This window comes from Arthrobacter sp. 05N428_2 (genome assembly GCF_056397065.1).
In genome coordinates this window covers 1-112,850 of the sequence record NZ_JBFTMR010000008.1, presented here as the reverse complement: position 1 = coordinate 112,850, position 112,850 = coordinate 1, and the positions used below count along the sequence as shown (strand labels likewise).

108 protein-coding genes and 1 tRNA gene (1 of these 109 running past the window's edge) are annotated in these 112,850 nt (G+C 68.1%); 69 read left to right on the top strand and 40 right to left on the bottom strand.

Features of this window, described 5'->3' with window-relative positions:
- Positions 1-663: the 3' portion of a GNAT family N-acetyltransferase gene (locus AC1DGI_RS11095; protein ID WP_476898834.1), read on the top strand. Its footprint begins 624 nt before the window's first position; 663 of the gene's 1,287 nt are visible here — the last part of the coding sequence; its start codon lies beyond the left edge, outside the window; its stop codon occupies positions 661-663.
- A 211-nt stretch (positions 664-874) separates the two neighbouring features.
- Positions 875-2,350: a 30S ribosomal protein S1 gene (gene rpsA / locus AC1DGI_RS11090; protein ID WP_441402969.1), complete on the top strand. Its 1,476-nt coding sequence runs from the start codon at positions 875-877 to the stop codon at positions 2,348-2,350.
- Positions 2,351-2,542: 192 nt separating this feature from the next.
- Here the strand turns inward: rpsA and AC1DGI_RS11085 are convergent, their stop codons facing one another.
- The gene (locus AC1DGI_RS11085; RefSeq protein WP_441402970.1) at positions 2,543-2,980 is read right to left on the bottom strand and encodes a DUF1810 domain-containing protein; all 438 of its coding nucleotides are present in this window, start codon (positions 2,978-2,980) and stop codon (positions 2,543-2,545) included.
- A gap of 254 nt (positions 2,981-3,234) precedes the next feature.
- Between AC1DGI_RS11085 and AC1DGI_RS11080 the strand changes: the two genes are divergently transcribed.
- Entirely contained in the window at positions 3,235-3,663 is a 429-nt protein-coding gene (locus tag AC1DGI_RS11080; protein WP_441402971.1) for a VOC family protein, read from the top strand.
- Here the strand turns inward: AC1DGI_RS11080 and AC1DGI_RS11075 are convergent.
- Both AC1DGI_RS11075 and AC1DGI_RS11070 read right to left on the bottom strand, forming a co-directional pair.
- Positions 3,660-4,211, bottom strand: coding sequence for a GNAT family N-acetyltransferase (locus AC1DGI_RS11075; RefSeq protein WP_476898833.1), 552 nt, complete (start codon positions 4,209-4,211; stop codon positions 3,660-3,662). The genes AC1DGI_RS11080 and AC1DGI_RS11075 overlap by 4 nt on opposite strands.
- The gene (locus AC1DGI_RS11070) at positions 4,195-4,845 is read right to left on the bottom strand and encodes an IMPACT family protein (RefSeq protein WP_476898909.1); all 651 of its coding nucleotides are present in this window, start codon (positions 4,843-4,845) and stop codon (positions 4,195-4,197) included. Before AC1DGI_RS11070 ends, AC1DGI_RS11075 begins: the two co-directional genes overlap by 17 nt.
- 73 nt (positions 4,846-4,918) lie before the next feature.
- Here AC1DGI_RS11070 and coaE point away from each other — a divergent pair, with 73 nt between their 5' ends.
- The 14 genes from coaE (at position 4,919) to AC1DGI_RS11000 (ending at position 17,052) form a co-directional block, all read left to right on the top strand.
- Positions 4,919-6,160 (top strand): dephospho-CoA kinase, encoded by a 1,242-nt coding sequence (coaE, locus tag AC1DGI_RS11065; RefSeq protein WP_476898832.1) that lies wholly within the window; start codon positions 4,919-4,921, stop codon positions 6,158-6,160.
- A 40-nt stretch (positions 6,161-6,200) separates the two neighbouring features.
- Entirely contained in the window at positions 6,201-8,282 is a 2,082-nt protein-coding gene (uvrB, locus tag AC1DGI_RS11060; RefSeq protein ID WP_476898831.1) for an excinuclease ABC subunit UvrB, read from the top strand.
- Between the two features lie 199 nt (positions 8,283-8,481).
- The gene (locus AC1DGI_RS11055; protein WP_476898830.1) at positions 8,482-8,847 is read left to right on the top strand and encodes a hypothetical protein; all 366 of its coding nucleotides are present in this window, start codon (positions 8,482-8,484) and stop codon (positions 8,845-8,847) included.
- Between the two features lie 38 nt (positions 8,848-8,885).
- Complete coding sequence (locus tag AC1DGI_RS11050) at positions 8,886-9,074, top strand: hypothetical protein (RefSeq protein WP_476898829.1); 189 nt, start codon at positions 8,886-8,888, stop codon at positions 9,072-9,074.
- Between the two features lie 63 nt (positions 9,075-9,137).
- Positions 9,138-9,770: a hypothetical protein gene (locus tag AC1DGI_RS11045; RefSeq protein ID WP_476898828.1), complete on the top strand. Its 633-nt coding sequence runs from the start codon at positions 9,138-9,140 to the stop codon at positions 9,768-9,770.
- Complete coding sequence (locus tag AC1DGI_RS11040; RefSeq protein ID WP_476898827.1) at positions 9,757-11,082, top strand: V-type ATPase 116kDa subunit family protein; 1,326 nt, start codon at positions 9,757-9,759, stop codon at positions 11,080-11,082. The genes AC1DGI_RS11045 and AC1DGI_RS11040 overlap by 14 nt, the downstream gene beginning before the upstream one ends.
- Complete coding sequence (locus tag AC1DGI_RS11035) at positions 11,079-11,522, top strand: ATP synthase subunit C (protein ID WP_476898826.1); 444 nt, start codon at positions 11,079-11,081, stop codon at positions 11,520-11,522. Before AC1DGI_RS11040 ends, AC1DGI_RS11035 begins: the two co-directional genes overlap by 4 nt.
- Positions 11,523-11,535: 13 nt before the next feature.
- Entirely contained in the window at positions 11,536-11,760 is a 225-nt protein-coding gene (locus tag AC1DGI_RS11030) for a V-type ATP synthase subunit F (protein WP_476898825.1), read from the top strand.
- Positions 11,757-12,278, top strand: a complete 522-nt coding sequence (locus AC1DGI_RS11025; RefSeq protein ID WP_476898824.1) for a hypothetical protein — start codon at positions 11,757-11,759, stop codon at positions 12,276-12,278. The genes AC1DGI_RS11030 and AC1DGI_RS11025 overlap by 4 nt, the downstream gene beginning before the upstream one ends.
- Complete coding sequence (locus tag AC1DGI_RS11020; protein WP_476898823.1) at positions 12,266-14,014, top strand: V-type ATP synthase subunit A; 1,749 nt, start codon at positions 12,266-12,268, stop codon at positions 14,012-14,014. Before AC1DGI_RS11025 ends, AC1DGI_RS11020 begins: the two co-directional genes overlap by 13 nt.
- Positions 14,011-15,456 (top strand): V-type ATP synthase subunit B, encoded by a 1,446-nt coding sequence (locus AC1DGI_RS11015; protein WP_476898822.1) that lies wholly within the window; start codon positions 14,011-14,013, stop codon positions 15,454-15,456. The genes AC1DGI_RS11020 and AC1DGI_RS11015 overlap by 4 nt, the downstream gene beginning before the upstream one ends.
- Positions 15,453-16,091 (top strand): V-type ATP synthase subunit D, encoded by a 639-nt coding sequence (locus AC1DGI_RS11010; protein WP_476898821.1) that lies wholly within the window; start codon positions 15,453-15,455, stop codon positions 16,089-16,091. Before AC1DGI_RS11015 ends, AC1DGI_RS11010 begins: the two co-directional genes overlap by 4 nt.
- Before the next feature lie 124 nt (positions 16,092-16,215).
- On the top strand, positions 16,216-16,524 hold the full coding sequence (locus tag AC1DGI_RS11005) for a universal stress protein (RefSeq protein WP_476898820.1): 309 nt from the start codon (positions 16,216-16,218) through the stop codon (positions 16,522-16,524).
- 96 nt (positions 16,525-16,620) lie between these two features.
- Complete coding sequence (locus AC1DGI_RS11000; protein ID WP_476898819.1) at positions 16,621-17,052, top strand: universal stress protein; 432 nt, start codon at positions 16,621-16,623, stop codon at positions 17,050-17,052.
- Positions 17,053-17,058: 6 nt separating this feature from the next.
- Here AC1DGI_RS11000 and AC1DGI_RS10995 read toward each other — a convergent pair whose 3' ends face one another.
- From AC1DGI_RS10995 to AC1DGI_RS10985, 3 genes are read right to left on the bottom strand one after another with little or no spacing between them, the layout of a single operon-like run.
- The gene (locus AC1DGI_RS10995) at positions 17,059-18,423 is read right to left on the bottom strand and encodes an alpha/beta fold hydrolase (protein ID WP_476898818.1); all 1,365 of its coding nucleotides are present in this window, start codon (positions 18,421-18,423) and stop codon (positions 17,059-17,061) included.
- 4 nt (positions 18,424-18,427) lie between these two features.
- Positions 18,428-18,928: a GNAT family N-acetyltransferase gene (locus tag AC1DGI_RS10990; protein WP_441401014.1), complete on the bottom strand. Its 501-nt coding sequence runs from the start codon at positions 18,926-18,928 to the stop codon at positions 18,428-18,430.
- A 19-nt stretch (positions 18,929-18,947) separates the two neighbouring features.
- On the bottom strand, positions 18,948-21,494 hold the full coding sequence (locus AC1DGI_RS10985) for a DEAD/DEAH box helicase (RefSeq protein WP_476898817.1): 2,547 nt from the start codon (positions 21,492-21,494) through the stop codon (positions 18,948-18,950).
- Positions 21,495-21,688: 194 nt separating this feature from the next.
- On the opposite strand from AC1DGI_RS10985, the gene AC1DGI_RS10980 reads away from it, so the two are divergent.
- The 18 genes from AC1DGI_RS10980 (at position 21,689) to AC1DGI_RS10895 (ending at position 42,051) form a co-directional block, all read left to right on the top strand.
- Positions 21,689-22,330, top strand: a complete 642-nt coding sequence (locus tag AC1DGI_RS10980) for an NADPH-dependent F420 reductase (RefSeq protein ID WP_476898816.1) — start codon at positions 21,689-21,691, stop codon at positions 22,328-22,330.
- Positions 22,331-23,008: an alpha/beta hydrolase gene (locus AC1DGI_RS10975; protein ID WP_476898815.1), complete on the top strand. Its 678-nt coding sequence runs from the start codon at positions 22,331-22,333 to the stop codon at positions 23,006-23,008.
- A gap of 118 nt (positions 23,009-23,126) precedes the next feature.
- Positions 23,127-23,906, top strand: coding sequence for a trans-aconitate 2-methyltransferase (locus AC1DGI_RS10970; protein ID WP_476898814.1), 780 nt, complete (start codon positions 23,127-23,129; stop codon positions 23,904-23,906).
- A gap of 143 nt (positions 23,907-24,049) precedes the next feature.
- Entirely contained in the window at positions 24,050-25,789 is a 1,740-nt protein-coding gene (locus tag AC1DGI_RS10965; protein ID WP_476898908.1) for an ABC transporter ATP-binding protein, read from the top strand.
- A complete protein-coding gene (locus AC1DGI_RS10960) occupies positions 25,786-27,609 on the top strand; it encodes an ABC transporter ATP-binding protein (protein ID WP_476898813.1) in 1,824 nt (607 codons plus the stop codon). The genes AC1DGI_RS10965 and AC1DGI_RS10960 overlap by 4 nt, the downstream gene beginning before the upstream one ends.
- Complete coding sequence (locus AC1DGI_RS10955) at positions 27,606-27,998, top strand: GntR family transcriptional regulator (protein ID WP_476898812.1); 393 nt, start codon at positions 27,606-27,608, stop codon at positions 27,996-27,998. Before AC1DGI_RS10960 ends, AC1DGI_RS10955 begins: the two co-directional genes overlap by 4 nt.
- A 68-nt stretch (positions 27,999-28,066) precedes the next feature.
- Positions 28,067-31,039 carry an excinuclease ABC subunit UvrA gene (gene uvrA, locus AC1DGI_RS10950; protein ID WP_476898811.1) on the top strand — a complete coding sequence of 991 codons (2,973 nt, stop codon included), beginning with the start codon at positions 28,067-28,069 and terminating at the stop codon, positions 31,037-31,039.
- Between the two features lie 231 nt (positions 31,040-31,270).
- Complete coding sequence (locus tag AC1DGI_RS10945) at positions 31,271-31,939, top strand: lysophospholipid acyltransferase family protein (RefSeq protein ID WP_476898810.1); 669 nt, start codon at positions 31,271-31,273, stop codon at positions 31,937-31,939.
- A gap of 39 nt (positions 31,940-31,978) precedes the next feature.
- Entirely contained in the window at positions 31,979-33,973 is a 1,995-nt protein-coding gene (gene uvrC, locus AC1DGI_RS10940; protein WP_476898809.1) for an excinuclease ABC subunit UvrC, read from the top strand.
- Positions 33,974-34,089: 116 nt separating this feature from the next.
- A complete protein-coding gene (rapZ, locus tag AC1DGI_RS10935; protein ID WP_441402566.1) occupies positions 34,090-35,013 on the top strand; it encodes an RNase adapter RapZ in 924 nt (307 codons plus the stop codon).
- Complete coding sequence (locus tag AC1DGI_RS10930; protein ID WP_441402567.1) at positions 35,013-36,032, top strand: gluconeogenesis factor YvcK family protein; 1,020 nt, start codon at positions 35,013-35,015, stop codon at positions 36,030-36,032. Before rapZ ends, AC1DGI_RS10930 begins: the two co-directional genes overlap by 1 nt.
- Before the next feature lie 10 nt (positions 36,033-36,042).
- Positions 36,043-37,023 (top strand): DNA-binding protein WhiA, encoded by a 981-nt coding sequence (gene whiA, locus AC1DGI_RS10925; RefSeq protein ID WP_476898808.1) that lies wholly within the window; start codon positions 36,043-36,045, stop codon positions 37,021-37,023.
- A 174-nt stretch (positions 37,024-37,197) separates the two neighbouring features.
- On the top strand, positions 37,198-37,821 hold the full coding sequence (locus AC1DGI_RS10920) for a superoxide dismutase (protein ID WP_310056637.1): 624 nt from the start codon (positions 37,198-37,200) through the stop codon (positions 37,819-37,821).
- Between the two features lie 267 nt (positions 37,822-38,088).
- Positions 38,089-39,099 carry a type I glyceraldehyde-3-phosphate dehydrogenase gene (gap, locus tag AC1DGI_RS10915; RefSeq protein WP_441403142.1) on the top strand — a complete coding sequence of 337 codons (1,011 nt, stop codon included), beginning with the start codon at positions 38,089-38,091 and terminating at the stop codon, positions 39,097-39,099.
- A 10-nt stretch (positions 39,100-39,109) separates the two neighbouring features.
- Positions 39,110-40,336 (top strand): phosphoglycerate kinase, encoded by a 1,227-nt coding sequence (locus AC1DGI_RS10910; protein WP_476898807.1) that lies wholly within the window; start codon positions 39,110-39,112, stop codon positions 40,334-40,336.
- Positions 40,337-40,416: 80 nt separating this feature from the next.
- A complete protein-coding gene (tpiA, locus tag AC1DGI_RS10905) occupies positions 40,417-41,232 on the top strand; it encodes a triose-phosphate isomerase (RefSeq protein ID WP_476898806.1) in 816 nt (271 codons plus the stop codon).
- Between the two features lie 48 nt (positions 41,233-41,280).
- Entirely contained in the window at positions 41,281-41,538 is a 258-nt protein-coding gene (gene secG / locus AC1DGI_RS10900; protein ID WP_476898805.1) for a preprotein translocase subunit SecG, read from the top strand.
- A gap of 117 nt (positions 41,539-41,655) precedes the next feature.
- Entirely contained in the window at positions 41,656-42,051 is a 396-nt protein-coding gene (locus AC1DGI_RS10895; protein WP_441402901.1) for an RNA polymerase-binding protein RbpA, read from the top strand.
- On the opposite strand, the gene pgl is transcribed toward AC1DGI_RS10895, so the two are convergent.
- The 6 genes from pgl to tkt all read right to left on the bottom strand — a co-directional run bounded on the left by pgl (position 42,004) and on the right by tkt (position 50,277).
- A complete protein-coding gene (gene pgl, locus AC1DGI_RS10890) occupies positions 42,004-42,822 on the bottom strand; it encodes a 6-phosphogluconolactonase (RefSeq protein WP_476898804.1) in 819 nt (272 codons plus the stop codon). The genes AC1DGI_RS10895 and pgl overlap by 48 nt on opposite strands.
- On the bottom strand, positions 42,812-43,753 hold the full coding sequence (locus tag AC1DGI_RS10885; protein ID WP_441402899.1) for a glucose-6-phosphate dehydrogenase assembly protein OpcA: 942 nt from the start codon (positions 43,751-43,753) through the stop codon (positions 42,812-42,814). The genes pgl and AC1DGI_RS10885 overlap by 11 nt, the downstream gene beginning before the upstream one ends.
- On the bottom strand, positions 43,750-45,312 hold the full coding sequence (gene zwf / locus AC1DGI_RS10880) for a glucose-6-phosphate dehydrogenase (RefSeq protein WP_476898803.1): 1,563 nt from the start codon (positions 45,310-45,312) through the stop codon (positions 43,750-43,752). Before zwf ends, AC1DGI_RS10885 begins: the two co-directional genes overlap by 4 nt.
- A gap of 15 nt (positions 45,313-45,327) precedes the next feature.
- Positions 45,328-46,962 carry a glucose-6-phosphate isomerase gene (locus tag AC1DGI_RS10875; protein WP_476898802.1) on the bottom strand — a complete coding sequence of 545 codons (1,635 nt, stop codon included), beginning with the start codon at positions 46,960-46,962 and terminating at the stop codon, positions 45,328-45,330.
- A gap of 6 nt (positions 46,963-46,968) precedes the next feature.
- Positions 46,969-48,093 (bottom strand): transaldolase, encoded by a 1,125-nt coding sequence (tal, locus tag AC1DGI_RS10870; protein WP_441402844.1) that lies wholly within the window; start codon positions 48,091-48,093, stop codon positions 46,969-46,971.
- A 66-nt stretch (positions 48,094-48,159) separates the two neighbouring features.
- A complete protein-coding gene (gene tkt, locus AC1DGI_RS10865; protein WP_476898801.1) occupies positions 48,160-50,277 on the bottom strand; it encodes a transketolase in 2,118 nt (705 codons plus the stop codon).
- A gap of 506 nt (positions 50,278-50,783) precedes the next feature.
- On the opposite strand from tkt, the gene AC1DGI_RS10860 reads away from it, so the two are divergent.
- Entirely contained in the window at positions 50,784-51,746 is a 963-nt protein-coding gene (locus AC1DGI_RS10860; protein ID WP_441402040.1) for a heme o synthase, read from the top strand.
- Positions 51,747-51,750: 4 nt separating this feature from the next.
- On the opposite strand, the gene AC1DGI_RS10855 is transcribed toward AC1DGI_RS10860, so the two are convergent.
- From AC1DGI_RS10855 to AC1DGI_RS10840, 4 genes are all read right to left on the bottom strand, one after another.
- Entirely contained in the window at positions 51,751-52,410 is a 660-nt protein-coding gene (locus AC1DGI_RS10855; protein ID WP_441402039.1) for a DedA family protein, read from the bottom strand.
- A gap of 86 nt (positions 52,411-52,496) precedes the next feature.
- On the bottom strand, positions 52,497-53,444 hold the full coding sequence (locus AC1DGI_RS10850; RefSeq protein WP_476898800.1) for a COX15/CtaA family protein: 948 nt from the start codon (positions 53,442-53,444) through the stop codon (positions 52,497-52,499).
- 7 nt (positions 53,445-53,451) lie between these two features.
- Positions 53,452-54,237 (bottom strand): ABC transporter permease, encoded by a 786-nt coding sequence (locus AC1DGI_RS10845; RefSeq protein ID WP_441402037.1) that lies wholly within the window; start codon positions 54,235-54,237, stop codon positions 53,452-53,454.
- On the bottom strand, positions 54,234-55,202 hold the full coding sequence (locus AC1DGI_RS10840) for an ABC transporter ATP-binding protein (protein WP_476898799.1): 969 nt from the start codon (positions 55,200-55,202) through the stop codon (positions 54,234-54,236). The genes AC1DGI_RS10845 and AC1DGI_RS10840 overlap by 4 nt, the downstream gene beginning before the upstream one ends.
- A gap of 104 nt (positions 55,203-55,306) precedes the next feature.
- On the opposite strand from AC1DGI_RS10840, the gene AC1DGI_RS10835 reads away from it, so the two are divergent.
- The 6 genes from AC1DGI_RS10835 (at position 55,307) to AC1DGI_RS10810 (ending at position 60,574) form a co-directional block, all read left to right on the top strand.
- Complete coding sequence (locus AC1DGI_RS10835) at positions 55,307-56,167, top strand: helix-turn-helix transcriptional regulator (RefSeq protein WP_476898798.1); 861 nt, start codon at positions 55,307-55,309, stop codon at positions 56,165-56,167.
- Positions 56,167-57,630, top strand: a complete 1,464-nt coding sequence (sufB, locus tag AC1DGI_RS10830; protein ID WP_441402097.1) for a Fe-S cluster assembly protein SufB — start codon at positions 56,167-56,169, stop codon at positions 57,628-57,630. Before AC1DGI_RS10835 ends, sufB begins: the two co-directional genes overlap by 1 nt.
- Complete coding sequence (sufD, locus tag AC1DGI_RS10825; protein WP_476898797.1) at positions 57,630-58,916, top strand: Fe-S cluster assembly protein SufD; 1,287 nt, start codon at positions 57,630-57,632, stop codon at positions 58,914-58,916. Before sufB ends, sufD begins: the two co-directional genes overlap by 1 nt.
- Before the next feature lie 46 nt (positions 58,917-58,962).
- Positions 58,963-59,322: a non-heme iron oxygenase ferredoxin subunit gene (locus tag AC1DGI_RS10820; protein ID WP_441402099.1), complete on the top strand. Its 360-nt coding sequence runs from the start codon at positions 58,963-58,965 to the stop codon at positions 59,320-59,322.
- Positions 59,323-59,430: 108 nt separating this feature from the next.
- Positions 59,431-60,228 (top strand): Fe-S cluster assembly ATPase SufC, encoded by a 798-nt coding sequence (gene sufC / locus AC1DGI_RS10815; RefSeq protein ID WP_441402100.1) that lies wholly within the window; start codon positions 59,431-59,433, stop codon positions 60,226-60,228.
- Between the two features lie 13 nt (positions 60,229-60,241).
- Positions 60,242-60,574: a metal-sulfur cluster assembly factor gene (locus AC1DGI_RS10810; protein WP_138769377.1), complete on the top strand. Its 333-nt coding sequence runs from the start codon at positions 60,242-60,244 to the stop codon at positions 60,572-60,574.
- 144 nt (positions 60,575-60,718) lie between these two features.
- Here the strand turns inward: AC1DGI_RS10810 and ypfJ are convergent, their stop codons facing one another.
- Entirely contained in the window at positions 60,719-61,603 is an 885-nt protein-coding gene (gene ypfJ, locus AC1DGI_RS10805; RefSeq protein ID WP_441401359.1) for a KPN_02809 family neutral zinc metallopeptidase, read from the bottom strand.
- Positions 61,604-61,661: 58 nt separating this feature from the next.
- Between ypfJ and AC1DGI_RS10800 the strand changes: the two genes are divergently transcribed.
- Both AC1DGI_RS10800 and AC1DGI_RS10795 read left to right on the top strand, forming a co-directional pair.
- Positions 61,662-63,101: a class I adenylate-forming enzyme family protein gene (locus AC1DGI_RS10800; RefSeq protein ID WP_476898796.1), complete on the top strand. Its 1,440-nt coding sequence runs from the start codon at positions 61,662-61,664 to the stop codon at positions 63,099-63,101.
- A gap of 25 nt (positions 63,102-63,126) precedes the next feature.
- Complete coding sequence (locus AC1DGI_RS10795; protein WP_476898907.1) at positions 63,127-64,323, top strand: thiolase family protein; 1,197 nt, start codon at positions 63,127-63,129, stop codon at positions 64,321-64,323.
- A 175-nt stretch (positions 64,324-64,498) separates the two neighbouring features.
- Here the strand turns inward: AC1DGI_RS10795 and AC1DGI_RS10790 are convergent, their stop codons facing one another.
- From AC1DGI_RS10790 to AC1DGI_RS10780, 3 genes are read right to left on the bottom strand one after another with little or no spacing between them, the layout of a single operon-like run.
- On the bottom strand, positions 64,499-65,128 hold the full coding sequence (locus AC1DGI_RS10790; RefSeq protein WP_441401362.1) for an energy-coupling factor transporter transmembrane component T family protein: 630 nt from the start codon (positions 65,126-65,128) through the stop codon (positions 64,499-64,501).
- Positions 65,125-65,868, bottom strand: coding sequence for an energy-coupling factor ABC transporter ATP-binding protein (locus AC1DGI_RS10785; RefSeq protein ID WP_476898795.1), 744 nt, complete (start codon positions 65,866-65,868; stop codon positions 65,125-65,127). Before AC1DGI_RS10785 ends, AC1DGI_RS10790 begins: the two co-directional genes overlap by 4 nt.
- Positions 65,865-66,587, bottom strand: coding sequence for a biotin transporter BioY (locus AC1DGI_RS10780; RefSeq protein WP_476898794.1), 723 nt, complete (start codon positions 66,585-66,587; stop codon positions 65,865-65,867). The genes AC1DGI_RS10785 and AC1DGI_RS10780 overlap by 4 nt, the downstream gene beginning before the upstream one ends.
- A 321-nt stretch (positions 66,588-66,908) precedes the next feature.
- On the opposite strand from AC1DGI_RS10780, the gene AC1DGI_RS10775 reads away from it, so the two are divergent.
- A complete protein-coding gene (locus tag AC1DGI_RS10775; protein WP_476898793.1) occupies positions 66,909-68,507 on the top strand; it encodes an ABC-F family ATP-binding cassette domain-containing protein in 1,599 nt (532 codons plus the stop codon).
- Positions 68,508-68,568: 61 nt separating this feature from the next.
- Here the strand turns inward: AC1DGI_RS10775 and AC1DGI_RS10770 are convergent, their stop codons facing one another.
- The 4 genes from AC1DGI_RS10770 to AC1DGI_RS10755 are packed head-to-tail and all read right to left on the bottom strand — an operon-like array spanning position 68,569 to position 70,690.
- On the bottom strand, positions 68,569-69,036 hold the full coding sequence (locus AC1DGI_RS10770; protein ID WP_476898792.1) for a YbaK/EbsC family protein: 468 nt from the start codon (positions 69,034-69,036) through the stop codon (positions 68,569-68,571).
- 11 nt (positions 69,037-69,047) lie between these two features.
- Complete coding sequence (locus AC1DGI_RS10765; protein WP_476898791.1) at positions 69,048-69,926, bottom strand: SURF1 family cytochrome oxidase biogenesis protein; 879 nt, start codon at positions 69,924-69,926, stop codon at positions 69,048-69,050.
- Complete coding sequence (locus AC1DGI_RS10760) at positions 69,927-70,208, bottom strand: hypothetical protein (RefSeq protein WP_476898790.1); 282 nt, start codon at positions 70,206-70,208, stop codon at positions 69,927-69,929.
- Positions 70,205-70,690: a DUF3099 domain-containing protein gene (locus tag AC1DGI_RS10755; RefSeq protein WP_476898789.1), complete on the bottom strand. Its 486-nt coding sequence runs from the start codon at positions 70,688-70,690 to the stop codon at positions 70,205-70,207. Before AC1DGI_RS10755 ends, AC1DGI_RS10760 begins: the two co-directional genes overlap by 4 nt.
- Positions 70,691-70,875: 185 nt before the next feature.
- On the opposite strand from AC1DGI_RS10755, the gene AC1DGI_RS10750 reads away from it, so the two are divergent.
- The 3 genes from AC1DGI_RS10750 to AC1DGI_RS10740 all read left to right on the top strand — a co-directional run bounded on the left by AC1DGI_RS10750 (position 70,876) and on the right by AC1DGI_RS10740 (position 73,542).
- The gene (locus AC1DGI_RS10750) at positions 70,876-71,601 is read left to right on the top strand and encodes a beta-ketoacyl-ACP reductase (RefSeq protein WP_476898788.1); all 726 of its coding nucleotides are present in this window, start codon (positions 70,876-70,878) and stop codon (positions 71,599-71,601) included.
- 176 nt (positions 71,602-71,777) lie between these two features.
- A complete protein-coding gene (locus AC1DGI_RS10745; protein WP_441402911.1) occupies positions 71,778-72,197 on the top strand; it encodes an Hsp20/alpha crystallin family protein in 420 nt (139 codons plus the stop codon).
- A 580-nt stretch (positions 72,198-72,777) separates the two neighbouring features.
- Entirely contained in the window at positions 72,778-73,542 is a 765-nt protein-coding gene (locus tag AC1DGI_RS10740; protein WP_476898787.1) for an SDR family oxidoreductase, read from the top strand.
- 130 nt (positions 73,543-73,672) lie between these two features.
- Here the strand turns inward: AC1DGI_RS10740 and serB are convergent, their stop codons facing one another.
- Positions 73,673-74,569, bottom strand: a complete 897-nt coding sequence (serB, locus tag AC1DGI_RS10735; protein WP_441402913.1) for a phosphoserine phosphatase SerB — start codon at positions 74,567-74,569, stop codon at positions 73,673-73,675.
- A 133-nt stretch (positions 74,570-74,702) separates the two neighbouring features.
- Here serB and AC1DGI_RS10730 point away from each other — a divergent pair, with 133 nt between their 5' ends.
- The 5 genes from AC1DGI_RS10730 to AC1DGI_RS10710 all read left to right on the top strand — a co-directional run bounded on the left by AC1DGI_RS10730 (position 74,703) and on the right by AC1DGI_RS10710 (position 78,781).
- Positions 74,703-75,488, top strand: coding sequence for an ABC transporter ATP-binding protein (locus tag AC1DGI_RS10730; RefSeq protein WP_441403728.1), 786 nt, complete (start codon positions 74,703-74,705; stop codon positions 75,486-75,488).
- A gap of 18 nt (positions 75,489-75,506) precedes the next feature.
- Positions 75,507-76,292 (top strand): sulfite exporter TauE/SafE family protein, encoded by a 786-nt coding sequence (locus tag AC1DGI_RS10725; RefSeq protein ID WP_476898786.1) that lies wholly within the window; start codon positions 75,507-75,509, stop codon positions 76,290-76,292.
- 6 nt (positions 76,293-76,298) lie between these two features.
- Positions 76,299-77,108, top strand: coding sequence for a TrmH family RNA methyltransferase (locus tag AC1DGI_RS10720; RefSeq protein ID WP_476898785.1), 810 nt, complete (start codon positions 76,299-76,301; stop codon positions 77,106-77,108).
- Positions 77,109-77,260: 152 nt separating this feature from the next.
- Positions 77,261-77,518 (top strand): type B 50S ribosomal protein L31, encoded by a 258-nt coding sequence (locus AC1DGI_RS10715; protein WP_056739465.1) that lies wholly within the window; start codon positions 77,261-77,263, stop codon positions 77,516-77,518.
- 138 nt (positions 77,519-77,656) lie between these two features.
- The gene (locus tag AC1DGI_RS10710) at positions 77,657-78,781 is read left to right on the top strand and encodes a lipoate--protein ligase family protein (protein WP_476898784.1); all 1,125 of its coding nucleotides are present in this window, start codon (positions 77,657-77,659) and stop codon (positions 78,779-78,781) included.
- 16 nt (positions 78,782-78,797) lie between these two features.
- On the opposite strand, the gene pepN is transcribed toward AC1DGI_RS10710, so the two are convergent.
- Together pepN and AC1DGI_RS10700 are read right to left on the bottom strand one after the other, a co-directional pair.
- A complete protein-coding gene (pepN, locus tag AC1DGI_RS10705) occupies positions 78,798-81,410 on the bottom strand; it encodes an aminopeptidase N (RefSeq protein ID WP_476898783.1) in 2,613 nt (870 codons plus the stop codon).
- Between the two features lie 72 nt (positions 81,411-81,482).
- The gene (locus AC1DGI_RS10700) at positions 81,483-82,514 is read right to left on the bottom strand and encodes a YeiH family protein (protein WP_476898782.1); all 1,032 of its coding nucleotides are present in this window, start codon (positions 82,512-82,514) and stop codon (positions 81,483-81,485) included.
- Between the two features lie 191 nt (positions 82,515-82,705).
- Here AC1DGI_RS10700 and AC1DGI_RS10695 point away from each other — a divergent pair, with 191 nt between their 5' ends.
- The 3 genes from AC1DGI_RS10695 to AC1DGI_RS10685 are packed head-to-tail and all read left to right on the top strand — an operon-like array spanning position 82,706 to position 86,068.
- Complete coding sequence (locus tag AC1DGI_RS10695; RefSeq protein WP_476898781.1) at positions 82,706-84,301, top strand: circularly permuted type 2 ATP-grasp protein; 1,596 nt, start codon at positions 82,706-82,708, stop codon at positions 84,299-84,301.
- Positions 84,294-85,220: an alpha-E domain-containing protein gene (locus AC1DGI_RS10690; protein ID WP_441401953.1), complete on the top strand. Its 927-nt coding sequence runs from the start codon at positions 84,294-84,296 to the stop codon at positions 85,218-85,220. Before AC1DGI_RS10695 ends, AC1DGI_RS10690 begins: the two co-directional genes overlap by 8 nt.
- Entirely contained in the window at positions 85,217-86,068 is an 852-nt protein-coding gene (locus AC1DGI_RS10685) for a transglutaminase family protein (RefSeq protein ID WP_476898780.1), read from the top strand. Before AC1DGI_RS10690 ends, AC1DGI_RS10685 begins: the two co-directional genes overlap by 4 nt.
- Positions 86,069-86,152: 84 nt before the next feature.
- On the opposite strand, the gene AC1DGI_RS10680 is transcribed toward AC1DGI_RS10685, so the two are convergent.
- Positions 86,153-86,638, bottom strand: coding sequence for a pyridoxamine 5'-phosphate oxidase family protein (locus AC1DGI_RS10680; RefSeq protein ID WP_441401951.1), 486 nt, complete (start codon positions 86,636-86,638; stop codon positions 86,153-86,155).
- A gap of 160 nt (positions 86,639-86,798) precedes the next feature.
- Between AC1DGI_RS10680 and AC1DGI_RS10675 the strand changes: the two genes are divergently transcribed.
- Positions 86,799-88,493 (top strand): GAF domain-containing sensor histidine kinase, encoded by a 1,695-nt coding sequence (locus tag AC1DGI_RS10675; RefSeq protein WP_476898779.1) that lies wholly within the window; start codon positions 86,799-86,801, stop codon positions 88,491-88,493.
- 6 nt (positions 88,494-88,499) lie between these two features.
- Here the strand turns inward: AC1DGI_RS10675 and AC1DGI_RS10670 are convergent, their stop codons facing one another.
- The gene (locus AC1DGI_RS10670) at positions 88,500-89,234 is read right to left on the bottom strand and encodes a response regulator (RefSeq protein ID WP_476898778.1); all 735 of its coding nucleotides are present in this window, start codon (positions 89,232-89,234) and stop codon (positions 88,500-88,502) included.
- Between the two features lie 263 nt (positions 89,235-89,497).
- Between AC1DGI_RS10670 and AC1DGI_RS10665 the strand changes: the two genes are divergently transcribed.
- A complete protein-coding gene (locus AC1DGI_RS10665; RefSeq protein WP_476898777.1) occupies positions 89,498-89,941 on the top strand; it encodes a universal stress protein in 444 nt (147 codons plus the stop codon).
- 41 nt (positions 89,942-89,982) lie between these two features.
- Here the strand turns inward: AC1DGI_RS10665 and AC1DGI_RS10660 are convergent, their stop codons facing one another.
- The 3 genes from AC1DGI_RS10660 to glgC all read right to left on the bottom strand — a co-directional run bounded on the left by AC1DGI_RS10660 (position 89,983) and on the right by glgC (position 93,542).
- Positions 89,983-90,411: a pyridoxamine 5'-phosphate oxidase family protein gene (locus tag AC1DGI_RS10660; RefSeq protein ID WP_476898906.1), complete on the bottom strand. Its 429-nt coding sequence runs from the start codon at positions 90,409-90,411 to the stop codon at positions 89,983-89,985.
- A 143-nt stretch (positions 90,412-90,554) separates the two neighbouring features.
- Positions 90,555-92,021 (bottom strand): SDR family NAD(P)-dependent oxidoreductase, encoded by a 1,467-nt coding sequence (locus AC1DGI_RS10655; protein ID WP_476898776.1) that lies wholly within the window; start codon positions 92,019-92,021, stop codon positions 90,555-90,557.
- A 102-nt stretch (positions 92,022-92,123) separates the two neighbouring features.
- A complete protein-coding gene (gene glgC / locus AC1DGI_RS10650; RefSeq protein WP_476898775.1) occupies positions 92,124-93,542 on the bottom strand; it encodes a glucose-1-phosphate adenylyltransferase in 1,419 nt (472 codons plus the stop codon).
- A gap of 103 nt (positions 93,543-93,645) precedes the next feature.
- On the opposite strand from glgC, the gene glgA reads away from it, so the two are divergent.
- The gene (gene glgA / locus AC1DGI_RS10645; protein WP_441403507.1) at positions 93,646-94,845 is read left to right on the top strand and encodes a glycogen synthase; all 1,200 of its coding nucleotides are present in this window, start codon (positions 93,646-93,648) and stop codon (positions 94,843-94,845) included.
- A gap of 115 nt (positions 94,846-94,960) precedes the next feature.
- Here the strand turns inward: glgA and AC1DGI_RS10640 are convergent, their stop codons facing one another.
- Together AC1DGI_RS10640 and AC1DGI_RS10635 are read right to left on the bottom strand one after the other, a co-directional pair.
- Positions 94,961-97,129: an acyl-CoA dehydrogenase family protein gene (locus AC1DGI_RS10640; RefSeq protein ID WP_476898774.1), complete on the bottom strand. Its 2,169-nt coding sequence runs from the start codon at positions 97,127-97,129 to the stop codon at positions 94,961-94,963.
- Between the two features lie 76 nt (positions 97,130-97,205).
- Positions 97,206-97,958 carry a TetR/AcrR family transcriptional regulator gene (locus AC1DGI_RS10635; RefSeq protein WP_476898773.1) on the bottom strand — a complete coding sequence of 251 codons (753 nt, stop codon included), beginning with the start codon at positions 97,956-97,958 and terminating at the stop codon, positions 97,206-97,208.
- 62 nt (positions 97,959-98,020) lie between these two features.
- On the opposite strand from AC1DGI_RS10635, the gene AC1DGI_RS10630 reads away from it, so the two are divergent.
- From AC1DGI_RS10630 to AC1DGI_RS10620, 3 genes are read left to right on the top strand one after another with little or no spacing between them, the layout of a single operon-like run.
- Positions 98,021-99,391, top strand: a complete 1,371-nt coding sequence (locus tag AC1DGI_RS10630) for an acetyl-CoA C-acetyltransferase (RefSeq protein ID WP_476898772.1) — start codon at positions 98,021-98,023, stop codon at positions 99,389-99,391.
- A gap of 9 nt (positions 99,392-99,400) precedes the next feature.
- Entirely contained in the window at positions 99,401-100,741 is a 1,341-nt protein-coding gene (locus AC1DGI_RS10625; RefSeq protein WP_476898771.1) for a 3-oxoacyl-ACP reductase, read from the top strand.
- A complete protein-coding gene (locus AC1DGI_RS10620) occupies positions 100,738-101,652 on the top strand; it encodes a MaoC family dehydratase (RefSeq protein WP_476898770.1) in 915 nt (304 codons plus the stop codon). Before AC1DGI_RS10625 ends, AC1DGI_RS10620 begins: the two co-directional genes overlap by 4 nt.
- 63 nt (positions 101,653-101,715) lie before the next feature.
- Here AC1DGI_RS10620 and AC1DGI_RS10615 read toward each other — a convergent pair whose 3' ends face one another.
- The 4 genes from AC1DGI_RS10615 to AC1DGI_RS10600 all read right to left on the bottom strand — a co-directional run bounded on the left by AC1DGI_RS10615 (position 101,716) and on the right by AC1DGI_RS10600 (position 105,196).
- On the bottom strand, positions 101,716-102,876 hold the full coding sequence (locus AC1DGI_RS10615) for an FUSC family protein (RefSeq protein WP_441402849.1): 1,161 nt from the start codon (positions 102,874-102,876) through the stop codon (positions 101,716-101,718).
- 87 nt (positions 102,877-102,963) lie between these two features.
- Positions 102,964-104,031, bottom strand: coding sequence for a glutathione S-transferase family protein (locus AC1DGI_RS10610; protein ID WP_476898769.1), 1,068 nt, complete (start codon positions 104,029-104,031; stop codon positions 102,964-102,966).
- Between the two features lie 40 nt (positions 104,032-104,071).
- Positions 104,072-104,833, bottom strand: a complete 762-nt coding sequence (locus AC1DGI_RS10605; RefSeq protein ID WP_476898768.1) for a M50 family metallopeptidase — start codon at positions 104,831-104,833, stop codon at positions 104,072-104,074.
- 9 nt (positions 104,834-104,842) lie between these two features.
- On the bottom strand, positions 104,843-105,196 hold the full coding sequence (locus tag AC1DGI_RS10600; RefSeq protein WP_476898767.1) for a TraR/DksA family transcriptional regulator: 354 nt from the start codon (positions 105,194-105,196) through the stop codon (positions 104,843-104,845).
- Between the two features lie 156 nt (positions 105,197-105,352).
- Between AC1DGI_RS10600 and AC1DGI_RS10595 the strand changes: the two genes are divergently transcribed.
- The 3 genes from AC1DGI_RS10595 to AC1DGI_RS10585 all read left to right on the top strand — a co-directional run bounded on the left by AC1DGI_RS10595 (position 105,353) and on the right by AC1DGI_RS10585 (position 108,697).
- Complete coding sequence (locus AC1DGI_RS10595) at positions 105,353-105,886, top strand: hemerythrin domain-containing protein (RefSeq protein WP_476898766.1); 534 nt, start codon at positions 105,353-105,355, stop codon at positions 105,884-105,886.
- Between the two features lie 7 nt (positions 105,887-105,893).
- Positions 105,894-108,125, top strand: a complete 2,232-nt coding sequence (gene malQ / locus AC1DGI_RS10590) for a 4-alpha-glucanotransferase (protein ID WP_476898765.1) — start codon at positions 105,894-105,896, stop codon at positions 108,123-108,125.
- A 68-nt stretch (positions 108,126-108,193) separates the two neighbouring features.
- The gene (locus AC1DGI_RS10585; protein ID WP_441402084.1) at positions 108,194-108,697 is read left to right on the top strand and encodes a VOC family protein; all 504 of its coding nucleotides are present in this window, start codon (positions 108,194-108,196) and stop codon (positions 108,695-108,697) included.
- Between the two features lie 67 nt (positions 108,698-108,764).
- Here the strand turns inward: AC1DGI_RS10585 and AC1DGI_RS10580 are convergent.
- Positions 108,765-108,847 (bottom strand) — tRNA-Leu (locus tag AC1DGI_RS10580).
- A 151-nt stretch (positions 108,848-108,998) separates the two neighbouring features.
- On the opposite strand from AC1DGI_RS10580, the gene AC1DGI_RS10575 reads away from it, so the two are divergent.
- Positions 108,999-110,303, top strand: coding sequence for a M20/M25/M40 family metallo-hydrolase (locus tag AC1DGI_RS10575; RefSeq protein ID WP_476898764.1), 1,305 nt, complete (start codon positions 108,999-109,001; stop codon positions 110,301-110,303).
- Between the two features lie 29 nt (positions 110,304-110,332).
- A complete protein-coding gene (locus AC1DGI_RS10570; protein WP_476898763.1) occupies positions 110,333-111,493 on the top strand; it encodes an acyl-CoA dehydrogenase family protein in 1,161 nt (386 codons plus the stop codon).
- Positions 111,494-111,509: 16 nt separating this feature from the next.
- Here the strand turns inward: AC1DGI_RS10570 and AC1DGI_RS10565 are convergent, their stop codons facing one another.
- Complete coding sequence (locus AC1DGI_RS10565) at positions 111,510-111,743, bottom strand: DUF5703 family protein (RefSeq protein ID WP_138769332.1); 234 nt, start codon at positions 111,741-111,743, stop codon at positions 111,510-111,512.
- 39 nt (positions 111,744-111,782) lie between these two features.
- Here AC1DGI_RS10565 and AC1DGI_RS10560 point away from each other — a divergent pair, with 39 nt between their 5' ends.
- Together AC1DGI_RS10560 and AC1DGI_RS10555 are read left to right on the top strand one after the other, a co-directional pair.
- On the top strand, positions 111,783-112,049 hold the full coding sequence (locus AC1DGI_RS10560) for a hypothetical protein (RefSeq protein ID WP_476898762.1): 267 nt from the start codon (positions 111,783-111,785) through the stop codon (positions 112,047-112,049).
- 145 nt (positions 112,050-112,194) lie between these two features.
- On the top strand, positions 112,195-112,850 hold a 656-nt coding region (locus AC1DGI_RS10555; protein ID WP_476898761.1), incomplete at its 3' end, for a DUF222 domain-containing protein.

Genomic DNA, 112,850 nt, shown 5'->3' with positions numbered 1-112,850 from the left:
GCCTACCGCCTGCGGTCCTCCGGAACGCTGGCCCGCGACGGCGGCGAGGACAACGCAATCAGGTGCGCCCTGCACTACGACGCGTCCGGAACCGTCGACGGGTATGTCGCTTACAAGTTCGCCGGCTGGGAGACCGACCCCGCCACCGTGGAGATCGTGGACCTGGTGGCAGCCACCGACGCGGCCTACCTGGAACTGTGGCAGTTCCTTGGCAGCATGGACCTGATCCGCCGGGTCAGCTGGAAGGAAGCACCGGTGGACAACCCGATTGCCTGGGCCCTCGAGGATCCCCGCTGCATCGAGTCCTCGGACCATGCGGACATGCTCTGGCTCCGCGTCCTGGACACCGTCCGGGTCCTGGGCGCCCGGCGCTACGCCGCCGACGGAACCCTCGTGCTGCGGGTGACCGACAGCCTCGGCTTCGCCGCCGGGACCTTCGTCCTCCGGGTCGCCGGGGGAGAGGCAACGGTCACGGACGCTGCCGACGCCGAGCCGGAGCTTTCGCTGGACGTCGCGGACCTCGGCTCCATCTATCTGGGCGCCGTCTGCCCGGTGACCTTGAAAGCTGCTGGCCGGATCACGGAGCATGCCCCCGGAGCCGCGCTGACGGCGCGGCTGATGTTCGCCGTCGAACGCGCACCGCACTGCCTCACGCACTTCTAGGCTGGCGCCGGCACACTGCGTTGCGCTTTGACCGGCGTTGACGACTACGACTAGACTGAGCGGGCGTGTATTACGTGCGCGCAATCAAATCCACAAAATCAGGATGACCCGGCGGATCGCCCTTGATCCGCCGTGTTCTCGACCCGTGTCGCCGACGCGGGCGGGACGGTTTGCCTGACCGACTCACTATCCACAACGGAGCCCCTACTACATGACCATCACCTCCACCGAGAAGCCCGGTACCCCCGTAGTCGCGATTAACGACATCGGTACCGCTGAGGACTTCCTCGCAGCAGTCGACGCGACCATCAAGTACTTCAACGACGGAGATCTCGTCGAAGGTACCGTCGTCAAGGTCGACCGCGACGAAGTCCTGCTCGACATCGGTTACAAGACCGAAGGTGTCATCCCCTCCCGCGAGCTTTCCATCAAGCACGACGTTGACCCCGGAGACGTCGTCTCCGTTGGCGATCAGGTCGAAGCCCTGGTGCTCACCAAGGAAGACAAAGAAGGCCGCCTGATCCTCTCCAAGAAGCGTGCTCAGTACGAGCGCGCCTGGGGCGACATCGAGAAGGTCAAGGAAGAAGACGGCGTCGTCACCGGTACCGTCATCGAGGTTGTCAAGGGTGGTCTTATCCTCGACATCGGCCTGCGCGGCTTCCTGCCCGCATCCCTCGTCGAGATGCGCCGTGTGCGCGACCTGGCTCCGTACATCGGTCAGCAGATCGAAGCCAAGATCATCGAGCTGGACAAGAACCGCAACAACGTTGTGCTGTCCCGCCGTGCCTGGCTCGAGCAGACCCAGTCCGAGGTCCGCTCCACGTTCCTCAACAAGCTGGAAAAGGGCCAGGTCCGTCCCGGCGTCGTTTCCTCGATCGTCAACTTCGGTGCCTTCGTGGACCTGGGCGGCGTAGACGGCCTGGTACACGTTTCCGAGCTGTCCTGGAAGCACATCGACCACCCGTCCGAGGTTGTCGAAGTTGGCCAGGAAGTCACCGTCGAGGTTCTCGAGGTCGACCTGGACCGCGAACGCGTGTCCCTGTCGCTCAAGGCTACGCAGGAAGACCCGTGGCAGACCTTCGCCCGCACCCACGCCCTCGGCCAGGTTGTTCCGGGTAAGGTCACCAAGCTGGTTCCGTTCGGCGCGTTCGTCCGCGTTGAGGACGGCATCGAAGGCCTGGTCCACATCTCCGAGCTCGCCGTGCGCCACGTTGAGCTGGCCGAGCAGGTTGTCTCGGTTGGCGACGAGCTGTTCGTCAAGGTCATCGACATCGACCTCGAACGCCGCCGCATCTCGCTGTCCCTCAAGCAGGCCAACGAGGGCGTCGACGCCGACAGCACCGAATTCGATCCGGCTCTCTACGGCATGGCCGCTGAGTACGACGAAGAGGGCAACTACAAGTACCCGGAGGGCTTCGATCCGGAGTCCAACGAGTGGCTTGAAGGCTACGAGACGCAGCGCGCCGCCTGGGAGCAGCAGTACGCTGACGCCCAGACCCGCTGGGAAGCCCACAAGAAGCAGGTTGCCCAGCACGCTGCCGACGACGCTACCGCTGCGACGTCCGGTGACAGCGACTCCGGCACTACGAGCTACTCCTCGGAGCCGGCCGCAGCAGACACCGGTGCAGGCACGCTGGCCTCGGACGAGGCCCTCGCCGCTCTGCGCGAAAAGCTGACCGGCAACTAGTTGCCGCCTGCCCGGGTTGCTCCGGGCGAACCCAAAGCGGGTCCCTGCCACGTGCAGGGGCCCGCTTCGGGGTTAAGCCCGGATTGCAGGGCCGCGGCCGGGAGGACATGCCCAGTGCTCGGCGCGAGGACAGGGCATGGTGGCATCATGTCCGGTGGCCTGCGCCGGACCCGGGCATGTCCTGCGGGGCACTCAGGGGACGGGCCCGAGGATCCGGTCCGTGGCCGCATCGGGCACGCCATTGAAGTACTTGTCGAGAATCTGCTGGAACACCGGTTGCTCGGGCGCCGCCCGCAGGAACAAGGTCGACGACGACTGCAGCTTCCGTGCGTCGATGCTGCCGAAGATCTGCTCCGCGCTTCGCCCGTCAACGGCCAGAATTGCCCGGGCACAGTCCTGCAGCCGGGGCCCAAGCACCGGGTGGTGCAGATAGGCCCGTGCCTCGGGGAGGGTCCTGATGGCGTATTTCCGGGAGGTCGGGCTCATTCCCAGGCCGGAAATTTGCGGGAAGACGAACCACATCCAGTGGCTCCGCTTTGACCCGCTCCGGAGCTCCGAGAGCGCGGTCTGATAGGTGCCTGCCGAATCCTGTGCTTCCGTGAATCGGGACAACTCAAAGGGGTCGTCCATGCCAATCCTCCTGGTTCAGGTGCCGGTCAGTCGCTGCCTACATTCATCCAACCACCCTTCCCCAGCACGTGACAGCTCCGCCGGCGCCCCGGCGCCGCGCCGGCTGATCTCCGGGTAGAGGCACAAAACGGTGACAACTGAGGGCGGCGGAGCTTGCCAAGGGGTCGGACCGCGTCCAGACTTTGTAGGTCACACGTTGCTCTGCTCAGCGCGCGCCGAGGCGTGCAGGTGCCGCACCTACGAAAGGACTGCCCATGGCTGGAACTTCTGAAAAGACTGAAAATGGCGCCGGTCCGGCGGTTACGCCCTTGCCGCGGGCGATCGGTGCGATCACCCTATTCGTCGAAGACCTGCCGGCCAGCAAGCGCTTCTACCAGGAGGTTTTTGACCTGCCCGTGGCCTTTGAGGACGGCGCTTCAGCCGTTTTCAAGTTCGACAACACGATGATCAATCTGCTGAAGACGGAGGAAGCACCGGAGCTGATCCAGCCCGCCCTCGTCGCGGCACCGGAAGCCGGCGCCCGGATGCAATTCACCCTCCAGGTGGACGACGTTGACGCCGTGTGCGCCGAACTGGCCAGCCGCGGCGTGGAGCTGCTGAACGGCCCGATGGACCGGCCGTGGGGTATCCGTACGGCCACCTTCCGCGACCCGGGCGGACACATCTGGGAGATCGCCCACTAGCCGAGGTTGATCAGCGCGCTCACCCGTTGGCCGTCTGCTGCGAGCTCGGCGCCGACGGAACGCAGCAGCGCCTGCGCGGCGGGATTCCCCGCCGTCGTTTCGGCTTTCAGCAGGCGTGCGCCGGCAGCCGCGGCCTGGACCTTGACTAGCCGCAGCGCCGCCTGGCCGATGCCGCGCCCGCGGAAGCTCCGGCCCAGCCAGATCCCGGTCTCCAGCACCCCGTTCTCCCAGCCAGCGCCGCCACGCCCAACAGATCCGGTCCCGTGTTCCGGAACCCGCCCCAGCCGGATGGATCCGGCCAGCTCGCCATCCGCGGTGATCGCCCAGGTCCGCTGCCGGGCGGGGCCGTCGAGCCCGGCCGCGGCGGCGTGGTGGTAGGCGCGGAACCAGCTGATCCGTTCAGTGTTCCAGCCCTCGGCGGTCCCCAGCGGCGGGGTGACCTCGTCGGCGTCGGCGTCGTGCAGCGCTACCGACAGGAGCCGCTCCAGCACTGCCTCCGTAACGTCCAGGAGCGCCACGACGGGCACCGGTTCAGCTGATGGCGACATCGATCCACTCCGATTCTCCGGCTAGCAATGCGGCGGTTCCGGCGGTGAGGGCCGCGACGCGGTCGGCTGCCTGCGCCAGCCCTGCCGTGTCGTCTGGCAGGGCCAGCCGGAGAACCGTCACTTGCGCATCATAGCTGGGACCGGCCATCACATAGCCCGCGGCCCGCAGTTCGTTCTCCAGGCGGCCGGCGGAGGCATGCGGCACCGGCACGGAGCAGATCCGCAGTCGCTGCCGCCGCACAAGAGGCGCCGAATCCAGGGCGGAGGACACGGATTCCGAATAGGCCCGGACCAGGCCGCCGGCGCCGAGCAGGATCCCGCCGAAGTAGCGGACCACGACGGCGGCGACGTCGCTCAGGTCCGTCACGCCGGGCGCGGTCTCGCGTTTCAGCAGTGCCTCCAGCATCGGGATCCCAGCCGTGCCGGATGGTTCGCCGTCGTCGTTGGAGCGTTGCACCCCGCGGTCGGGCCCGAGCACGAAGGCCGAGCAATGGTGCCGGGCATCGTGGAACTCCCGGCGCAGCCTGCTGACCAGCGAACGGGCGCTGTCCTCGTCGGGGGTGCGCTGCAGCACCGTGATGAAGCGGGACCGCCTGATCTCCAACTCGTGCCGGAACCCGCCGCCGGCAGCCATGCTGGTGTAGACGGTTGCCCGGCTTTCGGGAGAATCCGCGTCGTCAGGCACCGCTTCAGTTTAGTCTGGTGGGGTGCTGAAGATCGGTTTGACGGGCGGGATCGCCTCAGGGAAGTCAGTGGTGGCCTCGCGGCTGCGCGAACTCGGCGCCGTCGTGGTCGACGCCGATGCGCTGGCCCGCGAAGTGGTGGAGCCGGGCACTCCCGGACTGGCACGGGTGGTGCAAGGGTTCAGTTCCGCGATCCTGGCCCCTGACGGAACCCTCGACCGCGCCCGGCTGGGAGCCCTCGTCTTCGGCAACCCTGAACGCCTCGCCGTGCTCAACGGCATTGTCCACCCCTTGGTCCGGGAGCGCGCCGCTGCCCTCACGGCAGCAGCCCCGAAGGGCGCCGTCCTGGTACAGGACATTCCGCTGCTCGTTGAGACCGGCCAGGGCGCCGGCTTCCATCTCGTGGTGGTGGTGGACGCCCCGGACGATGTCCGGGTCCGGCGGATGGTTGAGCACCGGAAGATGACGGTTGAAGAGGCCCGGTCCCGGATGGCCGCCCAGGCCACGCGCGAGGACCGGCTGGCGGCGGCCGACGTCGTCCTGGACAACTCCGGCACCAAGGACGAACTACGGGACGCGGCCGACCGGCTCTGGCGCCACCGGCTGGAGCCGTTCGCGGAGAACCTGGCGAAAGGCCGGATGGCCGCGCGCACGGGCGGTCCTGTGCTGAGTCCCGCCCACCCCGGCTGGTCCGCGCAGGCCTCCCGGCTGATCGGCCGCCTGCTGGCAGTCGCGCCCGAGGAAATCCTCGCGGTGGACCACATCGGGTCCACCGCGGTTCCGGGCCTCGACGCGAAGGACGTGCTGGACCTCCAGCTGACGGTCCGGGATCTGGCAACGGCGGACCGGCTCGAGCCGCTGCTGGCCGCTGCGGGATTTCCGCGCTGGCCCGGCATCGGCACGGACAACCCCAAGCCCGCGCACCCGGATCCCGCGGACTGGGACAAACGTGTGCACGGCAGCGCGGACCCCGGCCGGCCGGYGAACCTGCACGTCCGGGCTGCGGGGTCGCCGGGCTGGCGCTACGCGTTGTGCTTCCGTGACTGGCTCCGCGACGACGCCGGCGCCCGGACGGACTACCTCGCGGAAAAGCGGCGGGCGGCACGGCGGCACGGGGTGGACAAGTCCACCGCGGCCTACGCAGCGGACAAGGAGGACTGGTTCACCGACTACGCCGCCCCGCGGATGGAAGAGTGGGCCCGCCGGACGGGGTGGCATCCGCCGTCGTACGCCGCAGCCGGGCCGCCGGGTAGCGCCCAAAGCTGAATCAGGGACGGCTGTCGGAGGGCGGCGGTAGATTAGGTACATGAGTCTTGCCCAGGAAATTAAGCGTGTTGTGGCGCCCTTCGAGGTTATCAGCGAGTTCCAGCCTGCCGGCGACCAGCCGGCCGCGATCGCCGAGCTGACCGAGCGGATCCAGAACGGCGAGAAGGACGTGGTGCTGCTGGGCGCCACCGGCACCGGCAAGAGCGCGACGACGGCGTGGCTGATCGAACAGGTCCAGCGGCCCACCCTGGTGATGGTGCAGAACAAGACACTCGCCGCCCAGCTGGCCAATGAATTCCGTGAGCTGCTGCCCAACAACGCGGTCGAATACTTCGTCTCCTACTACGACTATTACCAGCCCGAAGCCTACGTCGCGCAGACGGATACCTTCATCGAGAAGGATTCCTCCATCAACGAGGAAGTCGAACGGCTCCGCCACTCGGCCACCAACGCGCTGCTGACCCGGCGCGACGTCATTGTGGTGGCCACGGTGTCCTGTATTTACGGCCTGGGCACCCCCGAGGAGTACATTTCCGGGATGGTCACGCTCCGCAAGGGCGCGCAGATGAACCGTGACGACCTGCTCCGGAAATTCGTGTCCATGCAGTACGCCCGGAATGACATGGACTTTCACCGCGGAACGTTCCGGGTCCGGGGCGACACCGTCGAAATCATCCCGATGTACGAAGAACTGGCGATCCGGATCGAGTTTTTCGGGGACGAGATCGAGAATATCCAGACCCTGCATCCACTGACCGGCGAGGTGCTCCGCGAGGAAGACGAAATGTACGTCTTCCCGGCGTCGCACTACGTCGCCGGTCCGGAACGGATGGCCCGCGCGATCAAACGGATCGAAGACGAGCTGGCCGAACGCCTTCAGCTCCTGGAGAGCCAGAACAAGCTGGTCGAGGCGCAACGGCTCCGGATGCGCACCACCTACGACCTTGAAATGATGCAGCAGATGGGCTTCTGCAACGGCATCGAGAACTACTCGTCGCACATCGACGGGCGGGCCCGGGGAACTGCCCCGCACTGCCTCCTGGATTACTTCCCGGACGACTTCCTGCTCGTGATCGACGAATCGCACGTCACCGTTCCCCAGATCGGCGCCATGTACGAGGGTGACATGTCCCGCAAACGGAACCTCGTCGACTTCGGCTTCCGCCTGCCGTCCGCGATGGACAACCGACCGCTCAAATGGGACGAATTCCTCGACCGCGTGGGCCAGACCGTCTACCTGTCCGCCACCCCCGGCAAGTACGAACTCGGCAAGGCGGACGGCTTCGTCCAGCAGATCATCCGGCCCACCGGGCTCATCGATCCCGAGGTCGTGGTCAAGCCCACTAAGGGCCAGATCGATGACCTGCTCGGTGAAATCAAGACCCGGACGGCGAAGAACGAACGAGTCCTGGTCACCACGCTCACCAAACGGATGGCCGAGGACCTGACCGACTACCTGTTGGGCCACGGCGTGAAGGTCGAGTACCTGCACTCCGACGTCGACACGCTGCGCCGGGTGGAGCTGCTCCGCGAACTGCGGATGGGCGTCTTCGACGTCCTGGTCGGCATCAACCTGCTCCGGGAGGGCCTCGATCTCCCGGAGGTCTCGCTCGTGAGCATCTTGGACGCGGACAAGGAAGGCTTCCTGCGTTCCTCGACCTCGCTGATCCAGACCATCGGCCGTGCCGCACGCAACGTCTCCGGCCAGGTGCACATGTACGCGGACCGGATCACCGATTCGATGGCGCACGCGATCGACGAGACCAACCGCCGCCGGGCGATCCAGGTGGCCTACAACACGGAGAGGGGCATCGATCCCCAACCGCTGCGGAAGAAGATCGCCGACATCACCGACCAGCTCACCAAAGAAGACGCGGACACCCGCGAGCTGCTGGCCAATTCCGGCAAGACGCGCGGCAAGGCCAAAGGCGGTTCCAAGGTCCGCGCTGACGGCCTTGCGGCGGCCCCGGCCGAGGACCTCGTCGGCCTGATCGAACAGATGACGGAGCAGATGCACGCCGCCGCCGGCGAGCTCCAGTTCGAGCTCGCGGCGCGAATCCGCGACGAGGTCGGCGATCTGAAGAAGGAGCTGCGCCAGATGCAGGCCGCCGGGCACGCCTAGAGCAGCCGGGGGACTGAGCGCCAGATAACAGCGGGGCCGACCGCCGGCGACTATTCATCCAGGACCAGCCCAGGCTAATCAAAGACGCGGGGCCTAGACTGTGATTCGGGAGACATTCCGAGGAGCGGCGATGGCGCGGTTGAGGATTCTGGACCGATTCAGGCCTGTGGGTGCGCCAGGGCCGGCGGGTCCGGCGGGCGTGCCGGCTTCCGACGACCAGGGGCCGGCTGCTGAACTCGCGCCGGTGTTCGTCGCACTCGCCGGCGACCTCGCACGGTGCGAGGAACTCGTTGACCATGCACGCCGGGACGCGGGACGGGACCTCGCAAGGGCCCGCGAGCAGGCAGCTGCAATCGTGGCCCAGGCACGGCTTGACGCCGGAGCGGAGCGCGCGAACGCCGCCGCCCTGGTCAAACAAGCGTCCTTGGAACAGGACGAACGAGTCTTGGCGCGGGCACGCCTCGAGGCCGCGGCGTTGGAAGAAGCCGGCCTGGCGCGCATCCCGGCCGTCGTCGGGAAGGTCATCGACACCCTGCTGACTCCGCAGAGGGCCGGTCCGAAATGAGGGCGGACTGGGTCGCAGCCTCGGTGCGAGCACGGTCCATGGCCCAGCGCCGCGTGGGTGCAGGCACCAGCCGCACGGCGGCTGCCCAACCTGGCCTGGTTAGTGCACTGTCCACGCTGCAGGGGTCAAGCTACGCGGAACGCCTCGATGGGGCACCCGGACTTGCGGCCGCGGAACGCGCCGTTCAGGAGACAGTCCTGTGGCAGCTGCGCGTGCTCGCCGGGTGACTCCCGGCGTCGGGCACCGACGTCGCTCGAACCGCTGCGGGGACTTTCTAAATCGAGAACGTCATGGCCTTGGCCCACGAGTTGGCTGGCGGGCCGCGGGCCGTCGAGCCCTACCGCCTCGGTGCCCTCGCGACCGCCTGGCCGCGCCTGAGCTTGGCCGGATCGACCCCGGAACTCGCCCGGATCCTGGCCGCCACGGTCTGGGGCGACGTCGGTGCCGCCGGCCTGGGCCCGTTGCGGGACGCGCTGACCGTGGCGTGGGCCCGGCGGCTGGCTGCGGCGGCGCCTCCGGCGCGGCCATGGTTCGGTGCGGTGTGCGTCCTGACCGCGGCCCGGATCCGCCTTGTCGACGGTGTAGTCCCGGCGCCGCCGGTCCAGCGCCTGTTGCGTCCCGTTCTAGGCCGCTCCTGGGAGTCCGCCGGCACCCTTGCGGAATTCTCATCCGGGCTGCCGCACACCCTGCGGCCGGTGCTGGCCGGAGTCGCAGAACCGAACGAGCTGTGGCGCGCGGAAGCCCGGCAGCGTGCGGCGGTGGAGAGGGACGGAATCCGGCTGCTTCGCGGGTCCCTGCCGGGGCCGGACGTGGTCCTGGGCGCCATCGCGGTGCTGTCCATCGACGCGTGGCGGGTTCGGGCAGCACTGACGGCCGCTGCGGCGTGCGCCGGGACAAGCGAGGTGCTCGATGAAGCGGCATGAATCGATGGCCGCCGTCCGGATGGAGCGGGTGGCCCTGGTGGTGCCCGAGCAGGACCGGCGGCTCATGCTAAGGGCAGTGGCCCGCAACGCCCTCGTCGAACTGGACCTGCCCTACGAGCCCGGCACCGGTTCCGAGGAACTGGAGAAGGCGGCCGCGGCCGCCGTAGTGGCCGGGCCCTCGGCGGCGCTGGTGGGTTGGACGCCGCGCCGCGGGATTCCGGCGCTGGCAGTAGCGCTAGCCCCGCTCGGGGCGGCGGTCGTCCCGCTGCCGCGGCCCAGATGGATCGACCCACCCACGATGCCCGGCGGCGGCCGCGCGCGCGTCTCCCGGACTCTCGTGGACACCTATGGAACAGTTCCCTACGCGGATCTGGATCCTTCCCGCCTCGCAGGCGTTGCCTACATTCTGATGTTCGGGATGATGTTCGGCGACGTCGGACACGGAGCGATCTTGCTGGCCGCCGGTCTTCTCCTCCTTCGCGGCGGCCGCATCAAAAAACTGGCCAGGCTCCAGCAAGCGTGGCTGTTCGTGAGCGGAGCCGGGCTGGCCGCCATGGTCTTCGGAGCGCTGTACGGGGAGGCGTTCGGTCCCACCGGCTTGGTACCCGTGCTGTGGCTGGAACCCCTGGCGAACCCGGTGCCGCTCCTGCTGGCGGGCACGGGCGTCGGAGCGTTCCTGCTTGCCGGTGCCTACGCCATCGGCACCATTAACCGGGTCAGGGAGGGCGGCTGGGGATACGCGCTGTACGCCCGCTCCGGCATCGCTGGCTCCATGTTGTTCCTCGCCGTCGGACTTTTGGTCTGGGGGCTCGGCACGGGCACCGGGCTGCCGACGGCCGCGGCGGCGGTGATAGCGCTCGGCGCACTGGTCTTCATCTATATCGGGCTCTTCGTCGAAGCCGGCGGGGGAGCCACCGGCGCGTTCCAGGCCGGCATCGAACTCGTTGACACCGTGATCCGTCTGGGCTCGAACGTGGTCTCTTTTGCCCGCCTTGCCACCTTCGGTTTGACCCACGCCGCGCTGCTGATGGTGGTCTGGAATGGGACGACGGCGCTGTGGGCGCCGGATTGGCGCGGCGCCGCAGCGATCCTGCTTTTCCTTGCGGGCAATGCCGTGACTTTCGCACTCGAAGCGCTGGTTGCCGGAATCCAGGCCCTGCGCCTTGAATATTACGAACTCTTTTCGCGTATCTTCCAGTCCGAGGGACGGCCGTTCAAGCCATGGTCGCCGGACCTCACCGTCGCCGCTGCCGCCCCGGCGACGGTCCCGGCCGTCGAGTCAGCCCCACCATCTGAAAGGCGGCCATCGTGAATCTTTGGTTCGGCGCCGTCCCTGTCTTCCTCATCGCCGCAACAGGGGCCGTCTTCCTGGTCGGACGCCGGCGGAAGGCCGCGTTCAGAATTCTGGCGACCGTCAACGTCGCCGTGATGGCCGGATCCCTGGCCCTGCTGGCGGGCGCGCTGAGTCCCGCGCCGGCAGCGGCCTCCGGCGGGGTGGCTCCGGTCCTGGTCGCGGGAGCCACGGCCGCCCCGGCGGGAGCCGGCGGTTCGGCCCTGATCGCGGCGGCCATCGCCGTGGCCGGTTCCTCGATCGGTGCTGCATTTGCCGTCGCGTACACCGGATCGGCTGCCCTCGCGGCGATGAGCGAGCGGCCGGAAATCTTTGGCCGGGCGATGGTCGTGGTCGGGCTGGCGGAGGGGATTGCCATCTATGGCCTCATCATCGCCATCATCCTGATCGGCAAAGCCTGAGGGGGCAAAGACAATGTCCGAAACCATCGCCGCGATCGGTGAACGGGCCCTCCTGAGCGGGTTCCGGCTCGCCGGCGTCAGCGTCTTCGCAGGCAGCACCGATGAGGAAATCGAACATGCCTGGCGGGCGCTGCCCCAAAGCACGGCCATCGTTATCCTCACGCCCCGCGCGGCGCGCACCCTGCAGCCCGTCCTGGCAGCTCCACGCGCGCCCATGACCGTGGTGCTGCCCTCATGACCGGGCTCGCACCGGAATCCGACGCGGCACTGGAACCGGTGCGCGCGGCACTTCGTGCGGCGGCCGATAAGCAGGCCGCCGGGTTCCGCGAGGACGCTGGCAGGCAGGCGGGTGCGCTGCTGGATGCCGCGCGGGCCGAAGCCGCAGGGATCCTCGCCGACGCCGCCAAGGAGGGTGAGTCCGCCGCCCGTTCGGACGCAGCACTGCGCTCCGCGCGGGCACGCCGCGAGGCCCACGAACTGGTCCTGGCCCAGCGCAGCGCGCTGCGGCTCGAACTCCACCGCCGCGTGCGCGAGGCTGCCGCCGGACTCAAGTCGGACCCCCGCTACGCGGAGCTCATGACACGGCTGACGGAGCAGTGCGCCGAGTTGCTCGGCGCGGGGACCAGCGTGTCCGAAAGCCCCGATGGCGGCGTCGTCGCCGAGGCAGCCTCACTCCGTCTGGACCTTTCGCTTCCTGTGCTGGCCGAGATGACCCTGGACTCGATGCCAGAAGGGCGTGAACTTTGGAGCCGGTAGCAGCCCGGCGGGAGGGCGCCGTCGTGCGGGTCAGCGGTCCCCTGGTCGAGATCGAGGGTGTTCACGGGCTGGCCATGCTTGAGTTGATCGCCGTCGGCCCCCGGCGCATCAGCGCCGAAACTGTGGCCATCACCGGGACGCGGGCCACGTTGCAAGCCTATGAATATACCGGCGGACTGAAAGCCGGCGATGTCGCCGCCGCCACGGGTGCTGAGCTCTCCGGTCTCTTGGGACCGGGGCTGTTGGGTCAGGTGTTTGACGGGCTCATGCGCCCGCTCTCGTCGGCGCCGATGTGGCTGACACCCGAGCGGTCGGGGTCCGCGGACGATCCTGCGGTGCTGGCCAGGGAGTGGACATTCAAGCCGGGTGCGGCGGCCGGTGCCACAGTTTCGGCAGGCGACGTCCTCGGCACCGTGCCGGATTCGGGGTCGGTGGTGCACCGCGTCCTGGTGCCGGCGGGCGTGTCCGGTGAGCTCACGTGGCTGGCGCCGGAGAGTCGTGTCCGCGTGCTGGACACGGTTGCCGTAGTTGACGGCCACGAGGTGGCACTCTCCGAACGCGCTCCGGTACGGCGGCCGCGCCCATTCCGGTCCCGACTCACGGACATGGTGCCGCTGCATACGGGTCAGCGCGTGCTGGATCTGATGTTTCCGGTGGCGCGCGGGGCCGCGGCGGCAGTTCCTGGCGGATTCGGAACGGGCAAAACGCTGCTGCTGCAACAGGTGGCCAAGTGGAGCGATGCCGACGTCATCGTCTATGTGGGCTGCGGGGAACGGGGCAACGAAATGGCTGACGTCCTGGACGGCCTCTCGCAACTGGAGGACGGGCGCACCGGGGGCAGGCTGATCGACCGGACCGTCATCATCGCCAATACCTCCAACATGCCCATGATGGCGCGCGAGGCCAGTATCTTCACCGGAATCACGGTCGCGGAGTACTACCGCGATATGGGGTACGACGTCGTCGTGATCGCCGACTCGACCTCCCGCTGGGCCGAAGCGCTGCGGGAATTCGCCAACCGTAACGGCGACCTGCCGGCGGAGGAAGGTTACCCGGCCAACCTCGCGTCCGAACTGGCCTCTTTTTACGAGCGTGCGGGCCGCGTGACGACGCTCGGCGGGAAGACCGCCTCCGTCACGGTGATCGGGGCCGTTTCGCCGCCCGGCGGTGACATGACGGAACCCGTCACCACGGACACCCAGAGGTATGTCCGGGCCCTATGGATGCTGGACCGGGATTTGGCGTATTCCCGGCATTACCCCGCCGTGAGCTGGACCGGCTCCTTCGCCCGCGATGCCGAGGCCCTGGGCATCTGGTATGCGGCCAACGGGCAGCCGGCGTGGGCCGCCCGCCGGGCCCGGGCCGCTGCCCTGCTGGCCGAGTCGGACCGGCTGGCCGAGCTGGCGGAGATCATCGGGACGTCGTCGCTGCCGGGCCACGAACGGATGGTGCTGCTCGGCGGCCGCCTGCTGCGGGAGGGGGTCCTGATGCAGAACGCCTTGAGCGCCAACGACGGATTCTGTTCCGCCGCAAAAGGTGCCGCCTTGCTGGATCTCGTGCTCGACGTCGTCGACGCCTGCCAGCGGCTCGTGGAACTCGGCGTGGCGGCCACCACCATCGAGCAAAGCGATTTTGGTCCCGTCCTTCGGGCCCGTGAAGAAGCGGGCCCCTCGGACGCGGCGGCCGTCGCGGCCGGCAGCCGAGAGATGCTCAGGGCCTTGGAAGCCCTGCGATGAACGGCGCAGCGGGCCCGCCGCCGGCGGGCACCGACGCCGTGCCGCTGTCCCGGCGCATGGCCGCGCAAATCTCCCACGGGGATGTCCGGGAGCTCCGCGGGCCGTTGCTGACCGTTGGCGGGGCCGCGGGCGTCGGCTGGGATGAATTCGCCAGCGTCGACATGGACGGCGGCGAGCGGCGGCACGGCCTGGTCCTTGAGGTGGACCGGGACCTCGCCACCTTGCAGGTGCTCGAAAGCACTGACGGCATGTCGTTGGGAGCGATCCGGATCCGCTTTGAGGGCCGTCCGCTGCACGTTCAGGTGGGAACGGAATGGTTGGGGCGCGTTTGCAACGGACGCGGGGAACCGCTCGACGGCGGACCGCCGGTGACGGGGACGGCAGCCTTTCCGGTCAGCGGCTGGCCCCTGAACCCGGCTTACCGGGAACCCCCGCGGGAACCGGTCCTGACCGGCATTTCGGTCATCGACGGCTTGACCACCCTGGTCAGGGGACAAAAACTCCCCATCTTCTCCGTACCGGGCCTGCCGCACCTGAGCCTGGCGACCCAGATCGCGGCGCAGGCGACCACCGGCGGCCAGTCCTTCCGGGTGGTGTTCGCGGCCATGGGGTTGACCCATGCGGACATCGCCTATGTCCGGGACCGGCTGGAAGAACGCTCCGCCGCAGGCGAGCTGGTTCTCCTGCTCAACGCCGCCGGCGATCCGGTCATTGAACGCATTATCACCCCGCGGATCGCGCTGACCATCGCCGAACACCTCGCCTACACCGAGGGCAATGACGTCCTGGTGATCATGTCGGACATGACCAGCTACGCCGAAGCAGTCCGCGAAGTGTCCGCGGCCAGGCGGGAAATCCCGGCCCGCCGGGGCTACCCCGGCTATCTCTACAGCGATCTCGCCACCCTCTACGAGCGCTGCGGCCGGGTCAAGGGCCGCAAGGGCTCCGTCACGATTGTTCCGGTCCTGACGATGCCGGCCGGCGACATCACCCACCCGGTGCCCGACCTGACCGGCTACATCACGGAAGGCCAGATTGTCCTTGCACCCGAGATCGCGGCCCGCGGCATCTACCCGCCGGTGGACGTGCTGTCCTCGCTGTCGCGGCTGATGCGCAACGGTGCAGGCAAGGACCGGACGCGCGAGGACCATCTCGACGTTGCGGCCCAGGTGCTCGCCGCCTTGGCCCGGGCCCGGCAGGCGGCGGAACTGGCGGAACTGGTGGGCGTGGCGGCGCTGAGCGAAACCGACCGCAGCTACATCAGGTACCGGACGCTGGTGGAAGAAGGGCTCTTCAACCAGGGGCGCGACGAAACCCGGACCCTGGACGATACCCTGGGCCGGGCGTGGGCGGCGCTGGCGGCACTGCCGGAGCAGGAACTGACGATGCTGTCGGTCTCGTTTCTGGATCGATTCCTTCCGGACCGCGATGGCCGGCCATGAGCAGCACGGGACGGGCGGACAAGGTCCGGGTCGAGCGGCGGCTGATGACCGCGCGGCGCGGCGCGCGTTTGCTGGACCGGAAGCAGCACATCCTGGCGGACGAGCTGGAACGGTTCCAGCTTCGTGCGGAACTGAGCCGTGCGGAGTGGGAGGAGCTGGCGACGGAGGCGGCAGTCTGGCTGCGCCGGTCTGCCGCGCTGGATGGCAGCGGACCGCTTGAGGAGGTCGCGCCGTCGGAAGCCGCCGTGGTCCGGCTGCGGTGGCGCAACGCGATGGGCGTTTCCTATCCCGACGATCCCGAGTGCCGCCTCCCCGAGACGCCCCCGGCAGGGGGAAGCTCGGCCCTGTCCTACACGGCTGCCCTCCATCGCCGCGCGCTGGAAGCCGGGGTGCGGTATGCCGCGGTGCAGCGTGCGGAACTGCTGCTGGCTGCCGAACTCGCGGCGACCCGGACCCGGCAGCGCGCGGTCGAAAACCGCTGGATTCCGAGGCTGGAGAACGAACTGCTGGAGATCCGGCGGCAGCTTGATGCCCAGGAACTCGAGGAGAGCCTGCGGTTGCGCTGGGCCGCCGATCGGAACCGGGGACACAGCGGCAATCCGGCCCAGGGTTCCGGAGGCGGGGGCCGGTCATGAGCGAGGTGATTCTGGTCGCGGTCAATGACTCCGGAGCCGCCTTCCGTGCAGCGGAAGTGGCCGTCGACTATGCCCGTCGTCTGGGGCGGTCCTGAGGGTCGTTACGGTCACGGACTCCGGGGCATTGGCCAGGCATCCCGGCAGCATCGACCGGGCCGGCCCGGTGGCTGAATCCGGTCCGGCTGCCGAAGCTGCGCTGAGCCATGTCGCCGCGCTGGGAGCGGCGGCGGGTGTGAAGGTATCGTTCAGCCGGCGCTCCGGCCGCGTTGCAGCCCAGATCCTGGCCGAGGCCCGTGAGATCAAGGCCGCCCTGATCGTCGTCGCACTGGTGGACCGGCCCGGCCATGCCACACCCTATATCGGCAGCCACACCCTTCAGGTTCTGGAGTTCGCGGGCGTCCCCGTAATGGTGGTCCCGCTGCGCCGGCCATGAGCGCCCGGAGGTCCAATATCCCGAGCCGCGGTCTAGGATGCTGATTGAGCCCAGTGAAAGGAAAGACAAMTGACCGGAAACAGCTCATTCGTGATCGTGGTTGGCTTTGACGGTTCCGAGAGCTCGCAGACTGCGCTGAGCTGGGCGATGGACGAGGCCCGACAGCGCAACGGCGAGCTCCGCCTGATCACGGTGTGGAACAAACCGCCGATGGCCTGGTATCCTGCCGTGCTGGAGACGGCCGCCGGTGAAATCGCGGCCGAGGATTCCCCGCAAAGCATCGCTGAAACCCTGCAGACCGACGCGCTGAAGACCGCCACCGATGAGGGTCTGGCCGCCACCGGGCAGCTCGTCCACGGTGATTCCCCGGCCGCGGCCCTCATCGACGCCGCCCGGCACGCGGACCTCGTGGTCGTCGGCTCCCGCGGGCACGGCGGATTTCCCGGGCTGCACCTGGGGTCCGTTTCCAGCCAGGTGCTCAGCCACGCGGCCTGTCCCGTCCTCGTCGTGCGGTCCCGGACCTCCTAGCGGACGCTAGTTGAGAGCGTCAGCGCCTTCGGCTGCGCGCGTCATGCCGAGCAGCCGTCCGAAGATCGCCTCGCCGTCGTCTGCGATGCCGTCGTGGTGGAACTCATCCGACTCCCAGACCTGCAGGCCCCGGACCGCGGCGGCGGTCTCCAGGGAGAGGTCCCGGTCCACATAGATGTCGTCGCTGTACACGGCGGCCGCCACCGGAACGGTGTTCCGGGCCAGCCGCTCCGGGTCGTAGAGCGGCTTCCAGTCGTCCTTTTCCGCGAGCAGTTGGGCCACCCTGCGGAGCGGACGCAGGGCGGGGTCCTGCTCGAAGTACCAGGGGTAGACCATCTCGCCGGTCAACAGCGGGGCTGCGGCGTCCGGGCGGAATTCCGGGAAGTCCTGCAGCACGCGCAGCGCCGCCCAGTCGGTGGCCTCGCCCTGGCCGTAGATGGATTCGTGCATGAGCGCGTACAGCGGGTTCGCCGCGCGGGAGACCAGACCGCGGACCTGCTCCAGGAAACCGTCGGACAGCCGTTCGCCGTCGGGCGTGCTGACAAAGGCGTCCTCCAGCAGGTGGTGCAGCCCATCGACGCGGGTGTTGCCGCCCAGGAAAGAGCCCACCATCTGGAACCGTTCCACGGTGAGCCGGCTGCCGTCGGGCAGGAACTCTTCTGTTTCGCGGAGGTGCCGGGCGATCCGGGTGACCAGCTCGCGGTCCTGCGGGTACCAGCTAAAGTATTCGGCGTTACGCGCTGACACCCGCCGAAAGGTGGCCTGGTAGACCCGGTCCGCCGGGCCCGACAGCGGCGCGAGTCCGCCGGTGATCAGCGCCGCACGCAGGCCCTCGGGGGCGAAGGACAGGTAGCTCAGCGCGCAGAAGCCGCCGTAGCTCTGCCCGTAGATGGTCCAGGGTGCGGCGCCGAGGGTCCGGCGGATCGCCTCCGCGTCGGCCACGATGGAGTCGGCCCGGAAGTGCTCCAGGTAGGCTGCCTGGTCAACGTCGCTGCCGCGCAGCGGCAGGGTGTTCCGGTCCACGGGGGAGGAGAGCCCGGTGCCCCGCTGGTCCAGCATCAGGATCCGGAAGTCCTTCGCCGCGGCCTTGCCCCAACCGCCCAGTGCGGGGAAGCGGTTGCCGCGGCCGCCGGGGCCGCCCTGCAGGTACAGCAGCCACGGCAGCTCGGCGGCGGCCGCCTCGCTGTGCTCGGCCGAGACGTATTCCCGGGCGAAGACCGTCATCGTCTCACCCTTGGGATCGGAGTGGTCCAGCGGAACTTCGAAGTAGTGCTCCGCGGTGCGCATCCCGCGGTAGGCGTGCCGGGTCTTGACGATGTGCGGCACGGAAGCCAATGCCGGGAGCTGCACCGGGCCCTGAACCTCCGGCATCGCCTCAGCCACGGGCGGCTGCCGTCCGGTCGCTGCCGAACGCGGCCAGGGCGTCTCCGGTGAGCCGGAAGGTGGACCATTCGTCCATCGGGGCGGCGCCGAGGTTGCGGTAGAACGCGATGGAGGGTTCGTTCCAGTCCAGGACGCTCCACTCCACCCGGGCGTAGCCGCGCTCGACGGCGGTTGCGGCGAGGTGCTGCAGCAGGGCCTTGCCGTGCCCGGCGCCCCGCGCCTCCGGCATGACGTACAGGTCCTCCAGGTAGATGCCGTGTACGCCCTCCCAGGTGGAGTAGTTCAGGAACCACAACGCAAAGCCCTGCACGTCGCCGGACTCGTTCTCCGCCATGGCGGCGTACACCCGCGGGTTCTCGCCAAACAGCACATCCGTGAGCATCTCCGGGGTGTTCCGGACGGCGTCCGGCTCCTTCTCGTAGATGGCCAGGTCATGGATCATCCGCAGGATGTCGGGGACGTCGTGGGCGGTGGCGGGGCGGATTACACTCATGCTCCGAGTTTACTAGCGGCTACAGCCGGTTCACGTCGGTCACGCGCACGACGGCGGTACCTGTTTCGTCCGAGCCGGCCAGGTCCACCTCGGCGGAGATGCCCCAGTCGTGGTGGCCTGCAGGGTCGTCGAAAATCTGCCGGACCTTCCAGAGCCCGGGCTCCTCGGTGATGATCAGCAGCCCCGGCCCGCGGGCGTCCGGACCGGTGCCGATGTCTTCGTACTCCTCGAAGTAGTCATCCAGGACGTCCTCCCAGCGTTCCGCGTCCCAGCCGGAGCCGGCGTCGAGCTCACCCAGTGCGGCGGCGTCCTCATCCGCGAAGAGCTCCACCCGCCGGAACATCTCGTTGCGCACCATCACCCGGAACGCCCGGATGTTGGAGGTCAGCGACGGCGGCGGGGGAGGCGGGGCATCGTGCGGGGTCGGGGCCGCGCCGGAGGTGAGCTCCTCCCATTCGTCGAGGAGGCTGGAGTCCACCTGCCGGACCAGTTCGCCGAGCCAGGCGATGAGGTCCTCCAGGTCCTCGCGCAGGGCGTCCTGCGGCACGGTTTGGCGGAGCGCCTTGAAGCCATCGGCGAGGTAGCGCAGCACGATGCCCTCAGACCGTGCCAGGCCGTAGAACTGGACGAATTCGCCGAAGTTCGTGGCCCGCTCATACATGTCCCGGATCACGGACTTGGGCGCCAGTTCGAAGTCGCCGATCCACGGCGCAGCCTTGCGGTACACGTCGAACGCCTGGCCGAGGATCTCCGCGAGCGGCTGCGGATAGCTGACCTCGTCCAGCAGGGCCATCCGCTGGTCGTACTCGATGCCGTCGGCCTTCATCGCGGCGACCGCCTCGCCGCGGGCCTTCTTCAGCTGCGCCGACAGGATCTGCCGGGGCTTCTCCAGCGTCGACTCGATCACCGACACGACGTCCAGGGCGTACGACGGCGACTCCGGATCGAGCAGCTCCAGCGCGGCCAGGGCGAAGGGGGACAGCGGCTGGTTCAGCGCGAAGTTCGCCTGCAGGTGGACGGTGAGCCGGACGGTGCGTCCGTCCGGGCCCTGTTCCGCCGGCGGGATCCGTTCGACGACGCCGGCCGCCAGCAGTTCGCTGTAGATGCCGAGGGCCCTTTTCATCAGCCGCAGCTGCGCGGCGCGCGGTTCGTGGTTTTCGGTCAGCAGGCGTCGCGCGGCCTTGAACGGGTCGCCCGGGCGTTCCATCAGGTTCATCAACATGGCGTGGGTGACGGTGAAGCTGGAGCCCAGCGGGTCCGGTACAGATTCCACCAGACGCTTGTAGGTGGGCTCGCCCCAGGAGACGAAGCCCTCCGGCGGCTTCTTCTTGACCACCTGGCGCAGCTTCTTCTGGTCGTCGCCGAACTTGGCCGTGGCCTTGGCCATCGCCTTGACGTTTTCGATCACGTGCTCGGGTGCCTGGACCACCACGGTCCCGGCAGTGTCGTAGCCGGCCCGGCCGGCCCGGCCGGCGATCTGGTGGAATTCGCGGGAGTTCAGCAGCCGGGTGCGGACGCCGTCGTACTTGCTGAGTGCGGTCAGCAGCACGGTGCGGATAGGGACGTTGATGCCCACGCCGAGGGTGTCGGTACCGCAGATGACCTTTAGCAGGCCGGCCTGGGCCAATTGCTCGACCAGCCGGCGGTACTTGGGCAGCATCCCGGCGTGGTGCACACCGATGCCGTGCCGGACCAGCCGGTTCAGGGTCTTGCCGAAGCCGGCCGCGAAGCGGAAGCCCGCGATCAGCTCGGCGATCTTGTCCTTTTCCTCACGGGTGCAGACGTTGATGCTCATCAGGTTCTGGGCACGGTCGATTGCCTCAAGCTGGCTGAAGTGGACCACGTAGACCGGCACCTGTTTGGTGGACAGCAGTTCCTCGAGCGTTTCGTGCACCGGGGTCTGCTGGTAATAGAAGTGCAGCGGAATGGGCCGTTCGGCGGAACTGACGGTCGTCGTCGGGCGTCCGGTCAGTTCGGTGAGGCCCCCCTCGAAGCGGCTCACGTCGCCCAGCGTTGCGGACATCAGCAGGAACTGGGCCTGCGGGAGTTCCAGCAGCGGCACCTGCCAGGCCCAGCCGCGTTGCGGGTCGGAGTAGAAATGGAACTCGTCCATGACGACCGCACCGAGCTCCGCGGCGGCGCCCTCACGCAGGGCAATGTTCGCCAGGATCTCCGCGGTGCAGCAGATGATGGGCGCGTCCTGGTTGACGCCGGAATCCCCGGTGATCATGCCGACGTTCTCCGCCCCGAAGATCTCGCACAAGGCAAAGAACTTTTCCGAGACCAGGGCCTTGATCGGGGCGGTGTAATAGCTCCGCTGGCCGCGGGTCATCGCCTGGAAGTGCGCGGCGATGGCCACCAGGGACTTTCCCGAGCCGGTGGGGGTCGCCAGGATCACGTTGGCGCCCGCCGCGAGTTCCATGACGGCCTCGTCCTGGGCGGCATAGAGGGCCAGGCCGCGGCTCTCCGTCCATTCGACGAACCGGGTGTAAAGCTCATCCGGATCGAGGCCGGTCCTGCCGGGGACTCGGGCGGCCGGGGCAGGAAGCTGGTCAACAAGTTTCATTGACTCCCAGCTTAGTGGGCCACGGTGCGGGACGCCGGTGCCGGTGGCCGGCTACCCGGCGCTTGATACGACGCTTGTTGACGCTTCAACTATTTAGGAGTACGTTGGTTGTAGTTTCAAGTAATGAACACAGTCCAGCAGAACAGAATCAGATGAAAAACTTCCTGGCCCGCATCTTTGGAAAGAAGACACCCATGACGAACATCACCATCATCGGCAACGGCAACATGGCCCGCGGCATCGCGACCCGTGCACTGGCCGCCGGCCGGACCGTAGAGATCCTCGGCCAGGACGCCGCCAAGGCGAAGGCCCTGGCCGGCGAGCTCGGCACCGGCGTCGCCTCCGGCACCACCGCCGCCGCCCCGCAGGGCGACATCGTGGTCCTCGCCGTCCCGTTCGAGGCCGCCAAGTCCGTGGTCAGCGGCTACGGCGACGCCCTCGCCGGCAAGACCCTCGTGGACATCACGAACCCGGTCAACTTCGAGACCTTCGACTCCCTGGTGGTCGGCCCGGGCACCTCCGCCGCCGAGGAAATCGCGCGGCTTGCCCCTGCCGGCGCCAACGTGGTCAAGGCCTTCAATACGACGTTCGCCGGGACCCTGGTGGCCGGCCAGTCCGCCGGCCAGCCGCTGGACGTCTTCATCGCAGGTGACGACGCGGCCGCCAACTCTGCCGTCAGCAGCTTTGTCAGTGCCGCGGGCCTGCGCCCCCTGGTCGTGGGACCGCTCAAGCGCGCCCGGGAGCTCGAGGGCTTCCAGTTCGTCCTGATGACACTCCAGGCAAACCCCGAGTTCGCCGACTTCAACTGGGACACCGGACTGAAGGTCACCAACTAAATGCCAGCCTTCCAGAGTGCGCCGGTGGTGGCCACCGCCGGCTCAGCCGACCCGGCAGCACCCCTGGTGGTGCTGCTGCACGGCCGCGGCTCCAACGAAAGCGGCATCATCGGCCTGGCCGAGCAACTGCCTGCCGGTCCCAGGTATGCCGCCGTTCGCGCCCCGATCGCGGAGGGCAACGGCTACGCCTGGTTCGCTAACCGCGGAATCGGCCGCCCCATTGCGGAGTCGCTGAGCGACACCATGGCGTGGTTCCGGGCCTGGCTTGACGCAGCGGCCCCAGCGGGCCGCCCTGTCCTGCTGGTGGGGTTCAGCGGCGGCGCTGCGTTTGCCGGCGGCCTGTTGCTGGCGGACCCGGAACGCTTCGCCGGCGCGGCGATTCTTTATGGCACGCTGCCGTTCGACGCCGGCGTGCCCGTCACGCCCGGCCGCCTGGCCGGCATTCCGGTCTTCGTAGCCCACGGCGAGCAGGATCGGGTGATCCCGGCGGAACTGCTGCAGCGCACCTGGCAGTATCTGCACACCGACTCCGGCGCGGCCGCGTTCGGCCGCCGTGACCCCGGCGGCCACGGCATCACCGGCCAGACCCTCGCGGAGCTCGGCGGCTGGATCCAGGACCGGCTCACGGTTCCCGGTCGTCCCGGTTCGGAAGTGCCCGAGGACAGCCACGACCGCTGAGCAGGGCTGCCGGACCGGCACCCGCCGCTGACAGCGTACTTGAAAGCCTGACCCCGCCGGCCACCAGCCGCGGGGTTAGGCTTTCGCTGTCAGTGCGGGCGGTGAGCGGAGGAACGGCGTGAAGTGGGATCCAGCCAAATACGGACAGTTCGGGGACTACCGCGACCGGCCCTTCTTTGACCTGACCGCCCGCGTCCACGCGGATGCCCCGCGGCACGTCGTCGACCTCGGCTGCGGCCCGGGGAACCTGACCGCCACGCTTGCGTCCCGCTGGCCGGGGGCCGCGGTAGAGGGCCTGGACTCCTCCGCCGAAATGCTCGCGCAGTCCGGCGCCTTCGCCACGGCGGCCGCAAACCTCACCTTTACCCTGGCGGACATCGCCGCGTGGACGCCGACACCGGATACCGACGTGGTGGTCACGAACGCCGCCTTGCAATGGGTCCCCGGGCACCTGCAGCTGCTGGCCCGCTGGCTGGAGGCACTGCGCCCGGGTGCGTGGTTCGCCCTGCAGGTGCCCGGCAACTTTAATGCGCCCTCGCACGCGCTGATGCGCGCCCTGGCCGACTCGGACGCATGGTCCGGCTCCCTGGCCGGGGTGCTGCGCCACGACGACGCAGTGGCCGAACCCGCAGACTACCTGGAGTTGATGCTCGACGCCGGCTGCGACGCCGATGCCTGGGAGACCACCTACCTCCAGGTCCTGCCGGGAGCCGACCCGGTCCTTGAGTGGGTCCGCGGCACCGGCCTGCGTCCGGTCCTGGCCGCGCTCCCAGCCGACGAGGCACGCCGCTTCCAGGCGGACTATGCGCGGCTGCTGAATCAGGCCTACCCGCCGGGCAGCCACGGGACAGTCTTCCCGTTCCGGCGGATCTTTGCGGTGGCACGCAAGCGCGGCTGACACCTTTGACGAATGTGACACGCCGTGTGACAGCGCACGCCGTGTGATCGGGCTTACACTGACAACGCGGTCTGGGGGCGGCCGCCGGCTGGTAAGGATCCGAGCCCTGTCCTAGTCATGGAGGTTCGGTGCTCATTAGCCTGATGCGGCGGCTGCTTGCGGCGCACTGGATGTCCGTCCTGGCCATCGTCTGCCTGCAGCTCGTGCAGACCACGGCGAACCTGCTGCTCCCTACCCTGAACGCCGCCATCATCGACGACGGCATCGTCGCCGGGAACACGCCCCTGATCCAGCAGTTGGGCGGCTGGATGGCGGGGGTCGCAGCTCTCCAGGCCGGCACCGCCATTTCGGCCGGCTACCTCGGCGCGGTCGTAGCCATGCGTGCGGGGCGGGAACTGCGGGAGGAGCTTTTCGCCAAGGTCCAGACGTTCTCCTCGCAGGACATCGGTGTTTTCGGGGCACCCAGCCTCGTCACCCGGGCCACCAACGACGTCACCCAGATCCAGAGCCTTACCGTCCTGGTCTTCACCATGCTCATCGCGGCGCCCGCCAGCTTCATCGGCGGCATCACCTTGGCGCTGCACCAGGACGTGGCGCTGTCCGGGATTGTCGCGGCGGTCATCCCCCTCCTCGCCGGCGTCATGGTGCTGATCGTGCGCCGGCTGATTCCGCTGTACCGCCAGGGCCAGGCACTGATCGACCGGATCAGCCGGGTGCTCCGGGAGCAGATCATCGGCGCCAACGTCATCCGCGGCTTCGTCCGTCAGGACCACGAGATCCGCCGCTTCGACGCGGCCAACAAGGACCTCACGAAGAACAACCTGGACTCAGCGCTCCTGGTGGCCGGCATGAACCCGATGATCATGGTGGTCGTGAACCTTGCCTCCGTGGCAGTGGTCTGGTTCGGCGGCCACCGGATCCAGGCCGGACAGATGCGACTCGGCGCCCTCACGGCGTTCATTGCCTACATCCTCCAAATCCTGATCGCCATCATGATGGCCATGTACGTCTTCACTACGGCCCCGCGCGCGGCTGCCTGCGCCGAACGGATCCAGGCTGTCCTCGACACCGAGCCTTCCGCCGGGTGTCCTCCGCCCGCCCCGCCCGCCCCGGCCCGGCGGGCGGGGGATACGCCGCCGGCAGGCACGGTGGAATTCCGTGACGTGGCCTTTGCATACCCCGGTGCCGAGGCACCGGTGCTGGCCGGGATCACGTTCACCGCCGTCCCCGGGACCACGACGGCGATCATCGGCGCGACGGGGAGCGGCAAGTCCACCCTGCTGAACCTGCTGCCGCGCTTCCTCGAACCGACCGCGGGCAGCATCAGCATCGGCGGCCGCGACATCCGGTCCCTCCCGCTCGCGTCGCTCCGCGAACTGCTGGCCCTGGTGCCGCAGCAGTCCTACCTCTTTTCCGGGACCGTGGCGGAGAACCTGCGGGTGGGTGGGCCGGCCGCGGACGAGGCGGAGCTCTGGCGGGCCCTGGAGTCCGCACAGGCGGACGACTTTGTCCGGAGCCTTCCGGGCGGGCTCGACTCCCCGGTCAGCCAGGGCGGCACCAACTTTTCCGGCGGCCAGCGCCAGCGCCTGTGTATCGCCCGGGCGCTGCTGCGGCCGGCACCCGTTTGCGTCTTTGACGACAGTTTCTCCGCCTTGGACTACGGCACAGACCACCGCCTGCGGGCTGCCTTGGAGCCGCTGCTCCGGGCTGCCACCGTGCTGGTCGTGGCCGAACGGGTGTCCACGATCGTGGACGCGGCCCAGATCCTCGTGCTCGAGGACGGACGCCTGGCGGCGCGCGGCACCCACCAGGAGCTGATGTCCTCGTCGCGGACCTACCGGGAGATCGCCGCCTCACAGTTCGTCCTGGCGGACACCCTTTGAGCGCCGCGTTCCCGGCGCGTCGCGGCGCGACGTCCCGATGGCAAGCAGCCGCGAGGCTGCTGGGACTCCTGCGGCCGGTGCGCCTCCGGATGATCGGCGTCGTTGCCGCGACCTGCGGTTTCGCCGCCCTGAACGTGGCAGCACCCAAATATCTCGGGGACGCCACCGACGTCGTGGTGCACAGCGTGGTTGGCGGCGACTTCGACGAACAGAGGCTCGGCCGGCTCCTGCTGGCGGTGACGCTGATGTACCTGGGCGCCTCGCTCTTCAGCTGGATCCAGGGTGCCCTGACCGCGACGGCGGTGCAGCGGCTGAGTTACGGCCTCCGTGCCGCCGTGGAAAGGAAACTGCACCGGCTGCCCTCGAGCCATTTCGATGACCAGCACCGAGGCGACGTGCTCAGCCGCGCCACAAACGACGTCGACAACGTCTCGCAGGCCCTCAATCAGCTGCTGAACCAGCTGATCATGTCGGTGCTGATGCTCTCCGGTGCCCTGGCCATGATGGTCTGGCTGTCGCCGCTGCTCGCGATAATCGCCTTGGTCTCGGTTCCGGTCTCCACCGTGGTCACCGTACTGGTGGCGCGGAGGTCGCAGGCACACTTTACCGAGCAGTGGCGCAGCACCGGGGAGCTGCATGCGCACCTGGAGGAATTCTTCACCGGCCACGAGGTCATCAAGGCGTTCGGACGCCAGCAGGCGGCCGGCGTCACCTTCGGCGAGAGCAACAGCCGGCTCTTCCGCGCGGCAGCCCGGGCGCAGTACGTCTCCGGCGTCGTGCAGCCCCTGATGATCTTTGTCTCGAATCTCAACTACATCGCGGTCGCCGTGATCGGGGCGCTGCAGGTGGCCGCCGGCACCATGACGATCGGCGGCATCCAGGCCTTCATCCAGTTCAGCCGGCTCTTCAGCCAGCCCATGGGCCAGATCGGCGGCATGCTGACCCTGATGCAGTCGTGCCTGGCGTCCGCCGAACGGGTCTTCGCGCTCCTGGACGCACCCGAAATCCCCGCGGCAGCACCGGCCGGACCGGGAATCCGGTTGGCCCGGACCCCCGCGGGCCGCGTCAGGTTCGAAGGCGCCACCTTCGGCTACGGGCCCGACACCCCCGCGGTGCAGGATCTTTCCTTCTCGGTGGAGCCCGGCCAGACCGTGGCAATCGTGGGTCACACCGGCGCCGGCAAGACCACCGTGGTGAACCTCCTGATGCGCTTCTACGAACTGGACGCCGGACGGATCACCGTGGACGGCGTGGACATCGCCGAACTCCATCCCGACGAGCTGCGCGGGGTCTTCGGCACGGTGCTGCAGGACGCCTGGCTGTTCACCGGCAGCATCCGGGACAACATCGAATACGGCCTGCCGGGCGCCAGCGACGCGGAGATCGTCGCCGCGGCGCAGGCAAGCCACGTGGACCACTTCGTCCGCGCCCTCCCGGCCGGCTACGCCACCATGCTCGGCAACGACGGCGACTCGCTCAGCCGCGGCCAGCGCCAGCTCATCTCGATCGCCCGGGCACAACTGGCCGGCCGCAGCATCCTGATCCTCGACGAAGCCACCAGCTCGGTGGACAGCCGCACGGAGATACAGATCCGGCAGGCCATGGCGAGGCTGCGGCAGGGCAGGACCAGCCTGGTGATTGCCCACCGCTTGTCCACCGTGCGCGACGCTGATCTAATTCTGGTCATGGACCACGGACGGATTGTTGAACAAGGCAAGCACCAGGAACTCATGGCGGAGGATGGCACGTACACCCGGCTCTACCGGACCCAGTTCGCCGGGCGCGAACAGCTTGAGGCCGCCCTGGAGCCGGAACTGTGAGCCCGACCGAGGCCGGTGCTGCCACTTTTCCCGGCACCTGGAAGCCCAATACCGGCAGTTCGGTTCCCCTGTTCGAACAGCTCCGGCTGAACATTATCGAGCGGGCCGACGCCGGAACCCTCGCGGCCGGGACCCGGCTCCCCGCCGTCCGCAGCCTGGCGGCCGAGCTGGGCGTGGCGCCGCACACCGTGGCGCGAGCCTACAAGGAACTCGAGGCCGCCGGCGTCGTCGCGACCCGGGGCAGGAACGGCACCGTCGTCTGCGCCCGGGACGACGCGTGGGGCTCACTGACCGCGTCCGCCGCGGAGTTCGCGGCGGCGGCCAAAGCCCGCGGGGCGAGCTTCGCCGAGGCTGTCCAGCTGCTGGCCGCGGCATACGACCGCCATTAGGCCGAGAGCCATAGCACAAGCGTAGCCGGAATAGATATTCGAAGAAGTTTTCGATTAGCATTGGAGGCGTGCCTAAAGCCGTAGCTGAAGAACCCGCCGTCGCTGTCCAACCCACTACCGTTCCGGTGAAGTCCGGAAAGGCGGCCAACCCCACGCCCTCCGGCGGGGTGCTGTCCGGGGCGGAACTGGTCCGTTCCGACCTGTCCCGCCTGGTCGTAAAGGGCGCACGCGAACACAATCTGCGCAACGTGGACCTCGACCTGCCCCGCGACGCGATGATCGTCTTCACCGGCCTCTCCGGCTCGGGCAAGTCATCGCTCGCCTTTGACACGATCTTCGCCGAAGGCCAACGCCGGTACGTGGAGTCGCTCTCCGCCTACGCCCGCCAGTTCCTGGGCCAGGTGGACAAGCCCGACGTCGACTTCATCGAGGGGCTCTCGCCCGCCGTCTCGATCGACCAGAAATCGACCAGCAAGAACCCCCGCTCCACCGTGGGCACCATCACCGAGATCTACGACTACATGCGCCTGCTCTGGGCCCGGGTGGGGCGCCCGCACTGCCCGATCTGCGGCGAGCCGGTCACCAAGCAGACACCCCAGCAAATCGTCGACCAACTGCTCGAACTGCCTGAGGGAACCCGCTTCCAGGTGCTGGCACCGGTGGTCCGCGGCCGCAAGGGCGAGTTTGTCGAACTCTTCAAAGAGCTCACCGCCAAGGGCTACTCTCGGGCCCGGGTGGACGACAAACTGATCCAACTCAGCGATCCCCCCAAGCTTGGCAAACAGTTCAAGCACACCATCGAAGTGGTAGTGGACCGGCTGGTCGCGAAGGACGGCATCAGCCAGCGTCTGACCGACTCGGTGGAAACCGCGCTCGGCCTGGCCGAGGGACGGGTCCTGGCCGAATTCGTCGATCTCGAGGCAGACGATCCGGAACGGATCCGGGCCTTCTCCGAACACCTCGCCTGCCCCAACGAGCACCCCCTCGCCATCGACGAGATCGAGCCGCGCTCATTCTCCTTCAACAACCCGTTCGGCGCCTGCTCCGCCTGCAGCGGCATCGGGACCCGGCTCGAGGTTGACGAGGAACTCCTGATCCCCAACCCGGACCTCTCCCTCTCCGACGGCGCCATCGCGCCCTGGTCACTCGGTACCGCCACCACCGAATACTGGAACCGGCTCCTCGCCGGCCTGGCCAAAGAGCTCGAGTTCTCGATGACCACGCCGTGGAAGAAGCTGTCCGCCGAGGCGCGGCAGACCGTGCTGCACGGCAAGGACCACAAGGTGGTGGTGCAGTACCGGAACCGCTTCGGCCGGGAACGCAAGTACAGCACCGGCTTCGAAGGCGTGGTCCAGTACGTGCACCGCAAGCACACCGAAACGGAATCCGATTCGGCCCGGGACCGCTACGAGGAGTACATGCGGCAGGTTCCGTGCCCGGCCTGCAACGGCGCCCGCCTGAACCCGGCGTCGCTGTCCGTCCTGATCAACGGAAAGTCCATCGCCGAGGTGGCCGCGCTGCCGATGCGCGAATGCGCGAACTTCCTGGACACCCTGGTGCTGACCGGCCGCGAGGCGCAGATCGCCCACCAGGTCCTGATTGAAATCCAGGCCCGGCTGAAATTCCTCCTCGACGTCGGCCTCGAGTACCTGAACTTGGAACGGCCTTCGGGCACGCTCTCCGGCGGCGAGGCACAGCGCATCCGCCTGGCCACCCAGATCGGTTCCGGCCTCGTCGGCGTCCTGTACGTCCTCGACGAGCCGTCTATCGGACTGCACCAGCGCGACAACCGGCGCTTGATCGAAACCCTCACCCGGCTCAGGGACCTCGGTAACACCCTGATCGTGGTTGAGCACGACGAGGACACCATCCAGGAAGCCGACTGGGTGGTGGACATCGGACCGGGCGCCGGCGAGCACGGCGGCACCGTGGTGCACTCCGGGTCCTACCAGGACCTGCTGGAGAACACCGAGTCCCTGACCGGCGACTACCTCTCCGGGCGGAAATTCATCGAGGTGCCGAACAAGCGCCGCAAGTACGACAAGAAGCGCGAACTGAAGGTTGTCGGCGCCAAGGAAAACAACCTGGTCAATGTCGACGCCGCCTTCCCGCTGGGATTGTTTACCGCGGTCACCGGCGTCAGTGGCTCGGGCAAGTCCACCCTGGTCAACGAAATCCTGTACAAGGTGCTCGCCAACAAACTCAACGGCGCCAAGCAGGTCGCCGGGCGGCACAAGTCCGTCCAGGGCCTCGAGCACCTGGACAAGGTGGTGCACGTCGACCAGAGCCCGATCGGCCGCACCCCGCGCTCCAACCCGGCCACCTACACCGGTGTGTTCGACCACATCCGGAAGCTCTTCGCCGAGACCACCGAGGCCAAGGTCCGCGGCTACCAGCCCGGCCGGTTCTCCTTCAACGTCAAGGGCGGCCGCTGCGAGGCCTGCTCGGGCGACGGCACGTTGAAGATCGAAATGAACTTCCTGCCGGACGTTTACGTGCCGTGCGAGGTCTGCCAGGGCGCGCGCTACAACCGCGAAACCCTTGAGGTGCACTACAAGGGCAAGACCATCGCGGACGTCCTGAACATGCCGATCGAGGAGGGCGCGGACTTCTTCGCCGCGTTCTCGCCGATCGCCCGGCACCTGCGGACCCTCGTGGACGTCGGCCTCGGCTACGTCCGGCTCGGCCAGCCCGCCACGACGCTCTCGGGCGGCGAGGCGCAGCGCGTGAAACTCGCAGCTGAGCTGCAGAAACGCTCCAACGGCCGCAACGTCTACGTGCTCGACGAGCCCACCACCGGGCTGCACTTCGAGGACATCCGCAAGCTGCTGCTGGTCCTGCAGGGCCTGGTCGAAAAGGGCAACACCGTGATCACCATCGAACACAACCTGGACGTGATCAAGAGCGCGGACTGGATCGTGGACCTGGGCCCCGACGGCGGCTCCGGCGGCGGCCGGATTGTCGCCTCCGGTACCCCGGAGCAGGTGGCCAAGTCCAAGGAGAGCCACACCGCGACGTTCCTCGCCGAGATTCTGGGCTGACCGGCGCCTCCGGCCGACCCGGGGAGGCCGGACATATTCCCCCGAGGGAATGAGATTGTCCGGCTTCCCCGCGGTCGTGAGAAACTACTCCGGTGACCCATACGCCCGGATGTTGCAGGAGCCGCTGCCAAGCAGGCGCCTGCCGATCGCCACGAAACTATTGTCAAGGTGGATCCGTGCGGTCCCGCACCCTGACCACCGTCGCCCCGCAGCTGAATGAGGTGCCCGCCCTTGGCAATGTTTGACGTAATCCGCTGGACAACCCGCGGGCTCATCTCCTCGACCTGCCGTCCCACCGTTATCGGCCTGGAGAACGTGCCAGCCGAAGGCCCCTTCATCGTGGCGCCCAACCACCTCTCCTTCCTGGACAGCGTGATCGTCCAGGCGCTCATGCCGAGGCCGGTCGCTTTTTTCGCCAAGGCCGAATACTTCACCACCGGCGGTGCCAAGGGCCGGGTAATGAAGTCGTTCTTCGAGGCCGTCGGCTCCATCCCGGTCGAGCGCGGCGAGCAGGCCGCCAGCGTGCAGGCGCTCAAGACGTTGCTGGACATCCTCGATGCCGGCAAGGGCGTCGGGATCTACCCGGAAGGCACCCGCTCCCGCGACGGAATCCTCTACCGYGGCCGCACCGGCGTCGGCTGGCTGGCCCTCACGACGGGAGCCCCGGTGGTCCCGGTGGGCCTGATCGGCACCGAAAACCTGCAGCCCGCGGACAGCAACAAGGTCAAACCCCAGCACTTCATCATGAAGGTCGGCGAGCCGCTCTACTTCGACAAGACCGGGCCGGACCATTCCCTGCCGGCGCGGCGCCAGGTCACGGACCGCATCATGGACGCCATCGCGGAGCTGAGCGGGCAGCAGCGGGCCACCACCTACAACCAGAGCAAGAGTGTCGACTAGCGCGTCGGGACTGCGCCGCCGGCTCAGTAGAATGGACTAGTGGCAAATCCAGCTAGTTACCGGCCCCGGACGGGGGAGATCCCGACCAACCCAGGCGTGTACCGGTTCCGCGACCCGCACGGCCGGGTCATTTACGTCGGCAAGGCCAAAAACCTCCGCTCCCGGCTGAATTCCTACTTTGCCAACCCCGCCGGCCTGATGCCGAAGACCTACGCGATGGTCCACACGGCCAGCAGCGTGGAATGGACGGTCGTCGGCAGTGAACTGGAATCGTTGCAGCTCGAGTACACCTGGATCAAAGAATTCAAGCCGCGGTTCAACGTCATGTTCCGCGACGACAAGAGTTACCCGTACCTGGCCGTCACGATGGCGGAGAAGTACCCCCGGGTACAGGTCCTGCGCGGCGAACGGCGCAAAGGCACCCGGTACTTCGGCCCCTACACGGCGGGCGCCATCCGCGACACCATGGACACCCTGTTGCGGGTCTTCCCGGTCCGCAGCTGCAGCGCCGGGGTCCTGAAGCGTGCGGAAGCCAGCGGCCGGCCCTGCCTGCTCGGTTACATTGACAAGTGCGCGGCCCCCTGCGTCGGCCGCATCTCGGCCGAAGACCACCGTGCCCTGGCCGAGGACTTTTGCTCGTTCATGGGCGGTGAGGCCAAGCCCTTCGTCTTCCGGCTGGAGAAGGACATGGCAGCGGCCGTGGCCGAGCTCGACTACGAACGCGCCGCCCGGGTGCGCGATGACATCGTCGCGCTCAAGAAGGTTTTTGAACGCAACGCCGTGGTCCTGGCCGAGGACACCGACGCCGATGTCTTCGCCCTGCACGAGGACGAACTGGAGGCCGCGGTCCAGGTCTTCCACGTCCGCGGCGGTCGGATCCGCGGCCAGCGCGGCTGGGTGGTGGAAAAGGTGGAGGATTCCAGCACCCCGGACCTCGTCGAGCATTTGCTCCAGCAGGTCTACGGCGAAGAACGCGAACTCCAGGGCCGGATGCCGCGGGAAGTCCTGGTCCCGGCCGAGCCCAGCAACGCCGCCGAGCTTGGCCAGTGGCTCAGCGGGCTGCGGGGAGCCCGGGTCGATATCCGGGTCCCGCAGCGCGGCGACAAGGCCGCCCTGCTGACCACCGTCCGGGACAACGCCGAACACGCGCTCCAGCTGCACAAGTCCAGGCGCGCCGGGGACCTGACCCTGCGCTCCCAGGCGCTCCAGGAACTGCAGGAGGCCCTGGACCTGCCCGTCGCGCTGCTGCGGATCGAGTGCTTCGACATCTCGCACGTGCAGGGCACCAATGTGGTCGGTTCGATGGTGGTGGTGGAAGACGGCCTGCCGAAGAAATCCGACTACCGGAAATTCTCGGTCACGGGCGCCGCGGCCAGCGACGACACCGCAGCCATGCATGACGTACTCACCCGCCGCTTCCGGAACTACCTTCAAGAACAGGCTGAAAAAGCAACCGACCCGGGCGATCCGAGCGCAGCCGCGGCCGGCGGCCCGGTGGCGGACACCACGACGCCGGCGCCCCGGGCGAAGTTTGCCTACCCGCCGAACCTCGTCGTCGTCGACGGCGGCAAGCCGCAGGTCAGTGCGGCGGCGAGGGCCCTCGCCGAACTCGGCATCGAAGACGTCTACGTCGTCGGCCTCGCCAAACGGCTCGAGGAGGTCTGGCTGCCGGACAGCGACTTCCCGGTGATCCTGCCGCGCGCCTCGGCCGGGCTGTACCTGCTGCAGCGGATCCGCGACGAAGCCCACCGCTTCGCCATCAGCTTCCACCGGCAAAAGCGCGGCAAGGCCATGACCGTGTCGGCGCTCGACGGCGTCCCCGGCCTCGGCGACTCCAAGCGCAAGGCACTGCTGAACCAGTTCGGCTCGGTGAAAAGCATCAAGGCCGCGAGCATGGAGGAGCTCACGGCCGCGAAGGGGATTGGGCCGGCCCTTGCCGGTGCGATCGTGCGGCATTTCAACGCCGACGACGGCGCGGACGGCCCCACGGTCCCTGCCATCAACATGACAACCGGCGAAATCCTTGAAACTTAGCTAGCGCCGGCAATCTTGGCTAGGGTTAGGTGCTGAGGCGCGGTGCGCGGCCGGAAGCGACTGCCCGGAGCCACGGCCCTCACGGCAGAGCAAACAGCAGAGATGGAGCACGATTGATGGCAGAGTCAACGGCGGGATCCGGCACGGCGGCGGACGGGTTGACCCCCGTCAAGCCGGTAGAGGCGGAGCTGCTCGTGGTCACCGGGATGTCAGGGGCGGGCCGCAGCACCGCCGCGGACGCCCTCGAGGACCATGGTTGGTATGTCGTGGAAAACCTCCCTCCGCAGATGCTGGGCACCCTCGCGGAGCTCGTCTCGCACGCGCCGGGATCCATCTCCAAACTCGCCGTCGTCATGGACGTCCGCAGCAAGGACCTCTTCGCCGATATCCGCACCGCGCTGCGCAACCTTGAAGCCAGCGGCGTCACCTTCCGCGTGCTGTTCCTCGATGCCAACGACGACGTCCTGGTGCGACGTTTCGAACAGGGGAGGCGCCCGCACCCGCTGCAGGGCGGCGGCCGGATCCTCGACGGCATCGCGGCGGAACGCGAACTGCTGCAAGAGCTCCGCGACTCATCAGACATCGTGCTGGACACGTCGCCGCTGAACGTGCACGGCCTGGCTACCGCCATCACCGAGCTGTTCAGCGAAACCGGACCGGTGGCGCTGCGCCTGAACGTCATGAGCTTTGGTTTCAAGTACGGCCTGCCGGTGGACGCCAACTTCGTCGCCGACGCGCGATTCATCCCCAACCCGCACTGGGTGCCGCAGCTGCGCCCGCACACCGGGCTGGACAAGGACGTCAGCGACTACGTGCTCGAGGCCGAGGGCGTCAGCGATTTCGTGGAACGCTACGTTTTGGCGCTCGAACCCGTGCTGGACGGCTACCGGCGCGAAAATAAGCACTACGCGACGATCGCCGTCGGCTGCACCGGCGGCAAGCACCGTTCCGTGGCCGTCGCCGTCGAACTGTCGCGGCGGCTGGCGCAGTACCCCCGGGTCACCGTCACCACCACCCACCGGGATCTGGGCCGCGAGTAATGGCGCTTCTGACCGGGCCCCTGCCCCTGGTGCCGGCCGCCAGCGCGGCCTTCGCCGGCCAGCAGGATAAGGGCCCCTCGGTGGTGGCCCTGGGCGGCGGCCACGGCCTGTCCGCCTCGCTTTCGGCGCTGCGCCTGCTCACCTCGGAGCTGACCGCCATCGTCACCGTCGCGGACGACGGCGGCTCCTCCGGCCGGCTGCGCGAGGAGTACGGCGTCCTGCCGCCGGGGGACCTGCGGATGGCGCTCTCCGCGTTGTGCGACGACACCGACTGGGGCCGGACCTGGCGCGACGTCATGCAGCACCGCTTCAAGCCCGCCAAGGGACGCGGCGGCTCCCTGGACGAACATGCGATGGGCAACCTGCTGATCGTGACGCTCTGGGAATTACTGGGCGACACCGTGGCCGGGCTGCAGTGGGCCGGTGCGCTGCTCGGGGCACGCGGCCAGGTCCTGCCGATGTCCACGACGCCGCTCACCATCGAGGGCAAAGCCCGGGTGACCGGCGCGGACGGCACCACGGTGCTGGAAACTGTGCGCGGACAAGCCAAATGCGCTGTTGCCGGTTCGCTCGAAGCGGTCCGGCTGCTGCCCGAAACCGCGTCGGCCTGCGTCGAGGCGCTGACCGCGATCGAACTGGCGGACTGGGTGGTCCTGGGGCCCGGCTCGTGGTTCACCTCGGTCCTGCCGCACCTGCTGCTGCCCGAGATGCGTGACGCGCTCTGCAACACCGAGGCGCGGCGTTGCCTCACCATGAACCTCGCCATGGACACCAAAGAGACGCTGGGAATGTCTGCCGCCGACCACCTCCGGGTGCTCAGGGAGTACGCGCCTGACTTCACCGTCGACGTCGTCCTCGCCGATCCCGCATCGGTGACGGACCTCGCGGAGTTCGAACGGGCGGCCGGGATGCTCGGCGCCGAGGTGGTCATGGGTAAAGTAGGGGCGTCGAGCCGCCGGCCGATCCACGACCCGCTGCGCCTGGCAACGGCGTACCACGACATTTTCGGGAACAGGTAGGAAAGGTGCCATGGCACTGACAGCATCGGTCAAGGAAGAACTTTCCCGGCTGGACATCAAGAAATCCTCGGTTCGCAAGGCCGAAGTCTCCACCATGCTCCGGTTTGCGGGAGGACTGCACATCATCTCCGGCCGGATCGTGATCGAGGCCGAGGTGGATCTCGCGTCGACCGCCCGCCGGCTGCGCGCCGCCGTCGCCGAGGTCTACGGGCACCAGAGTGAGATCATTGTCGTCTCCGGCGGCGGACTGCGCCGCGGCAGCCGCTACGTCGTGCGGGTGGTGCGCGACGGCGAAGCCCTCGCCCGCCAGACCGGCCTGCTGGACGCCCGCGGCCGGCCCGTCCGCGGCCTGCCGTCTGCAGTGGTGAACGGTTCCGCCGCCGACGCCGAGGCCGTCTGGCGCGGTGCCTTCCTGGCCCACGGCTCGCTGACCGAGCCCGGCCGGTCCTCCGCCATGGAGGTCACCTGCCCCGGGCCGGAATCCGCCCTCGCCCTGGTGGGCGCCGCGCGCCGACTCGGCATCCAGGCAAAGGCCCGCGAAGTCAGGGGAGTGGACCGCGTCGTGATCCGCGACGGCGACACCATCGCCGCGCTGCTGACCCGGATGGGGGCGCACGACGCGCTCATGGTCTGGGAGGAACGGCGGATGCGCAAGGAGGTCCGCGCCACGGCGAACCGGCTAGCCAACTTCGACGACGCGAACCTGCGCCGCTCGGCGCAGGCCGCCGTCGCCGCCGGCGCCCGCGTCGACCGGGCCCTGGAGATCCTCGGCGACGACGTTCCGGACCACCTCAAATACGCCGGCGAACTGCGGGTGGCGCACAAGCAGGCCAGCCTGGACGAGCTTGGCCGCCTGGCGGAACCGGTGATGACCAAGGACGCCATTGCCGGCCGGATCCGCAGGTTGCTGGCGATGGCGGACAAGCGCGCGGAGGACCTCGGGATCCCCGGCACCGAAGCCAATGTGACAGCGGAAATGCTGGACGAGTAGCCACTGCCGGGTTTCCGGGCCAGAATCGGATCCAGCGGCGGGGAATACCCCGCCGGTCCCGGAGGCTATGCCCACTGGATCCACATCCAAGAAACTTCCGGGTGTCCAACCATCCGGATGCACAATCCGAGAGTTAGCAAAACCGGACGAACGTCCACGACATTGGAGGATTTTGTGACCGAATACGTACTTCCCGAACTTGACTACGACTACGCAGCGCTGGAACCTCACATCTCCGCGAGGATCATGGAGCTCCACCACAGCAAGCACCACGCCACCTACGTGGCCGGCGCCAACAACGCTCTGGCCCAGCTGGCCGAGGCACGGGAGAAGGGCGACTTCGCCAACATCAACCGCCTCTCCAAGGACCTCGCGTTCCACACCGGCGGCCACATCAACCACTCGGTCTTCTGGAAGAACCTGTCCCCGGACGGCGGCGACAAGCCCGAGGGCGAGCTCGCAGCCGCCATCGACGACGCGTTCGGCTCCTTCGACGCGTTCCGCGCCCAGTTCACCGCCGCGGCCCTCGGCCTGCAGGGCTCCGGCTGGGGCTTCCTGGCCTACGAGCCGATCGGCGGCAACCTCGTCATCGAGCAGCTGTACGACCAGCAGGGCAACGTCGCGCTGGGCACCACGCCGCTGCTGATGCTGGACATGTGGGAGCACGCTTTCTACCTGGACTACGTCAACGTCAAGGCCGACTACGTCAAGGCCTTCTGGAACATCGTGAACTGGGCCGACGTCGCCAAGCGCTTCGATGCCGCCCGCAAGAACGCCACCGGCCTGATCACCCTCTAGGATCCGGCCACCGCCGAAACCCTGCTGTAACAAAGCTCACATTTCGGTCCCTAAGGACCGGATCGTGGTCAGCCCGCCCCCGCACTTGCGGGGGCGGGCCCAGTTAAACGTAAGATGGATCACGGAAGGCGGTTAGCCTTCAGCAACGTGGCTGCTCGTCCTCCGATCTGGTAATCATCTCTGCCCAATGGCGTGCGGGATCTGTTAGTTGGCTTGAACGCCTACTCAACTAGTCGTGCTTGAGAGAGCACCAAGGAGACTGAAAACGTGACGACACGTATTGGTATCAACGGCTTCGGCCGCATCGGCCGCAACTACTTCCGCGCCGCCCTCGCCCAGGGAGCAGACCTCGAGATCGTTGCAGTCAACGACCTCACCAGCCCGGAAGCCCTCGCGCACCTCTTCAAATACGACTCCGTCGGCGGCCGCCTGGCCGAATCCATCGAGGTCAAGGACGGCAACATCGTCGTCGACGGCAAGACCGTAAAGGTCCTCGCCGAGCGCGATCCGGCCAACCTGCCCTGGGGCGAGCTGGGCGTCGACATCGTGATCGAGTCCACCGGGTTCTTCACCAAGGCCGCCGACGCGCAGAAGCACATCGACGCCGGCGCCAAGAAGGTCCTGATCTCCGCGCCCGCCTCGGACGAGGACATCACGATCGTGATGGGCGTGAATGACGGTCTCTACGACAACGCCGCGCACCACATCATCTCCAACGCCTCCTGCACCACCAACTGCCTCGGCCCGCTGGCCAAGGTCGTCAACGACTCCTTCGGCATCGAGCGCGGGCTGATGACCACCATCCACGCTTACACCGCGGACCAAAACCTGCAGGACGGCCCGCACAAGGACCTCCGCCGCGCCCGCGCCGCCGCCATCAACATGGTCCCCACCTCCACGGGCGCCGCCAAGGCCATCGGCCTGGTCCTGCCCGAGCTCAAGGGCAAACTCGACGGCTACGCCATCCGCGTCCCGGTCCCCACCGGCTCCGCCACCGACCTCACCGTCACAGTCTCCCGTGAGACCACCGTGGAGGAGGTCAACGCCGCGCTCAAGGCCGCGTCCGAGTCCGAAGCACTCAAGGGCCTCCTGACCTACACCGACGAGCCGATCGTTTCCTCGGACATCGTCGGGGACCCGGCGTCGTCCATCTTCGACTCCGGCCTGACCAAGGTGATCGGCAACCAGGTCAAGGTCGTCTCCTGGTACGACAACGAGTGGGGCTACTCCAACCGACTCGTCGACCTTACGGAGCTCGTCGCATCGAAGCTGGGCTAGGGTAAGACACATGACATTCCACACCCTCGACGAACTGATCGCTGAAGGTGTCCGCGGGCGGTACGTGCTGGTCAGAAGTGACCTGAACGTGCCGCTCGACGGCTCTACAGTGACTGACGACGGCCGGATCAAGGCCTCCCTGCCGGTATTGGCAAAGCTCACGGATGCCGGTGCCCGTGTCCTCGTCACCGCGCACCTCGGCCGCCCCAAGGGCGCCCCGGAGGACAAGTACTCGCTTAAACCGGCAGTCGCGCGCCTGGCGGAGCTCGCTTCCTTCAAAGTGTCGCTGGCCGAAGACACCGTGGGCCGGTCCGCCAAGGCGGCCGCCGCGGCGTTGCAGGACGGCGAAGCCCTCGTGCTGGAGAACGTGCGCTTCGACCCGCGGGAGACCTCCAAGGACGACGCCGAACGGGGCGCCTTCGCGGACGAACTGGTCTCCCTGACCGGCGTCAACGGTGCGTTCGTGGACGACGCCTTCGGGGCTGTGCACCGCAAGCACGCCAGCGTGTACGACGTCGCCACCCGGCTGCCGTCCTACCAGGGCGACCTGGTCCGCACCGAGGTCGAGGTGCTGCGCAAGCTCACCACCGACACGCAGCGGCCTTACGTCGTGGTGCTAGGCGGCTCGAAGGTCTCGGACAAGCTCGCCGTGATCGCGAACCTGATCGGCAAGGCTGACACGATCCTGGTGGGCGGCGGCATGCTGTTCACCTTCCTCGCCGCGGCCGGCCACAAGGTCGGAGGCAGCCTGCTTGAGGAGGACCAGATCCGGACGGTCCAGGACTACCTCAAACGCGCTGCGGACGCCGGCACCGAATTCGTCGTTCCCACCGATGTGGTGGTGGCCGCCAAGTTCGCCGCGGACGCCGAGCACGAGACGGTCGCGGCCGACGCGATCGAGGCCAGCAGCTTCGGCGGCTCAGGCATCGGCCTGGACATCGGCCCCGAGTCCGCGGCCGCCTTCGCGGAACGGATCAAGAGCGCCAAGACGGTGTTCTGGAACGGACCCATGGGTGTCTTCGAATTCCCGGCCTTCGCGGCCGGCACCCGGGCGGTCGCCCAGGTGCTCACGGAAACGGACGCGTTCACCGTCGTAGGCGGCGGCGACTCCGCGGCGGCGGTCCGGACGCTCGGCTTCGCCGATGACCAGTTCGGGCACATTTCCACCGGCGGCGGTGCCAGCCTGGAATACCTTGAAGGCAAGGAACTCCCCGGCCTGAGCGTGCTCGACCGCTAGAGGCTCCCGCCGGCAGGGCGCCGTCCCGTCCGACGGCGCCCTGCCGGCCCTTTCACTGCTACGAATCTTTTGGAGATCACGTGACAACGTCAACGAACGGCAAGTTCGACCGCAAGCCTTTCATCGCGGGCAACTGGAAGATGAACATGGACCACGTCCAGGGCATCACCCTCCTGCAGAAGCTGGCCTGGACCCTGTCCGACGCCAAGCACGACTACAGCCGGGTGGAGGTGGCCGTCTTCCCGCCCTTCACCGATCTCCGCGGCGTCCAGACCCTGGTCCAGGGCGACGAGTTGGAGGTCGTCTACGGCGGCCAGGACCTGTCGCAGTTCGACTCCGGTGCCTACACCGGCGACATCTCCGGACACTTCCTCGCCCGGCTCGGCTGCCGCTACGTCCTGGTCGGCCATAGCGAACGGCGCACCATCCACCACGAGTCCGACGAGGTCCTCAACGCCAAGACCAAGGCGGCCTTCAGCCACGGCGTTACCCCTGTGCTGTGCGTCGGTGAAGGCCTCGAAGTCCGCCAGACCAGCACCCATGTGGAGCACACCCTCGCCCAGCTCCGGGCCGGCGTCGAAGGCCTCACCGCTGAACAGGCCGCCGAACTGGTGGTCGCCTACGAACCCGTCTGGGCCATCGGCACCGGCGAGGTCGCTGGACCGGAGGACGCCCAGGAAATGTGCGCCGCGATCCGCGCCGAGCTCGGCACGCTCTTCGACGCCTCGGTGGCCGGCCGCACGCGCCTGCTCTACGGCGGTTCCGTGAAAGCCAACAACGCCGCCTCGATCCTCAAGGAACGCGACGTGGACGGACTGCTGGTGGGCGGTGCCAGCCTGGACCCGGCCGAGTTTGCTAATATTGTCAGGTTCGAGAGTCACCTGCTGACGGAGTAGTCCGGACACAGCTTTGGCCCCCGCAATCCCATCTTCTGAAAGGCCGTCGTGGACGTTCTTCATGTCATCCTGCAGGTGCTGCTGGGCATCACCAGCCTCCTGCTGACCTTGCTCATCCTGCTTCATAAAGGTCGCGGTGGCGGCCTGTCCGACATGTTCGGCGGCGGCATGAGCTCCGGGCTCAGCTCCTCGGGCGTCGCGGAGCGCAACCTCAACCGCTTCACGATCACTCTCGGAGTCACCTGGGGCGTCGTGATCATCGCGCTTGGCCTGCTGATGCGGTTCAGCACCGGCGCTAACTCCTAATACGTCATTTTCTAGAACTTCATAAGGGGCCGTGCGGCCCTCCCGGCATCGGGAACTTCGGAACTACACTGTCGCTGGCAAGAAGAAATCCTCCAGCCGAGTAGCAAGGAGTTCCCGATGCTGCATTCAGCCTCCGGATTCAGGGGCATCCGGGTGGGTGCAGTCGCAGGAGCCCCTGCCCGCCACGAGCCTCTCGACGGCATCGGCGCCGGCCAGCCCCGGACCTGCGTCTCCTATTGGTGCGCGAAGGGCCACGAAACGGCCTTGGTGTTCGCCAAGTTGCCGGAAGAGCAGATTCCCGGCACCTGGGACTGCCGCCGCTGCGGCGGGACGGCCACCCGGGACGAGACCCGCTTCGCGCTGGAGGACGAACCTGCCGAGGGGTTTAAGAGCCACCTCGAATACGTTAAAGAACGGCGCTCCAGCCAGGACGCCGAAGACGTGCTGGCCGGAGCGCTCGAACGTTTACGCGCCCGACGGGCTCTTCCGGACCAGCTGCTCGGGGACGCGTGAGGCCGCTTCCTCATCGATCAGCCAGAGTGTCTGCAAACGCCCCCGCGGACCGGAAGCCGGGACCTGCACCGGGTTCGCTCCGGCGAGGGCCAGGCCAACGGCGCCGGCCTTGTCATCGCCGGCCACCACCATCCATACTTCGTTCGCCGTGTTGATCGTGGGCAGGGTGAGGGAAATCCGCTCCGGCGGCGGCTTGGGGGAATTACGGACCCCCACCACCGTCAGGGACTTCTCCCGGATGCCGGCCTGCTCCGGGAACAGCGAGGCCACGTGCGCATCCGGGCCGACGCCGAGCAGCACAATGTCCAGACGCGGCAGGTTCCCGGGCTCGTCCGGGCGGTCATCGGACATGTCGGCGGCGTGCTCGGCCGCGGCGGCCTCCGCGAGCCTCCGGGCATAGTCCGCGGCAGCCTCCTCGGCCGTTCCGAAATCGTCGGTCGAGCCGGGAACGTGGACGCGGGCCGGGTCCACGGCGATCTGGGAAAGCAACGCCTCCTGTGCCTGCCGGGCGTTGCGGTCGGCGTCGTTCCGGCCGACAAAGCGTTCGTCACCCCACCAGAAGTTCACCTTCGACCAGTCGACCGCCGGGGCAGCCGGAGACTCGGCGACGGCCTTTAACGAACCGATTCCCATCGTGCCGCCGGTGAGCACCACCGTCGCTTCGCCGTGCTTGTCCTGAAGATCCACAAGTTTGGTGATCAGGCGCGCCGCGATCGCGGCCATCAGCACGGCCGAGTCGGGATGGATGCTTACTCTGGGCTCAGCGCTCACTGGGACGGACACTCCTTGCATTGGTACGGGGCAGGCCAATCGTAATCACTTCGCCGAACACTTCGTCCGGGTCCAGGCGCCGGAGCTCCTCGGCCAGGCAGTCTTTGAGGCTGCGGCGCGGCAGCGAGATGTGCTGCACGGGCTGGCCCGGCTGCGTCAGTTCGGCCACCGTCAGTCCGGGACGGTACAGCTGCACGTCGCCGCCGGGACGGGTCAGGCGCACGCGCCGGATTCCTGTGCCGGCCGGGTCCTCGACGATGGTCACCGGGGCGTCCAGCGCCAGCGTAAGCCAGGCGGCGAGCAGCAGGGTGCTGGGGGAGTCCGAGGCGCCTTCGACCGCAACGGCGGTGACCGGCGAGGGATCCACCTGGTCCAGGACCGCCGCCAGCTGGATCCGCCAGTTTGTCAGCCGGGTCCAGGCCAGGTCGGTGTCGCCCGCCTTGTAGGTACTGCGGATGTTCTCCAGTGCCGCCCGTGGGTCCGGCTCGTTGGAGGAATCCGTGATCCGCCGGTGCGCGATCCGGCCGATCGACGTCTGGCAGGCGTTCTTCGGGGCTCCGTGCGGCCACCAGGCCACGATCGGGGCGTCCGGGAGGAGCAGGGCGGCCACGAGTGATTCGCTTTCCTCGGCGAGTTCGCCGTAGCCGCGGAGCAGGATGACCTCGGAGGCGCCGGCGTCGCCGCCTACCCGGATCTGCGCGTCCAGCCGGGTGGGCTCCGATGCGCCGGCGTCGGCGAGCACGATGATCCGGCAGGGGTGCTCCCGGCTGGCCTCGTTGGCGGCCTCGATGGCTTCCTCTTCGAGGCCGGACTTCGTCACCACCACCAGGGTCAGCACGCGGCCCAGGGCGATCACGCCGCCCTGCTCCCGCAGGGCCATGATCTTCTTGGAGACCTTGGACGTGGTGGTGTCGGGGAGGTTTACGATCATGGCCTTCTCCAGGTCCGTCCGTCGCGGGCGAGCAGTTCATCGGCGGAGGCCGGGCCCCAGCTGCCGGGGGCATACGGTTCGGGCTGTTCGTTCAGGCTGGCCCAGTAGTCCTCGAAGGGGTCCAGGATCTTCCAGGACAGCTCCACCTCCTGGTGCCGCGGGAACAGCGGTGGTTCGCCGAGCAGCACGTCCAGGATGAGCCGTTCGTACGCTTCGGGGCTCGACTCGGTGAAGGAGTGGCCGTAGCCGAAGTCCATGGTGACATCGCGGACCTCCATCTGCGTGCCGGGGACCTTGGAGCCGAAACGGATCGTGGCGCCCTCGTCCGGCTGGACCCGGATCACGACGGCGTTCTGGCCGAAATCGTCCTCGCCGTGGTCGCGGAAGAGCAGGTTGGGGGCGCGTTTGAAGACGACGGCGATTTCCGTGACCCGGCGGCCCAGCCGTTTGCCGGCACGCAGGTAGAACGGCGCGCCGGACCACCGCCGGGTATTGATGTCCACCCGGATCGCGGCGAACGTCTCGGTGGTCGAATCGGCCGGAATACCCTCTTCCTCCAGGTAGCCCAGCACCTCCTCGCCGCCCTGCCAGCCGCCGGCGAACTGGCCGCGCGCCGAATGCGTGGACAGGTCCTCCGGCAGCCGTACGGCCGCGAGGACCTTCTCCTTCTCGGCACGGAGATCGTCCGCGTTGAAGGAGATCGGCTCCTCCATGGCGGTCAGTGCGAGCAGCTGCAGCAGGTGGTTCTGGATGACGTCGCGGGCAGCACCCACGCCGTCGTAGTAACCGGCGCGGCCGCCCGTGCCGATGTCTTCGGCCATGGTGATCTGGACGTGGTCCACGTAGTTGGCGTTCCACAGGGGTTCAAAGAGCTGGTTGGCGAAACGCAGGGCCAGAATGTTCTGGACCGTTTCCTTGCCCAGGTAGTGGTCGATCCTGAACACGGCGTCTTGCGGGAAGACCGATTCGACGATGTCGTTGAGCTGCCGGGCGGACTCGAGGTCGTGGCCGAACGGCTTCTCAATCACCACGCGCCGCCACTTGTCGCCCTCGGCCTGCGCCAGCCCGTGCTTGGAGAGCTGCCGGCAGACCAGTTCGAAGGCCTTCGGCGGGATGGACAGGTAGAAGGCGTGGTTGCCGCGGGTGCCGCGCTGCTCGTCGAGTTCATCTATTGTCTCGCTGAGGCGCTCGAAGGCGTCGTCGTCGTCGAACTCGCCCTGCACGAAGCGGATGCCCTCGGACAGCTGCTTCCACACCGTCTCGTCGAACGGGGTCCGGGCGTAACTCATGACCGACTCCCGCACCTCGGCGGCGAAGTCCTCGTTTTCCCATTGCCGCCGGGCGAACCCGACGAGCGCGAAGCTCGGCGGCAGCAGCCCGCGGTTGGCCAGGTCGTAGACGGCGGGCATGAGCTTCTTGCGGGCGAGGTCGCCGGTGACGCCGAAGAGGACCAGCGAGGAGGGACCGGCGATCCGGTTCAGCCGCCGGTCCCGCGGGTCGCGGAGCGGATTGTGGCCCCGGCCCGCGGACTTGCGGCCGCCGTTTTGCGAGAGTGGCATGGTTGCTCTGGTGCCTTAGCTTTCGAGGTAGGGCGCGGCCTGGCCGGCCAGCGAGGAGACGAGCTGCTGCAGCTGGCGGACACCTGCGGCACGGTCCGTGAGGTGCAACCGCAGCACCGGCCGGCCGTGTTCGGAAAGGACCTGCGCGTCGCCTGCGGCCTGGGCCGAAATCAGCTCCCCGAAGGTGAAGGGCCGCTCGGGGATGGCCAGATCCGTGGCGGAAGCGGCCGTTACCTGCAGGAAGACGCCGATCGCCGGGCCGCCTTTGTGGAACTGTCCGGTGGAGTGCAGGAACCGGGGTCCCCAGCCGAAGGTGACGGGACGGCCGCTGACGGCGGCGAGTTCGTCACGAATGCCCTCCAGCGGGGCGTAGCTGAGCCGGTCGAAATAGGCCTGCACGCTCAGGTAGCCGTCCGGACCGAGCTGGCCGAGCAGCGCACTGATGGCCTCGGCCGCGGTCCCGGCGCCGCCGAGCCATTCACCGCCACGGACCTCGATGGCCCCGTCGGTGAAGTTGGCCGGCGTTGGTTCCGGCTGCGCGTCCAGCAGTCCGCGGGCGGCTGACTTGGCAGCCTCGACGTCGGGCTGGTCGAACGGGTTGATCCCGAGCAGCCGCCCCGCGACGGCGGTGGCGAATTCCCAGGTCATCATCTGGGCCGCGAGGCCGCCGGCGATCGCGGATTCGTTGGCGCCGAGTTTGACGTCGGCGTCGGCCGCCACCAGCCTGATCACCAGCACGTCCTCGGCGCCGCCTGTCACCTCGGGGGCGTGCGGGCCTGCGACGACCGGCAGCACCCCGGTGCCGAGCTTGCCGGTGGACTCAGCGATGAGCTGCTCCGCCCAGTCCGCGAAGCCGGCGATCCCGGAGCCGTCCTCGGCAATGACGATCTTGTTGCGCAGCGGGTTGGTGCCGCCCAGCGCCGCGCCCAGGGCGAGGCCGATGTTCTCTGCGCTGTCGTCATTGAGGATTTCGGCGGCCTCTTCGGCCTCGTCCAGGAAGGCCTGGAGATCAACGCCGGCGAGCCCGCATGGCACCAGCCCGAAGGCTGTCAGCGCGGAGTAGCGGCCGCCGACGTGCGGATCGGCGTTAAAGACGGCGCGGTAGCCGGTCTCGCGGGCGGACTTGTCCAGCGGCGACCCCGGGTCAGTGACGATGATGATGCGGCTCTTTGCGTCGACGCCGGCCTCGGTGAAGGCGTGTTCGAAGGCCCGGCGCTGCGAATCGGTCTCCAGGGTCGAACCCGATTTGGAGGACACCACGATGGCGGTTTCCGTGAGCCGGTCCGCGAGGGCAGCGGCAACCTGTTCAGGGTCGGTGCTGTCCAGCACTGTCAGCTCGACGCCGGCGGTTCCGGCGATGACTTCGGGGGCCAGCGAGGAACCGCCCATGCCGCACAGGACGATCCGGCTGACGCCCTCGGCGCGGAGCGCGTCGCGCAGCGCCAGGATGTCCGCTACCAGCGGCTGTGAAACCGCTGCGGCCTCCACCCAGCCGAGCCGGACGGCGGCCTCGGCTTCGGCGTCGGGACCCCACAGGGTGGCGTCCTTGGCGAAGATCCTGGTGGCGATCCGGTCTTGGAGCAGGGCGGGCAGGTGCTGTTCGTGGGCGTGGCGGGCGGCGCCCGTGGCGTCGTAGCTGAGAGTGGTCATGGGGGACTAGGCGTCCTTCCGTGCAGCGGCGAGGGCTACCTCGACGTCGGCCAGCAGTTCCTTCCAGCTTGCCACAAACTTGTCCAGACCTTCGGACTCGAGTACGGCCACGACTTCGTTGTAGGAGATGCCGAGGGCGTCCAAGGCGTTCAGTGTCGCGTTCGCGTCGTCGTAGCCGCGGGTGACCGTGTCGCCGGTGATGGCGCCGTGGTCGTAGGTGGCGTTCAAGGTCTTTTCCGGCATGGTGTTCACCACGCCGGGGGCGACGAGCTCGGTGACGTACATGGTGTCCGGGTAGGCCGGGTCCTTGACGCCGGTGGAGGCCCAGAGCGGGCGCTGCGGCCGCGCGCCGGCCTCGGCGAGGAGGCCCCAACGTTCGGTGGAGAAGAGCTCCTCGTAGACCTGGTAAGCCAGGCGGGCGTTCGCAAGGCCGGCCTTGCCCTTGAGCGCCCGGGCTTCGTCGGTGCCGATCGCGTCGAGGCGCTTGTCGATTTCGGTATCGACGCGAGAGACGAAGAACGACGCCACCGAGTGGAGCTTGGACAGGTCGTGGCCGTTTTCCTTGGCCTGCTCAAGTCCGCTCTGGAAGGCGTTGATCACGGCACGGTAGCGTTCCAGCGAGAAGATCAGCGTCACGTTGACGCTGATTCCGCTGGCCAGCGTGGCGGTAATGGCCTCGAGGCCCTCAAGCGTGGCCGGGATCTTGATCAGGACATTGTCCTTGTTGACCTGGCCGGACAGTTCCTTGGCTTCGGTGATGGTGCCGGCGGTGTCCCACGCGAGGCGCGGGTCAACTTCGATCGAAACCCGGCCGTCGACCCCGTTCGTTGCGGCCGCGACCGGGGCGAAGAGATCGCAGGCGTCGGCGACGTCGGTGGTGGTGATCGAGAAGATCGTTTCCTCGACGCTGGCGCCGGCAGCGGCCATTTCCTTGATCTTGGCGTCGTAATCGGTGCCGGTGGTGATGGCGGCGTGGAAGATGCTCGGGTTCGTGGTGACCCCGACGACGTTCTTCTCTTCGATCAGTTTGCGCAGCGTGCCGGTGGCGAGGCGACCGCGGGACAGGTCGTCGAGCCAGATGGAGACGCCGGCGTCGGAGAGCTGCTGCGTGGGGGTGGAGGTGGTGTTCAAAGGTGACTCCTGAAATCGGGGGCCGCCGCCTGTTGGGGCGGCGGACCGGAAGGCGTGAAGTTTGGGTTAGGCCTGGAGGCCGGCGAGTGATTCCTTGGCAGCGGCGGCAACCGCTTCGGCGGTGATACCGAACTCCTGGAACAGGCGCTTGTAGTCCGCGGAGGCGCCGAAGTGCTCGAGGCTGACGGACCGGCCGGCGTCGCCGACGAATTCCCTCCAGCCCAGGGCCAGCCCCGCTTCCACGGAGACCCGGGCCTTGACGTCGGCGGGGAGCACGGACTCGCGGTACGCGGCGTCCTGCTTGTTGAACCATTCGACGCAGGGCATGGACACGACCCGAGTGGGGATCCCTTCGGCCTGCAGGGCTTCGCGGGCCGCCACGGCGAGCTGGACCTCGGAGCCGGTGCCGATCAGGATGACCTGGGCGGCCACCGTCTTGCCGCCGGTGGACGCTTCGGCCAAGACGTAGCCGCCCTTCGCAACGCCGGCGACGGAACCGAAGGTGTCGCCGTCGGCGTCGCCGGTACCGCGGTCCCAGGTGGGGATGTTCTGCCGGGTCAGCACGATCCCGGCCGGGTTCTGGTGGTTCTCCAGCATGACCTTCCAGGCCGCGGCGACCTCGTTCGCGTCGCCGGGGCGGACGACGTCCAGGCCCGGGACGGCGCGGAGTGAGGCGAGCTGTTCGACCGGCTGGTGGGTGGGTCCGTCTTCGCCGAGGCCGATCGAGTCGTGCGTCCAGACGTACAGCGACGGGGCGCCCATCAGCGCGCCGAGCCGGATCGCCGGGCGCTGGTAATCGGAGAAGATCAGGAACGTGCCGGAGAACGCCCGGGTCGGGCCGGCGAGGCTGATCCCGTTCACGATCGACGCTGCGGCGTGCTCGCGGATGCCGAAGTGCAGCACCCGGCCGTAGGGGTTGCCCTTCCAGGCGTCGGTCTGCCGGGAAGCCGGGATGAACGAGGGCGAGCCTTCGATCGTGGTGTTGTTGGACTCGGCCAGGTCCGCCGAGCCGCCCCACAGTTCAGGCATGACCGGACCGATCGCGTTCAGCACTTTGCCGGACGCGGCACGGGTGGAAACGTCCTTGCCGGCCTCGAAGACCGGCAGCGCGGCGTCGATCTCGGCCGGGAGCTTACGCGCCTCGACGCGTTCCAGCAGCGCGGCCGCCTCGGGGTTCCCGGACTGCCAGGCCTCGAAGGTTGCCTGCCACTCGGAGCGGGCCGCGGCGCCGCGTGCTTGGGCCTGGCGGGTGTGGTCGAGGACTTCGTCTTCGACCTGGAAGGACAGCTCCGGGTCGAAACCGAGGATCCGCTTGAGGCCTGCGACTTCCTCGGCGCCCAGCGCCGAGCCGTGGATCTTGCCGGTGTTCTGCTTCTTCGGCGCCGGCCAGCCGATGATGGTCCGCAGCGAAATAATGGACGGCTTGCCCGTTTCGGCCTTCGCGGCGAGCAACGCCGCGTGCAGTTCGGCGACGTCCTCTTTGTATGCGCCAGTCCGCGTCCAGTCGACCCGCTGGGTGTGCCAGCCGTAGGCCGCGTAGCGGGCCAGGACGTCTTCGGTGAAGGCGACATTGGTGTCGTCCTCGATGCTGATGTGGTTCTCGTCGTAGATCACCACGAGGTTGCCGAGCTCCTGGTGGCCGGCGAGCGAGGACGCCTCGGACGTCACGCCTTCCTGCAGGTCGCCGTCGGAAGCGATCACCCAGATGGTGTGGTCGAACGGGCTCGTGCCGGCGGCGGCTTCGGCGTCGAAAAGCCCGCGCATGCGGCGCTGCGAATATGCGAAACCGACCGCCGATGCCAGGCCCTGGCCCAGCGGGCCCGTGGTGATTTCCACACCCTTGGTGTGCTTGTACTCCGGGTGGCCAGGGGTCAGCGAGCCCCAGGTCCGCAGCGCCTCAAGGTCCTTCAGCTCCAGGCCGTAGCCGGAGAGGAAGAGCTGGATGTACAGGGTCAGGGATGTGTGGCCCGGGGACAGCACGAAGCGGTCGCGGCCCAGCCATTCCGGGTTCGCCGGATCATGCCGCATCAGCTTCTGGAAGAGCAGGTAAGCGGCCGGCGCCAGGCTCATCGCCGTGCCGGGATGGCCGTTGCCGACCTTCTCCACGGCATCCGCCGCGAGCACCCGGATGGTATCGACGGCGCGCTGGTCCGCGCTGGTCCAAGACAGTTCTTGCTCTTCCAAATGTGGCACGTAAACCGGGCCCCTCTCTGTGCTGACAGCCGATGGCACAGTACGTTCCGCCGGGACACGGTTTGGTGCCCGCTGCGGTTAGTACCAGCCATTCACCATCGAAACGTTGATCTCGTCATTCAGCCGCCCGCGCAGAGGCAGTGGGCGCCGTGGGCCCGCGCGTGCGTGCTGATCTGTTTGACAGCTTATCCCCATTCCAGCGGCCGGGCGGGGGGTATCTCAGGAATTGGACGTGTTTCCGGTCTTTGTGAATCCCCGCGACCCGCGGCTGCCGGGGCCCCGGCCAAGGCAGGCGAAATTGCGGCGGCGTCCGCCGGGGCGTGGACGTCGGCGCCGCCACGGTAGGATGGTGGGTGGCCACCACCGGGGGCTAGGACATGCCTGTGCGCCGCGAATGGACCCCCGACTGCACTGGCCCGGACGCAGGGCGCATTGCGACGACCAGCCGGGCTGAACAGCCAGACAGAACCGCCAGACAGAACTGCCAGACAGAACAGGTGACTGCCACCGTGAGCACAACTGATACGCCGCTAAACTTCTCCCCGGCACCGGGTCGGATCGGCTTCGCCCGCAAGGCGAAGGCCTACCTGGCGCTCACGAAGCCGCGGGTGATCGAACTCCTGCTGGTCAGCACCCTGCCCACCATGATCTACGCCCAGCGTGGCTTCCCGTCCCTCGGCCTGATCCTGGCGACCCTCGTCGGGGGCGCCTTCGCCGCCGGCAGTGCCGGCGCGTTCAACTGCTATCTCGACCGCGACATCGACAAACTCATGCACCGGACCGAGAAGCGGCCGCTGGTCACCGGCGAGATCACCCCGCGTGAAGCCCTGGTGTTCTCCTGGCTCCTCGGCGCCGCTGCGATCGTGATCCTCTGGTTCGGCGCCAACCCGCTCTCGGCGTGGCTGGGCCTAGGCGCCATCGTGTTCTACGTGGTGATTTACACGATGATCCTCAAGCGCCGAACCGCGCAGAATATCGTCTGGGGCGGCGCCGCCGGCTGCTTCCCGGTCCTGATTGCCTGGGCGGCCGTGACCAACACGGTTCAGTGGCCCGCTTTCGTTCTGTTCATGGTGATCTTCCTGTGGACCCCGCCGCACTACTGGCCGCTGTCCATGCGCTACGGCGAGGACTACCGCAACGCCAACGTGCCGATGCTCGGTGCAATCGCGGGTGCCAAGGTGGTGTCGGTGCAGGTGGTCCTGTACGCGTGGGCCATGGTTGCCTGCTCGCTGCTGATGATCCCGGTGGGAGCCGCCGGATGGGTCTACACCGTCACCGCCGTCGGCGCGGGTGCCTGGTTCCTGTACGAGTCGCACGCCCTCTACAACCGGGCCCAGCACGGGGACGTCTCGAATACGGGCGCGATGAAGGTCTTCCACGGTTCGATCAGTTACCTCACCCTGCTCTTCCTGGCGCTGGCGGTCGATCCCTTCGTAGGCTCCGCGCTCGTCGGCGGCTAAGGGGTCAGTCGCCCGCCGGTACCGTGCGGCCCTCGGAGTCCGGGGGAGCCGCCGGTGAGCGCCGGGCAGCCCGCGCATGGCGGACGCGCCAGATGATCACAGCCAGCAGCCCGATCAGCACAATGGCTGCCGTGATGTCCCGGCCGGCAACCTTGGCCACCGCATCGTAGGAATTACCGGCAAAGTAGCCGAGCAGGACGAAGCCGATCCCCCAGGTGAGGCCTCCGGCGGCATTGAACGCCAGGAAGCGCGGATAGTGCATTCGGGAACTTCCGGCCAGGGCGGGCATGACGGCCCGGAAGAACGCCACGAAGCGGCCGAGGAAGACGGCGGAGCCGCCGCGCCGGCGCAGAAAATCCTGAGCCTTGGACAGGGCGGCGCGCCGTTTCTTCATGATCCGGGTATTCAAGAGCCTGGGACCGAGATGCTTCCCGACTTCGTAGCCGATTGTGTCGCCTGCCACCGCGGCCAGGACAACGACGGCGACCATGCCCCAAAGCGGTACCTCGCCCCGGCTCGAAACGACGCCGCCCAGAACCGCGGCGGTCTCGCCCGGCACGACGAACCCGATGAACACCGCGTCTTCGGCAAAGACCAGGCAGCCCACGAGGGTGAACGCCAGCACGGGGCTGATGTGCAGGATGCCTTCCACGAACCCATTCACGGCGAAACCCTTCCCTCTACAGGGTCAGGCTACACAGCCCCGCAGGGAAAAGAGAGGCAAGGAAGACCGCTCCGCTGCGGTCCCGGTTACTTCAGCGGGCTGCTGCGCGCGATGTCCGCGGCGTTCGTGGCGGCGCTCATCAGCAAGGCAGCGCCCAGCATGTGAGCGCCCACTAGCAGTGCGGGGATGCCGTTGTAGTACTGCGTGAAACCGATAACCGCCTGCAGCACGGTGACACCCAAAAGCAGGAAGACCGCCGTGCGGAACGGGCCCGCGATGCGGCCGCGGAAGACCAGGACCACGCCGAACAGCGCCCCGGCTGTTACGAGGTAGGCCGGGACGGCGTGGATGTGGGAAAACAGGTCCCAGTCCAGGTTGTTGCGCGGCGCGTCCGCGTCGCCGGCGTGCGGGCCGGCCCCCGTCACTACGACGCCCAGGCAGACGGCCACAGCGGAGAAGAAGACCACGGCGGTCATCACCGGGCGCGCGGCGCCCGGCAGCCGAACGAGTTCCCGGGTCCGCGCCTTGCCGGAACGCCCGTAGGCCCGGTTGACCAGCAGCGTCGCGAGGACCACCAGGGCCATCGAAACCAGGAAGTGCAGCCCCACCACCCACGGATTCAGCTGGGTGAGGACGGTGATGCCGCCAATCACCGCCTGCGCCGGGATGCTGGCCAGCAGGCCCGCGGCCAGCAGGAAGAGATCGCGGCGTTCCTTGCGCAGGTTCCACAGGTACACCAGCATCATCACGGCGACGGCGGCCAGCGCAAAGGTCAGGAGCCGGTTGCCGAACTCGATGAAGCCGTGAATCCCCATTCCCGGCGTGTTGACCAGCGAATTGTCGGTACAGCGGGGCCACGTGGGGCAGCCCAGCCCGGAGGCGGTGAGGCGAACGGCGCCGCCGGTGACCACCAGCACGGTCTGGCCGATCAGGGACAGCACGGCGAGCCGCCGGATTGTCTTGTCGACGGTGACGGGCAGCCGGGAGGAGATCCGGGACAGGACGTTGCGGGGAGGGCGGGACACCGTACTCACAGTTTTCTCAATTCCATTTAAACCAACGGGTTGCTGCCAGGCCGGCGATCGCCGTCCAGAGCAACAGGACAAACACGGCGGCAAGATTGACGCTGCCGTACAGGAGGGCATCCCGCAGCGCCTGGCCCAGCGCCCCGGACGGCAGGAAGTGCACAATGGCCTGGGCGAGGGCCGGGAGCCGCTCGGCCGGAATGACGATACCGCCCAAAGCGCCGAGCAGGATCCAGAGCAGGTTGGTGATCGCCAGCGTCGCCTCCGGCCGGACCGTGCCGGCTACCAGCAGGCCGAGGGCGGTGAAGGCCGCGGCACCGAGGACCAGCAGCACGAGTCCCGGCAGCAGGCCCGCCACCGCGGGCCGCCATCCCAGCGGGAGGGCGACGGCGGTGACGACCAGCACCTGGATCAGCAGGACCGCGAGGACGGCGAGCACCTTGCCCAGGATCAGCCCCGCGCGCCCCAGGGGCGTGGTGGAGAGGAAACGAAGCACGCCGTAGCGCCGGTCGAAGCCGGTGGAGATGCCCTGGCCGGTGAAGGCCGTGGACATCGCGCACAACGCCAGGATGCCCGGCACCGCGATGTTGACCCTGCTGGGGCCGAGGCCGTCCAACAGCGGCGTGACGGTCAGGCCCACCAGAGCCAGCAGCGGCAGGATGACCGCGAGGATCAGCTGCTCGCCGTTGCGGAGCATGGTGGCGGTTTCATAGCGGCCCTGCAGCAGGATCCGGCGCAGCAGGGGAGCGGGGGGACTCCCCAGCGGCATTTCCGCTGTCGTTCCGGCGTGCGCGGAGCTCATCGGGTCTCCCTTCCGGAGATGTCGAGGAAGACGTCCTCGAGGCTGCGTGCCGCCAGGCTCATGGACGCGGGCATGATGCCGCGGGCCGCCCACCAGGCCGCGACTGCGGCGAGATCGGCCGGCGTCAGCGCTCCGGTGGCGCTGTAGCTGCCGGCGCGCGTTTCCCGGACTTCGACGGCGGCCGGCAGGACCCCGGTCAGGTCCAGGCCCGGTTCCGCTTCGAAGAGCAGCGTCCGGATGTGCTGCTCGGCGTCGCCGGCCACCAGTTCGTGGCGCAACAGCTGGGCGACGGTGCCTTCGGCAACGTTCCGGCCGGCGTCGATGATGTAAACGTAGTCGGCGAGGCGCTGGGCATCGTCCATCAGGTGCGTGGTGAGGATGATGCCCATGCCGCGGTCTCGCAGTTCGCCGATCAGCTCGAACACCAGCTGCCGGGACTGCGGGTCCAGGCCGGCGCTCGGTTCGTCGAGGAAAAGCACCTCGGGCCGGCCGACCAGTGCCGCGGCAAGGGCGAGCCGTTGCTTCTGGCCCCCGGACAGGCGCCGGACGTTGGTCCGGCTGAACGCGTCGATCCCCAGGCGCCGGACAAGGTCGTCCACCGGCCACGGGTCCTGGTACATGCCGGCGACGTGCCGGAGCAGGGGGATGGGGCGCGCCGACGGCGGCAGGCCGCCGTCCTGGAGCATGACGCCGACGCGGGCGCGCAGCTCCGCCCCGGCCGTGTCCGGATCCCGGCCCAGCAGGCTGATGCTGCCGTGGGTGCGTTTCTGCAGGCCCTGCGCGCATTCGATTGTGGTGGTCTTGCCCGCGCCGTTGGCACCCAGCAGCGCAGTGACCTGTCCCCGCTCGGCTACGAGGGACAGTCCGCTGACCACCCGCAGCATTTTGCCGTCGAGGCTGGGCACGGGACCAACATCCTTGACGAGCCCGCTGATTGTCAGGGCGGGGGATTCGGGAGATCGCACCAAAGCATTCTACGCGACGTAGTAGCTGCCGAACTTTCCGGGGCCGGGTACAGGAAAGCCATGCCTTACTGGCTAGCGGGAGTAAATTACGACATGATTGTGTTGTGTATTCCATGAGCCCAACCACTTCTGCCGCGCCTGACGTGTGCGCGGAGTCAGTCGAGCCTGCCGCGGGCGCGGCAGTTCCTGCCGCACGCCCTTCGGTGAGCGCCGCGAACACGGCCGACGCCGAGGAACGCACCCGGGACCGCGTCCTGAGCGCGGTGCTGGAACACGGACCCATCAGCGCCGCGGAGCTCGGCGAGCTGCTGGGCTTCACGCCTGCCGCCGTCCGCCGCCACCTGGACCACCTCTCACGCCACGGCGTGATCGAGATCAAACGGGCCGCCCGTGCCGGCGCCGGCGCAGGCAGGCCGGCCCGCCGCTACGTCCTCAGCTCGCGGGGGCAGTCCACGCTCGGCAACGACTACCTCGACATCGCGAGCTCCGCGCTCCGGCGGCTCGGCGAAATGGCCGGCGCTGAAGCGGTACGGGAGTTCGCCGTCGAACGCTTTGGCGAGATGGAACGACGCTACGCGCCGGAAATCGAGGAGGCGGGCAGTGACATCACCGCCCGCGCCCGCGTGCTCTCCGAAGCCCTGAGCCGAGACGGGTTCGTCGCCTCGGCACAGTCGATCGAGGCCAAGGCGCCGCTTCCTGCCGCACTCTCCAGCGTGCAGCTCTGCCAGGGCCACTGCCCCATCCAACAGCTCGCCGCGCAGTTCCCGGTGTTCTGCGACGTGGAGACCGAAGTGTTCTCCCGGCTGGTCGGCGTCGACGTGCGCCGGCTTTCCACCCTGGCGCGCGGCGGTCACGTCTGCACCACCCACATACCTACGGGCCGTCCGGCCGCCGTCGGGGCTTCCAGCCCCTCGGAGCCGGGCCACCCGGACGAAGTATCCAACCATCTGCAAGAAAGGCCGTGATGACGGACCAACTATCAGAGAAGAAGGTTGCTGAATCCACTGTGATTTCGGAGATTCTGGAAAAGAATCCTGAGCTGCACGGAATCGGCACCTACGAGTACGGCTGGGCCGACAAGAACGACGTCGGCGCCAACGCACGCCGTGGCATCAACGAGGACGTTGTCCGTGACATCTCGGCCAAGAAGAACGAGCCGGAGTGGATGCTGGACCTGCGCCTGAAGGGTCTGAAGTACTTCGACCGCAAGCCCATGCCCACCTGGGGCGCGGACCTGTCCGGCATCGACTTCGACAACATCAAGTACTTCGTACGTTCCACCGAGAAGCAGGCCGCCACCTGGGAGGACCTGCCCGAGGACATCCGGAACACCTACGAAAAGCTGGGCATCCCGGAAGCGGAGCGCAGCCGCCTCGTCTCCGGCGTCGCCGCCCAGTACGAGTCCGAGGTGGTCTACCACCAGATCCGCGAGGACCTGGAGGCCCAGGGCGTCATCTTCCTGGACACCGACACCGCGCTGCGTGAGCACCCGGAGATCTTCCAGGAGTACTTCGGCACCATCATCCCGGTGGGCGACAACAAGTTCGCGTCGCTGAACACCGCGGTCTGGTCCGGCGGTTCGTTCGTTTACGTGCCCAAGGGCGTCCACGTGGACATCCCGCTGCAGGCCTACTTCCGCATCAACACGGAAAACATGGGCCAGTTCGAGCGCACCCTGATCATCGCGGACGAAGATTCCTACGTCCACTACATCGAGGGCTGCACCGCGCCGATCTACACCTCGGACTCGCTGCACTCCGCCGTCGTGGAAATCATCGTGAAGAAGGGCGCCCGCGTCCGCTACACGACCATCCAGAACTGGTCCACCAACGTGTACAACCTGGTGACCAAGCGCGCGGTCTGCGCTGAAGGCGCCACCATGGAGTGGATCGACGGCAACATCGGTTCCAAGGTCACCATGAAGTACCCGGCCGTCTACCTCGTCGGGGACGGGGCCAAGGGCGAGACCCTCTCGATCGCGTTCGCCGGCGAGGGCCAGCACCAGGACACCGGCTCCAAGATGGTCCACATCGCGCCGAACACGAAGAGCTCGATCATCTCCAAGTCCGTGGCCCGCGGCGGCGGCCGCGCCGCCTACCGCGGCCTGGTCCAGGTCCGGGAAGGCGCCAAGCACTCGGCCAACACGGTCCGCTGTGATGCGCTGCTGGTGGACACCATCAGCCGCTCGGACACGTACCCGTACATCGACATCCGCGAGGACGACGTCACGATGGGCCACGAGGCCACGGTCTCGCGGGTCAGCGAAGAGCAGCTCTTCTACCTGATGTCCCGCGGCATGCGCGAAGACGAGGCCATGGCGATGATCGTCCGCGGCTTCATCGAGCCGATTGCCCGCGAGCTGCCGATGGAATACGCCCTCGAGCTGAACCGACTGATTGAACTGCAGATGGAAGGATCGGTCGGTTAATGACTGACATCACTACTGAAAAGGCCCGCATCGGCGCGCCCTCGGCCCAGCCGTTCATCAACGGTTTCACCGAGGAAGGCGAAAGCCTGTCACCGCTGAACGCCGCGGCGTCCAAGTCCCCGCTGGCCGGCGACGCCGTCAAGGCGCACTCGCACGGCGGCGGCGTCGGCATCCCGGACAGCTCGCGCGCCGGCCGCCTGACCTCGTACAAGCTGGCGGATTTCAAGCCGCTGACCGGCATGGAGGAAGACTGGCGGTTCACACCGCTCAAGCGACTCCGGGGCCTGCACACCGAGGTCCTCAACGGTGCCGCGCCGTCCGTGGCCATCACCGCCCCGGACAGCGTCCGGATCGAAACCGTCGACCGCGACGACGCCCGCATCGGTTCGTCAGCCATCCCCGAGGACCGGGTTTCCGCCAATGCGTGGGAGAACTTCACCGAGGCCACCGTCATTACGGTCCCGGCAGAGGTCCAGGTGGACGGCGAAGTCAGCGTCCTGCTGACCGGCCGGGGCACCGACGCTTCCGCGCAGCACGTCGTGATTGTCGCGGAAAAGTTCTCCAAGGCCGTCGTCGTGCTGGATCACCAGGGCAGCGCCGTCGTCTCGGAAAACATCGAGATCCTCGTCGAGGACGGTGCGCAGCTCACCGTCATCTCGCTCCAGGAGTGGAACGACGACGCCGTGCACGCCTCCTCCCAGCAGGCGAAACTTGGCCGCGACGCCAAGTTCAAGCACATCGTCGTCAGCCTCGGCGGGAACCTGGTCCGGGTCACCCCGTCGGCCCGCTTCACCGAGCCCGGCGCGGAAGCGGAACTGTTCGGCCTGTACTTCGCCGACGCCGGCCAGCACCTCGAGCAGCGCCTGTTCGTGGACCACGCGGTCGCCAACTGCAAGTCCAACGTGCTGTACAAGGGCGCCCTTCAGGGCCGCGACGCGCACACCGTCTGGGTCGGCGACGTCCTGATCCGCAAGGAAGCAGAAGGCACCGACACCTACGAGGCCAACCGCAACCTGGTCCTCACCGACGGCGCCCGCGCGGACTCCGTGCCCAACCTGGAGATCGAAACCGGCCTGATCGCCGGCGCGGGCCACGCCAGCGCCACCGGCCGTTTCGACGACGAGCACCTGTTCTACCTGATGGCCCGCGGCATTCCGGAAAAGGTGGCCCGCCGTCTGGTGGTCCGCGGCTTCCTGAACGAGATCATCCAGCAAATCAAGGTTCCCGCCATCGAGGAACGCCTCACGGCCGCCGTCGAGCGCGAGCTCGCCGCCACAGACAACTAGTGCGCAGCACCAGAAGACACGGCACGAGAGAACACGGACAACGAACATGACGGAACAGCCGAAGGGCGAACTGGTGTGCAGCGCCAGCGAGATCCAACTCAAACAGGCGCTGCGTATCCTGATCGACGACTACCCCGTAGCGATCGTGAAGGATTCGATGGGGGAGATCCACGCCATCGGCGACACCTGCTCGCACGCGGACATCTCCCTCTCAGAGGGCGAAGTGGAAGACTGCAAGATCGAATGCTGGGGCCACGGCTCCCAGTTCGACCTCCGCAGCGGCCAACCGCTCCAGCTGCCCGCCTACGACCCGGTACCCGTCTTCGCCGTGACCATCCAGGATGGCGACGTTTACGTGGACGTCAGCACCATCCTGAACGGCGCCGAGGCACCAAACTTCAGCTGACCGCGGGAGGGATGTCCCTCCCGCCCGGCCGGCAACCAGCTCCACCAAAACTTATCGTCGAGAACCGCACCGCCGCCGAGAGGCACGGTGCAGAGGAGAACAAGACACATGTCTACTCTTGAGATCAAGGACCTGCACGTCAGCATTGACACCGAGCAGGGCACCAAGGAAATCCTGAAGGGCGTCAGCCTGACCATCAAGACCGGCGAGACGCACGCCATCATGGGTCCCAACGGCTCCGGGAAGTCCACCCTGGCCTCCACGATCGCCGGCCACCCGCGCTACAACGTCACGAGCGGCTCCATCACGCTCGACGGCGAAGATGTCCTCGCGATGACGGTCGACCAGCGCGCCCGTGCCGGCCTGTTCCTGGCCATGCAGTACCCGGTGGAGGTGCCCGGCGTGAGCATGACCAACTTCCTGCGCACCGCCAAGACCGCGATCGACGGTGAAGCCCCGAAGCTCCGCACCTGGACCAAAGACGTCAAGGCCGCCATGGAGAAGCTGCGCATCGACGCCGACTTCACCCAGCGCAACGTCAACGAGGGCTTCTCCGGCGGCGAGAAGAAGCGCGTCGAAATCCTCCAGCTGGAGCTCTTCAAGCCGAAGTTCGCCATCCTCGACGAGACCGACTCCGGCCTCGACGTCGACGCGCTGAAGGTTGTCTCCGAAGGCGTGAACCGCGCCCACGCCGAGGGCAACATGGGCACCCTGCTGATCACCCACTACACCCGGATCCTGCGCTACATCCAGCCGGAATTCGTGCACGTGTTCGTTGACGGCCAGGTTGTCGAAGAGGGCGGCCCGGAACTCGCCGACCGCCTCGAAGAAGAAGGTTACGACCGCTACGCCACCGGCGCAGGGGCGGCCACCATCGCTGCCGCCGACGCCGCAGCACAGGCCTAGTAAGGACTACGCCATGACCGAAATCAATATGGCCCGGACGGGCCTCGAAGACGTCGAAGAGGCACTCAAGGATGTGATCGACCCGGAACTGGGTGTGAACATCGTTGACCTTGGCCTGCTCTACGGCCTGAAGTACTCGGACGACGACGGCGCCCTGCTGATCGACATGACGCTCACCACCGCCGCCTGCCCGCTCACTGACGTGATCGAGGAGCAGGTGGGCAAGGCCCTGGACGGCATCGTGGACGACTGGCGCCTGAACTGGGTGTGGATGCCGCCGTGGGGTCCGGAGCGGATCACCGAAGACGGCCGCGACCAGATGCGGGCCCTCGGCTTCAATATCTGAGAGTGCACCGACTTACCTGCAGGAAATGACGGCGGGCCCACCTCCCAGAGGCGGGCCCGCCGTCGTCGTTCCATCGATTGCTCCACAACGGCCCTTTAGACACGCCATAAGGGCGGTTGCGGAGCAGCGGATGAGGTTTTGGCGCTACGGGGTGGCGACCTTGAAGGTGTCGCACTGGTTGATGTCGCCGGTCTTGTAGCCCTGATAGAACCACTTCTGCCGTTGCGCGCTGGAGCCGTGGGTCCAGGACTCCGGTGAGACCCGGCCGGTGGCGGCCTTCTGGATCCGGTCATCACCCACCGCGGAGGCTGCGGACAGGGCATCCTGCAGGTCCTGGTCCTTCAACGGCGCGAGGAACGGCTGGCCCGAAGTCGGGTCCTTCGTGGTGGTGGCGTAGCGGACCCACAGGCCCGCGTAGCAGTCCGCCTGGAGTTCCACCCGCACCCCGCCGGACGCGGGACCCTGGGGATCCTGCTGCGCGCGGTCGATGGTGCCAAGCAGATTCTGGATGTGGTGGCCGAACTCATGCGCCACCACGTACTCCTGCGCCAGCGGCCCGCCGGAGGAACCGAAGCGGTCCACGAGCTCCTGGAAGAATCCGGGGTCGAAATACGCCGTCTTGTCCACCGGGCAGTAGAACGGCCCCACCTCCGACGTCGCGGCCCCGCAGCCGGTGTTCGTGGAATTGCTGAAGATCACGGTCTCGGGCTGCGGATACTTCTTGCCGTATTTGGCCAGGTACGCCGGCCAGAACGCATTAAGACTGTTCACCGTGCCGTTGATCCGGCAATCGAGTCGTGCATTGGCGTCCGCGCCGGTCTTGCACGCGGGCGCCGTGCCCTGGCTTTGCGACTGGTCCGGCGTGGTGCCGGTGAGCCCTTCAAGGAGGCTGGGATTGATGCCGAACAGCGCCGCCAGCAGCAACACGATGCCGCCACCGATCCCGCCGCCGATCTTGGTGCCGCGTCCCATGCCCCGGCGGTCCTGGACCTGGGACGGGTCCAGCTGGACGTTGTCGTTGAAGCTCATGCTGTCACAATATCGTCTGCCGCCCGCAAGGTACCCCGTCCCCGGTAAAGTTGCCCCGATGCCTTTTCTCGACAGACTCCAGCGCTGGGCCGATGAACGCCCCGACGCCACCGCCGTCGTGGTGGCGGGTAAGCGCCTGAGCTGGGCCGAGCTCCGGGACGCCGCCGAAGACCTCGTGCCGGTCACCCCGGCGGTGACGGTCCTGACCGAGCGCAACTCGACCCACTTTGCGGTGGCCTTCGCTGCGGCCGTGGCTGGTAGCCGCCGTTGCGCCGTGCTGGACCCCGCCTGGCCCCGGCAGCTCCTGGACGGCCTCACCGCACGGATCGCGGAGGCGGTCCCCGCCAACAGCGCGGACGCGGGTTCTGAGCTGGAGCTTGGCCTCGCTCCGGCGCTCAGCGATGGAGTGCCGGAATCGCCCTTTTTGATCGGTCTGACCTCCGGAACCACGGCGCTGCCGAAGGCGTTCAGCCGGTCGCGGCGCTCCTGGCAGCAGTCCTTCGAGTCGTCGGTGGAGTTCTTCGGCCTGGCCCCCCACGACCGGACGCTCGCGCCGGGGCCGCTCGCGGCCAGCCTCAACCTCTATGCCCTCGCCGAGTGCCTGTACGCCGGCTCCGAGTTCCATACCCTGGAACACTTCGACGTCGGCGACGCGCACGCGGCGGTCAGTCACGACGGCATCACCCGCCTGGTCCTGGTCCCCACCATGCTGCGGCTGCTCAGCGAGCGCGGTGTGTCCGGCGGCGTGGACGCCTCCGGCCTGCGGAGCATCATCTGCTCCGGCTCCAAGCTGGACACACGGACGCTGGAGGCCGCCCGCCGTTGGGCCCCCAACGCCACGATCTTCGAGTACTACGGCGCCGCGGAGCTCAGTTTCGTCGCCGGTGCCGGCCTGCGGCCGGGCGAATCCCCGGCATCGGGGGGCGCCGGGATCGGCACCGGCATCGGCAAGGCATTCCCGGGCGTTGAGATCAGGATCCTGGACGGCGCCGGGGCGCCGGTTCCGGACGGGGTGGACGGCAACGTCTGCGTCCGCGGCGGCATGGTCAGCGACGGATACCTGTGGGGCGACGACGGCGAGGCGCTGCAGTGCTTCGACGGCTGGTTCACGGTGGGCGACCAGGGCTACCTGTCCGACGGAACGCTGCACCTGCTGGGCCGCCGTTCGGACATGATCATCACCGCGGGGACCAACGTGTACCCGCACGAGGTGGAGCTGTGCCTCGCGTCCGTGCCCGGGGTTGCGGCGGCCGTGGCCGCGGGGCAGCCGGATGATCTCCGCGGCCAGCGCGTCGTGGCGGCCGTGCGGGCCTCCCACGGCGGCGTGACGGCCACCCAGCTGAAGACCGGCGTCGAGGGTCAGCTGGCCCGGAACAAGCGGCCGCTGGATTACTATCTGCTGGGGGAGTTGCCGCTCACGGACCGCGGCAAGCTAAGCCGTCCGCTGCTGCTTGAGTGGATCGCCCGTAACGATCCGCGCGTCCGGCGCCTTGGCTGAGACCCAGACCCCGTCCCGGATGCCAATGGTGCGCGGGCTGCGCCGGGCCGGATCGGTGCCGGCGGACCGGCAGCCCGTCATCATCGCTGCGCTGCGCACTCCGATCTGCCGCGCGCACGGAACGCTGAAGACGCTGCAAGCCCACGAACTGCTCGCGCCGGTACTGCGCAGCCTGCTCAGCGTTGTGGACGTCCCGACTGAACTGGTGGCGGACGTGGTGGTCGGCAACGCCGTGGGCGGCGGCGGCAATGTTGCCCGGCTCGCAGCCCTCGAGGCCGGGCTGCCCGTGAGCGTCCCCGGGCTGACCGTGGACCGGCAGTGCGGTTCCGGGCTCGACGCCATCGTGCTGGCGTCGCGGCTGGTGGCGTCCGGCGGCGGGGGCGTGTACCTCGCCGGCGGGGTGGAGAGCATCAGCACGGCACCGCTCCGGGCGCGGCCGGGCCCCGACGGCGAGCCGGACTTCTTTGGCCGGGCCCAGTTCGCGCCCCTCCGCCATGGCGACCCTGACATGGGCGAGGCCGCCGAAAACGTTGCCGCCAGTTGCGGCATTCCGCGGCAACGGCAGGACGACTTTGCTCTGCGCAGCCACCGTCGCGCCCTCGAGGCCGCTGCGGCCGGTGCGTTCGACGGGGAGAGGGTTCCGCTGGCCGGCCCCGCGGGTCCCGTGGGTTCCGACGACGGGCCTCGGCGGTCCCTCACGCCCGCCGTGCTGGCCCGGTTCCCCGCCGCGTTCGTTCCCGGCGGGACGGTAACCGCGGGGAACTCGTGTTTCGATGCGGACGGGGCCGCGGCCGTCGTGATCACCTCGATGGCCCGGGCACGGGAGTTCGGAGCGCGCGACGGGCTGCTGGTTCTCGGCACGGACACGGCCGGCGTGGACCCGGTGCTGCTGGGGATGGGGGCAGCCGCAGCGGCCCAACGCCTCCTCGCGGACTCCGGCGTAGCGTCCGGAGAGCTCGGGCTGGTCGAGTTCAACGAGGCATTCGCCTCCCAAACACTGGCCTGCCTCGATGAATTGGGCATTGACCCGGAGCGCGCCAACCTCGACGGCGGAGCCCTCGCCCTGGGCCACGCCTACGGCGCCTCCGGCGCGGTGCTCGTCACCCGGCTCCTGGCCCAGGCCCGCCGGAACCCTGCGGACGGCACGTTGGCGTTGGCCATGATCAGCATTGCCGGCGGGATGGGAACGGCGGCGCTGTTCGAGTACCGGTCGCTCCGGTAGGGCCCCGGGGGACATGCTCATTTCTGGGCGCCGGCCCCGGGGGGACATGCTCATTTCTGGGCGCCCTGGCTGGACATAGTGCAGATATGTGCACCGGCCGCGGACAGGGGAGAGCATGCTCATCGCTGGGCCGCAGCAAGGGGCATGTCCCGGGCCCTGTTCAGCCAACCCCGCCCTAGTCCTGGTCCTCCGCGTCGCCCAGGCCACGGGCTGTCAGGGCGTCGCCGGTTTGCCGGGCAAACGCCACAGTCGTGATGAACACCGGCAGCACCAGAGCACGGGGATTCCGGTCCAGGCCGCGGGCCCGGGCAGAGTCGCGCACATCGGCATACGCACCCGCGATGAAGGGAATGCTGCGGAGCATGATGGCAATCGTCAGCGCAAACCGTTCCGGGTCTGCGCCGAACCGGCGGAACGGGCTGGCCAGGGCAGCGACGCCATCCAACAGAGTCTGGACCTGTGTGGTGGCCGTCAGGATCGACGCCGCCACGACGCAGACCAAAATGTTCAGGACGATCCGCGCCGCCGTCGGTCCGCCGAGCTGCCACCACTGGAACACGCCGAGCACGCCCAGCACCGGCAGGACCGGCCGAAGCGCCCGGAGCAGGCGGCGCAGCCCGGCCCCGCTGGCCAGATAGACCCCACACAGCAGGGCGAGCACCACAGCGGCCGCGGTCCAGTCGGCGACGAGGAATGACGCCATCCCGCACGCCAGCACCAGCAGGAACTTCAGCCACAGCGGTGTGCGGTGCACCGGCGACGTCCCCGGCACATAGTTGGCGAGCAGGAAGCCGTGGCCTCTCATGGCCGTGCCGGATCTCCGCCGGCGGGCGGCACGGGAGCCGGATCTGCAGCGCAGAGCTTCCGGTAGTGCTCGACGGCGGCCGCTGCGGCGCCGTCGTACACGATCCTCCCGGCGTCCACCACCAGCACCCGGTCCAGGTCCAGAGCCAGCTCAAGGTCGTGCGTGGACAGGATGATATGCTGCTCCAACCCGGCCAGGGTGCGCCGCAGCAGCTCGCGGTTGCGCAGGTCCAGCAGCGTGGACGGCTCGTCCATGACCAGGATGTCCGGGCTGACTGCCAGCACGGCCGCGAGGGCCACGAGCTGCCGTTCGCCGCCGGAAAGCTCGTACACGCTCTGGTCCGCCAGTGACAGCAGCCCGAACCGGCCCAGCACCGCTTCGGCCTGGGCCCGCCGGTCCCGCGGGTTCCGCACCGAACGGCGCAGCGACAGTTCCACGTCCTCGCGCCCGGTCGGCATCACGAGCTGCGCGAGCGGATCGGTGAAGACAAAGCCAACCCGTCGGCGGACCGCGCGGACGTCGCGGACCGAGTCGGCACCGGACACCGTCACCGTCCCGGAACTGGGCGGAACCAGCCCGTTGAACATCCGCAGCAGGGTGGACTTTCCCGAGCCGTTGGCCCCAATCACGCCGATCCGGCGCTCGGTCAGGGTCAACGAGATGGGTTCGAGCAGGGTTTTTGGCTCCGGGCATCCGTCGATGGCCACCCGGACCGCTGCCCGGTCAAGGATGATGCTCACGGGCGCCCGGTGGGCTCGCCGGCTGGGCGGGCGCGGCGGACCAGGAGGTCGGGAAACGCCTTGTGCAGGGCCACGGCGATGCTGACCGCCAGCACGTTCTTAATCACATCGCCAGGGTAGAACACCAGGTCGGCCAGGAAAGCCTTGGACAGATCCAGCCGCGCGTTCAGCATCAGGCCTACGATGCCAAGCGTGTGCACGAAGACAATACTGCCGGCCATCGCGGCGGCAAACAGGGCCACCGCCCGCAGTTTCCGGCTGACACGATGCAGCACGACGGCGGCCAGCCAGCCGACAGCGGCGGCCGCAAGGGGGAAGGCGATGATGTAGCCGGCGGAGGGGCCGGCCAGCACACCGAGGCCGCCGCGGCCGCCGCTGAAAATCGGCAGCCCGGCCAGACCCAGCAGCACGTACAGCCCGACGGCAGCGAAGGCCCGGCCGCCTCCGAGCACCAGGCCCGTGAGCATGACGGCAAGAGTCTGAACGGTGATGGGGACGCCGAGGGCGCCGACCGGGATGGCCGGCACCACGGCGGACACCGCCACCAGGGCGGCAAACACGGCGATCAGGCCGAGGTCGGTGGCGTTCCACCGCCGCCTGCGCCGGTCCGGTCCTGCAGTGCCTGCGTCGCCGGCCGGGCCGGTGCCGGCGCCGGGAAATTCGGTGCCCCGGGTTCCCGGGATTGCGGCTTCGGCGGTGCCGTTGTCAGTCTTGCTCATGGTCGTCCTGTCACGAAGTGGGGGTGCGTACCTAAGGGCACCGGGTCTTGCTTCCGACGATACGGCGACGGCAACCCCGCCATTTTGTAGGCCCTCCACTAAGCGGAGGTTGTACTTCTGGCAGGCTCCGCCAAACGGAGGCAACGACGGCGGCCGCCGGCCGCCGTCGTTCGCAGCGTCCGCGGCGTCCGCCGATGTCAACCGGCAGGACAGCTGCCGGTAGACTGGTAGCGGTCGTCGTCTCGGCCACACTGCCCCGGCCCCATCCAGACTGCATCCGTTGTGCCGCGGCGTTCCCTGTCGTGAAAGGCCTTAGCTGCATTGATTACCGTCCAGGATCTCGAACTCCGCGCCGGCGCCCGACTGCTGATGGACCAGGTGAGCTTCCGGATCGATAAGGGAGACAAGATCGGCCTGGTCGGCCGTAACGGTGCAGGCAAGACCACACTGACCCGGGTGCTGGCCGGCGAAGGCCTGCCCGCCGCCGGTAAAGTCACGCGCAGCGGCGAGATCGGCTACCTGCCGCAGGACCCTCGCACCCCCGACATGGAACAGCTGGCCCGGGACCGGATTCTGTCCGCCCGCGGCCTCGACATCGCCGTCGGCAAGCTCCGGCTCGCGCATGAAGAGATGGCCAGCGAAGACGCCACCGTCCAGCGCAAAGCCATGAACCGCTACGACCGGCTCGAATCCGAGTTCCTGGCGGCCGGCGGTTACGCCGCCGAAGCCGAGGCCGCGTCGATCTGCTCGAACCTCGCATTGCCGGACCGGCTGCTGAACCAGCCGCTCAAGACGCTTTCCGGCGGTCAGCGCCGCCGTGTGGAACTGGCCCGGATCCTGTACTCCGACGCCGAGACCATGCTCCTCGACGAACCCACCAACCACCTCGACGCCGACTCCATCGCCTGGCTCCGGGAGTTCCTCAAGAACCACCAGGGCGGCCTGATCGTGATCAGTCACGACACCGAATTACTCCAGGCCACAGTGAACAAAGTCTTCCTGCTGGACGCCAACCGTGCCCAGATCGACATCTACAACATGGACTGGAAGCGCTACCAGCTCCAGCGCGAGACGGACGAACGCGCCCGCAAGCGCGAACGGGCCAACGCCGAAAAGAAGGCCCAGGTTCTCATGGACCAGGCCAACAAGATGCGCGCCAAGGCCACCAAGGCCGTCGCCGCGCAGAACATGGCCAAGCGTGCCGAACGGCTGCTCGGCGGCCTCGAAGCCGTGCGCGAGAACGACAGGGTGGCAGCGCTCCGCTTCCCGGACCCGTCGCCCTGCGGCAAGACCCCGCTCACCGCCGACGGCCTCAGCAAGTCCTACGGGTCGCTGGAGATCTTCACCGACGTCGACCTCGCGATCGACCGCGGCTCCAAGGTGGTCATCCTGGGCCTCAACGGCGCCGGCAAGACGACGCTGCTGCGGATGCTCGCCGGCGTCGACAAGCCCGACACCGGCGAGGTCATCCCCGGCCACGGACTGAAGGTCGGCTACTACGCCCAGGAGCACGAAACCCTCGACGTGGACCGGACCGTGCTGCAAAACATGCGCTCGTCCGCCCCGGACATGAACGACGCCGAGGTCCGCGGCATCCTGGGCTCCTTCCTGTTCTCCGGTGACGACGTCGACAAGCCCGCCGGCGTGCTGTCCGGCGGCGAGAAGACCCGGCTGGCGCTGGCCACCATTGTGGCGTCGAGCGCGAACGTCCTGCTCCTGGACGAGCCCACCAACAACCTCGACCCGGCCAGCCGCTCCGAAATCCTCGGCGCCCTGCGCAACTACACCGGCGCCGTCGTCCTGGTGAGCCACGATGAAGGGGCCGTTGAGGCTCTGAATCCGGAGCGCGTCGTGTTGCTGCCTGACGGCGTCGAGGACCTCTGGAACGAGGATTACCTGGATTTGATCACGCTGGCGTAGGTCCGGCCCGAGCCGGCTGCTCTGGTTGCCTCCGCGCCTCGTTGCGGGCAGGTTGCCTTCGCTAGCGGACGGTCATCTCCTCCGCGTTCGTGATGCGTTGGAGTTCTTGGTAGGTGATCGAGAACATTGAGTTGTGGTCTCCGGCGCCGGCCCAGAGGACTGGGTGGGCTGCCAAGGAGGTGTCCAGCAGGGTCCTGATTGGCTGCGGATGCCCGAGCGGGGCGACTCCGCCTACTCGCTGGCCCGTGTGATGGAGAACGAATTCGGGGGAGGCGCGCCGGATCTTTCCGGAGCCCAGCCGGTCGGCCACTTTGCCTACGTCGACCCGGGCTGCGCCGCTGGCAAGGATCAGCAGCGGAGCGCCGTCGAGGTCGAAGACGAGGCTGTTGGTGATCGCGGCGATCTCGCAGCCCAGCGCAGCGGCCGCCGCTGCCGCCGTCGGAACCGCGGAACCGAACACCGCCACGGTGTCCGCCGCACCTGCCGCGAGCAGGGCGCGCCGGACGCTGGCGACAGCGTCGTTGTCCATCCGAGGCTTCCTCAAAGTCCCTGGGCGTCGAGAATTGCGTCTTCTTCTTCCTCTGCCGTGGCATTCTTCCGCTTGCGGGGCGCCTGACGACGCCGGGGCATTGGGTTGCTGGCGTGCAGATATTCGCCCTCTGCGGCCCGCTCTGCGGCGTCCTCGGCATCAATCGCCGCGTTACGGGCCTGCTGCCGCGCGGCGTAGCCGAAGCCGATAAACATCAGCACGCCGAAGGCAAACCACTGCAGGGAGTAGGACAGGTGCGTCCCCTCGTCGGTTGAAGGCATCGGGAAGGCGACGGGCATATCCGTCATCGGCGGGGTCTCGGAGGCCAGCTGGCCATAAGCGCCGGTGAGCACGGGATATCCGAGTTCGGCGGCGTACGCGGGCAGGTCGATGGAGGCGAGCTGCCCGTCGGGTGCGCCGCGCTGCAGTTCCGGCTCGGAAGGCTTGAGCCGGGCCACCACCGTCACAGGCCCCTTCGGTGGGGCCGGAATAGCGTCCGGCCTGCCGGGAGTGTTGTTGCCGATCGGGAGCCAGCCACGGTCGATGACGACCGTGTCGCCGGAGTCCAGTTTGAAGGGGACCACCACTTCGTAGCCGGGCTGGCCGTTGAGCGGACGGTTGCGGACGATCCGTTGGCCTGCGGCGTCGTAGCTGCCGCGCAGTTGCACCTGCGTCCATTCCCGGTCGGCGTCGAGGTTGACGAACTCGTTCCGAACCTCTGCGAACGGAATTGGGGTGGCTGAATAGTTGGAGACGACACGGTTGATCTCGGCGAGGGTCTCGGCCCGGCGGTCCATTTGCCAGCGGCCCAGTAACACGCAAGCGGTTGCGAAAATGGCGGCCAACAGCAGATACCCCAGCCACTTGCTGGAGAAGAGGAAACGGTACATTCAGCTGGCCTTGCCCGGGACGATGCCCGACTCTGCGGTGTTCTGGATGGCGTCCGCATCGGCCAGGGGAACGGTGTTCTTCCACAGCCCGCGGGTCTGGAGGTAGTCCTCCAGCCAGGCACGGTGCTCCCGGCAGGCCAGCCAGATCTTGCGGCGCTCCGGAGAGTGGATTTTGGGGTTGTTCCACAGCAGTTGCCACTCGGCGTCGGCGCGGCACGCCTTCCGGGAGCACATCGCGGTGGCAGGCTCGGCCGCGGGGCCGGCCAAGTCAAAAATGTTCATGAAGCAGCCTGTCCCTGGTCCTCGTCGTCGTCAATCAGTTCACCCTGCAGGAGGGTGGTCGGGGCATCATCGGCCCCCGGCGGGCGCCCACCGAGCGGCCCCTGACCCAGCGGTCCCTCAGCAGTGGGGCCCTCGGAGCGGGGCGCGTCGAGCTCATCGAGCGGGACGTAGTCGATCAGCGATTCGCTGTGGACTTCGGCGTGGTCGCTGCCGTTCGCGATCACCACCGCGAACCAGGGCAGGAAGACGGCGCCGATCACGGGCAGGATCTTGAACCAGCCGTCCACCACGAACACGAGGATAAGGCAGACCATGCGGATGCCCATGGCCACGGCGTACTTGATCATCCGCTGGCGCATCTCTTCCGAGTGCGCAGTCGCGGCGTCAGTGATGCTGTGGACCTCGGTGTCGCCGGAGTACTCCCCGGCCGTCCGCTCTCCGGATCGGTTCTTGTTTCTCACGGCTGTCGAATCACGCTCCATTGGCTTCCTCGAATTATCTCACCATCGACGGAGGCACCCAAACGGCCGGGCAGCCGGGGTGACCGCGGCGGGCAGGCGCTGCGGGAAGACGCGGGGCAGGCGCACGCCGTCGGACGCTAAGATCGGAGGCAGGAAAATCCAGCCCCAGCGCGGCGCCACTGAGCCGCAGAATTCCGGAGTCCACCATGACTGAAGCAACCTCCAGCGGCCGCAGCGTCCTCATCACCGGCGGCAACCGGGGCATAGGCCTCGCCATCGCCGAGTCGTTCCTAGCCAACGGCGACAAGGTGGCAGTGACCTACCGCAGCGAGACCACGCTTCCGGAGGGTATCCTCGGCGTCAAGGCCGACGTCACCGACGAGGCCTCCGTGGACGCGGCGTTTACCGAGGTCGAGGCGGCGCATGGCCCCGTGGAGGTTCTCGTCGCCAACGCCGGCATCACCAAGGACACGCTCCTGATGCGGATGAGCGAGGATGATTTCACCTCGGTGATCGACACGAATCTCACCGGTGCCTTCCGCGTCATCAAGCGCGCCTCCAAGGGCATGATTCGGGCGCGTAAGGGACGCGTGGTGCTGATTTCGTCGGTCTCCGGCCTGTACGGCGCCCCGGGGCAGATCAACTACTCGGCATCCAAGGCGGGCCTGGTCGGCATTGCCCGTTCGCTCACCCGGGAACTCGGGGCGCGGGGCATCACGGCGAACGTGGTGGCCCCGGGCTTCATCAACACGGACATGACCGCCGAACTTCCGGAGGCCACGCAGAAGGACTACCTGTCGAAGGTCCCGGCGGGCCGCTTCGCCGAAGCGTCCGAGGTGGCCGACGTCGTCCGCTGGATCGCCAGCGACGAGGCTGCCTACATCTCCGGCGCGGTGATCCCGGTCGACGGCGGCCTCGGGATGGGCCACTAGGTCCGAGGACTACACAGACGACGGCGGCAGGCGGACGCCGCCGTCGTCAGCGTAGGGGAGACGGACCGGCGGCGGTGCCGGGCCTTTGGCCCTTGGCGTGCGGCTGCCGCGGGCGTGTAATGGAGTGACAGCCCTTGGCCGCGCAAAGGCAGGGCGTGGACCCAGGAGGAAGAATCATGGCTGATCTGAGCAAGTGGGCGCCATCGGACATGTTGGAGCCTGTTCGACGCTTCCTTGATGGCGACCTGACGATGGGGTCGACCATCAAAGTCGAGCAGTTCCAGGACGGAAGCACCCTGGTGGTACGGGCGGAAGTCCCTGGCATCGACCCTGAGCGGGACGTCGACGTATCGGTCAGCGACGGCATGCTGCATATCAAGGCCGAACGCGAGGAGAAGTCCGAGCACAAGAGCAAGACCGGCTACCGCTCGGAATTCCGCTACGGCTCTTTCGTGCGCAGCATCGCCCTGCCGCCCGGCGCGAAGGAAGAAGACATCACCGCCAGCTACAAGGACGGCGTCCTCGAGGTCCGCGCACCGGCACCGGTCGCAACCACGGGCGAAGCGTCCAAGAAGATCAGGGTCGACCGGGGCTGACCCGGGGGTTTCGCCTCCGCGCCGCGGCCGCGGGGGGACATGCCCAGTTTTGACCCGGCCCCCGGGAGCATGCCCAGTCTTCGGTGCGGTCCCCTCGGGACATGTCCAGTGCTGGCCACGGACACCGGGAGCATGCCCAGTCCTGGCCGCGGACAGTGGGCATACTGGCACTATGTCCAGTGAGGGGGTGGCCCGGAGGTCATGTCCCCACGCTTGTCGGACCCGGCTACTAACGGGGACCATGTCCGGTTCTGGTCGGGGTGGTCGGGGTGGCCCGGAGGGCATGTCCAGTCTTCGCCGCGGACCACGGGGGACATGTCCAGTGCTGGCCACGGACACCGGGCATGCTGGCACTATGTCCAGTGGCGGGGTGTCCCGGAGGGCATGTCCCGACGTTCCCGACGTTGCCGAGCCTGCCCGGACGTGCGCCGAGGTCACCCCGGACCTCCATCCGCGCATCCGCCCCGAACTAGGCATGCTGAGCTTCTTTGTGGATCCCGGACAACTGAAATGCTGCAAAGCGCTGGCATGATGGACAGCGGACCCACAGTATTTGGATGTTTGGAACAAAGGAGCTCGAATGGGACTGCTGGACAACAAGACCGCAATCGTGACCGGTTCATCGAGGGGCATCGGCGCCGAGGTCGCCAAATTCCTCGCCGCCGAGGGCGCCGCCGTCGTCGTGAATTACCGCCAGAAAGCACCGCGCGCCAACAAAGTGGTCGCCGAGATCGTAGCTGCCGGCGGACGTGCCGCGGCCGTGGGCGCGGACCTGACTACGCAAGAAGGCGTCCAGGCTCTCGCCAGCGCTGCGATGGAAAACTTCGGCTCGCTCGACCTGCTGGTCCTCAACGCCTCCGGCGGCATGGAATCCGGCATGGAAGAGGGCTACGCGCTCAAGCTCAACCGCGACGCCCAGGTGAACATGCTCAACGCCGCCGTGCCGCTGATGCCCGAGGGCTCCCGGGTGGTCTTCGTAACCAGCCACCAGGCCCACTTCATTGACACCGTCCCCACCATGCCCGAGTACGAGCCGGTGGCCCGCAGCAAGCGCGCCGGCGAAGACGCGCTCCGCGAACTCGTGCCTGCCCTGGCCGACAAGGGCATCTCGCTGGTGGTCGTCTCCGGCGACATGATCGAAGGCACCGTCACCGCCACGCTGCTGGACCGTTCCAACCCGGGCGCCATCGAAGCCCGCCGTGCCGAAGCCGGGAAGCTCTACTCGGTCAAGGAGTTCGGTGCGGAGGTCGCCAAGATGGCTACGGCCGACGTCGAAACCGGGCACACCGAGTACGTCGGCGGCGCCGACTACCTCGACAAGGCTGCCGAAACCGGCTCAAACTAGCAGCGCAGCCCGCGGCCCCTAGCTGCGCGACACCCGCAGTCAGCGCAGGCCCCGGGCCGTCCGAGGTGGCACGTCGCGGCAATGTTTATCGCGGACATTGCCGCGACGTGCCATCTCCCCGGTTAACGCCTTAGACGCCGGCGAGGTACCGGACGGCGTCCAGGTAGGGCATGTTCACAACGGCGTCGGCCGCCTCCCGGACCGCCGGTTTCGCGTTGAAAGCCACCCCGAGGCCGGCGGCACCCAGCATGTCTAGGTCATTGGCGCCGTCGCCCACGGCGATGGTGTGCTCCATCGGGATCCCCTCGGCGGCCGCCCACTCGCGCAGGTATTTCTCCTTGGCGGCGCGGTCGACCACGTCGCCGAGCACCTTGCCGGTCAGTGCGCCGTCGACAATTTCGAGTTCGTTGGCAATCCAGTAGTCCAGCCCGAGGCCCTCCGCAATCGGGCGCAGGATCTGGTTGAACCCACCCGACACGACGGCAACGGCGTGCCCGGCCGCCTTGAAGGCCGCCACCAGCTCGGCGGCGCCGTCGCTGAGGGTCACCTCCGCGCAGACGGAATCGACGACGTCGGCCGACAGCCCGGCGAGCACTGCCACCCGGGCGTGCAAGCTCTGCGCGAAGTCGAGCTCGCCGCGCATGGCCGCCTCCGTCACGGCAGTCACTTCCTCGCGCTTGCCCGCATAGGCGGCCAGCAGCTCGATGACTTCCTGCTGGATCAGGGTGGAGTCCACATCCATGATCAGGAACTTCCTGCCGGCCCGCCGCAGGGCAGCCGGAACAATGGCGGTGTCAACGCCGACGACGCCGGCTGCGGCGATGCTCCGTCGGAGTCCGGCGAGCCCAACCGCCGTGACGGTCTGCGGCAGGGTGCAGTCGGCCGAGAAAACCGAGTAGCGGTTGTCGCCGGCCGTGCTTTCGGCGCCGATTTCCAGGCCCGCTCCGGCCAGCGACCGGCGCAGCAGCTGCACCTCGGGAAGAGACAGATTTACGCCGTAGCTGACCGCGGTCACGTTCGAACTCATGGCCCCAATCCTAGCGAGCAGGCCAGCGCCGCCCTGAATTCGTTTCGCCCCGGTGACGCCGCCGCCGGGCGCCGCATGCGGCCGGTCCGCCCGGTTATCAGTCGTCCGCTTTTTTGTCCTAGTGTCTACTCCTATGAGTGATGTTCTTGAAATGGCCGCCGTCAGCGTTGTACGTGGGGCAAAAAAGCTCCTGGACAAGGTCGACTGGCAGGTCAAGGAGGGCGAGCGTTGGGTGATTCTGGGCCCCAACGGCGCCGGTAAAACCACTCTGCTGCAGGTCGCTGCTGCCCGTCTCCACCCCACCAGCGGCATGGCCGGAATCCTCGAAGAGATCCTCGGCGCTGTTGACGTCTTCGAACTCCGGCCGCGGATCGGACTCTCCTCGGCCGCGTTGGCCAACCAGATTCCTGAGCAGGAGAAGGTCCTCAACGTGGTGGTGACCGCCGCCTACGGCGTGACCGGCCGGTGGCGGGAGGGCTACGAAAAGGACGACGAACGGCGTGCTTTCGCGTTGCTCAACGAGTGGGGGATGGGCCCGCTGCTCAACCGCCCCTTCGCCTCGCTCTCCGAAGGCGAACGCAAACGCGTGCAGATCGCCCGTGCGCTCATGACGGACCCGGAACTCCTGCTCCTGGACGAGCCCGCCGCGGGCCTCGACCTTGGCGGCCGTGAAGACCTGGTCCACCGGCTCAGCGAACTGGCCCGCGACGAAGCGGCGCCCGCGATTGTGCTGGTCACCCACCACCTCGAAGAGGTCCCGCCGGGCTTCACGCATGCCCTGCTGCTCCGCGACGGCGCTGTGGTCGCCGCCGGCCCGCTCGCCGAGGTGCTCACCGCGGAGAACCTCAGTGAAACTTTCGGCGTGGACCTGGACGTCAGCGTCTCCGGCGGCCGCTACACCGCGACCGCCCGCCGCTGAAGGGGCCGCTGACAGCGCGTGGAGGTCCTCAGCAGCGTCTTCATTTTCTTCGCCGGACTCTGGGCCGGCACCATCAACAGCGTGGTGGGGTCTGGCACGCTGGTGACTTTCCCGGTGCTGATCGCGCTGGGTTTCGTCCCCGTCACCGCCTCGATCAGCAATGCCATGGGCCTCGTGGCCGGGAACGCCGCGGGCGCCTGGGGCTACCGGAAGGAGCTGGCCGGTCGCCGGAGCCAGCTCCTGCGCTTGCTGCCCGCCTCGCTGCTGGGTGGCATCACCGGCGCGTACCTGCTCCTGCACCTGCCGGAAGTGGTCTTCCAGTACGCGGCACCGGCACTGATTGTGGTCGCCCTGCTGATGGTGGTGTTCCAGCCCAGGCTGCAGCGCTGGGTGCAGAACCGCGAAGAGAACCCGGAGCACGCCATCCGGGACAAGCGGCACGGGGTCCTGCTGGTGGTGCTGGTGTTCCTCGCCGGGGTCTACGGCGGCTACTTCGTGGCGGCACAGGGGATCCTGCTGGTCGGCATCCTGGGGGTGTTCATGGCCGGCACCATCCAGAACGCCAACGCCATGAAGAATATCCTGGTCCTCGGCGTGAACATTGTCGCCGCCGCGTCCTACCTGCTGTTCGCCTTTGACCGGATCAGCTGGACCGCCGTCGGTCTGATCGCCGTCAGTTCGCTAATCGGCGGCCTGGTCGGTTCCAAGGTGGGGCGACGCCTCTCGCCGCCGGTGTTGCGCGGCGTGATATTCGTCCTCGGCACCGTGGCACTGGGCTTCATGATCGCCAAGCTGGTGAATTGACCGCCCGTGAGCTTCCACTACCTCGAATCCGCCGACGACCCGCGGGTGGCCGACTACACGCAACTCACCGACGTGCACCTGCGCAAGCTCCGCGAACCCGCCGAGGGCATGTACATCGCGGAGTCCTCGCGGGTCTTGCGCCGCGCCCTCGCCGCCGGGCACCGGCCGCGTTCCTTCTTCCTCGCGGAAAAATGGCTCGCCGACCTGGCTGATGTCTTTGAGCAGTACCCGGACGTGCCGGCCTTCATCGGTTCGGCGGCGCTGCTGGAGGACATCACCGGTTTTCACCTGCACCGCGGCGCCATGGCCGCCATGCACCGTCCGGCTCCCGTTCCGTTGCCAGAACTGCTCGCCGGGGCTCGCCGGGTCGCCGTCCTGGAGGACATCGTGGATCACACCAATGTTGGCGCGATCTTCCGCTCGGCGGCCGCCCTGGGCCTCGACGCCGTGCTCGTGTCCCCGCGCTGCGGCGACCCGCTCTACCGGCGCAGCGTCCGGGTGAGCATGGGCACCGTCTTCCAGGTCCCGTGGGCCAGGCTCGAGGAATGGCCGGCGGCGGTGGATGTGCTGAAGGAACAGGGCTTCCTTGTGGCGGCGATGGAGTTGACCGCCGACGCCGTCGACGTCGACGCGCTGGCAGCCCGGAACCCGGAGCGGCTGGCCCTGGTGCTCGGCACCGAAGGCGCCGGGATGAGCGACGCAACCTTGGCCGCCGTCGACCTCGCCGTGAAGATCCCGATGCGAGCGGGCGTCGATTCGCTCAACGTCGCGGCAGCGTCCGCCGTTGCGTTCTGGGAACTGCGGCCCCGGGGCTAAGGCTCCGCTAGGTCCCGTGGGACGGTTCGTAGGGCGGCCGGATCTGGGCTATTATTGGTAGCTGGCCGTGCTGCGCCTTCGGGCGCCGGGCAGCCACTCCCACTCATACCTGGCAGCTGGCAAAATCCAGTTGTGCGAACAAAGGTCCAATTATGCAGTCTGATATCCACCCGAAGTACGAAGCTGTTGTTTTCAACGACCTGGCTTCCGGAGTCAAGTTCCTGACCAAGTCCACCGTGTCTTCCTCGAAGACCATCGAGTGGGAAGACGGAAACACCTACCCGGTCATCGACGTCGAAATCTCCTCCGAGTCCCACCCGTTCTACACGGGCAAGCAGCGCATCATGGACTCCGCAGGCCGCGTCGAGCGCTTCAACGCTCGCTTCAAGGGCTTCGGCGGCAAGAAGTAACCTTCTGCCCCGCAAGGTCTTTAGGAAAGCCCGCACCGGTGACGGTGCGGGCTTTCCGCGTCCCGGCCACCTGCCGTCGCCGGCGTCAGGGTAGGAGCCGCTTCGGTTCTAGCCAGGAAAAGGGGCAGGATTGGGACTATGACTTCAGTCCCTTTTTCCGCGTCCTCACCCGGGCCCACAGCCCTGCCCCCTGCCGATGATGACGGCGGACGCCGTCACGGCGAGTACAAGGTTCCCGGCGGCAAGTTGGTGGTGGCCGATCTCGAAGTCGCCGACGGCGCCCTCAGTCGCGTTTCGATCAGCGGGGACTTCTTCCTAGAACCTGACGAAGCGCTCCTGGAGATCAACCACAGCCTCACCGGCATGCCCGCGGACGCCGGTGCCGCCGACCTCGCCGCGGCCGTGAGTGCCGCCCTTCCCGCCGACGCCGTGCTGTTCGGCTTCTCCGCCGAGGCGGTCGCCATCACCGTCCGCCGGGCGTTGGCCAAGGCCACCGGCTGGGGCGACCACCGCTGGAACCTCATCGGCCCCTCCGTGCTGCCCACGCATGTCAACGTCGCGCTGGACGAGGTCCTCACCGAAGAAGTCGGCGCCGGGCGGCGCAACCCCACGCTGCGTTTCTGGGACTGGGAAGAGCCCTCGGTGGTCATCGGCAGTTTCCAGTCCGTCCGCAATGAAATCCACCCCGAGGGCGCCAGGCGGCACGGCATCAGCGTGGTCCGGCGGATCAGCGGCGGGGGAGCGATGTTTATGGAGGCGGGCAACTGCATCACCTACTCGCTCTACCTGCCGCAGACGCTCGTGGACGGCATCAGCTTCGCCGACTCCTACGCGTTCCTGGACGCCTGGGTCATGGCGGCGCTCCAGAAGGTGGGCATCAGTGCGTTCTACGTTCCGCTCAATGACATCGCCACCGACCAGGGCAAGATCGGCGGCGCCGCGCAGAAACGCCTCGCCAACGGCGGAATGTTGCACCACGTCACGATGAGCTACGACATCGACGCCGACAAGATGGTGGAGGTGCTGCGGATCGGCAAGGAAAAGCTCTCCGATAAGGGCACCACCAGCGCCAAGAAGCGCGTCGACCCGTTGCGCCGGCAGACCGGGCTGGCCCGCGCCGAGATCGTCGCCGCCATGATGGAGGTCTTCACCGAACGGTACGGCGCGACGCCGTCGGAACTCACCGACGCCGAACTCGACGCCGCCCGGCTGCGGGTGGAGAACAAGTTCGGCACCATGGAGTGGCTGCACCGGGTCCCGTGATCCCTACATCACCCGGTTACGCCGTCCGCGCCTGTGCAGTAAGGGCCCGCAGCAGGTGGCTGCGTTGTTCAATGATGATCCGGCGGAGCGCCCGCGGCGCGTCCGGATGTTCGGCCAGCCACCTGTCCGACCGGGCGATCACCGGGTGCTCCGCGGGACTGCTGCCCGGGGCGTCCAGGTCCTGGCCCGCGGGGTAGAGCCCTCGGACGATCCGGCTCGCGATCTCGATGCTGCGGTCCGACCAGACCCGCTCGAGGCATTCGAAGTAGGGTTCCACGTAGCCGGCCAGCAGGGCGGCCGGGGCCGTGTTGAAGCCCGCGATGGTCGCACTGAGCAGCTGGTTGGACAACGACGTGCCGTGTACGGCGGCGTCCCAGGCGGCATCCTTGACCCCCGGGTCCGGCCGCGCCGCGAGGGCCGTAGCGTGCCCGGACTTGCCGGAGGCGGTGTTGTCGCGGGCCAGTTCGGCATCCAGCCCGGCCTGGTCCGCCTGCCCGTGGGCTGCGAGGGCATGCCAGAGGTTCCAACGGAGCTCCGCGTCAACGGAAAGACCCGGAAGCACCGTACTGCCGTCCAGGAGTCCCCTGAGCAGGGCAAGCTGTCCGGCGTCGAACCGGCTTGTGCCGGCGACGGTGCGGACCCAGGCCAGCTGGTGGTCGGAGCCGGGAGCTGCCTCCCGCAGTTCCGTGGCGGCCGTGGCGAGGAACGCGCTGCGCACAGCGTTCCGGCTGCTTGCCGGGAGATAGCGCTCGATCGCGGTTCCGGCGTTGCCAAGGACGGTTAGCAGTACACCGATGCCCGGTTCGGCGGGACCAAAGCGCTGCACCGCCTCGACATATCGGGACGCGGGGGTGACAGCGTCCCGGGCCGAATCCCACAACGCGGTCCAGCACAAGGCCCGGGCCATCGGATCGCTGAGCGTGCCCAGGGAGCTCCGCACGGTGGCTTCCGAGTGCGGGTCCAGCCGGACCTTGGCGTAGCTGAGGTCGTCGTCGTTGACCAGCAGCAACGCGGGCCGGGCCTTGCCGGCCAGCTGGCCGACCACCGTGCGTTCGCCGTCGACGTCGGTTTCGACGCTGTCGGTACGGACCAGGTTGCCGGCGGCGTCGGGGTTGTACAGGCCGATCCGCAACCGGTGCGGCCGCGGTTCCTGCCGGCCGGTGGTCGGGTCCTCGGCGTGCTGGATCAGCGACACCGAGCCGAGGACGCCGTCGTGCTCTTGGATTTCGGCGGTGAGCGTTGAAATGCCGGAGGTCTGCAGCCACTGCCTGGCCCAGGAGCCGAGGTCGCGCCCGGACGCGGCGCTGAGCGCCCGCAGCAGGTCCTCGAGGGTGGTGTTGCCGTACGCGTGGTCGCGGAAGTACCGGCGCGAACCGGCGATGAAGTCCTCGAAACCAACGTAGGCGACCAGTTGTTTGAGCACGGAGGCGCCCTTGGCGTAGGTGATGCCGTCGAAATTCTGTTTGGCGGCCTCGAGGTCGGGGATGTCGGCGACGATCGGGTGCGTCGTGGGGAGCTGGTCCTGGACGTAAGCCCAGGCCTTGCGGTTGTTGGCGAAGTTCACCCAAGCGGTGTCCCAGTCCGTGGTCCGGTCCACGCCGAGGGTACCCATATAGTCCGCAAAGGACTCCTTGAGCCACAGATCATTCCACCACTGCATGGTGACCAGGTCACCGAACCACATGTGCGCCATCTCGTGCAGGAGGGTGTTGGCGCGCGCCTGGTACTGCGAGTCGGCGGCGCGGGAGGTGAAGACGTAGCTCTCCGTGAACGTGACGAGGCCCGGGTTCTCCATGGCGCCGAGGTTGTACTCGGGTACGAACGCCTGCTCGTATTTGCCCCAGGGGTACGGATAGTCGAAGAGCCCATTGAAGAAGTCCAGGCCGTTCCGGGTCAGCCGGAACAGTTCCGCCGCGTCGAACGACGGGGCCATCGAGGCACGGCAGTAGAGGGCCAGCGGCACTTCCACCGCCGTGCCGTCCGCCAGGATCCCGTGCCAGGTGTCCTCGGCCTTGAAGTAGGGGCCGGCCAGTACGGTGGTGATGTACGTGGACATCGGCTTGGTGGGGGCAAAATCCCAGCGGCTCGTCGCGGGGTCGCTGGTCAGCGGGGTGCGGAAGGCCTCGACGCCGTTCGAGGACACCTGCCAGGGGGACGGAGCCGTCACGTGGAAAGTGAACTCGGCCTTCAGGTCGGGCTGTTCGAAGTTTGCAAAGACACGGCGCGCGTCGGCCGGCTCGTACTGGGTATAGAGGTAGCACTGGCCGTCGGCGGGGTCGAAGAAGCGGTGCATTCCCTCGCCGGAGGTGCTGTACAGGGCCGTGCCGGTGACCGTCACCTGGTTCTCGGCCTGCAGCCGGTCGAGGCGGATCCGGGATCCGTCCACGACGTCCGCCACGGGCAGGCTCTCTCCGTTGAGGATAACGCTGTGCACCGTGCCGCCGATGAAGTCCAGGAAGGTGGAGGCGCCAGGTTCGAGGGCGGCGAAGTTGATAATGCTGCGGCTGGTGTAGCCGGCGACGTCGGGATCGGCCGCCTGCCGGACGTCAAGGGACACGTCGTAGCTGTGGGTGGTGATCAGGGCTGAGCGGGCTGCCGCTTCGTCACGGCGCAGGTTCTGATTGGACACTCCGCTATCTAATCACGGGCACCGCCGCCCCGGTTCGCCCGCTGGGTCAGCGGCCTCTGGTCGCCCGCTGGGTCAGCGGCCGGGGATGAGGACGACGGCGGCGGCCAGTCCCAGCGCAGCGATCAGCAGCCAGGCGGACAGGGCGGCCAGCAGCGCGCGCGTCCCCGTCCGCAGCAGATGCCCCACCCGGACGGCCGAGCCGAGGCCGAACAGGGCCATGCCCAGCAGCAGGTCCTGCAGCACGGCGGCCGCACCGAGCGCCCCGGGCGGCAGCCATCCAACCGACCTCAGCGCCACCATGGCGATGAACCCCAGGACGAACAGCGGCACGACCGGCGGAAACCGGCCGCCGAAGTCGGACCCGATCCGGTGGTGAATGCCCGCTGCTGCGACCATCGGCGCGAGCAGGAGCACACGGGTCAGCTTGACGATGACGGCGACGGCGAGCGCCGAGGCGCCCGCGGTCTGGGCGGTGGCGACCACCTGCCCGACGTCGTGCACCGAAGCGCCGGCCCATGCACCGAAGGCCTCCGGGCCCAGCCCCAACGGGCCTATCAGGAGCGGCAGGACCCCGATCGCGAGCGTGCCACAGAGCGTGACCAGGGCGATCGGAAGCACGGTGTCCTGCTGCCGGATGCGTCGCACCGCGGCCATCGCGCCGATTGCCGAGGCGCCGCAGATGGAAAATCCGGTGGCAATCAGCAGGGAAACAGGCGGCGGCAGCCGGAACAGCCGGCCGATGCCATAGGTCCCCGCGAAGGACGCCAACACCACCCCTGTGATCAGGAGCAGGGCGGGCCAGCCCAGGCCCAGCACGTCGACCACGCTGACCTTGAGCCCCAGCACCACAATTCCGCTGCGCATCAGGTGCTTGCCGGCGAAGTCCAGCCCGGGCCGGCCGACACCTGCACTCCAGCCGGACACGCCGGGCAGGTTGGCGGCCAGCAGCCCGAGCAGGACCGCCACCGTCATGGCCGGCAGCGCGGGGAGTACCGCGTGCACGGCGAGGGCGGTCCCGACCGCGGCGGCGCAGGCGAGCAGGCCCGGCAACAGCGGGCGCAGCCGGCCGTGTTGCTGAGGGGAAGCGGAGCTTGAAGGAGGCACGCCTTCAACCTTGCCGTACCGGCCTGCCAAAGACCGCAGCGAAACACCGAGCGAACCGCTGATGCGCGAGACCGGGCGCGCGGGGCAGACCGGGAATCGGCGGCAGGGGGCGCCGCCCGGCGTGAGCTGCAACCCGCCCCGCGGACGGCGGCGTTATGAGTTCGCCCCGAAAAGGTGGTTGGCTAGAGGGCATGTCTGACCTTTTTCAGGATTACTCAGCGGCCGCCGGGCGCAGCGGTGCCTATGACGAAATGTTCGCCCCGGGCCAGCAGACCCGGCGCTCCTACCGGCAGGTCGCCGGGGCGCTCCAGGAACTCTCGCTGGCCGACGTCACGGCCCGCGCCGACTCGATGGCCCGGACCTTCCTGGACCGTGGTGTCACCTTCGATTACGCGGGAGAGGAGCGGCCGTTCCCGCTGGACATCGTGCCTCGGGTCATCCCGGCCGACGAGTGGACGGTCCTGGAACGCGGTGTGGCCCAACGAGTGCGGGCCCTCGAAGCCTTCCTCAATGACGTCTACGGCAAGATGGCAGTCGTCTCGGACGGCGTCATCCCGCGGCAGCTCGTCACCACGAGCGCGCATTTCCACCGCCAGGTCCACGGCTTTGAACCTGCGGGCGGCGTGCGGGTCCACGTCTCCGGCATCGACGTCGTCCGCGACGCGGCCGGAACGTTCCGTGTCTTGGAGGACAACGTACGCGTGCCCTCCGGCGTGAGCTACGTCCTGGAGAACCGCCGCGCGATGGCCAAGGGCCTGCCGGAGGCCTTCGGCCAGCAGCTGATCCGCCCGGTGGAGGAGTACCCCCGCCGGCTGCTGTCCGCGCTGCGCAAGACGGCACCGTCCGGCGTGGACGATCCCACCGTGGTGGTCCTGACCCCGGGCGTGTTCAACAGCGCCTACTTCGAGCACACGCTGCTGGCCGGCCTGATGGGCGTGGAACTGGTCGAGGGCCGCGACCTGATCTGCCGCGGCAACCGGGTGTACATGCGCACCACCGCCGGCGAGCAGCGCGTGGACGTGATCTACAAGCGGATCGACGACGAATTCCTGGACCCGCTGCAGTTCCGCTCCGACTCCATGCTCGGCTGCCCCGGACTGGTCAACGCCGCCCGCGCCGGCGGCGTCACGATCGCCAATGCCGTGGGCAACGGCGTCGCGGATGACAAGCTGGTGTACAGCTACGTGCCCGACTTGATCCGCTACTACCTTAATGAAGAACCCGTCATCGCCAACGTGGACACCTTCCGGCTCGAGGAAAATGAAGCCCGGGAAGAGGTCCTGGACCGGCTCGACGAACTGGTGGTCAAGCCGGTGGACGGTTCCGGCGGCAAGGGCCTCGTAATCGGCCCGGACGCGTCCAGGGACGAACTGGAGGCCCTGCGGCAGCGCATCATCGCGGACCCGCGCGGCTGGATCGCGCAGCCGGTGCTGCAGCTCTCCACCGTGCCCACGCTCAGCGGCGACAAGTTCGGCCCGCGGCACGTGGACCTGCGGCCCTTCGCCGTGAACGACGGCGATGACGTCTGGGTCCTGCCCGGCGGCCTCACCCGGGTGGCGCTCAAGGAAGGCTCACTGATCGTGAACTCCAGCCAGGGCGGCGGCTCCAAGGACACCTGGGTGCTGGCCGACTCCCCGCAGGTCCCGGTCGAAGCCGTCCCGCGGGCGGCCGTCACGGTCCGCGAACGGGTGTCCGTGTGGCCGGTGGAGAGCAATTGGCGCGACAGCCAGAAGGAACAGCAACAGCAGCAGATTTCCGAGGCGCAGGAGGTAGCCGCGAATGCTTAGCCGAATTGCCGAGTCACTGTTTTGGATCGGCCGCTATGTGGAGCGGGCCGACGGGACCGCCAGGATCCTGGACGTCCACCTCGAGCGGCTGAACCACCTGCCAATGGAAGAGCAGCGCAGCGTCGCACGGGAACTCCTCGCCGTCATGGGCGCCCGGCCGCAGTCCGAGGACTTCGGCCTGGACGAGCTGCTGCACGCCCTGGCGTACGACAAGCACAGCGCCACCTCGATCGCCGGTTCCCTCGGCGCCGCGCGTGAGAACGCCCGGCGGGCCAGGGAAACCGTGTCCTCGGGCCTCTGGGAGAGCCTGAACACCACCTACTACGGCCTGAACCAGCACCGCAAGGACGTGGTGGGCACTTACCGTTTCTGCACCTGGGTGCTGGAGCGCACCGCCATGGTCAGCGGCCTCGCGGACACCACTGTCAGCCACGACGAAAGCTGGCTGTTCCTGGTCCTGGGACGGTCGCTGGAGCGGGCCGATATGACGGCGCGTATGCTCTCCACCCGGGATGTACTCTCGGCCGGGATGTCCTGGGTGAATATGCTCCGGTGCGCCGGCGCGTACGAGTCGTTCCTGCGGACCCGCCGCGCAGCGTTCGGCGACCAGCACGCCGCGGAGTTCCTGCTGCTGGACCGGCTCTTCCCACGGTCCATCGTCTATGCCCTGCGCGACGCCGACGAATGCCTGGCCAAGCTGGACCCGTCGGCCCAGCGCGTGGGCTTCATCAACGACGCCCGCCGGATCGTCGGGCAGGCCCGCACCTTCCTCGAATTCCACCGCACCGACGACCTGATGTCCGAACTGCCGGAGCACATGGAACGCGTGCAGAAGGCCGTATCGCAGGCGTCGGACGCCATTTCCCGTAAGTACTTCAATCAGGCGGACGAACTGGCCTGGGTGGGAGAAGTTTCATGACCCGGCTCAGTATCACCCACAAGACCGCGTACAAGTACAACGGCCGCGTGACCCTTTCCTACAACGAGGCCCGGATGACGCCGCTGACGGATCCGCAGCAGGTGGTGCTGGAGTCCTCGATGAAGGTCTCGCCCGCGCAGGCAGCGATCAGCAGCTACCGCGACTACTGGGGTACCCGCGTGACGGCCTTCGACATGCAGATGCCGCATGAACACCTTGAGGTCCTGTCCACCACCACTGTGGAGGTGCACCGCGTGGAGCGGATCGCGGCGGAAGCGGACATCGTCGGTTGGGATGTGCTGTCCGCGCCGGGCACTCTCAACCAGTTCAGCGACTGGATCCCGCAGTCGCAGCTGACCGGCCCCGGCGCCGAGGTGCTGGGGATCGTGCCCGGCGTCGTCGAGGGGCTAAACCCGCACGAGGCGGCGCTGGCCGTCTTCGAATGGATGCGCGGGGAGATGAGCTACATGAAGGGCTCCACCGCCGTGACCACCAACGCCGAGGAAGCTTGGAACCAGCGCCAGGGCGTCTGCCAGGACCTCGCCCACCTCGCCATCGGGGCCCTGCGCAGCTGCGGAATCCCGGCCCGGTACGTGTCCGGCTACCTGCACCCGCGCTCGACGGCAGACCTTGGCGAGACGGTCGCCGGACAGTCGCACGCCTGGCTGGAATGGTGGGACGGCGAATGGCGCAGCTGGGACCCGACGAACCACAAGCCTGCCGGCGACTTCCATGTCACCGTGGCGCGCGGCCGGGACTATCGTGACGTGCCGCCGCTGAAGGGGATCCTGTCCGGCGGCGGCGGATCGACGCTGTCAGTGACCGTGGAAATCACCCGGCTGGCCTGATCAGTCCGCCGGCCCCCGAGGCCGTGTCAGGGGGTGGCTGTTCCTAGCGCGCAGAACAGGCACCGGGAGGGCGGTTCCTGTGGCTTATTCGAGACCGGAACGGGTGGCGTCGTCCAGCGGCGTCCACCAGGTCAGCGGCGGAACGATCTTGAACCGGCGGCCGGTCACGGAGTCCGGCGTGATCCGGACGAAGTGTTCCTTCTTGCCGGCCTGCCACGGGAACAGCAACAGCCCCACCGTGTCCAGGACCTCTTCCTGGTTTTTCACCGCCGCGGCCTGGCCCTTGATGACCACACTCCAGGCAATGCCGGTGTCCGAATCGACGCCGTCCGCCTCGACGGCCACCGGGGTGTCGCCCGTGGCGGCCTGCAGCTTCGTGCCCTCCGCCGTGCGGAACACGAGGGTTCCGTGGTCCACCTTGTAGTTGATCGGGAAAATGTCCGGGTGGTCGTCCACCCACACGGCCATGCGGCCGACGGTGACGCTGCGCAGGAGCCTCCAGCACTCGTGGTTGTCCAGGTTCTCAACGTCATGCGGCTGGTTGGCGGCGGATTTCGGATCGGTGCTCATGGCGCCGAGCCTACGTCAGGCGACGCCGCCGGGGCTAGGGCATAACGTCCCGGCGACGTAATAATGCCGCGGGAATTCAGGTGCTATCGGCACCGATGGGGGTATTCTGGCAGCACGTCATCGGCGCGGATGTACGTCGTCGACATTGGGGACATTGAACATGAACTCAGCTGGTAACAGTCCGGACCTTGCCACGTCAGGCAGCCCCCGGATCGAAGACCTGCTCAAAGACTTTGTGTCCCGCGCCGGTGAATTGCTGCAGTCCCAGGAACGCATGGCCGGCCTGCTCGAAGCCGTCGTGGCCATCGCCGAAGACCTGAGCCTGGATGCCGTGCTCGAACGTGTCGTCCAGTCCGCCTGCCGCCTGCTGCATGCCCGCTACGGAGCCCTCGGTGTGATCGGCGACGACCATGCCCTGAGCCATTTCATCAGCATCGGAATCGAGGGCGAACTCGCCGACCGGATCGGCCCGCACCCCGTCGGCCACGGCGTGCTCGGCCTGCTGATCAGGGACCCGCGGCCGCTACGCCTGCACGACCTGCGCAAACATCCGGAAGCCTACGGATTTCCCGAGCACCACCCGCCCATGCAGTCCTTCCTCGGCGTGCCGATCCGGGTCCGAGACACCGTCTTTGGCAATCTTTACCTGACGGAGAAGGACGACGGCGGGGACTTCAGCGACGCGGACGAGAGCCTCGCGGTCGCACTGGCCGCCGCTGCCGGCGTCGCGATCGAAAACGCCAAACTGTACGACGACTCCCGACGGCGCGCCCGCTGGCTCGAAGCCTGCATGGATGTGTCAGGCCTGATGCTCGGCAGCGACCGGGACTACACCGCCGGCGGCCTGGACCCCATCGCCGCCAGGGCACTCCAGGAGTCCGAGTCCCGGCTTGCCCTGATCGTGGCACCTGCGGTGGCCGGGCCCGGCTACCTCGTGGCGGGCGCGGCGGGGGAGCGCGGCAAGGACTTCGCCGGCATCTCGCTTGCCCTCGACTCGCCCGAACTGCAGGACGTGCTCGTCGGCGGGGAGCCGGTTGTGCTCAACGATTCGGCAGCGGTCTTCGAGGGGCACTGCAGCGCCATGGGCCAGCTCCTGGTCGTTGCTTTGAGTACGCAGGGCGCCCACCATGGCCTGTTGCTGCTCGCCCGCCACCCGGATGCGCTGCGCTACGCCCGTACCGACATCGAGATGGGCGCCGTCTTCGGCTCGCATGTGGCCCTCGCCCTGGAGCTGGCCCGCGTTCACCGGCTCCGCGAGGAGCTGCTCGTGTTCACGGACCGGGACCGGATCGCCCGGGACCTGCACGACCTTGTCATCCAGAGGCTCTTCGCGGCAGGGCTGAGCGTCCAGAGCCTGACCCGGTACACCAAGGATGAGCTCGCGACAGAACGGATCAGCAACATCACGGGCGAGTTGGACGAGGCGATTCGCAGCCTGCGGGACACGATCTACTCGCTCAGGAGCGGCAGCGGCGAAACCGAACTGCTCAGCGGCAGGATCCGCCGGGTGGCGCGGAGTTCGGCCAAGTCCATTCCGTTCACCCCCCGGCTTACGCTGACCGGCCCGATAGACGCCGTCACGCCGGACAAGGCGGACAACGTCGTGGCCGTGGTCTCCGAAGGACTGAGCAACGCGATCCGGCATTCCGGTGCCGACGCCATCTCGGTCTCCGTGGCCGTCATCAAGGGCCGGGTCACGGTGGTCATCACGGACAACGGCTCCGGCTTCAACGCCACCCAGGAACGCAACGGTCTCGCCAATCTGGAGGACCGGGCCCGGATGCTCGACGGCGAGTGCACCATCACGTCCGAGCAGGATGCCGGAACCAGTGTGGAATGGTCCGTCCCGCTCTAGCGGGCGTCAGCGCGGGCTGTGCTGCCGTCCGCCGTCCGACGCCGCGCCGGCGGTCGGGGCCCCTTGGCCGGCCGGGCTGGCAATGAAGACCGCTGCCTGGGTGCGCCGTTCGAAGCCCAGCTTGGCGAGCAGCGACGAGACGTAGTTCTTTACCGTCTTTTCGGCCAGGAACATCTCGGCGGCGATCTGCCGGTTGGTGAGGCCGCCGCCGACCAGCTCCAGCACCCTGCGCTCCTGCGGGGTCAGGGCCGCGGTCCGCGGATCGACCTCTTGGGTTTCCACCATGCTCTCAACGACACTCGCGGCGACACCGTCCTCGAAAAGGGATTCGCCTGCCGCGGCCCGCCGCAGGGCACCGATCAAGTCAGTGCCGCCGATCTCCTTCAGGATGTAGCCGGAGGCGCCGGCGAGGACAGCGCCGCGCAGGGCCTGGTCGTCGTCGAAGCTGGTGAGGATGATGCAGTTCAGGGACGGATCCACGGAACGCACGTCCCGGCAGACCTCAATACCGGTGCCATCGGGCAGTCGGGCATCCAGGACGCAGACATCCGGATGCAGTGCCGGAATCCGCCGCGTCGCCTCCACGGCTGAGCCCGAGCTGCCCACCACCAGGAAGCCCTCGCCCTCGAGGAGTTCCTGCAGGCCGCGGCGGACGAGCTCATGGTCGTCGAGGATGAACACTCGGACAACCGCCGGGTGGCCTTCGGCCGCGGTAACGCCGGCATCTGCCCAGGCAATCATGTTTCTCCCGCTGTTGTAGGTCGCTGGAACGCATTGCAGTCGTGCTAACCATTGTGGTGCCCAGACGCTCCCAATGGGGACGGGGACGGCAGATTTCTTTGTCCCGCCCAGCAATTCTTGGCCTGGGGAACGTCCCGTCGCAAGGGTCATTGGGCCTACGGAACCGGGCCGGCCGGGCCGCGCCGTGACTTTCGGCCCTAGCACGGCGCCCCGCCGGCCGGAAGGGTGAGAATTGCCCTGGGGGCACGACGAAAGGACCGGTCATGAGCGAGGCTACAGGCACCCGGACCATCCTGGTCGGGGTCGACGGATCGGATGCTTCGGTGGAGGCCCTGCGGCAGGCCGGGACGCTGGCCGCCCCGCTGGCAGCCAAGGTCGTGGCCTTGGCCTGCTGGGAATTCCCGCCGGTCTACGACGGCTACGTTGCCATGGGCATCGATGACTTCGACGTCCGCGCGGGAGAGATCCTGCAGGAAACCGTCGTGAAGGCTTTCGGCGAAAACCCGCCGGCCAGCCTGGAAACCCGCCTGATGCAGGGGAATCCGCGCAGGACCCTGATCGATCAGAGCCGCAGCGCTGACATGCTGGTGCTGGGCCGGCGCGGTCATGGCGGTTTTGGCGGCTTGTTGCTGGGCTCGGTAAGCTCCGCCCTGGTGGCCCACGCACACTGCCCGGTCCTGGTGGTGCACGCGCCGGAACGGCGCTAACGGGGCTGCCCCGGACCGGTCCGGGCTATTCGAAGTCGGGGCTATTCGAAGGAGGCGCGCCGCGGGTCGGCGAGCCTGGTGTGCCAGACATCGGGGTTGTTGACCTTGAAACGGCGCCCGGTGAGGGCCTTCGGGGCCAGCCGCACGTAATAGTTCTTCTCGCCCGGCTGCCACGGTTCCAGGAGCAACTCGTCAACAGCGTCCTTGTCGGCCTGGTCCTCGATGAGTTCGGCGTCGCCGCGGGCGACGACGCTCCACGCCGACTGCTCATGCTTGTCATAGCCGTCGATTTCGAACGCCACGGGCTTGGCGGTAATGGCGCCCCAGAGTTTTGTGCCGCCGGCCGTGCGGAACACGATTGAACGGCGCTGCAGGACAAAGTTCACCGGGAAGACCTCCGGATGGCCGTCCACGATCATGGCGATCCGCCCCACCACCTCGCTGTCGAGCAGTACCCAGCACTGGTCCATGGACAGCTGGAAATTCGGCGGGGGCGTCGTCGTCGTATTCACAGCTCCACGTTACGGACAGCGCGCGGGCCCTCATTAGGGCCATAAGGCCCGTGGCAGCGCCGCGGAAGCTCTGCTAGGGGCAGCGGAGGCCAGTGCGATCCTCACCAGGGGCTGGGCTTGTAGTCCTTCAGGAAGACCCCGTACTGGTCCTCGCCGCCCTCGCCCATGACGATCGGGTCGTAGACCCGGGCCGCGCCGTCCACGAGGTCCAACGGGGCGTGGAAGCCCTCCTCCATCAGCCGGACCTTCGTGTAGTGCGGCCTTTCGTCGGTGATCCAGCCGGTGTCGACGGCGGTCATCAGGATGCCGTCCGACTCGAGCATTTCCTTGGCGCTGGTGCGGGTCATCATGTTCAGCGCGGCCTTGGCCATGTTCGTGTGCGGGTGCCCGGGTCCCTTGTAGGCGCGCGAGAACTGGCCCTCCATGGCACTGACGTTGACGATGTACTTGCGCCGGGCCGTGGAGCGCTTCATCGCCGCCCGCAGCCGGCTCACCAGCAGGAACGGTGCGGTGACGTTGCAGAGCTGGACTTCGAGCATCTCGAGCGGATCGACCTCGTCCACCACCTGCGTCCAGCTGTTGATGCTGGCGAGGTCCGGGACCAGGCCGCCGGCGTCGATCGCGGTGCCGGCGGCGATCCGCTCCGGCGACGCGGAGCCGGTGGACAGGGCCAACGAGGTGATGGCGTCGCCCGCCAGCACCGGATGGTCCAGGACCGAGCTGGCCAGCGCCAGCGGGTGCTTGTCATGGGCGTGGCCGAAGGTGACCAGTTCGGGGCCGCCGTTGGCTGGCTGGAGTTCCGCGGGCAGCGGCTCGGCTTCGGCGTCGACCAGCGGCTGGTAGGCGTTGCCTGAGCGCCGGACCGTCTGGGCGGCGTTGTTGATGATGATGTCCAGCGGCCCGGCGGCGTCGAGGGAATCCGTCAGGGCCATCACCTGTGACGGATCGCGCAGGTCGATGCCCACGATCCGCAGCCGGTGCAGCCAGTCGGCGCTGTCCTCCATCGCGGCGAAGCGCCGGGCGGCGTCCTTCGGGAAACGCGTGGTGATTGTGGTGTGGGCGCCGTCGCGGAGCAGCCGGAGCGCAATGTACATGCCGATCTTGGCCCGTCCGCCGGTCAGCAGCGCGCGTCGGCCGCTCAGGTCCGTCCGCGCGTCCCGCTTGCTGTGGCTGAAGAGAGCGCATTCGGGGCAGAGCTGGTGGTAGAAGGCATCAACCTGGGTGTAGTGCTGCTTGCAGATGTAGCACGGCCGCGACTTGATCAGATGCCCGGCGACCTCGCCGGTGGCCGAGGGCGCCAGCTTGTTGCCGCGCGTCTCGTCGTCGATCCGGTCCGGCGCGGCGGTGGCGGTCTGCGCGATCACGGCGCGGTCCGCCTCGGCGATCAGGTCCCGTTTGGTGACTCGCCGGTGGCGCTTGACCGCCTTGAACATCTTGCCGGTCGCGCGCCGGATCGCCAGGTAGTCCGGGTGTTCCTCGTCGTAGACATGAATGCTGTCCAGCACCTTGAGGCAGGCGGCGATTTCCGCGGGGGTCAACTCAGCGGGGGGCAGATCGGGGGTGCTCATTGGCACAATTTTACAGCCCGGACGGGCCGCGGGCGGACGCCCGGACCCCGCTGTCCCCGGGCGCCGGGGAAGCCGGGCGGCTTACCCGGCGCCCGGGCCGTCTCAGTACGCCTTCGTGGAAGGCTTTCCGGACGGTTCGACGCCGACGGCGGCGGCTTGCACTTCGGCGACCTTGTCCACGGACTCGCGCAGGGCGGCCCACTTTTCCGTGGCGGCCCTCACCGCATCCGGAACCAGGATGAGATTGGCTGCCGAGAGGGCCCGTTCCGCGTCGCCGGGTTCGGGCACCTCCTGGCCCTTGGAAAGGACCGTGATGCCCGAGTCGGTGACCTTGAAACCGCGGGCGCGGTCCAGTTCGGGGTCCAGGCCGATCGCGGCGTGGGCGGGGATTCGGACGTTCTTGTCGATGATCGAGCGCTTGACGACGGCGCCTTCGCCGACATAGACGTTGTCCATCAGCACGGAGTCGAGCACCCGGCTGGACGTGCTCACGTAGACGTCGTTGGAGAGCACGGAACCCTCCACGATGCCGCCGGAAATCACGGTTCCGTTCGCCACGATCGAGTCCAGCGCCGAGCCGACGGTGTTGTGCTTGCCCCGGACGAACTTGGCCGGCGGTGAGATGCTCTGCCGGGTATAGATGGGCCACTCCGAGTTGTACAGGTTGAAGACCGGCACGGGGGAGATGAGGTCCATGTGGGCGTCATAGAACGAGTCGATCGTCCCGACGTCGCGCCAGTAGGTGCGGTCGCGTTCGGTCGAACCGGGGATCTCGTTGAGCGTGAAGTCGTAGACCCCGGCTTCGCCCTGGTCGACGAAGTACGGGATGATGTCGCCGCCCATATCGTGCTTGGTATCGAGCCGCTCCGCGTCGACGTGCAGCGCCGCAACGAGCGCGTCGGCGTCGAACACGTAGTTGCCCATGGAGGCCAGGAACTGGGTGGGGTCGGCGGCGAGGCCCGGGGTGGAGGACGGCTTCTCGACGAACGCTGCGATCTTCTGCGGGTCGTCCTGGTCCACCTCGATCACACCGAACTGGTCGGCCATGTTCAGCGGCTGGCGCACCGCGGCGACGGTGGCCTTGGCGCCGCTGGCGACGTGCTGCGCGACCATCTGCGCGAAATCCATGCGGTAAACGTGGTCCGCGCCAACGACGACGACGATGTCGGGGTTGGCGTCGTGGATCAGGTTCAAAGACTGGTAGATGGCGTTGGCACTGCCCAGGAACCAGCTCTTGCCTACGCGCTGCTGGGCCGGCACCGAGGCGACGTAGTTGCCGAGCTGCGTGGACATTCGCCACGTTTCGGAAATGTGCCGGTCGAGGCTGTGGGATTTGTACTGCGTCAGGACCACAATCTGCAGATACCGGGAATTCACCAGGTTGGAAAGGGCGAAATCAATGAGCCGATAACTCCCGGCGAACGGAACGGCCGGCTTGGCCCGGTCAGCCGTCAACGGCATCAGCCGATTACCCTCCCCACCTGCGAGGACAATTGCCAAAACTTTCTTCTGCTGCGGCATAGTGATCGCTCCTGAACGCCTTCGTTGCTCCCCAAAAACCGTCCGGTATGCCCGGACGTCTTCACACTAGAACAGATCAGCCTGAAGGACTACCTTGGGGTTTGTGCGAATAGACATTGTGACCAAGGAATTTCCGCCCGAAATCTATGGGGGCGCCGGCGTCCACGTGGCCGAACTCAGCCGGGTGCTGGCCAACAGGGTGGAGCTGCACGTGCGGGCGTTCGGTGCGCAGCGCGAACCCGACTACCACGGCGCCACCGTGACGTCCTACCCCGTGCCGGAGGACCTGGCCGGCGCCAACGCCGCCGTACAGACGCTCGGCGTGGACGTGAGGATCGTGCCGGACATCGCCGGTGCCGACCTGGTGCACTCCCACACCTGGTACGCCAACATGGCCGGGCACATCGCCTCGCTGCTGCACGGCATCCCGCACGTGCTCAGTGCCCACAGCCTGGAACCGCTGCGCCCCTGGAAGGCCGAACAGCTCGGCGGCGGCTACGCCCTGTCCTCCTGGGTGGAGAAGACCGCGTACGAGTCGGCCGCCGCGATCATCGCTGTCTCGGAGGGCATGCGGCAGGACATCCTGCGCAGCTACCCCGAGGTGGACCCGGCGAAGGTCCGCGTGGTGCACAACGGCATCGACGTGAGCCTCTGGAACCGTGATGAAGGCGAGGACGCCATCCGCGCCCTCGGGATCGACCCGGCGCTGCCGAGCGTCGTCTTCGTCGGCCGGAACACGCGGCAGAAGGGTGTGCCGTACCTGCTGCGGGCCGCCGCCAAACTCCCCGCGGATGTGCAGCTGGTGCTGTGCCTCGGCGCGGCGGATACCCCCGAGCTTGCGGCCGAGACGGCCCGGCTGATCGAGGAGCTGCAGTCCCAGCGCAGCGGTGTGATCCTGGTGGAGCGGATGCTGCCGCGCCACGAGCTGATCCAGGTCCTCAGCCACGCCACGGCGTTCGCCTGCCCGTCCATCTACGAACCGCTCGGAATCGTGAACCTGGAGGCCATGGCCTGCGGCGCCGCGGTGGTGGCCAGCGCCACTGGCGGTATCCCGGAGGTGGTCCAGCACGGCGAAACCGGCCTGCTCGTGCAGCTTGAGCAGGTCACCGACGGCACCGGTACCCCGCTGGATCCGGAGAAGTTCGTCACCGAGTTTGCCGCGGCCCTGACCGAGGTGGTTTCCGACCCGGAGCGCGCCCGCGCCATGGGCCGGGCCGGCCGCCGCCGGGCCGAGGAGCACTTCTCTTGGGAATCCATCACCGAGACCACCCTCGAGGTCTACCGCTCGGTGCTGCCGCACTAGCGGCGCGTCCTTCCGGACCGCCGGACGATCAAGGGCCCGGAAACGACGACGGCGCCGCCCCCCGAGCAGGGGGCCGCGCCGTCGTCGTTACTGTGCTGATCCAGCGGGCGCTGGTTCAGCCGCGCGGGGACCTGGTCTTCTTGCCGCCGTGCGGCTTGGCCTCGCGGGCAGTGCGGGCCAGCAGGATTTTCTCGTCCAGCGGCGCCTGGCCGCTGGCGCGCTGCTGGCGGAAAAACTCCCGGGCCTCGTCCTGGCGCGTCTTCTCGGCCCCGGTGGCGATCGCAGCGCGCAGGTGTTCGGGTCCGTAGCCGAACGCGTCCACAAGGTCGAGGGCATGGGGACGGATCTTCACGAGCAGCCGGTTGATGTACTCGCCCACGGTGCGGGCGCGCTGCATTGAGAGCCGGCCGTTCATCAGGTACCACGCCAGGTTCTTTTCAATCAGCGACAGGCCGAACAGGTCCCGCAGCCACGTCAGGACCGCCCTGGTGCCGGGGTCCGCCATGTTGCCCAGCGCCTCGGTGAACGCCTCCCACTGCAGTAGCTCGGCGTGCGCCTGCGCCGCCTCGATGAGCTCGTTCTGGTGGCTGTTGAACAGCGCCGCGGCCTGCTCCTGGGGCAGCTTGTTGGCGCCCTTGAGCGCCGCGCCGACCTCGGCCACCATGGCCTGGACGCGTTCGGTCAGCAACGCCCGCTGGCCGGCCTCGTCCTTGATGGCGCTGGCAGCCTTGTGGACCGAGCCGGAGTCGGCCACGAACTGTGCCACACCGCGCAGGCCGGTCCGGTGGATGGCCACGCCGGTGGCCTGACCGACCACGTAGCGGGCCAGCACGCCGAAGTCGACGTTGCGGAATTCCTTGGCGTAGTCGGCCAGTAGTCGTTTGGCCACGAGCTGCAGCAGCACGGTGTTGTCGCCCTCGAAGGTGGCGTAGACGTCGAGGTCGGCGCGCAACGAGGCGAATCGGTTCTCGATCAGGAAGCCGGCGCCGCCGCAGGCTTCACGGCACTCCTGCAGGGTGTCGAGGGCGTGCCAGGTGCTCAGCGCCTTCAGCGCGGCGGCCAGGGTTTCGAGGTCCTGGCGGTCCTCGTCGGTGTCGTTCCGGCCGGAAAAGACGTCGTCGAACTTCTGCAACAGCTGTTCGCTGGCGAAGCTCGCGGCGTAGGTGGTGGCGAGCCGGGTGAACAAGCGGCGTTGATGCCGCTGGTAATCAAGCAGGACCTCCTCGTCAGTGGGTGAGGAGGCATTGAACTGGCGGCGCTCGGCGGCGTACTGGATGGCGGTCTTGAGGGCCAGCTTGGACGCGGTCACCGCGGCGCCGTCGAGCGAGACCCGGCCCTGGACCAGCGTGCCCAGCATCGTGAAGAAGCGGCGGCCCGGGCTGGCGATGGGTGAGCTGTAGCTGCCGTCGGCGTCGACGTTGCCGTACCGGTTGAGCAGGTTGGTCCGCGGGATCCGTACCTGCGTGAAGTGCAGCCGCCCGTTGTCGATCCCGTTCAAGCCGCCCTTGACGCCGTCGTCCTCGCCGCCGATGCCGGGCAGGAATTCCTTGGTCTCCGGATCGCGCAACTGCATGTAGAACGCGTGCACGCCGTGGTTGACGCCGTTGGTGATCAGCTGGGCGAAGACGACGGCGGCCAAGCCGTCCAAAGCCRCATTGCCGATGTAGTCCTTCCAGGCCGCGCGGAAGGGGGTGTGCACCACGAATTCGGCGGTGGCGGGGTCGTAGGTGGCGGTGGTGGCGATACTGGCGACGTCCGAGCCGTGGCCGGTCTCGGTCATGGCGAAGCAGCCGGGGATGTCCAGGTTCATGATGCCGGGCAGCCACTGCGTGTGGTGCTCCTCGGTGCCGAGGTGGTTCACCGCGGAACCGAACAGGCCCCACTGCACACCGGCCTTGATCTGCAGCGAGGGGTCGGCGATGACCAGTTCCTGGAAGCCGGCAACATTCGCGCCGTGTTCGTCCCCGCCACCGACTGCCACCGGGAAGGCGCGGTGCACGGCGCCGTTGTCCACGAGGATCTTCAGCTGGCCGAAGACACGCTCGCGGTGCTCGGTGTGGGGGAGACCCTCGGTCTTGTGCAGCTCCGGTCGGCCGGCCAGTTCCCGTGCCTGCCGGCGGACCGCGGCCCACTTGCCCAGCAGCTGTTCGCCGAGCGCGGCGACGTCGACGGCGGGTGTTCCGGCTGCGGTCTTGGTTCCGGTTGCCCGGGCGCCCGGTGAAGTCCTGGGCGAGGGGGCCGGGGAGGTGGTGGGCTCCGCAGGGCGGTCGGCTAGTTCAGTCATGTCGATTCCTTCGTTGGCGCTGACACTGTGGTTCTGGGGGTGTGGTTCTGGCATGGGGGTTGTCCGGGGCGGTGGATTACGGGACCGGCGGGTCCTGGAGCTCGGGCGCGACGCCGAAACAGAGCCAGTCCGTGATTTGGCGGGCCATCGCTTCCTGGCCGGGCTTGGCGGGGGAGCCGGGGCTCGCCAGCCACTGTTCGCCGGCATTCCGGACCAGCCCGATGGCGGCGTTCGGCCAGTAGCCGATCATGGCGTCCTTGCCCGGCGCGGCCCGCAGCAGGGTCCGCATGGGCAGCGCGATCATCTCGCTGATCGCGTCGAAGAAATGCCCCAGCGCGCCCGCCGCCGCAATTGAGCCGTTGTGGCTCTCGGCGTCGCCCGGCGCGTAGCGGGTAACAAAGGCGTAAACGTTCGGGCTGGTCTCCGCCATCTGCAGGTAGGCGGAGACCATGGCGTAGAGCCCTTCCCGCGGGGCCTGGGCGCTCTGCGCGGCTTCCTGGATCCGCCGCTGCATCTGGTTCAGGACCACTTCGCCCACCGCCTGCTGAAGGCCGGCCTTATCGCCGAAGTAGCGGTAAAAGACGGACTTCGAGGTTCCTGCGGCCGTGGCGATGTCCTCCATTGACGCTTCGCTGCCGAGCACGTGCACGGCCTTTCGCGCGGATTTGATCAGCTCGCGGCGCCGTTCCTCCCGGTGCGACTGCCAGCGGGAGGCGCGTCCATCGACGGACGCGCTGCCGGGTGCGCTGCTGGCGCCGGGCGTCGCTGGACGGGGGCCACCGTCGGCGGCATGGGCCGGCCCGGCGGGTTCTGCCTGCAGGATGTTCACGATACTCAGCGTATCAGGTACGCTGGGTATCAGTAACCCGCTTTGATCAAAGGAGACAGCCCATGCCTGTAAACGGAACGTCCACGACCGGACCGAGGGATGCCGCAACGCCGAACGCCGGATCCCCTGCAGCGCAGCACCTCCGCAGGGCCGTCGTGGTGGGCGGGAACCGCATCCCGTTCGCCCGGACCGGCGGCGCCTACACCAAGTCGTCCAACCAGGACATGCTCACCGCAGCGTTGGACGGGCTGATCGCCCGCTTCGGCCTGCAGGACGAGCGGATCGGCGAAGTCGCCGCCGGCGCTGTGCTTAAGCACTCACGTGACTTCAACTTGACCCGCGAAGCGGTCCTCGGCTCGGCCCTGTCCGCCGAGACGCCCGCCTACGACCTGCAGCAGGCGTGCGCCACCGGCCTTGAAACCGTGCTCGGTCTGGCTAACAAGATCAAGCTCGGCCAGATCGACTCCGCCATCGCCGGCGGCGTCGACTCCGCCTCCGACGCCCCGATCGCGGTCAGCGAAGGCCTGCGCGAAATCCTGCTGGACCTGAACCGTGCCAAGACCCTGCCGCAGCGGCTCCAGGTGCTGAGCCGGCTCCGGCCCAAGGACCTCGCCCCGGACGCCCCCAACACCGGGGAGCCGCGAACCGGGCTGTCCATGGGCGAACACCAGGCCCTCACCACCGCGCAGTGGAAGGTCACCCGCGAGGCCCAAGACGAGCTGGCCTACAACAGCCACCGCAACCTCGCCGCCGCGTACGACGCGGGCTTCTTCGACGATCTGCTTACCCCGTACCGCGGGCTTAGCAAGGACTCCAACCTCCGTCCCGACACCACCCTTGAGAAGCTCGCCGGCCTCAAGCCCGTCTTCGGCAAGAACCTCGGTGCCGCGGCAACCATGACGGCCGGCAACTCCACCCCGCTCACGGACGGCGCCTCCACCGTGCTGCTCGCCTCCGAGGACTGGGCTGACGCGCATGACCTGCCCAAGCTGGCCACCGTGCTCGACGGCGAGGCGGCCGCCGTCGACTTTGTCCACGGCAAGGACGGCCTGCTGATGGCGCCCGCGTTCGCCGTTCCGCGCCTGCTGGCCCGCAACGGCCTCAGCTTCGCGGACATCGATTTCTTCGAGATCCACGAGGCGTTCGCCGGCACCGTGCTGAGCACCCTGGCCGCGTGGGAGGACGAAGAGTTCTGCCGCACCCGCCTGGGCCTGGACGGCGCTCTCGGCAGCGTGGACCGCGCCAAGCTCAACGTCAACGGCTCCTCCCTCGCCGCGGGGCACCCCTTCGCCGCGACCGGCGGCCGGATCGTCGCCACACTGGCGAAAATGCTGCACGCCAAGGGACAGGTGGACGGCCGCCCGGCCCGCGGGCTCATCTCCATCTGCGCCGCCGGCGGCCAGGGCGTTGTCGCCATTCTCGAAGCACACTAGGGGGACCGGATGACCGACAAATACACCCAGTTCGTGAGCCGTGGCTTCGGTAAGGACATCGCCAAGCGGCTCGGCCTGCCGCAACCGGTGGTGCTCCGGCGGCACCAGCCCGGACAGCCGCTGGTCCGCGGCCCGGTCCTGGTCCAGGGCTCCGGCAACGGCGCCGATGACCTCGCCGCAGCGCTGCTGTCCTGGGACCTGGACGTCCGCCGCCACGCCGTGCCGCGCGAAAAGCTCGGTGCCATCATCCTGGTCCTCGACGAGGCAGCCCGACCCGAAGACCTGGAAAAGCCCGTGCTGGCCGCCGCCGCGTCGCTCCGTGACCTCGCGGCCAATGCCCGCGTGGTGACGGTCTCCCGCGACGCCGGCACTGCCCCCGACCCGGCAGCTGCCGCGGCCCGGCAGGGCGTCGACGGCCTGCTGCGCTCCCTCGCCAAGGAACTGCGCGCCGGGGCCACCGCCAACGGCATCGTACTGGCCGACGGCGCGCAGACCACGAGTCCCAGCACCCTCGGCGCGCTCCGGTTCTTCCTCTCCGGCCGCTCCGCCTTCGTGGACGGCCAGTTCCTCACGGTCTCTTCGACGTCCGGTGCGCAGCCGGCCGACCCGGAGAAGCCGCTGGCGGGGAAGGTCGCCGTCGTGACCGGGGCCGCCCGCGGAATCGGTGCGGCAATCGCCCGCACGCTTCACCGCGACGGCGCCACCGTCGTCGTCGTGGACATCCCGGCCGCCGGGGACCACCTGGCCGACGTCGCCAACGAGGTGCACGGGACCGCCCTGCAGCTGGACATCAGCCGGCAGGACGCCGGTGCACGGATCATCAGCCACGCCGTAGAGCGGCACGGCCGGCTGGACATCGTGATCCACAACGCCGGCATCACCCGGGACAAGCTGCTCGCCAACATGGACCAGGGCCGCTGGAACTCGGTGATTGCGGTGAACATTGCCGCACAGCTGCGGATCAACGAGGCGCTGCTGGCCTCCGAGCACTTCCGGAACGCGCCGCGGATCGTCTCCGTTGCGTCCACCAGCGGCATCGCCGGCAACCGGGGCCAGACCAATTACGCCGCGTCCAAGGGCGGCGTCATCGGCATGGTCCGCGCCACCGCGCCGCTGCTCGCGGCGCACGGCGGCTCCATCAACGCCGTGGCGCCCGGCTTCATCGAGACCGAGATGACGGCCCGGATCCCGTTCGCCACCCGTGAGGTGGCCCGACGGCTCAACTCGTTGCAGCAGGGCGGCCGGCCCGGTGACGTGGCCGAGGCCATCGCGTTCCTGGCCAGCGACGCCGCCGGCGGGATTTCCGGTGAGGTGCTCCGCGTCTGCGGGCAGAACCTGGTGGGGGCATGACCGCTTCACAGCCCGTGGTCCTGGGCGAGATGCCTTCCCTCTCCAAGCTCTACGTGAACGCCGCCGCCACAGCGGCGCGCCGCCGTTTGCTCGGCGCGCAGGCGGGCACGCAGCTGCCCGGGAGCAGCCACGAGGTCCGCGGCGTGCGGGCCGGGGTGGCCAATCTGACCGCCTACCAGCACCTGATCGGCGAAACCGCGAGCGACGTGCTGCCCGCCGGCTTCATTCATGCCCTGACGTTTCCGCTGTCCATGTCCGTGATGAACCGGGACGACTTTCCGTTGCCGCTGCTGGGCATGATCCACCTCACCAACAAGGTGGTCCAGTCCGCTCCGGTGCTGTTTACCGAGGCGCTCGACATCCGGGCGTGGGCCGAAAACCTGCGCGGGCACCGGTCCGGGACCCAGCTGGACCTGGTGGCCGAGGTGCGCGGCGCCGGCGATGAGTTCGTCCGCTGGCGCGGCGTGTCCACCTACCTCGCCAAGGGCGTCTTCCTGCCGGGAATCGACAAGCCGTCGGCCGTTGCGGCGCCCGGAGGTTTCAGCGCGCCGAATCCGACCGCACTGTGGCAGCTCGGCGTGGACACCGGCCGGGCGTACGCCTCCGTGTCGGGTGACTTCAACCCGATCCACCTGAGCGTTCTCAGCGCCAAGGCCTTGGGCCTGCGGCGCTCTATCGCCCACGGCATGTACCTCGCCTCCCGTGCACTGGCCGACGTCGGCGCCGCCAAGGGCGACGCGTTCAGCTGGGACGTGGCGTTCGAGGCGCCGGTCTTTCTGCCCGCCCGCGTAGCGCTCGACATCGGGACGGTGCAGGGGCACGACGGCGGGTGGCTGCGCTCCGAGTATGTGGCCTGGAGCCCGCATTCGGGCCGGAAGCACTTCAGTGGTTCCGTGGACTCGCTGAAGTAGGGCAGCACCCCGCGAGCGCGGCGGCGGCCGTCCCCGGCATTCCGGGGGCGGCCGCCGTCGTCGTTAACTGGCGCCGCCGGACGAGGCGTCAGCTTGCCGCTTTCCGTCGCCTGACTTCATGACGCGCAGCATCCGGTGCAGGCTCAGCAGGACGGACTCGACGGCGCTCGGTGCGTCCGCGGCCTGGTCCTCGACGGCGACGCGCGCAGTGAAGGCCTTGACCGCCGCGTCGGCTTCCTCCACGAGTTCGGCCCGCCGCTGCGGCTCCTCTTCCTCGGCGGCGCGCAGCACGTCACCCACCATCGTCATGGCCTCCGCGAGCGGTTCAGCATGCGCGTCCGGGATGACGAATGGGGTGTCAGTTGACCAGATGACGTCGGAGAGCACCTGGGTCACGTCCTGGATGTGGAAGGTCAGCCGCTCCAGATCACGCAGGTTGCTGTAATCCTCGTCCACATCCCGGGGATGCAGCCGCCGCCGGGGATTTGCTCGGCGGCTGGCATCGGCTTTCTGCACTGCGGCCCGCACCGAGCGGGCACGGTCCGCGAGCGACTCGGAGCGACGTGACCAGTCCTCGTGCTCCGGAGGCCAGCTCTCCTTGAGGGCCTTGCCCATGTCCCAGAGCTGCTGGGCAAGGGCCAGCCGGAGTTCGGCCAGGCTGAGGGCCGCCGCCTTGAAATGCAGCGGCGGGAAGACCAGCAGGTTCACCACGATGCCGACGGTCACGCCCGCCCCCATCTGGACGAGGTAGCCGAAGGAGAACTTGTCCGGGTTGTGCCCGCCGACCAGCAGCACCAGGAGGGCCGCCGTCGGGATCCAGTCGCTGCCCGAGCCGATTCGCGGCAGCCCGGCGAGGACGACGCCGAGCCCCATCACGATCGCAACGGTCAGCGGTGACGGGCTCCCCAGGCTGAAGAGCATAAAGGCAAGTCCGATGCCGATGGCCAGGCCCACCAGCGTCTGGAAGCCCTGGCGCATGGAGCCGGAGACGTTTTCGTACATCGCCACGAGGGCTCCCAGGGGCGCGTAGTACGGGTAGTCCGCCGCGGATCCGGGCATGAACGGGGCGATATAGAACGCAAGACCGGCCGCAAGGGCCGCTTTCGTGGCCAGCTGCAGGCGGGGCCAGAGCAGGGCGGCGGACACGCTGCCTGCCACCACCCGACCCAGCCGGCGGACTCGCGAGGGGTGGCCACTGCTGTCATGTTCTTTTTCGATTGCCATCCCGGCTCACCCTAGGCGCGGGCTGGTACTGCGACAACTGGACGAATCCCCGGCACGGCTCCGCCGGCGTGGTACAGGCGGCGCTGCTCAGGCGGCGCCGTGTCCGGCGGTGACCTCTTCGCCCGCCCGGACCGGTCCGGGCGGGGTGCCGTTGCCGAAGGGGCGGCCACCGAGCGCCTCCCGGCCGTGCGCCGAGAGCCAGTTGCCCAGCTCCGGGCCCTTCGGCACGATCCCGGTGGGGTTGATGTCCTCGTGGACGATGTAATAGTGCTGCTTGATTTGCACGAAGTCGATCGTGTCGCCGAAGCCCGGCGTCTGGAACAGATCCCGCGCGTAGGCCCACAGCACCGGCATTTCGCTGAGCTTTTGCCGGTTGCACTTGAAGTGGCCGTGGTAGACGGCGTCGAAGCGGGCCAGTGTGGTGAAGAGCCGGACGTCCGCCTCGGTGATCGTGTCGCCCACCAGGTATCGTTGCCCGGCAAGCCGCTCTTCCAGCCAGTCCAGCGCCGTCCAAAGCCGGTCGTAGGCGGCGTCGTAGGCCTCTTGCGAACCGGCGAAGCCGCAGCGGTAGACGCCGTTGTTGACCTCGGTGAAGACGCGCTTGTTGACGGTGTCGATTTCCTCCCGGAGGTCCGCGGGATAGAGGTCGGGGGCGCCGTTCCGGTGGAACTCGGTCCATTCGGTGGCGAAGTCGAGGGTGATCTGCGGGAAGTTGTTGGTGACGACGGCGCCGCTGGGCACGTCGACGATCGCCGGCACCGTGATCCCCCTCGGGTAGTCGGGGAAACGGCGGAAGTAGGCCTCCTGGATCCGCTCGATGCCCAGCACCGGATCCTTGCCTCCCGGATCGAGGTCGAAGGTCCAGGAGCGGGCGTCATGGGTGGGCCCCGGCTGGCCGAGCGAAATCACATCCTCCAGCCCCAGGAGCCGGCGCACGATCACGGTCCGGTTGGCCCACGGGCAGGCGCGGGCCGCGATCAGCCGGTAGCGGCCGGCTTCCACCGGCCAGCCCGGCTCGCCGTTGGTCCCGGCGGCGCCGTCGCGGGTGATGCGGTCCTCGATGTAGTGGGTATCCCGGTTGAACTCCGCTCCACCGGTGACGTAGGCGCCGCGGGTGCTGAAGGGCTGGGCATGGGTCGTGGTTGTCTCGCTCATGGTCCCAGCCTATGCGCAGCGCCGGTACAGCGCCCGGCGCCTAGACGAACAGGCTGGCGAGGACCGGGGCCATCGGCTGCCAGGCGACCCACCAGGCCGCGGCCACCACCACGGCGAACAAGCCAATCCAGACGACGGCCGGCAGCGGAGTGGACCGGGAGAGCAGGTACGCGTCCGACGTCGACAGCCGGCTCCGGTGCTTCGAGTGGACCGCCGCCAGTTTGCCCAGGTCCCGCACGGCCGCCACGAGCAGCGCCAGGCCCAGACCGATCATCACGTGGCCGATGAATTCGGCCGGCACAAAAAGGACCAGGAGCGCCGCGGCGAGCACCGCGGCGGTCGTGATCAGCACGCCGGCCACGTTGCGCAGGAAGAGGAACGAAGCGATCAACAGGAGGGTGCCGACCGACATCGCCGCCGGACCCCAGCCGTTGAAGCCGCACCAGACCATGGCGGCGCCAACGACGGCAGGTACGGGATAGCCCCAAAACGTCGACCAGACGGCGGCAAGGGGACGACGGCTGTAGGTCGTGGTGGTGCCGGAGTGGTCCAGGCTGAGCCGGATGCCGCCGAGCCGCTGGCCCGTCATGAGGGCGGCGAAGGCATGGCCCAGTTCATGGGTCACGGTGGCCAGCAGGCCGAAGTACCGCCAGCTCGCGCGGGGCAGGCACAGAGCAACGGCCACACCGACGACCAACAAGAGCTCAGTACCGGTCACCACGGGGGCCGGGGCGTGGCCGAACCCCCCCACGATCCGCTGCCACCAGGTACCGGCCAGATCATCGGCGGCGAGGGCTGTCATGCCTACCACTTAAGCCCTGCCGGCACTGTGTCGAATGCAGTACGGGGTCCACGGTCTGGCTTCCAGCCGGCCCTCGGCGATCGGGCCGCCGCAAACCTCGCAGATGCCGAAGGTTCCGGCGTCAATCCGGGACAGGGCCGCCTCGATCTGCACCAGCCCCGCCCTGCTTTGCTCCATCAGCGCCGCGGCCTGGGAAAGTTCGAAGGCGATCGTCGAGCCCTCCGGATCGTGTTCGTCGTCGACGTTGGACCCCTGCCGGGCAGCATTCACCGAGGAAATGTCCTCTCGGAGGGCCGGCAGCAGGGCGAGCTTGCGCTCGCGCTCCTGGGTGAGGAGCATCCGGAAACGTTCGATGTCGACCATAGGGTGCAAGGCTAGCGTGGCCGGCTGGGCGCCGTCGAAACGGTAGTCCGCCATGACCACGGACCGACGTCGCCGGAGCCCGCCGGCCCTGTTCCGGGGACCGGGCCGGCCGTACAGTGGGTACTGGATTCCGCCAGCAAGGGAGATGAACCTAACATGCCCGTTTCCAAAGATGCCGACGAGGAAGCACGCGCACTCGCCGCCGTGGAGGCACACCATGCCGGAATGCTCACCCGGCTCGACGCTCTGGTCACGGCCCTCACGCACGCCGTGAAGGCCGACGACGCCGCCGCGGAGCACGACGCACACGCGGTGCTGGTCGAATGGTGCGAGACCGAACTGGTCCCGCATGCGCTCGCGGAAGAGGGTCCGCTCTACGGCGGGCCGGCCGCAGCGCCCGAGGGACGGCTGCTCGTGGCGGGGATGCTCGCCGAGCACCAGGTGATCGTCGGGCTAGTCGAGAAACTGCGGGCCGCCCAAGGCGTTGATGCTGCCGTCGCCGCAGGTGCCATAGGCCAAATCTTCGCCCTGCATCTGGACAAGGAAAACCGGCTGCTGATGCCGTTCATTGTCGAGTCGCCCGGCCTCAGCCTCGCGGCAGCCGTCGCGGGCCTGCAGGAACTGGTGGGGGAGGCCCACATCCACGACGCACATAGCACCGGGCCGGCCCCGACGCGGAGCAACGGCTGAGCCGCGGATGACGACCGACGCGGAGCACCCAAGCAACCACGTGGCGGAACCCGAAACAGCAGCTGTGGGCGCGGCAGCTCCAGAGGCGGCGACGGATGCCCTGTTGCGCGAACTGGCGGCAGTCCACAAAGTCGGAACCTCCTATTGGGGCTGGGACGGAGTGGAACGGTCCGTGGCGGCCGGGACACTGCGCCAGGTCCTGACGGCGCTCGGCATCGGGGCCGACGGCCCAGAGCAGCTCCGGACGTCCCTGGCCGAGGCACAGCTGGCACCGTGGCGCCGGTTCCTGCCGGCCATCGTGGTGGCGCGGGAAGGTTCGGCCGCCTCCTTCGACGTCCACGTGCCGCACGGAAGTCCCGTCAGTGTCTGGATCGTCACGGAGGACGGAGCCCGGCACGAGGCCCGCCAGCTGGAGAACTGGGAGACGCCCGTTGACGTCGACGGCGTCCTGACCGGCCGCGCGAGCTTCGCGACGCCGGAGGCACTAGCGCTCGGCTGGCACACCATCCTGGCGGACGGGGGCGGCGATCCGGCCGAATGCCCGCTGGTCGTCACCCCGCAGCGCCTCAACACCACCGCACCGCTGGCAGGGCGCCGCAGCTGGGGACTCACGGCGCAGCTCTACTCCGTGCGTTCCTCGCGTTCGTGGGGGATCGGCGACTTCGCGGACCTGGCCGACCTCTCCGCGGTGGCCGCCGCGGAAGGCGCCGACTTTGTCCTGGTCAACCCCCTGCACGCCGCCGAGCCCGGACCGCCGGTGGAAGACTCGCCGTACCTGCCCACCACCAGGCGTTTCTTCAATCCGCTCTACATCCGGGTGGAGGACATCCCCGAGTACGCCTACCTCGGCCCCCGGGCCTTAGCCGACATGGCGAGCCTGGCGTCCCGCTTGCACGCCGCCAACCGCGACGCGGAGTTGCTGGACCGCAACTCCAGTTACGAGGCCAAGCTATCCGCCCTGGAGCAGGTGTTCCGCGTCCACCGGGGCCCGGCCCGCTCACGCCAGTTCAGCGAATTCTGCCGGCAACACGGCCAGGGCCTCGACGACTTCGCGCTGTGGTGTGCGCTGCGCGAGAGCCTGGGCCCGTCGGCCCCGGAGTGGTCCGAGGAAGCCGCCTCGCCGTACACCCGGTACTGCGCCACAGAACGGGCAGCGCTCGCGGACCGGATCGAGTTTTACCGCTGGCTGCAGTGGATCTGCGACCAGCAGCTGGAGTCGGCGCAGGACGCGGCGCGGCGGGCCGGGATGCGGCTCGGCGTCGTGCACGACCTGGCGGTCGGGGTGAAGCTCGACGGCGCCGATGCCTGGACGCTGTCCGGCGTCCTCGCGCCGGGGGTGACAGTAGGCGCTCCGCCGGACATGTTCAACCAGCAGGGCCAGAACTGGACCCAGCCGCCATGGCACCCGGGAAGGCTGGCGGAGTCCGGGTACGCCGCGTATCGGGACATGCTGCGGACGGTGCTGCGCCATGCCGGCGGCATCCGCGTGGACCACGTTTTGGGCCTGTTCCGCCTCTGGTGGATTCCGGCGGGCGCCGGACCGGGCGAAGGCACCTACGTCTACTACGACCATGAAGCACTGATCGGGATCCTTGCCCTGGAGGCCCAGCGCGCGGGGGCAGTCGTCATCGGCGAGGACCTCGGTGTTTACGAGCCCTGGGTCCGGGATTACCTGGCCGAGCGGGGGATCTTCGGTACCTCGATCCTGTGGTTCGAGCACGACGACGACGGGCCGCTGGCACCGGAACGCTACCGGCAGCAGTGCCTCACGAGCGTCAACACGCACGACCTGCCGCCCACCGCCGGTTACCTGGCAGGCGAACACGTCACCCTCCGTGAGTCCTTGGGACTGCTGCGGCGCCCGCTCGCTGAAGAACGCGCCGCCGATGCTGCAGAGCAGGAAGCGGTGCTGGCGCTCGTCCGCGAGCGTGGTCTCCTGCCCAAAACGGAGCGGCAAACCGGCCAGGCCGGGGTGCAGGAAACTATTGAGGCGCTGTACGCGTTCACGGCGCTCACGCCGTCGTCGTTGCTGGGGGTGGCGCTGGTCGATGCCGTGGGCGAGACCCGCACGCAGAACCAACCAGGCACCAGCACGGAGTACCCCAACTGGCGTATTCCACTGGCCGGACCGGACGGCGTCGTACTCATCGAGGAACTGTCCGACGACGCCAGGTTCCGTTCCCTCCTGGGCACTGTCCAGCAGGACCTCCACCCCGATGGGCTGACCGACTGCCGGTAGGGACAGGTCCGGATCTATCGTTAGATCACCACCGGCCGATCGCCACCGGCCGAGAAAGGACTTCCGCCATGGACAGCCCGATTCCGCACTTTGATGGAGTGCATCACCTCAAGCTACCGGTACGGGATCTGGACGTCAGTAGCGAGTGGTTCCAGAGCCGGCTCGGATATTTCCTGGCAATGGAGTTCCGGGAAGACGGCAAGCTGATGGGTGTCGCACTGAATCACCCTCAGGGAGGACCGCGGCTGGCGTTGCGGTTGGATCCGGACAAAGCATCAGCCTCGGCGGGCTTCGACTACTTTTCGATAGGCGTTCCCACCAAGGCGGCGCTCGATGACCTCTCCAGCCGGCTGAGCGATCTGGGGGACCCTCACAACGGTGTCCAGGTGGCATCGGTCGGCTGGATCCTCGCCGGGCTGAGGGACCCGGACGGACACGAGATCCGTTTCTACACCACGGAATCTCACAAGGCCGCACCCGAAGGACAGGTGTACGTCGTGGACAACTCGGATGGGTTGCAACGCAGGGCGGGCGGGCAACGTCGGGACGATAGACCCGGCCAGCGTGGGTAAAGCTAGAGCCCGTTTGGGGAACAGAAAAAAGCCCCTGGAATCCGTGGATTCCAGGGGCTTTCCCTTGTGCGCGGAGGGGGACTTGAACCCCCACCCCCTTTCGAGGACTAGCACCTCAAGCTAGCGCGTCTGCCATTCCGCCACCCGCGCAGGTGGTAATTCCGGGAACAATTTCGCCTTTCAGCGTTTTGCTTTTCTCGGAAGCAGCGAGAAAGACTCTAGCACGAAGATTCGGCAAACAAATAATCGGGCCCGGTGGGTAGGCTGAAGCCAGCACTGACCCACCGCCACGAGGAGCGCAATGAGTGAAATTCGGCCCGAAGACGAGGTTGTCCGGATCTGCCAGGAACTGATTCGCATCGACACCTCCAACTACGGCGACGGATCCGGCCCGGGGGAGCGCGCAGCCGCGGAGTACACCGCCGGACTCATCACGGAGGTCGGGCTGGATGCCGAAATCTTCGAATCCGCGCCGGGCCGGGCCAGCGTGGTCACCCGGCTGGCGGGCGAGGATCCGTCCGCCAGCGCCCTGGTGGTCCACGGCCACCTCGATGTCGTCCCCGCGCTGCGCGATCAGTGGTCGGTGGACCCCTTCGGTGCCGAACTCAAGGACGGCCTGATCTGGGGCCGCGGTGCCGTGGACATGAAGGACATGGACGCCATGATCCTCTCCGTCATGCGGAATTTCGCCCGCACGGGGCGTAAACCCAAGCGCGACCTGATCTTCGCGTTCTTCGCTGACGAGGAGGCGGGCGGCAAGTACGGCGCCAGCTACGCCGTCGACCACCGGCCGGAGCTGTTCGAGGGTGCGACCGAGGCGATCTCCGAAGTCGGCGGCTTCTCCGCCACCATCGGCGGCCAGCGGACATACCTGCTGCAGACAGCCGAGAAGGGCCTCTCCTGGCTGCGGCTCGTAGCCCACGGGCGCGCCGGCCACGGCTCGCAGATCAACACGGACAACGCCGTGACCCGCCTCGCCAGCGCCGTCTCGCGGATCGGCGAATATCGCTGGCCGGTGGAGCTGACGCCCACCACCCGGCAGTTCCTCGACGGCGTGACCGAGCTCACCGGCGTCGAATTCGATCCCGATGACCCGGACAAGATCCTCAAGGAACTCGGTACCGTGGCCCGCTTCGTCGGCGCCACGCTGCAGAACACCACCAACCCCACCCTGCTCAAGGGCGGTTACAAGCACAACGTGATCCCTGAGTCCGCCGAAGCCCTCGTGGATTGCCGCACGCTGCCCGGCCAGCAGGAACAGGTCCTCGAGATCGTCCGCGAGCTGGCGGGCACCGGCGTCGACGTCAGCTACGTCCACCAGGACGTGTCGCTTGAAGTACCGTTCGCCGGGAACCTCGTGGACTCCATGATCGACGCCCTGCATTCCGAAGATCCGGGCGCCAAGGTCCTCCCGTACACGCTCTCCGGCGGCACGGACAACAAATCGCTGAGCCGGCTCGGCATCACCGGCTACGGCTTCGCGCCGCTCATGCTGCCGGATGAACTGGACTTCACCGGCATGTTCCACGGCGTGGACGAACGGGTTCCGGCCGATTCGCTCAAGTTCGGCGCCCGCGTGTTGAACACGCTGCTGACCAACTACTGAGCCGAACCCGAAGGAATGGTCACCAAGACATGACTCCCGAAGACATCCTGCCCGACACCCTGCTGGAACGGATCCGCGGCCGTGCCGCCGGCTACGACCGCGACAACGCCTTCTTCACCGAAGACCTCCACGAACTTTCCGCCGCTGGCTACCTGAAGATCTTTGTGTCGGAGGCCGACGGCGGGCTGGGCCTGGGGCTGGCCGGCGCGGCGCAGCTGCAGCGGCGGCTGGCCACGGCTGCGCCGGCGACCGCGCTGGCGATCAACATGCACCTGGTTTGGACCGGCGTCGCGCATGTCCTGGCCGCCCGGGGCGATGCCTCGCTGGACTTCGTCCTGACGGAGGCAGCTCAGGGCGAGATCTTCGCCTTCGGCAACTCCGAGGCTGGCAACGACTCCGTGCTGTTTGACTCCCGGACCGAGGCCACGCCGTTGCCGGACGGTAGCTATGGCTTCACCGGACGGAAGATCTTCACCAGCCTCTCACCGGCCTGGACCCGGCTGGGGATCTTCGGCAAGGACGCTGCGGCGCGCGACGGCGAGGGCGAGCTGGTGCACGGCTTCATTGACCGTGAAACCCCCGGCTACGAGATCCTGCCCGACTGGGACACCTTGGGCATGCGGGCCAGCCAGTCCAACACCACGGTCCTGCAAGGTGCCGTGGTGCCGCCCGAGCGGATCTTCCGCAAACTTCCTGTCGGACCGAACGCGGATCCCCTGATCTTCGCAATCTTCGCCTGTTTCGAGACGCTGCTGGCGGCGGTCTACACCGGGATCGGGGAACGCGCCCTGCAGCTGGGCGTGGAAGCGGTCCAGCGGCGCGCGTCGTTCAAGAACGGCGGCCGCAGCTACGCTCAGGACCCGGACATCCGCTGGAAGGTAGCGGAAGCGGCCATGGCCATGGATGCGCTCTACCCGCAGCTCGCTGCCGTGACGGCCGACGTCGACTCCCTCACCGACCACGGCGGGCAGTGGTTCCCCAAGCTCGTCGGGGTCAAGGTCCGCGCTACCGAAACCGCCCGCAACGTGGTGGATCTGGCGATCAGGGTCTCGGGCGGGTCCAGCTATTTTCGCGGCTCGGAACTCGAACGCCTCTACCGGGACGTTCTCGCGGGCATGTTCCATCCCTCGGACGATGAATCGGCGCACAATACCGTGGCCAATGCATGGCTGGGCCCGTTGGATTCCTAAACGGTGTGCTGAAGGCCTAGACGGTCCGCTGGACTTGGATGACCTTCCGGCGGAGCCAGAAGCGCCGTCCACCGCCGACATAAAGGACGCTGCGCTCGAGTTCCCACTTGCCGTACTCGGAGTGCGCGGCCAGGAGACGGCGGGCCTCGGGCAGGGAATCTTCAGGGCTCACCGTCAGCACGAGGTACTCGTACTGCCTCGCGTAGTCCCGTTCCCGTCGGACGGAACTGCTCAGAAAATGTTCCTTCATCGCTCTCCATTTTCGTCTTTTTCGGGCTAACGTGAAGTCATGAGCATCGATCCGCGTGTCGCGCTTGAGTCCCTCACCGCTGCCTTGGAAGAACACCTGGCCGCCGCCTCAGCGCGGCGGGGGGACGGGGATCCCGCGGTGGAAGCGGCTTTCTTTGCCGTGGCCGATGCCTTTGAAGTCTACGACGACTCGCTCTACGAAGCCTACGGCGAAGTGACGCCGCTTGAAGTCATCGAGGACGAAGATGACGACGACGAAAGCGAAGACGTCGACGACGAGGAAGACCTCGAACTGCTCCAGGATTAGCGCGGGGGAGTGCGTCAGGCTGCCTGTCTTTTCTTGTCGGCGGCGTCGGGGCGGGTGCCTCGTCGGAATTTGGTTCCGTTCCCCTACCTCTGCGGACAGTCGGCGCCGCCCTAATAATGTCTGACCCTCTTGTTTGAATTGGTGCATGGGAATCGGTGCAGTTCTCGTCTCTCGTCCGGCCGGTCGGCCGGACGGTGATGAGCGCGGCGCCGCTCCGTCACTCGGCAGTATTTTGGGCCAGTTGCGGGAGTTGAGTTCGACGGCGGCGCAGGACGCGGCGCTGCTCGGCTTCGCTGCGGCGGCGGACTTCGCCGGCGACGTCGAGGAGATCGCCCGGACCCTCGAATACCTGCAAATCGTCGCCGCCGGCGCCGTGGACCGCACCCGCAAGGAAACCGCCGACGGCGTCGGGACCGGCGAGATCGGTACAGGCGCGACCGGCGACGGCGGGGTCCGGGCCGGCGATGACGGGTACCGCAAGACCGGGGATTTCCTCCGGGACCGGCTGCAGATCACCGCCGCCGAGGCCCACCGCCGGCTCTCCCTGGCCCGGACCGTGCTGCCGCGCACCGGGTTTACCGGTGAACCGCTGCCGCCACTACACGAAGAACTCGCCGCGGCCCTCGCCGCCGGGACCGTCCCGTCGCGGTCGGCGACGATCATCACGCTGGCCCTGGACCGGGTCCGGCCGCTCTGCGACCCGGACACCCGTGCCCGGATGGAACACGCCCTGACCCGCACCGCCATCGGGCATGACCCGGACTTCCTGGCCCGGATCGCCCGGCGCTGGACCGACGCCAT

Coding starts and splice junctions, on each gene's coding strand:
- rpsA (WP_441402969.1), top strand. CDS start 875: ATGACCATCACCTCCACCGAGAAGCCCGGTACCCCCGTAGTCGCGATT.
- AC1DGI_RS11085 (WP_441402970.1), bottom strand. CDS start 2,980: ATGGACGACCCCTTTGAGTTGTCCCGATTCACGGAAGCACAGGATTCG.
- AC1DGI_RS11080 (WP_441402971.1), top strand. CDS start 3,235: ATGGCTGGAACTTCTGAAAAGACTGAAAATGGCGCCGGTCCGGCGGTT.
- AC1DGI_RS11075 (WP_476898833.1), bottom strand. CDS start 4,211: ATGTCGCCATCAGCTGAACCGGTGCCCGTCGTGGCGCTCCTGGACGTT.
- AC1DGI_RS11070 (WP_476898909.1), bottom strand. CDS start 4,845: ATGGCTGCCGGCGGCGGGTTCCGGCACGAGTTGGAGATCAGGCGGTCC.
- uvrB (WP_476898831.1), top strand. CDS start 6,201: ATGAGTCTTGCCCAGGAAATTAAGCGTGTTGTGGCGCCCTTCGAGGTT.
- AC1DGI_RS11050 (WP_476898829.1), top strand. CDS start 8,886: ATGGCCCAGCGCCGCGTGGGTGCAGGCACCAGCCGCACGGCGGCTGCC.
- AC1DGI_RS11045 (WP_476898828.1), top strand. CDS start 9,138: ATGGCCTTGGCCCACGAGTTGGCTGGCGGGCCGCGGGCCGTCGAGCCC.
- AC1DGI_RS11040 (WP_476898827.1), top strand. CDS start 9,757: ATGAAGCGGCATGAATCGATGGCCGCCGTCCGGATGGAGCGGGTGGCC.
- AC1DGI_RS11030 (WP_476898825.1), top strand. CDS start 11,536: ATGTCCGAAACCATCGCCGCGATCGGTGAACGGGCCCTCCTGAGCGGG.
- AC1DGI_RS11025 (WP_476898824.1), top strand. CDS start 11,757: ATGACCGGGCTCGCACCGGAATCCGACGCGGCACTGGAACCGGTGCGC.
- AC1DGI_RS11015 (WP_476898822.1), top strand. CDS start 14,011: ATGAACGGCGCAGCGGGCCCGCCGCCGGCGGGCACCGACGCCGTGCCG.
- AC1DGI_RS11010 (WP_476898821.1), top strand. CDS start 15,453: ATGAGCAGCACGGGACGGGCGGACAAGGTCCGGGTCGAGCGGCGGCTG.
- AC1DGI_RS10995 (WP_476898818.1), bottom strand. CDS start 18,423: ATGCCGGAGGTTCAGGGCCCGGTGCAGCTCCCGGCATTGGCTTCCGTG.
- AC1DGI_RS10990 (WP_441401014.1), bottom strand. CDS start 18,928: ATGAGTGTAATCCGCCCCGCCACCGCCCACGACGTCCCCGACATCCTG.
- AC1DGI_RS10985 (WP_476898817.1), bottom strand. CDS start 21,494: ATGAAACTTGTTGACCAGCTTCCTGCCCCGGCCGCCCGAGTCCCCGGC.
- AC1DGI_RS10980 (WP_476898816.1), top strand. CDS start 21,689: ATGACGAACATCACCATCATCGGCAACGGCAACATGGCCCGCGGCATC.
- AC1DGI_RS10975 (WP_476898815.1), top strand. CDS start 22,331: ATGCCAGCCTTCCAGAGTGCGCCGGTGGTGGCCACCGCCGGCTCAGCC.
- AC1DGI_RS10965 (WP_476898908.1), top strand. CDS start 24,050: ATGCGGCGGCTGCTTGCGGCGCACTGGATGTCCGTCCTGGCCATCGTC.
- rapZ (WP_441402566.1), top strand. CDS start 34,090: ATGGCAGAGTCAACGGCGGGATCCGGCACGGCGGCGGACGGGTTGACC.
- AC1DGI_RS10930 (WP_441402567.1), top strand. CDS start 35,013: ATGGCGCTTCTGACCGGGCCCCTGCCCCTGGTGCCGGCCGCCAGCGCG.
- whiA (WP_476898808.1), top strand. CDS start 36,043: ATGGCACTGACAGCATCGGTCAAGGAAGAACTTTCCCGGCTGGACATC.
- AC1DGI_RS10910 (WP_476898807.1), top strand. CDS start 39,110: ATGACATTCCACACCCTCGACGAACTGATCGCTGAAGGTGTCCGCGGG.
- AC1DGI_RS10895 (WP_441402901.1), top strand. CDS start 41,656: ATGCTGCATTCAGCCTCCGGATTCAGGGGCATCCGGGTGGGTGCAGTC.
- AC1DGI_RS10885 (WP_441402899.1), bottom strand. CDS start 43,753: ATGATCGTAAACCTCCCCGACACCACCACGTCCAAGGTCTCCAAGAAG.
- zwf (WP_476898803.1), bottom strand. CDS start 45,312: ATGCCACTCTCGCAAAACGGCGGCCGCAAGTCCGCGGGCCGGGGCCAC.
- AC1DGI_RS10875 (WP_476898802.1), bottom strand. CDS start 46,962: ATGACCACTCTCAGCTACGACGCCACGGGCGCCGCCCGCCACGCCCAC.
- AC1DGI_RS10845 (WP_441402037.1), bottom strand. CDS start 54,237: ATGAGCTCCGCGCACGCCGGAACGACAGCGGAAATGCCGCTGGGGAGT.
- sufB (WP_441402097.1), top strand. CDS start 56,167: ATGACGGACCAACTATCAGAGAAGAAGGTTGCTGAATCCACTGTGATT.
- sufD (WP_476898797.1), top strand. CDS start 57,630: ATGACTGACATCACTACTGAAAAGGCCCGCATCGGCGCGCCCTCGGCC.
- AC1DGI_RS10820 (WP_441402099.1), top strand. CDS start 58,963: ATGACGGAACAGCCGAAGGGCGAACTGGTGTGCAGCGCCAGCGAGATC.
- sufC (WP_441402100.1), top strand. CDS start 59,431: ATGTCTACTCTTGAGATCAAGGACCTGCACGTCAGCATTGACACCGAG.
- AC1DGI_RS10810 (WP_138769377.1), top strand. CDS start 60,242: ATGACCGAAATCAATATGGCCCGGACGGGCCTCGAAGACGTCGAAGAG.
- ypfJ (WP_441401359.1), bottom strand. CDS start 61,603: ATGAGCTTCAACGACAACGTCCAGCTGGACCCGTCCCAGGTCCAGGAC.
- AC1DGI_RS10800 (WP_476898796.1), top strand. CDS start 61,662: ATGCCTTTTCTCGACAGACTCCAGCGCTGGGCCGATGAACGCCCCGAC.
- AC1DGI_RS10795 (WP_476898907.1), top strand. CDS start 63,127: ATGGTGCGCGGGCTGCGCCGGGCCGGATCGGTGCCGGCGGACCGGCAG.
- AC1DGI_RS10790 (WP_441401362.1), bottom strand. CDS start 65,128: ATGAGAGGCCACGGCTTCCTGCTCGCCAACTATGTGCCGGGGACGTCG.
- AC1DGI_RS10780 (WP_476898794.1), bottom strand. CDS start 66,587: ATGAGCAAGACTGACAACGGCACCGCCGAAGCCGCAATCCCGGGAACC.
- AC1DGI_RS10770 (WP_476898792.1), bottom strand. CDS start 69,036: ATGGACAACGACGCTGTCGCCAGCGTCCGGCGCGCCCTGCTCGCGGCA.
- AC1DGI_RS10765 (WP_476898791.1), bottom strand. CDS start 69,926: ATGTACCGTTTCCTCTTCTCCAGCAAGTGGCTGGGGTATCTGCTGTTG.
- AC1DGI_RS10760 (WP_476898790.1), bottom strand. CDS start 70,208: ATGAACATTTTTGACTTGGCCGGCCCCGCGGCCGAGCCTGCCACCGCG.
- AC1DGI_RS10755 (WP_476898789.1), bottom strand. CDS start 70,690: ATGGAGCGTGATTCGACAGCCGTGAGAAACAAGAACCGATCCGGAGAG.
- AC1DGI_RS10750 (WP_476898788.1), top strand. CDS start 70,876: ATGACTGAAGCAACCTCCAGCGGCCGCAGCGTCCTCATCACCGGCGGC.
- AC1DGI_RS10745 (WP_441402911.1), top strand. CDS start 71,778: ATGGCTGATCTGAGCAAGTGGGCGCCATCGGACATGTTGGAGCCTGTT.
- AC1DGI_RS10740 (WP_476898787.1), top strand. CDS start 72,778: ATGGGACTGCTGGACAACAAGACCGCAATCGTGACCGGTTCATCGAGG.
- serB (WP_441402913.1), bottom strand. CDS start 74,569: ATGAGTTCGAACGTGACCGCGGTCAGCTACGGCGTAAATCTGTCTCTT.
- AC1DGI_RS10730 (WP_441403728.1), top strand. CDS start 74,703: ATGAGTGATGTTCTTGAAATGGCCGCCGTCAGCGTTGTACGTGGGGCA.
- AC1DGI_RS10715 (WP_056739465.1), top strand. CDS start 77,261: ATGCAGTCTGATATCCACCCGAAGTACGAAGCTGTTGTTTTCAACGAC.
- AC1DGI_RS10710 (WP_476898784.1), top strand. CDS start 77,657: ATGACTTCAGTCCCTTTTTCCGCGTCCTCACCCGGGCCCACAGCCCTG.
- AC1DGI_RS10695 (WP_476898781.1), top strand. CDS start 82,706: ATGTCTGACCTTTTTCAGGATTACTCAGCGGCCGCCGGGCGCAGCGGT.
- AC1DGI_RS10690 (WP_441401953.1), top strand. CDS start 84,294: ATGCTTAGCCGAATTGCCGAGTCACTGTTTTGGATCGGCCGCTATGTG.
- AC1DGI_RS10685 (WP_476898780.1), top strand. CDS start 85,217: ATGACCCGGCTCAGTATCACCCACAAGACCGCGTACAAGTACAACGGC.
- AC1DGI_RS10680 (WP_441401951.1), bottom strand. CDS start 86,638: ATGAGCACCGATCCGAAATCCGCCGCCAACCAGCCGCATGACGTTGAG.
- AC1DGI_RS10675 (WP_476898779.1), top strand. CDS start 86,799: ATGAACTCAGCTGGTAACAGTCCGGACCTTGCCACGTCAGGCAGCCCC.
- AC1DGI_RS10670 (WP_476898778.1), bottom strand. CDS start 89,234: ATGATTGCCTGGGCAGATGCCGGCGTTACCGCGGCCGAAGGCCACCCG.
- AC1DGI_RS10665 (WP_476898777.1), top strand. CDS start 89,498: ATGAGCGAGGCTACAGGCACCCGGACCATCCTGGTCGGGGTCGACGGA.
- AC1DGI_RS10660 (WP_476898906.1), bottom strand. CDS start 90,411: ATGGACCAGTGCTGGGTACTGCTCGACAGCGAGGTGGTGGGGCGGATC.
- AC1DGI_RS10655 (WP_476898776.1), bottom strand. CDS start 92,021: ATGAGCACCCCCGATCTGCCCCCCGCTGAGTTGACCCCCGCGGAAATC.
- glgC (WP_476898775.1), bottom strand. CDS start 93,542: ATGCCGCAGCAGAAGAAAGTTTTGGCAATTGTCCTCGCAGGTGGGGAG.
- AC1DGI_RS10630 (WP_476898772.1), top strand. CDS start 98,021: ATGCCTGTAAACGGAACGTCCACGACCGGACCGAGGGATGCCGCAACG.
- AC1DGI_RS10625 (WP_476898771.1), top strand. CDS start 99,401: ATGACCGACAAATACACCCAGTTCGTGAGCCGTGGCTTCGGTAAGGAC.
- AC1DGI_RS10620 (WP_476898770.1), top strand. CDS start 100,738: ATGACCGCTTCACAGCCCGTGGTCCTGGGCGAGATGCCTTCCCTCTCC.
- AC1DGI_RS10615 (WP_441402849.1), bottom strand. CDS start 102,876: ATGGCAATCGAAAAAGAACATGACAGCAGTGGCCACCCCTCGCGAGTC.
- AC1DGI_RS10610 (WP_476898769.1), bottom strand. CDS start 104,031: ATGAGCGAGACAACCACGACCCATGCCCAGCCCTTCAGCACCCGCGGC.
- AC1DGI_RS10605 (WP_476898768.1), bottom strand. CDS start 104,833: ATGACAGCCCTCGCCGCCGATGATCTGGCCGGTACCTGGTGGCAGCGG.
- AC1DGI_RS10600 (WP_476898767.1), bottom strand. CDS start 105,196: ATGGTCGACATCGAACGTTTCCGGATGCTCCTCACCCAGGAGCGCGAG.
- AC1DGI_RS10595 (WP_476898766.1), top strand. CDS start 105,353: ATGCCCGTTTCCAAAGATGCCGACGAGGAAGCACGCGCACTCGCCGCC.
- malQ (WP_476898765.1), top strand. CDS start 105,894: ATGACGACCGACGCGGAGCACCCAAGCAACCACGTGGCGGAACCCGAA.
- AC1DGI_RS10585 (WP_441402084.1), top strand. CDS start 108,194: ATGGACAGCCCGATTCCGCACTTTGATGGAGTGCATCACCTCAAGCTA.
- AC1DGI_RS10575 (WP_476898764.1), top strand. CDS start 108,999: ATGAGTGAAATTCGGCCCGAAGACGAGGTTGTCCGGATCTGCCAGGAA.
- AC1DGI_RS10570 (WP_476898763.1), top strand. CDS start 110,333: ATGACTCCCGAAGACATCCTGCCCGACACCCTGCTGGAACGGATCCGC.
- AC1DGI_RS10565 (WP_138769332.1), bottom strand. CDS start 111,743: ATGAAGGAACATTTTCTGAGCAGTTCCGTCCGACGGGAACGGGACTAC.
- AC1DGI_RS10560 (WP_476898762.1), top strand. CDS start 111,783: ATGAGCATCGATCCGCGTGTCGCGCTTGAGTCCCTCACCGCTGCCTTG.